This is a genomic window from Pseudomonas sp. G5(2012), assembly GCF_000408945.1.
GTDB classification, from domain to species: Bacteria; Pseudomonadota; Gammaproteobacteria; order Pseudomonadales; family Pseudomonadaceae; genus Aquipseudomonas; species Aquipseudomonas umsongensis.
In genome coordinates this window covers 170,169-285,511 of record NZ_APIO01000001.1, presented here as the reverse complement: position 1 = coordinate 285,511, position 115,343 = coordinate 170,169, and the positions used below count along the sequence as shown (strand labels likewise).

Genomic DNA, 115,343 nt, shown 5'->3' with positions numbered 1-115,343 from the left:
GACTATATTCGCACCTCGGCGCAAGGGCAAAACCACTTTCCTCATCAACGACCTGATCCCGATTGCCAAGGCACACGGCTTTATCGTTGCCACGGCAGACCTGTGGTTTGACAAGGCGCACCCTGAGCGGGTGATTGCTGGTGCGTTGTATGAAGCCATTCACGGTGCCGGGTTCTTGCGACGCAACTGGCTGAAGCTTATGCGACCGGGGTCTCTCGTCCAGTCGGTGGAGGCTGGTGCCGGTGCCGACGGCGTGACAGTGAAGGCCGAACTGGCGAAGGAGGGCGGTCTAAATCTGATTGAGCTCTTTGAGCGGTTCCGGATACTCGGTAACGGCAAGGCGCTGCTGATCATCGACGAGGTGCAGCACCTGGCGAGCAAGAAGGAATTCGAGGATCTGACCGCTACGCTCCGTTCGTTACTTCAGCAGGCGCACGGTGAAGTTTTTGCGGTGTTCACCGGGTCCTCTCAGGACGGTTTACATCGCATGTTTCGCCGCACCAAAGCACCGTTCTACCAGTTCAGTCACGAGATCCAGTTTCCTAACCTTGGCTTGGAGTTCGTGCAGCATCTGGGCCAACGGTTCTTGGAAATCACCGGAAGGGAGTGGGAGGTCAATGCGGCTTTCGAGCGTTTCGCTGCCCGGGGGTACATGCCAAAGTACATTCGCGACGTGTTCCTGCTGTGCCTCACAGAGGGACTTAGTGTGCGAGATGCAGACCATCGTGCTTGGGGCACAATGACGGACGAAGGCAACTTCGAGAATCTGATTTTGGAGATGGCTCCCCTGGATTTCACTGTTCTTGTCGGTCTTGTGAGGGGCATCTCGGTCTTCTCTGCCGAGGGCCGAGAGTGGATCGGCAGCGAGATGCCCGGTGGTAACGTACCCAGCGCCGCGACCGTTCAGACTGCATTGAAGCGGCTGCAACGCCGCGACTTGGTTGGGAACCTTGGGCATGGTGAGTGGGCAATTGAGGACGTTGCCATGGAAGGATACTTGCGTCGGAATTACGTTGAGATTGACCCTCCGCTCGGCACTGATGGCAATTGATTGGCCATCGGCCCGCCGGCGGTCATTGGTGTCGCCAGTAGTAGCGCCCGATAGAGGCACTTGCCGCGGTTAGGTCGTTAAGGCAACATCTGAGCCTCTCACGTACCTACATGTCTGGGTATGTAGTCAGCTGGTCACCAGCACTCAACGCGCAACTCTGCGCACATCAACCCACGCGGGGCTATGTCCCTGCCGGGGCAAGCTCCGTCCAAATGGAGCTTCGCAATGTCAAATTCCAATATGACCTACCACGAAATGAAACAGGCAATCCTGCAGGGGCTGCTGCATTCCGGCTGGAAAGCCGTGGATGAAATCTCCATGAATCACACCTCTGCGGTGGCGAAGAAGTCGTTTCAAACCGCAGTGGGCGAGCGAACTGCTTTGGCCTACTTTCGGACTCTCCCGACGAATGCTGCAAGCTCAGTGGGGAATACACCAGTGAGGACAATAACGTCCTCAGTACAACAGGGTTCTTTGTCTGGTACAGCTTCAATCCTCGGAGCGAAGTGACAAGAGCGACAGCCCGGACGGGTTGCCGCTCAAATAGTTTTTTGGTTTATGACGCAGGACCCGATCGGGTCTTGGGATCTATTCAGAGGGACTCTGGCGCATCAAACGCATTGGCATCGTATCGGCGATCCGTACCTCAGCATTTTTTGAGAAATCGATGGCGCCGGCGATCAGGTCGTCTGCCCTGTTGGAGTAGGTGATGAACCTTACGCAGATGATGTTCGAGCTTGGGGACTTCTTGGCGATGTGCGAGTTGAAGTTGCTCGCAGTTCAAAAGGAACACGCCGTTGCAGAGTTGTGCCGTGATCTCAGCGGCGCAATCAATGCTTGCGCTTTCATTGGCTTTATTGCCCGTGACAAAGGGACTGGCGGCCTAGCAAATGCCATTTGCCCGCTGCATGACAAAGGTATCGCTGATGTTCATCTCGTCCCTGGTCTGGAGGCTGCGGGCTTGATGCAATTGAAGGCGGAGCTGCTGAAGCAGATTCAGCAGATTCGTCTGTGCCTGGTTGTCGATGAAATGTCGGGATCGCCTGATGTGGTTTCCAATACGCTTGGATTTCTGCGGATAAGCAATCCAGGGCTCCTCGAGGGGAATACCTTAACAGCCGAGCTCGACTCCCTGGTCGAGGAAAGGGCGGTGCTGATCGGCTGCGCCATGAAAATGGGAACGATCGAGATGAAGGTGAAATTCTTGCTGGGGCTGGGTGTAAACCCGGATCAAATCTACGGCTTGATTGCTCAACCGAGCTGAGGCCACAACCAACGAAACCCTTGCGGGCCTATGTCCCGCAGGGGGCATGGCTCGCTCCATTGGAGAGGACCATGACAATCACTGCAATCAACCGGGTCACCGTTGCCCTGGGTTACGACATCGCTACCAAACAGCCGGTTATCCGCCACTGGATCGACCAGGAGAAGGTAATCGATACAGACGGTGCCCACCTGTTCGTAATGGTGGGCAAGAAGCGGGGAGCGATCTCTATCCGCTACAAACTTCATCCTCTCGACAAGGAGGATGAACGCGCGCTACAGGGTGGACCGTGCAGCGACTTCAACGGATCCTTTACTAAGAAAAACGCAGCGCTGTTCTCGCCGGATAAGTCAAAGCAGCTGCTGCAGTTTACGTTCGCTCACTGCCGGCTTGGCTATGAGCACGCATTGCTGGAGAACATGCTTAGCGAACTGCGCCAGGTCCTGCTTGCAGGCGCCGCTTTTCGACTGAGCTGCATCGACGAGCTCGATGCTATTCGCACCAGCACCAACACCTAAGACATCGGCGGGGGAACCTGCCGAGAGTCTTTTTTGGCAAGCCTCCCTTCCCAAAGAAGATTCTTTCGAACGCTCATGTGCGTTCAGGCCGGCCCACAAACCGGGAGCGAATTTAAGCTCGCCTGCCTATATGAGATGCTGCGACGGCTGGAATGAATTCACCCCATAACGAAACACAGCTAGAGCGAGCCGCGGTGCTCGCGTCCGCATCAGACAGGGAAAACAGCCTTGCAGACGATCAAACCTACAAACGACGTTTTACGACTTCAATGCATTTGGGGGGCTATCAGTGTCGTCGCGACTGGGTGCTTGTACTTCTCTCTTGAACGTTACACCTCAGGGCTAGATCGCCCTAACCTGATGCTTTACAGCCTGCTTTTCACCCATGCCTTGCGAGTCTTCTTCAACGTCAAAAACGATCGTCATCAAGAGACGATGAAAGAGGTTGGCTTGCTTACGCTCGCGGCTTTGGGAGGGGTTGCCATTGCCTCCGTGGTGCGCCCGATGGTTCTCTGGATGTTGAATGACTTGGAACAGACCCAGGAAATTGCTGCGCTGTTTGTCCAATACCAACAATACCTCGATGTCATGCACAGCCCAGTGTTTGGTATCGCGGCTTTCTTCGGGGCAGGCTATCTCCTGTCATCGAAGGTGCTACGCAGAGTGGGAAATTACTGGCGCCCCGTTGCGTATCCACGTAGTTCATATGAGCTATTTGGCGCGCACTATGAGGCATCCCTTCGGATACTGACAAAAAGCGCACAGGATGAAGTTGAGGAGCGGGCGAAGGTGATTCTTGGCGGCACAGAGGGCTTGTATCAGCCCCCCTCTCCAAACCGTCTAATTGGGCCACCGGCTTCATCCCCCACTTCAGCGAGTTCGGCTCAGATGCAGTCGTCCTGATTTAGCAACTCGCCGATCACTTTAGCTTCGAGCAGGGCGCGGAGCCTCGGGCTCGCCCGATATCGAGTTGATGCCACTGTCCGCTGCTCGGCCTATGGCAGTACTGCGCTGCGTGAAGCCCCTGTCGCGGGCTCACCAGCTACAGGGGTGGGATTTTTCCGGACGCTCTTTCTAGTCAGTCAGCGTCCGTGCTGTCGTGTCGCTGATTTGCAAAACAGGCGTTTTGCAGTGCGTGGATATCGCGTTGATCATTGAGCCAGCACTGAAGCGCCTTCAGCATCCAATTCATCATGGAGTGACGCGTTTTCCCTGCCTCCAACGCTATGGCGTCCCGAATGCCGTCTGGAAAACGGACTGTTGTGGTGTGGCCCCCAAGCATTGCGGAGAGGTCGATGTGAGGGACCTCAATAAGGATCAAGCTGGCCCTGGCTTCACCAAGGTGGTTCACGTAGAGCTGACGAGCAAACCTCGCCCTTTGATTCCCGTCCAGGGCCTCAGTGACCGCCATGATGATTTCAGAGTTAACGCTCCGGCTATGGCTGCTCGCAACTTTATCTAGGGCGTCAATGATGGTGGCGTGAGTGCGTAGGACAAATTTGTCCGCTTTACGGGAGTCACGCACACGCCGGCAGGACAGTGTAGGTGTGGCGTCAACGTGAGCCATTGGAGCGATGGATAGAGCGATCAATGGGGCGTCCTTGCGGTTAGGTAAATCGAATTATCGGTGGGCGGCGCAGAGCACGTCTTCTAGTCGTGTGTGGTTCAATGGTAGCGAGCAGGGTACCGGCAAAGTTGTGCAGTCTGCGCCCCTTAACGGTCAGAACTGGCTCTACCGCTTGAGGGCTTTGGCAGAGATCAAGCGCAACGTCAGCTGGTACTTCTCACCATTGATGGACCAGTCGAGGTTTGTTTGCTCACCAACAGCCATGGCCACGTCCTTCACGATGGTTTGGGGGGAGGACTGGCCGTCCTGGCCTTCAACGAATTGCTCGAGCTTGATCTGCGTCTGTACGTCGTGCGACTCCTCGAACTGGCCAGGCGCGAGCTTTTCGGGAGTCAGAACAAGCCGATAACTGTAGGCGACGAGCTGATTCTGCGTTGTCGATTTCTTCCCTTCAGTCATAGTCTTGAGAATGTGGCTTTTCCAGCGGTGCTGGAGGATCAAAGGCCGACCATCGTATGTACCTGTTGATTCTTCCTTCAGCGCTTTGACGGTGTGGTGGGTATCGGTAGGCATGATTTTGAATTCACTCTGGAACCATAAATCATAGTTAGCAGCCTGTGCTTGGGCGCTGATTGCGCAAACGCACAGTGCAATGGCTTTGAGGAGCTTGCTGAGGTGCATCCTGGTTTCCTTGGTGTTATTGGGAGGCAGCGAATGGCCGACAGTTTTTTCGGTAGCTCGCCGGATCGTTGCTTTCAGCCCGTAGTTTCAGAGCCGAAAATTTCTTGGCACAATGCCACTGTATTTAATCACAGTGTCCAAGCGTGTGTCGGAGACTGTGCCCATGCCAGGGCATTGAAGGAAGCACGAATGTCGAACTACACCATTCAAGACCATGCCCACCGTTTCGCCGTGTGGGCCGCTGGGCGTGCCTACTCACGTAGCGGCGGCGACGGGGGGGGGTATTCCATCAAGTACGCACAGCGGATGCTGGAAGCTGCTGGCATGCGCGATATCAACACGCCGGAGGACCTCCCCAGCAAGGAGGGAATTGACGCGTTCATACATGAGCGAATCGAGGCCGTTCGTGCATCTCGACCGGCGACCTATGTGCACTACCAAACCAAAAAGAAGATGGCATTTCGTTGCACCTATGGCCGTGCTCAGAAGCTTGTGATTTTCTAGACAGACACCGCCTTAGTGTCAAAGCCCTTAGGCTTTGACATGCCCATGCCCATGCCCATGCCCATGCCCATGCCCATGCCCATGCCCTTGAAAGCTTAAAAAGAGCTTTTGATTGGGAGTGCTCTAGGCTTGATGCTCCTGACACACCCCGATCTAAGGCATACCCCTGAAACCTTTGTTTAGATGCCCATTCTGCGAACTGCATCGACTGGCTATCTTAAATCGAACAGCTAGGGTCACTGATGGTCTAGTTACCAAACCAAGAAACATTTGGGAGATGTTCAAGGACGCCGGCATGCTCTGTGACGGGTTACTACAAACATCCTAATTTGATGCCAACATGCGTCAATACATCGGTGACCTTTGGAAGGGTTAAGGAGCTGTACATGGCTGGTAGTAGTCTTTTCGCATTATTGGACGACATCGCCACTCTGCTCGATGACATCGCACTCATGAGTAAAGTCGCCGCTAAGAAATCAGCTAGCGTCCTTAGCGACGACCTAGCGGTGAATGCTGAGCAGGTCATTGGGATGAAGGCTGATCGAGAGCTGCCGGTGGTATGGGCTGTTTTCAAAGGGTCAATGAGGAATAAAGCCATCCTTGTCCCTTGCGCTCTGATTCTGAATGCTGTGCTGTCAGGAGCTGTTCATTGGTTGCTGATGGCCGGTGGCGCCTACCTTTGTTATGAAGGATTCGAGGCCATAAAAGAGAAGCTCACTCGTGATCGTGACGATGGGAAAGGGACGAAAAAGCTCACGAAGCTCAAGACCCCTGAAGAGATGGCTGCGTTTGAGAAGCGAAAAGTAAGTGGCGCGATTCGTACTGATTTTATCCTCAGCGCTGAAATCATTGTCATAACCTTGAATATCGTCGCCGAAGCATCTTTGCTGCAGCAGATCCTGACATTGATCATCGTCGCTATCATGATGACGATTGGGGTGTATGGCTTGGTCGCGGGTATTGTCCGGATGGATGATGCGGGCCTTGTTCTTGAAAAATCACGAGCGCAAGGAGCATGGGGAATGTTTGTCAGAAGGTTAGGTGGTGTGCTTCTTTCCGCTGCACCCATACTGATGAAGTCATTATCCTGGATCGGGACTATTGCGATGTTCTTGGTTGGTGGTGCGTTTGTAACTGACGGCATCGAGCCTCTCACACATTTTGTGGATGGTCTCGTAGAAAGATCGAGAGATTGGGAGTTAGCTGTGACTCTGGGAGTTCACTGTGTAATTGGCGCTTTAGTGGGTATGACGGCAGTTGTGCTTGTCAAAATCGTCTCGACCATTTCCGGCAAAACAGCACAATAGCAGGTGCACTGACGCGTGCATGATCCCCAATTTGCTATAGCGGGCATCAGATACCACCTAGGCCTTACTGCTGCAAATGTGCTATGTAGTTTGCTGCCAGTAGCGATGCACCGTTGAACCAATCCAAGTCTCTGCGCCACTCCCACCTGACTCAATCCTAAATCATTCAGTTCTCTCAATGCATCGGCATTTTTGGTATTGCCTAGTTTCCCCTGAGCACGTTTTTTCCAGTTCTTTACCCACAAACTGACTTCGGAAAAGCTCTTCTCCGCCCTCTGCTCTGAATGAGTCCAGTTGCGCGTGTGCTCGCTTTAGGGTTGCGTCAGTACCGATCGATCTGGATTGGGGGGTTCGAAGGGAGATTATGAGTCAGAGTTTCACCGCTCGGGTAGATCAGCTATGGACTGTTTTTCTGTAAATAGCTTTCCATTTGCGTGGACTTCAAGAAAATCCATTAGGTGGCTTTCCTCAAAAAGAACCTCACCGTTGGGTTAGGGGCTTAACTAGAAAGGGCCTGTCAAATATTTGAGGGCCCTTTTTCACTAAAACAACGATATAAGAATTTAGCTTGAAAAAAGCCTTAAAGGCTTTCGACGAATGTATCACATTCGTCTATCACGTACTGAGGTACAAGCTGAAATTGAGAGGGGTTAAGCTGGTATATGTAGTTGTTTTCAATATGGAACGCTTCGTTTATAAATTTGCGAATTACGTCGGATTCAATATCCTTGGCTTTGCCATCGAAAAGCATTCTGTAAAGGTGAAGCTTTTCATAGTTGTTTTTTGAGTCGAAATACAGTTTTTTCAGTTCGCTGTCATTTTGTACTAGCTGAATAAGTCGGTTGTATTCAAAGCTCTCTACGAATTTACAGATGTGTTGAGTTCCTTCTTCTAATTCGCTTTCTGATAGATCAATAAAGCCACCGTCTGAATCTTTTTTAGATGGCTTGGATCTTTTATGGAAAAGGCTGGAAAGTATGTCAAAGCTGAATTGCTTGTTTTCCGTGATTTCGTAGTAACGGCGTAGATAAACAAGTCGATTTATTTCATGGCAGTCCGTTCGCGAGTTGGTCACGGCAATTTCGATGAATGTCTGAATGTCTGCCCTTTCAATTATATTTTCGCTTAATTGGCCTTGATTGTTCATGAGGAAATAAACAGCTGGTTTTATGAAGCGGTCTGGGTGATGAAGCATCATGTCTACGACAGGTTCAAAATCGTGAGTGAGGAAAAGAACTGTCTTTCCTCTGAAAGAATTTTCTTTGCGAAATAGAGCGTCAACTATAGCGTATTTCTTGTTTTTATCGAAAGATGAAATGGGGTCATCGAGAATGATTAGATCGGCTTCGCTTTTTAGGCAGTCATACATAAATAAAACTAGTGAAAATGCATTGCGCTCTCCATAGCTTAGGTGAGAGCGTACATTAGCAATCTCTCCATCTACTGAGTTGTGGATCAATTTTAGTTTATAGCTTTCGCCATCCGCGACGAGTATAACTGAATAGTTGTACCCGGCATTTCGCAAAAAATCATTGATACCAATGCCATTATTTTTTATGAGTTTTTCTATCAGTTTTTTCTGTTTTACTACACTTCCTTGGAGTTTTCCTGCTTTCTCAAGCAGTGCATCAATCCCTTTGTTTACTATTTCAATTTTTTCTGCTGTGCTTTCTGAGTTTAGATGGACGTAGAACTCGAGTTGAATTTTATGGTTCTTTAGTTCTTCAATTATGGCGTCAACATTTTTAAATGATGAAAATCCTAGATTCTTGGCTTTTGTTAAACTGTTAGATAGGCGGTCAATTTGATCCCATACTTCACGAATAAACGCAGCTTGGTCATCCGTGTATCCTTCAATATTCTTTATGAAGCTGTCGATGCTGTTGCGAGTTTCAGTTGAGAAATATTTATTGAGCTTTGAGAAGGTGGTAATTGTTTTTGCTAAACTTTCAATGGATTTTGAGTCGTACGACTCTGTTACCTTTGTTATCACTTTTAACGTATCTTTTACATCGTGTGTGCAATATGGGCAATCTGATGATATGTCTAGAAAAGGCTTGCCTTCTTGTTGCCACTTTATCCATTTGTAATTCTGCTCATGTTGAATCAAGGTCGTAAACTTCTCCAGGCCAGCCGGAATGGATTCTACCTTGTTACCGTTTTTTAGCGCTTTAGCCACATTGCTCGAAGCATGAAATCCATTTTTTACGGGCTTTCCAAAAGCGCTGGAAAGCTCAAGTAAATCTGTGATTAGTGTTTCAATTTCTGGATCTGCCATTAGCATATCCTTCATTTCGCCAGTTAGATTTTTTATCTCTTCCATTCCAGCATCATAATCCTTGTCCCTGACAAAAATGTCGAAGCTGCCCTTCACTAGTTCATCAGCTTGGAAAACGAAATCATTAATATATGACTCGTCAAAAATTCTAAGTTTAATTATTTCTTCAGCTCCTTCTATCTTAGGGGCTAGTTCTGCGTTTTCTGAGTTTTTGAAAGACGTAAGTTCAGATAATTTGCTTGTGCCAGCTAGTCTGTCCTGTATAGAAAGCGACAGTGCTCTTGCTATGGTGCTTTTTCCTGTTCCGTTGGTTGCATACTTGATATTAAGCTTGCCCAGAGTAATATGAAGGGTGCCAGTATCTATGTTGTTGCAATTCGAAATTTTGATATCCATATTCCGTTCCACAGCACTGAGGTGAGCCTGAATGATAGCTGATAATATTGTCTATGCTGGAAAAACACTCTATGACAGTAGCCAAAATTTGTCCCGGCCGACTTTTATGTCGCCTGCTTTCGCGATCCTGTTGGAGACAAGATCGCCGGTTTCTTTAGGGGGAGCAATAGAGACACTTTATGGTTTAGAGGCCAACGCAGCCCCGCCCCCAATTCAAAATGTAGTTTTTGGTGTATAGTTAAGTGACTAATTACATAGAGATCTACCATGTCCAAACTCGCAGAATTCCGCCAACTCGAAAAACACCTCGCCGAACAACTCGAAGCTCTCGAAGCCCTGAAAGGGGACGCTGGTCTTAAGAAAGAAATCGAATTTGAAACCAAGCTGCGCGCACTGCTTGCCGAGTATGGCTACAGCCTGCCGAACGTGATCAACCTACTTGCTCCGCAGTCTGGTCGCCGCGCTCAAGCAATCGAATCCAAATCCGGCAGCCGCAAGCCACGCCAGGTTAAGGTCTACAAAAACCCGCACACTGGCGAGCTCGTCGAAACCAAAGGCGGCAATCACAAAACGCTGAAGGAATGGAAAGCAGAGCACGGTTCCGCGACCGTTGAGTCCTGGCTGGCCAAGTGATTTTGGTTTGAATACAAAAGGGCCCGAGAGGGCCTTTTTTGTTGGTTGGGATGATGAAGGATACGGAGAAGCGGATGGGAGCCCAGCCGACCTCGACAACCTTCATTGAGGTATTCGCCTGCACCTGAGTCAGTGGTGCGGTTCGCTGCTACACGCTTTTTCGATTCGCTTTTGGTGATCTATCCCTTCACGCATTGCAATTCCAAAAAAGCTGGAACGCTACATAAATCGCCTCGCTGCAATGCTTGAAATCTTCTCATGTGGCAACTGCCACATGCCTCCCCCACGAGGGCGTACCGCGCGTTCAGAACACTTCTGCTCGCCGGCGCTAGTCAAGTATCCGAAACATTTAAGGTTATTACCTGTGACCTTTTGGTGGTGAATCCTCTTGTCTCAACTCGGTGTGGATTCACCACCTTTTCTCTCCTCTCTCCCGCTATCGATCAACTACTTCAAGCCTTACTACAACACACTGATCAAAACGACCGATTTTTCCTCTATGGACAAGCTTAAGGTGTTGAAGCAATTGTTGAAGAGAGGGATTACAGGTCTGGTGGTGGAGCTCTGCTCGGTCAACCTGCGCTCGCGCATCGGCACCGTGCAGACGGTACCCATCGACCTGACTGAGATCATGCCTGCCGAGTTTATGGACGGGCGCAATATTGACGAAGTCGATCTGAAAGAACGGAGGCAGGAACAGTTGAAGGAAATGGCACACACGCATTACGCCAGATTCCCACTCACGGCAACGCAAGAACGCAAGAACGCAACACCTTCCTGCACGGCACTACGTTCATCGGTCAAACTGATAAGCCGTGGAACTGGTAGAGGTCAAGCCGATAAGGAGAGATACCACTCACACTCCGGCTACCTGGGGCGGATCTCTCATTGGCATGGAAAAAGAGGTGCTTTGTCCTTCTTCAACGTCCTCAAACAGGCTCATATGTATGAAGTTTAGTGAGTTTATGTAGAGCACATTTAAATTTTCGTGAGAAGAATTTTAAGTTCGATCGCTCTCCAAATCCTCAGGGGATGTTGACGTTACAAGATATAAGTTCTCTTTAATGATGTTTATATCAAAAAAATGGCCTTGCGCAAATTGCATGAAGTAGCCGATAACGTATTGTAGAAAGCTCTGGTGGTCTGTGATCTGTTCAGAGATGTAGGCGAGCGCGGCGGCGAATCGGTACTCAGCGTGCGCTTTATCATAGGATTTTAGGAAGAGCTCTATGCCATGATTGAACACATGTGAAGAATAAGACGTGACAGGTGTATATGACGGAGAGTTAACCCTGTGGCGGCCCCTTGAGAAGAATTGGCCCTGAAGGTGAACGAGTATCAAGTCAAGTAAGAATGTAGGATTCTCACTCCCCACAAAAATCTGTTTGCCGTGGTTCTGGATGATTTTGAATAAAATGAATCCAGCAAGATTATTCGGGTGCTCTGCGAGCTTTTTGACCTCTGAATACGTAAGGGGCAGTGGCAAAGCTCCCATTGCGTATAGCATGACTGCATGTCGCTTATGCTCAAAATCAAATGGCGCGCTGGACATTGCTCGAGCAATTAACGCATGAGCATTGACCACTAAACGATCATAGGACTCATGTAGCTTAGCGAACACTGGGTCCATACACAGCCATGGGACGTTGCTTGCTGATGAGAGCTGCATTGCGTCATACACCGTGTGATCGACACCCCCTCTGATGGAATAAACCTCCAGCGCGGCGTTGTGCAACCCTGGGTGGCCAACTGACGAGTTTTCCAAGATGCATCTCAGCGCGGCAATAACATGCCCATTGTGCGCTTGGAGGTCGGACGCTGTGGTGCGATAAAATTTTCCGGCATCCGTAACGCCCATCATCATGAATTTTTCGTCGCTGATCTTTGCAACCCACGCACTTAAAGCTTCCTTGGTGGCTGCCGGCAAGATGAACGTAATGCCGCTTTCCAGCAACCGTTTCGCTAGGTCCGTGACGGCAAGGTAGCTGATGCTGTATGCGTCTAGTATCACCGCCTTCGGATCGGCGTCCCCGATGGCATAAAGCAACGATTTGGGAATTCCGGCATCTGTCCAGCAATTGAAAGCTGCCTTGAAAGCATTCTCCGAGAACAGCCCATGTCCTCGCATGAACAATGGGATGCTGTCGATCGTCCGAAGTTGAGACCTTCTTTCGCTTCCCAGACTCAGCTTTTCCTCGAGAAAAGGTACAAGCTCTGCTGCGTCTGATGGGGGCCTCATAATTACGAAGCAGTCACTGCCGTCATTGTGCGTATGCCGGAGTTGAGCTGCCATTCGTAGGCAAGCGATGTAGGGCGGAAGGTGCTCCTCGATCACGTATGTCACCATCCCGAGTGCCAGCTTCTCATCAATTGCTGAGGTCAGCAGCAACTGTCCTAAATAGCTAGAGCCCTTCAACGTGCATTCGCTCACATCCAAGTGATCCTCGACGATCAGCTTGGTCAGCCTGACACCGTCTTGGGTAAATTGAACTGCTCCCAGGCATTGCGGCAACGTTTGCGAAATCTCGATATCGGCTCGTCCGTCCATGCTGGAGCCAAAGTGAAAGTCGACGAACTCGATTGCCAGGTTGAGAGGATCCTGGATGAACCAATCCACCCACTTAGTCTCTGCGCGTTTGAAATTTCCTGCCCGGGTCATGAAAAATAAAATTGCCACCGTCTCCCTGGAGTAGTGCTCCAACAGAGAGTCGAAGATCCGCGTTTGAAAGTTGCGCTGCTCCTCGATGTCTTGATATCTGTCCCGCAGATAACAACCCCGGTACCAGCAATGCGGCAAGTCTGGAGCGAGGTCGATCATTTGGTTGCTGATTTCTAAGGCGAGCGGGATTTCCCCTAGCTTTTCATGTTTTAGCGAGCAGAAATTCATCAATGAGAGGGAAGATTCGGCGTCGGCCACTCTACCCAAGACTTCATCAAAGGTTTTGAACTGCTGTGCTTCTAATAAGCATTTGAGATGCGTTACGACAAAGTTTGATGGCCAAAGCGCGTGGTCACCTATGATCGGCGACGTTAAGATCAGTGCCTTGTCAGGCAGCTCTGCATCGAACAGTTTTTCAGCGAGTTCGAAGATTCGTGCGGGGGAGATTTCATTGATTTCATGACCCCACTTGTCGAAAAAGTGTTCTACCGCCTCGGCCAGAGCGCTTCGCTGTGCCAAATCATCATGCTGTTCTGCAGCTCTGAACGAGCGAGCAAAAAGCTGCGTGAATGCGACTTCCTTTTCGGAGAGATCGCTGATTGTCATCTCACCTGCTAACCAATCCGTTATTTCGGCGGGGGTAGCAAGGTGGATAAAAGGAATCACCTGATTAATGGTATGACTGGTCGCGGCGAGAAAATCCCTGCACCACGCATTTCGCGTGGAGTAGCTTTCACTGGCGGCCTGCAGGTCGCGCTGCCACTGAGGAAGTTCGGAGTCATCACCGGCTATCGCTTTCAACTGAGCAGCAGTTTCGGCGTGGGACGGCCCCAAGAAATCAGCATATTTCTTAAGCGCGTCGAGCAGAGCGGCTGGATGGGCCCCTTGATAGCAGCTCAGTATGGGGCACGCCATATTGTAAAGGCGTAGGTCTGTACCGTTTGAGCGTCCCAAGAGATCGACAACTTCAGCGGTCAGCGCGTCAAGCTTCTGCTTTACCTGGGGGGAGCACAGCCATAGGTGACGCTGGTGTAGCTCGCTATTGAGAGCCAAAGCACTAACCAACACTCGAAGCACCTTGGCGTTATAGCTCGGATACATCTCGAGTAATCGATCCCCAACGCGCACTGCTATGTCTAGCAGTTCCAACCTGAACGCACCCTCAACAATGCCATTCATCTCACTTTCAGTGAGGATGAATTTTTGGCTAACTGCCTCCAGTTCGGCCTCATCCGCAAGGAGGCTTAAAAATGCTTCTTTGGCATACTGGCCGGGCTGCGATTCAGAGGCGAAGTGTTTTTTTGTTTCCGCCTCTTTTTCGGTTCCGGCAGAGAGCCTGATCATCGCAGCGAGACAGACATCTTTAACGATTGAGTCCGCGGTCGCCGAAACGATTTTGAAGATGGTACCCCATGCAGTGCCTTGGTCTGCGGGCTCAATCAAATCGCCATAAATTGAAATGGCTTCTAGTAGCGCGTCGGTCTCGAGGTCCTGGTGGGCCATGGACTTCAGCAGGCTCATCTGGGTTTTTGCCTTATCCAGGTCTTTTTTGCGCAGGCTCTCGAACACCATCTCCATAGGCTTGAGAAGGACGTCCGGGGCTAGTGTTTTGATCGTTACGAAGATTTTATCTCGAACATTATCGCCACTTCCGCTGTGATGCTGCTCAAACGTACTCAACCTGCGCTACCTCAGACCGATCAGTTATTAACGATTTTATTACCGGCAACGTTGTCTCCACTGCCGCTATGGGTTTGGGTGACGGTATTGATTTGTGACGGTGCAAACAAGGCCGCCTGCGCATTGATGTTGCGAATCAGGTCCTGAAACTCAGCTGATTCATCAAGGCGTCGAGTGATGGCTATCTCGCTCATTTCATTGCTTATTTTGAGCTTGGTCAGCTCATCAGCCACAGCGTCGGCCAGCACCTCGTCTCTGATCCACTGAGCTAAATACTCTTTCAGAGATTGGCCTGTGAGCTTCAGGCCATGCTTGAAGATGTCATAGGCGGAGCTCGCGATGATGCCGGAGGTGATGAAGTCCATTGTGCTGTATTCCTTCAATTAACATGACCTGAGGAGCCGACTCCTCAGGAGACAGGACAGACCGTTCAGCTGTGAATCGGTTGAGCTAGAGAGGGCTACTGTAATGTGTGCCAATCTAACTGGGGCGATCTATGCTAGCACCTGTGACGTATACCGGTACCGTTAGCCGGCTGTCGAATGTCTTCAAATTTCTGGTTTTTTGCTGATGTCGCCCGTATGGCTTTGGCATCTCCTTCATACCAAACCTGCGCCGGAGCAATGCCCAGAATGGAAGGTGAGACGAATGAATTGGAACTACGCCCTCGGGTGTTCGACTCCTATCTTATCCAGCTCGGCGATATTGTCCTGACGACCACCCCGGATCCGATGAGCCTAACGATCCGTAGAGTCACCGGCGCGGACATTTCTCACGCAATGATTTGTGTTGGTAAGTCGAGTGTGATCGATTCAACCGGCGACGGTGTACACGCACGCAACCTTGAGCGGCTCATTCTCGAACCTGGCTGCGCGGGGTATGTGCTGCGGCCGTTGAAGCCACTGACGACTGAGCAATTGCATTCTGTCATCTCCTTCGTTAGAGCTGCGGTTGGCACTCGGTACTCCATGACTGGAGCCGCCAAGAGTGTGCTTGCTGGTTTCGTGGTCGGTCGGAGACAGTATTGTTCGCGCTTAGTCGCCCAGGCTTACCATAGGGCCGGCGTGAACCTAGTGCCGGATGCGGACTTTTGTCATCCCGGGGAATTGCTGAAGAGTGTGGCGCTCGTTGAGATCCCAAATGTGCTTAGAGATCTCAGCGCAGCAGAAGAGGCTGACTGGCGTGACAGTATCGATCACGTTCAGGCTATGCGCGACTCAACCAACCTCTTGCTTCGGGAGGCCCGCAAGCTGTCCTCTGACATTGAGTCACTCAACGACATCGATGCATACCTGGTTGAGCATCAGGAGGCAGACGTTCACTTGGTGCAAGCTCTGAGAACTTCGAGATATCTGGATCTGTGGCGAGATGAGCTTGAAAGGAATGCCTGGCAGTACCACCTCGCTGTTATGGAGGAATACGAGCGGTCGGCGGAGGGTAAGAAGAGGTATTGTGAGGAGCTATTGGCAAGCGAGAAGCTGGGCCAAAATCGTTTTGTCGTTAACCACGCGTGCTACGTGACCTTGAACGCATTGCATCCTCGCAAATACTTCGCTCTGAAGATCGACTTGTACAAGCTTCTGACCCAGCAGCATGCTCGACGCATAAAGGCGGCCGCTACTTGGCTTGAACGTAGGGGACTGCTGGAGCCTGAACTTCGCACGTTGCTCCGCCCGCACACGCCGGAGTGGTTCGCTTCGCTACGCGAATGGAACCCAAAGCAGGCCGCGATGACGGAAGCGGGCATTAGGATAGCGGGAAGCTTGGATGTATGCACTGTCTGCGCAGATGAGCCAGCTCGCGATTATGTCCTCTTGAATACGCCTGCCGCTGGACCGGGGACGCTTCGGCTTTGCGATGATTGTTTTCGTATCCGCTCCATTGACGAACCAATGAAGACTTTTTAGCCGAACGAAACTGCGGTTGAGGTGAGCCGAACCTGACCGCGCGCAGGTTGGCTCCAGTCAACACGACTTACACCCTCGATAGAACGACAGCAGCGCAGAGAACTAGTACGACAGCGGTTACTTGCTCCACGCTGACGCATCAAAGGGCGACGACTGCACCACCGAACGCATTAAGGCGTTGGGCTAGGGCCGCTGAACCGTTATCTGGTTTGGAAAATTGCATAAATTTCCTCCCTAGACGCCCATCCAGTCCCTTGATGCGGCTGGTATGAATGCTTACAAAGCCTGCGACTGATCGGCTCGCGGGCGGCGGAATAGGCCCTGTCACAGAACGGGACTGGAAGATACTGGTGGAAGCTGGCGTACTATTCAGAATCAGATAACCATCATCGGCAAGGATTTCCCACGTGGCTAAAAATCAGAAAGCCATGCCGGCTCTCGATGCAGCGAAGCTGCGCGAGAACGCACTCACTTCGATTCGCCTTGGTGTAGAGGATTTCCAACGTAGCCAGGGTGGCGTGAGCCCCGACCCTGCCAGAGCGCTCTCTTCAATCCGGAACCTCTTTGCTGGGGTTTTGCTGCTTTTCAAGTACAAAATCGCGAATGGCGTTGTTGATCCAGCTGACGCGGCGGCCCTGATATTCAATCCTCCAGAAATTCTGCCGCACCCAGATGGTAATGGTGGAGTCACTTGGCAGCCCGCTGCGCGTTTCAAAGATACGACCATTGATGTGGCAACGATAAAGAAGCGCTTTGATGCTTTCGGTATCGAGATGGATTGGGACGTCATATCCAAGCTTCAGTCTTGCCGCAACCATCTGGAGCACCTTCATCCAGCACATACTCTTGGCGAAGTCGCCGATTTTGTAGCGGAATTATTTCCGATACTGCGGGATTTCATCCACGTCGAGCTTGAGGAGGAGCCTGCTGCCATTCTGGGAGATGCGTGGCAAATCATGCTGCTGCATCACGACTTTGTCGCGGATATTAAAGAGCAATGCGATGAGGCTTGGGCCGAAGCCGGTATTCCTGATGGCATGAGTGAGTGGCTTGAGGCATGCAAATGCTCTGAATGCGCCTCGGCACTTCTGAAGCCGGCTCCGGAAAACGTAGATGCTGGCGACACAGTGGAATCCGACGACGAGCGATTCCTCGCAATGTGCGTAAAGTGTGGCCATCGAGAGCTGATCGCGCCTATGTTGCTGGAAGCGCTAGGCAAATCGCATACCTACGATCCACGTGACGGCGAAGAACCCACTTTGGAACTATGCCACGAATGTGATCGGGAAGCTTTCGTCGTCTTAGATCAGGCATGCTTATGGTGCCGCTGCGAACTCGATTACACCGAATGCGAAGACTGCGGTGATCCGCTAGGGCAAGAAGATCAAGTCAACGAAGGCCGATGCTCCTACCACGCTCATGCGTATGAGAAGTTCATGAGCGAAGACTGATCGTTGCGAATCCTTCGTACCCTTACGGGCACTTCTATATGAACTGGGCCTTGGAAGGTGTTGGATAAGAGCTTCGTTGGGGCAGGGAAATCCCGGCGATAAGAGCGATGGTGCCCGCCTCAAAATAGGCGGACACCATCGGCCCTGATGCTGTGTTCGTAAGGTATTTTTTGGGCGCATACAAAAAAATGGACTATCTGCATGAGCACAAAAATGATGACGATCCTGATGGGAAGGGCGCCTCCGGTTGATCGTATAGCTGGTGATCAAACCTGCGCGGTGACTCCATTGTCGCGGCTCCTTTGAAAATTTTTCACTAGATGCCGCCTATCTCCCTAGAGTTGAGGTAGTCCAGAACTCGATCAGCCTCAGCTCTCTGTAACTTAGAAAAGTTGGTGTAAACATCCCGCACTTTCTTGCCGTACTTATCTCGGAGTAGAGCCTTTTGCTTTTGAACGGTCGGTAGCGTCGAGACATAATCCATGTCGACCGTGGTCATCACACCTTTCGGAAGATCACCGTTTTTCATCTCAACATGTGTCCCGCGCGGACCTACAGGATAAAAACCTAAATGTTCGTAAACCGGCACATTTTCGATTGAAGCACTCAAACCAATAAGCGGGAAGTGTTGGGTTAGGACATCCATCATCTGACGTAAAATACCCTGACGACGATTTTCCGAGCGAACTGCGGTGTAGTTCAAGCCCGCAACTTTAGAACCGTTGCGGTGCGCAGAAATAATCATAAACCCCACAAGAATCTTGTGGTTTTCTTCCTGTTCAGCGGCCGCGATCAAGTAGATATCCATTCCAGGACGTCCAACCCACTGAAGATACAGAGCGACCTCAGCAATCAATTCCGCCTTGGCAACTTCATAAAGCGGATCTGTCTCAGAAACTTTTTGCTTGCTAAGGGAAGTTATGTTGTCACCGACAATTCCAAGCACCGATTGGAGCAGTACCTCGGGAATGCCTAGTTCATAAAATTCAACGTGCGCCATATTTTTCTCCATTTTCTATTTGGTCGCGCTGGTTGCTCGACCAACTCAAAAAACGCTCCATCGATTCGGGTTAACGTCAGGCCAATAACGCGGCCTGCGACATGGTTCGGGAATTTTCGAGAGCCATCTGGCAGATTGACTCGATAAAAAATACCCCGTCAGATGCCACATCTCCAACGTAATACGAACTCCCTATTGATACCTATAAGCGAGTAGGGTTAACGATATCATTATGCCAGCTCAAGCAGGAAAGCTCGGCGGAAAATTCGTTTGAATGAGGCGAATGATCGATGGGCACGGGTGGGGCTTGCCGACGAGGTTAATGGGACTTAAATATAAAGGAGCCTTCGCTCTAATTTATCGCTAAATAGCCGGAGGTAGATCGGAATGACCATGCCAGGTGAGCGCACTCGCGCCGTGATTCAGACGCATGAGTTCCTCGTCGAGTTGTCTCGCGATTCGTCGCTGCCTGAAAAGGTTCGTCGCGATGCCAAATTTCTATTGCGACATTACCCAAGCAAGGCAGACATGGAGAGAGCAGTCCAGAGCGAGGAGCTACCCGCTTCGCTAGCCGAAATAATCGAGCCCGTTTTCGGTAATCCAAGCGATGGTTGAGGCTCTGCATCGGGTACGGTTTTACAGGGGACATCAAATACGCTGAACTACAGAAGAATTCAGATGGGCCAGAGTCGTCCCCTGGGCTGAGTAATGGAGCCGCATGGATGAATCGTTACTGCGCTAACTAAAGCAGGCGATAGCTGCGCTAGAGCCCCTGGATTTTGAAGTGGAAGGAATCGCTAGCGAGTGGTTGAGATCGCTATTTTTGTTGTCGCATTAATTTCCGATTAGTCTCATTTATTTCCAAATCCGACACTTGCTGATTGTGTCCAAAGCACCACGAACGTTATCGGCGACATCCGATGCCCCTCGCTGCTCGACCCAGAGTGTCAGCTCCTTGATTGCGGCTTTGAGGACGAGCTGGTTTTGATTGATCTTGAATAGCAGGGAAGGGAGCAGGTCTGAGTTCGACATTGTGATTCCACCCTGGAAGACATCAGTGTAACAAACACTCCTGGCTGTTCGGAAAACGATACACTCTAGGCACTCTGCCATCACCGCTACCAGCTTTCGTCACGTACACATCATGGATTACAAGCGTATTAGAGGCATTGATTCATGACAGCGCTTCGCTTTTGAAGAACTCGCTTGCCAGGTTGCACGGCGTGAACCACAAGTCGCTAACGCCGTAGGCGAATAGCAGGTGCCGGGGGGACGGGGGAATCGAAGCATACTGGCTGCTTAGTGACGGAAGCGAGATCGGTTACCAAGCCAAATACTATCTAAAAGCATGTGACATTGATTGGGCTTTTTACTCGATACCTCCTATACATTTCAGAAACTTGTCAGATTACGCATGCTGTCCAGGGATGCTCGGAACTAATCGTCAATTCTTGAGCTAAAGACAGGTTCCAAAAGCCCTGACAATGAGTCTGCGTGTTCCTCGATGCGGCCCGCCGTCACCATGTCCCCTCTCGTCGGGTAGTGGCGCAAAAGAAATTTAGCATCACGACGAATACGCGCGGGTAACGAGGGATCGCGGGATAACTCGACCAGAAAGTCACGAGTATGGATTACTGAGCGGGTGCGCTCATGCGGCATTGTCATTTCACCTCCACACAGACTTAAGGCAAATACTTTATTGCTGGGCTGCGTTTTGCCAGAGTGCTTCATGCGTGCGGCGAGACGGCATTAGCGCTGGTAAATGACGCGCTGAACCTCAAACCTAGCGCTTTTGACCAATTCTGCCTCGCTATACCGCTTACCGTTCTCCAGCGTGTAGATGTAAACGGATTCTCCGGTATGCTCGTTGACGGCTTCTTCGAGGGTGGCCAAGCGCTCCATCATCCACGCCCCGCTGCCATTAACGTCCCCTGGACTGACGACCATGACATCATCGACCCAGAGCGCATCGCCACGATCGTTGAGTAGTTGCTCGAATTCGCGGAGCTCCGGCATAAGTAGTGTGCACTGGTTTTGAGGCCCCGAACGAACATATCCGATCGAAACGTAAAGCCAGATGCTATTGAAGGACAGCTCTGCGTAGCGCCAATGGTGTATCTCGGGCCTACCGGCCATGAGCCCCAAAGGAACTTCGGCCTGTGCGTATGTCACCAACACTAGCGTTTTCCTTGCGAAATGAACACTATAGATTGTAGCTCTATGGTGTGCAATGGGGCTCTATCGTTCCTTTTGTGGGATGGATCGATGGAGCTGGGAAAAGCCTTTGGTGTCACATTAAGGCGTTATCGGGTAAGAGCTGGGCTATCTCAAGAGGCCTTTTCGTCTGTGAGCAGTCGAACCTACATTAGTACGCTGGAGCGAGGCCTCAAAAATCCCACGTTGGACAAAGTTAACGAAATTGCCTCAGCGCTAAAGGTGCATCCCTTAACTCTGCTGACGAGCTACTACCTGACGCTCGATGACACACTGTCGATCGACGATCTGATAGCCCGGATTCGTTCTGAGCTGATCAATGCGAACGGAGAAACCAACGACTATTAGCTTCGGATGTACCGTCAAGGTGGTGTTGACCCGATTGTGGAGTCTCACGAGTTCTCGTAAGTTACCCAATACGGTAAAGCTCTTTCCAAGCGTTCATACCAATGTTTCTATCGACACAGCATGGGAAAGGATACGTCCCTAGGGACTCGTCCCATGCAGTGAGAAATAGGTAAATATCGAGCAGGCTCTGGAGAGTTTATGAAAGGCCGAAGGAAGGTTAAAACCCAGAAGTGGCAATCGTGCGCTCAGTTTGCGACCGTAGCTTGTGCACTGGCTGGTGTAAAGTCGCCCAATCAAGAGATGTTCATGCGCGCCGCGATGCGGATCGGCCGCACTGCCGAGCCTGTAGGGGCAATGGCCGGTACCTATAATGAAGAGCCATCCTCAAACTAGAACTCCGCGCGGCAGGATCGCTTCTACATCAATTTATATGGTGCGCTGATGACCTGTGACACCTCCTATTGAACTCCAACATCAGGCTAGGATATGTCTACGAAGCCAGGGGTGATTCAGATGCTCATTTGGTCGTAGCGGTTGATGGATCATACGGGTACTGCCCGCCACACCCGTCTGGATAGGCGTTGTGGCGGGACTTTTCACATCTATCCTTAAGAGCCTGGAGCTTCTAGCTCCTTTGGAAACGGAGTGCCGGATGCATCCTGCATCGCTCGCGGCTCCTTCGCGATTTCTTCATGCACCCGTGCTTCTGCTTGCGTCAAATTGCGTGCTGCGTAAATCAGTGCAAAAAGGGTAATCGGCAGTACAGCGAGAGAACACATGATGGCAAAGCGCAGGTCACCGGTGGCATCGCTGATCAACCCAACGCAGTAGGGCCCCATGCCCAAACCAAAGATGTTCGGTCCCAGTGAGAAGGCGGCGAACGCCGTACCCCGCAGCCGGGGTACTACTAAGTCTTGAGTCGTGGCCTGTAACGGTCCGAACCACATTGGGACGAAGAACGTGGAGATGGAATAGGCCACGTAAAATACCGTGACACTCTCGGTTAGATACTGCACGACACTGGCTGCGGTAAAGCTCGAGACTGTGACGCACACGAAGAACAAGCGACCGGCGGGATGTCGGCGACGAGCCTTGTCGCAGAGCCAGCCACTTAGGGCAATGCCCATCCCGCCGGCAATGATGGCGATAACGCCAAGGTGCAGACCCGCCTCAGAGGTAAAACCGAGACTACGTGTTGCATAGACGAATACGAAACCGTTGACCGCGTTCATGGTGAACGCCAGAAAGCCACCCGCTACCATGAGCATGCGGAAGGTTTTAGAACCGGTTATCAAACGATGAGTCAGCGGGTCACTCAATCGGGCTGATTGAAACCAGTTGGCGCAGGCGTAAAAGGCAATACCCATGGCCAACCATTGCACAAAGTTACTGGTAATGGAAAAGCCTGCAACGGAGCCCAGCTCAGCTTTCCGGGCTGCCGAGAGTACCGCATTGGTAGCCCAGGTTCCGCATACGATCATCATAATAGCCAGCATTAGATTAATGCTATTACGTAGGTATTCGATTGGTGCGGCCTGAGTTGTCCTGAGGCGCATCCAGCTCCAAGGCGGAAACATCGCTGCCAAGTCGCGCATGGCTTGTCGGAAGGGGTTTGGTAGTGGTTTGACTGGAGTTCCGTCGAGGCGACCACGAACGGGTTCGCGTATTGTCAATATCACCACCAACGCAAACAATATCCCAGGCAGTCCGACTCCAATGAAGGACGCTTGCCAGCCGGTAAGTCCAAACGGCGCCGCTGCTCCATTTTGGCCGTACGCGTTTTGCCAGGCAGTGACGATCGAACCGCCGATCATCAGCGATGCTCCTGCCCCTAGATAGACACCCACTGAGTACAGCGCCAATACGGTCCCACGTCGCGCCTGTTCAAAATAATCGCCCAGTAACGAGATCGCCGCAGGAGAGGAGCTTGCCTCACCTATACCTACGCCGATTCTGGCCATGCCCAGGTCGGTAAAATGCCGCGCTGCGCCGGAAAGAGTCGTCATCAGCGACCAAAACGATAAACCCAGAGCGAGAGTGCGCACTCGACTCCAGCCATCGGCTAGGCGCGCTAGGGGTATGCCGAAGACGCAGTAAAACAATGCAAATGAAGTGCCATAGAGCAATCCCAATTGCGCATCGGAAATGCCAAGATCTGCTTTGATATATGGCGCAAGAATCGACACGATTTGTCGGTCGATATAACTGAAGGCGTAGATCAGGGTAAGTACCAGTAATACATACCAGCGGTACCAGGGGCGTTCAGTAATCATAATGGTCTACCTTTTTTTTTATTAAAGATATCGGTGTGAGTGCCCCGAATCAGAATACCTTGATCGGCATCTCAATGATAATCCGGAATTCATCGAAGTCTGGCCATCGGGTGCCAGTAGTGGCACGGTGTTTAGCATTGCGCAGGCGGATACTAAGATCCTTGGCTTTGCCTGACTGAACTACGTAGCCCAAATCGATGTCGCGCTCCCATTGTTTATTATCGTTGGGGTCTGAATCGTAGTTACCAATTTTCTTGTAGAAACTATTATCACTATGACTGTTGTCCATGCCTTGGCCGCGGATATAGCGCGTCATTAACGTCAAGCCGGGAATGCCGTACCCCGCAAAATTTAAGTCATATCGCAGCTGCCAAGACCGCTCGTGGGGTTCAGAGAATGGAAACACGCTACTCACATTATTGAGGTATGGAATTCCACTTTGGGTGCGTTCGAAGGCGATGTAGTCGAATGGTTCGTCGCCATCCACATATTGGTATGCTAATGAGATTTTATGACTGCCGAAGCGATAGGCGCCCAATACGGAATAGGTAAAGTTCTCGATTGGTCCGCCCTTTTCGGCACCATAGCTACGAGTGTTATATCCATTAAACTCAAAGAGCAGTGCCTTGTTGTCACTCAACGGCATGGTATAGCTGGCTCCCCCGTAATATTGGTGCCAAATGTCTTGGTATTCCGAACCGTAGAAAGTTGCGGTGAAACTGTTTTCAGCCTTGTATGTGCCACCGACGTAACTCAGGCTGCGACCTGCAGGCAGCACACCATAGTCGGTGGTGATCTCTCCGTCAGTGTTGGTGGAGTCATTACTGGTGACAGCCGTGAAGCGTCCGGCCTGTATATTTAGATGGTTGAACTCGTTGCTGGTGACGCTGAGCCCGCGAGCGCTGCTGGGCAATAGGCGCACATCCGAATAGGACAGCACTGGTACCTGTGGCATTTGCTCACCGAATTTGATTACGGTATTGGAGGCTTGTATCGCTAGAGCCACGCCGGCTTTGGAATATTCGTCCTCAGGATGTCCCGAATCACTCCAAGGCAGCAGACTGGTTCCTGTTCGTCCGCCGCCACTGTCCAGCTTCAGGCCTAATGCGGCATAACCTTCCAGCCCAAAACCCACTGTGCCCTGGGTGAACCCGGTATTGAACTTGGCTATAAAGCCTTGAGCCCACTCGCCCCGGTAGCCGTTGCGTTGAGACAAGGGCTTAAATTTGTTGGTGCCGAGGCCATTGGCGGCACCATCCCGGTAGTCGCGGTTGAAGTAGTAATTGCGCAGCATTAGGTTCAGATGGCTGCCGTCGATCAGACCAGTAGCTTGGTCCTGCTGACTGGCTGCAAATACGTCGGGCGACAGACTCGCCAGCGAACAACACAGCCATGACAAACCAAGCCAGTGACGGTGCGCAGGCAAAGCTGAGGGTAAAAAGCACATGAGGCGCCTCACTGTTATTGTTGTGTGTAAGGGCAACGTGCGGATGTGTCCGAATTTAGAGACGGCATTCATTTGCCAGCGTCCGCCCACTATTAATAGCGGCAGCTGGTATTGATCCGTCCAATACGATTTACCGATTTGTTGAGAACTTAAAGCTCTGTCTTGAAACCAGACATTTCTCCTCTGGAATGAGTCTGAAAGACTATTGGACGTAAATCGGATCATGCTTTATTCATGGCGCCAAAGCAGCGCGCGGCATTGGCACCTAACCACTTTGCGTAAGAACCTTTGCCTCTCAATGCATCGGTAAAGAGTATTGGTCAATCAACTTTTAACTTGGCTAAGTTAAGTCTCGTAGCGATTGACGGCAAAAAATAACAGGCGCCGTTTAATGCATTAAGCCTACTTATCTGGTGAGGAGTTCTTCAACATGGCGCAAAACGATTCGGGACGCCGTACCCCAGTCATGATTATCGGTGCTGGCCCCGTTGGCCTAGCCCTGGCTGGTGATCTGGGATGGCGTGGCATCCCTTCTATTCTGATCGAGAAGAGTGACGGGCAAGTATTTCAACCACGAATGGACATGGTTGGTATCCGCACAATGGAGTTCTGTCGCCGATGGGGCATCGTCGACGACGTGGAAAATGCCGGTTACAACCGGGACTACTCACAGGATTACGCTTGGGTATCGCAACTGGCCGGTGGCTATGAGTTCGGTCGCGAATCTTTCCCCACCGTTCGTGATGAACCCAAGCCAGCGCAGAGCCCGCAAAAACGTGAACGCTGCCCGCAGAATTTCTTTGACCCTGTGCTGACCCGCTTTGCTCAGCGTAGCGGGCTGGCGGAGATTCGCTACAACACCGAGTACGTGTCCCATGAGGAGCATGCCAACGGCGTAACTGTACGTCTGCGCGATATTATCAGTGGCGATGAGCAAGTCGTGGAATGCCAATATCTGGTCGGTTGCGATGGCGGCGCCAGCCGGGTGAAAGAGTGTTTGGGAATCAAGATGACCGGCACCCCGACGCTGACCTATACCACCAATGCCATTATCGAGTGCTCGGGACTTGAGGAGCTGCACGACAAGAAGCCTGGCTACCGCTATATCTTCATCGGCCCCGAGGGTACCTGGAGCACTGTCGTCGCGATCAATGGACGTAACTGGTGGCGTTTCTCAATTGTGGGCGACGGCACAATGCGCACGCTCAGTGAAGAAGACGTGGCCAAGGCATTTCAGCGCGCAGTAGGGCGCGATGACTTCGAGTTCAAGATCATTTCAGTCATGCCCTGGATTCGCCGCCAACTGGTTGCTGACGACTATGGCACTGATCGGGTGGTGATTGCTGGTGATGCGGCGCATCTGACATCGCCGACCGGTGGATTTGGCATGAATATGGGCATCCAGGATTCCGTCGATCTGGGCTGGAAACTTCAGGCGCTGGTTCAGGGCTGGGGTGGGCCGCATCTGATGAGCACATATGAAGAAGAGCGTCGTCCAGTAGCGATTCGGAACGTCAACGAGGCTACCAATAACCTTAAGTTGATGCTTACGCCACGTGACAGTCTCAGCCCTGCAGTGTTCGAACCGGGTGTCGAAGGTGATCGAGCGCGCCAGGAGTTCGGTGACGCGTACACCAAAATGATGAAGCGCGAGTGGTACACCATTGGTATCCATTTGGGCTTCCGCTACGAAGGCTCACAACTGATCGTTCCCGATGGTACGCCTGAACCCGAAGACACAGTCAGTACCTATGTGCAGACTGCACGCCCGGGCCACCGCGCGCCACATGCCTGGCTTGAACCTGGCAAGTCAACTCTGGATCTGTTTGGCCGCGAGTTTGTACTACTGCGCTTCGATCCCGCCCAACCGGTTGACCGTTTGGTGGAGGCAGCGAGTAATGCAGGCATGCCATTGACCGTGGTGGACCTTGATAACCCCGAAGTTCGCGAACTTTACGGGTGTGCGCTTGTGCTGGTGCGTCCTGATGGCCATGTCGCCTGGCGCGACGAGCGTCAACCTCAGGATGCCGGCAGTGTCATCGACACGGTGCGCGGTGCTCGCGCCAGGGCATATGCCTCTCAAGCCACCCAAGAGGTCATCGCATCATGAAACTGATCAGCTACGACAAGGGCCGCCTAGGTGTGGTGACTAATGAGGGTGTCATAGATATCACCGATCTTTCGGGGGTTGCTGCGGATTTCTGGCCGCCAGTCGGCATGGTGCGCCTGGTTGAGAAGTTCGATAATTTGGGCTCCTGCTTGCGCGACGCGATAACTTCGCGGCCTGCGGTGCCGTTGTCTCAAGTGAGGCTGGATGCCCCCATTCGCTGGCCGAACAAGGTGATCGCGTTTCCTGCCAACTACCACGCACACATTGACGAGATGAAGGTCGGCAATGGCAGTGGGGTAATTTCCAGTTTCAAGGCGAGTGGCCAGGGCTTTTTCCTCAAGTCCAACTCCAGCCTCAGTGGCCCGGCCGACGCGATAGTGTTGCCGCCTCTGGATGGCCGGGAAATTCATCATGAATGCGAATTGGGCATTGTCATCGGCAAGCGTGGACGCGGTATCTCTGCGCAAGACAGTCATGAATACGTGTTCGGTTTCACTTGCCTGCTGGACATGGTGGTGCGTGGCGTCGAAGAGCGCGTCATGCGCAAGTCCTTTGACACCTTCTGCCCCACCGGGCCGTGGATCATTACAGCCGATGAAGTGCCAGACTTCAGCAATATCAATATGCGCTTGACCGTCAATGGTCAGGAGCGGCAGTCGGCTTGCACCCGTGATCTGATCGTGAACATCCCCGACATGATCGCCATGGCTTCGGCGGTCATGACTCTGGAACCGGGCGATATTATTGCCAGCGGTACGCCTGCCGGTGTCGGTCCTGTCAAAGAAGGTGATGTAGTCGAAATCACCATTGATGGCATCGGCTCCATGCGTTTGCCAGTGGTGCTTGGCAGCGAAGGCGAACACTCTGTTTGGAACGCCGCCAAGTCTCACCTGGCGGTATAAGGAGGCGACCTATGACACCGTTATCTGCAAGCGCCGCCCCACAAGGCTATTTCGAACAGTTAGCCGACAGGGGATTATCGCCTGGCTGGGCCAAGAAAAAACCTCAGATGTGGCCACAGCCCCGCCCTCGTTTTGTACCGGCGGTGTGGCGGTATGCTGATGCCCGTGCGGCACTCGACCAAGCCTGCGAATTCGTCTCGCCGGAACAGGCAGAGCGGCGCAACTTGATCATGGTCAACCCTGTCCCGGATAACCTGTATCCGACCTGTCAGAATCTCGTTGCGGCTTACCAATTGGTCTTGCCAGGTGAAACTGCTCGTTCACATCGTCATTCGCCTAATGCGCTGCGCCTGATCCTTGATGCCGGCGGGCAGACATTCACTATCGTCAACGGAGTGAAAATCGATGTGGCGGAAGGCGATGTGGTGCTGACCCCTTCATGGCATTGGCATGGGCACAGCAATTTCGGTGACGAACCCGCGTTCTGGATCGACTTCCTCGATGTACCGCTGGTGCAGAATCTCGATTGTATGTTTTTCGAGGACCATCCCTCGCGCAACGAGGAGCCAACCGCCCATGCCCCGGATTCTCCAATGCGCAATAAAGGGGCGGATATCAGCGCCCGATTGCGCACCGACGGTTCCTTTCCTGTCGAGTCCCGCGTTTTGAACACTATTGGCTTGCACGCAGTGGGTCTCAAGCAAGGGCAACGCCTGAGCTACGAAAAACGCCTCGAAAACAATATCTATGCAGTAACCGCCGGAGAAGTTCGGATGAACGTGGAAGGCCTCGGTGAGGTAGATCTGTACCGAGGCGACGTGATCGTTGTCCCAACCTGGAATGCCTATTCCATTGAAGGCCGTTGCGCCTGGGCCCAGATGATCCGGGTAACTGACGAGCCAGTGATGCGTGCCTTGGGTTTCGTTGATGTCACCCGGCTCTGAAAATCTTTAGAGGAATAAACCGTGAAGTTCACCGAAGAACAACAAATGCTTCGTGACATGGTCCGCCGGGTTGCTGAAGAGCAAGTGAAGCCGCTGGTAGCAGAGATGGAGGAGACTCGAGAGTTTCCCGAATCCCTGGTCGAGGTCTTTGGGGATCTCGGTTTGCTTCAGATGTGGGTGCCTGAGGAATATGGCGGTCCCGGTGGCGACCTGACCTCGGTGTGTATCGCCAAGGAAGAAATCGGCAAAGTTTCCCTGGCGGCGTCGACGCTTTGTGCAAACAACTCCATTGGTTTGATTCTGCCTTTGCTGCACTTCGGCACCCAGGCGCAAAAGGACCGATATCTGCCGTTGGCTGCCTTGGGCCGTACGCTGTCTTGCGTGGCAATCACTGAGCCAGACGCAGGCTCGGATGTATCGGCCATTCGTACCACCGCACGCAGAGACGGTGACAGTTACGTGGTTAACGGGCAGAAAAGCTGGATCACCTGGGCAGCCCAGGCCGACTACATGCTGCTTTTTGCCCGTACCAGTGAAGGTCGCGGTCACGACGGTATCAGCGTGTTTCTGGTCGATACCAAGACCCCAGGCCTGACCATCGGGCGCAAGGAAGTAAAAATGGGCCGGCATGGTTCGCCGTCATACTCGGTGTTCTTTGAGAACATGCGAATTGATGCCGATTGTCTCTTGGGTGAGGAAGGTACTGGCTTCAAGGCTTGTATGAAAATCCTCGACCTGAACAGGCCATCGGTCGCGGCGTCCTCATTAGGGTTAGCCCAAGCGGCATTGGACGAGTCAATCCTCTATGCCCGCGAACGTCGCCAATTTGGAAAGCGCATCGCAGACTTCCAGGCGATCCAATTCAAGATTGCTGATATGGCGATGAAGATAGAGGCCGCACGGGCGTTGCTCTACACCAGTACCCAGGAGATCGACAGTGGTGATACCAGTCGCCTGACTCTGCTGTCCTCAATGGTCAAGTGCTACGTCACCGATGTTGCAATGGAAGCGGCCCTGGAGGCGGTGCAAATTCACGGCTCTTACGGCTATTCCACCGAGTACCCGGTGGAGCGCTTCATGCGTGATGCGAAGCTGAACCAGATTCTGGAAGGTACCAACGAGATTCATCACGTGATCATTGCTCGGCAGTTGCTGGGCAAGTGAACGGTTATTTTTCCAATAAAAACTAAGGAAATTCCATGATGAACTGCCATTCCGCAGTCGGCACCGCCGCCAAGGCTTTTCTCAATCGTCAGCATCAATTGTTGATCGACGGCCAATGGGTCGAGGCCAGCTCCGAGACTCGCACCTCGCTTATTGATCCGGCTACCGGCGATATCATTTCCACTGCCGCCCAAGGCACTGCTGCCGATGTCGATCGTGCAGTCGAGGCGGCGCGGCGTGCTTTCGAAGGTCCATGGCGCAAAACCACTCCTGCCCAGCGCACCCAGATGATGCTGCGTTTCGCCACCCTGATTGAGGCCAACGCCCAGGAGCTGGCGGAGCTGGAATGTATCAATAGCGGCAAACCCTTGATGTTCTGCCGCAATGGAGATGTCGTCGGGATCGTCGAGATGCTTCGCTACATGGCCGGCTGGACGACCAAAATGGGTGGGGAAACTCCCAATGTGTCGTTGCCTGGCGAATGGCATGCCTACACCTTGCTTGAACCGGTTGGTGTAGTGGGGCAGATCGTTCCGTGGAATTTCCCGCTGAACATGACCATGTGGAAAATTGCTCCGGCAATTGCCGCTGGCTGCACCATCGTGCTGAAGCCTTCCGAACAGACGCCGCTGACCGCCTTGCGCCTTGGCGAGTTGGCACTCGAAGCAGGTATCCCGCCTGGCGTGCTGAACATCGTGACCGGCTTCGGCAATCCGGTGGGAGCTTCGATTGCGGCTCATCCAGGAATCGACAAGGTGGCGTTTACCGGTTCGACTGAGGTTGGCCGGCGGATTGCGCAAGCAGCTACCGGTAACCTTAAAAAAGTCTCTTTAGAGCTCGGCGGCAAGTCTCCGGTAATCGTATTTCCGGATGCCAATCTGCAAGCAGCGGCGGCCGGGGTTTGCTCATCGATCTTCTTCCACGCGGGTCAGGTATGCGCCGCCGGTTCGCGCTTGTATGTGCATGAACGGGTCTTCGACGAAGTGCTTGATGGGGTAGCCCGACGAGCTCGGGAAATTCGCGTTGGCCATGGCATGGATGAGGGCACTGAAATGGGCCCGGTAATATCCCAGCGTCAACTGGACCGCGTACTTGGATACATCCGCAGCGGCCAGGAGCAGGGCGCATCCCTGCTGGTGGGTGGAGAGCGGATTGGCGAGCAGGGTTTTTTTGTTCAGCCCACGGTACTTACCGGAGTCAAGCCTGGCATGGCGGTCCATGATGAAGAAATCTTCGGCCCGGTGCTCTGCGCCATGTCGTTCAATGACGATGATCTGGACCGCATCAGTGCCACCGCCAACGCCTCGCCTTATGGTCTGGCGGCGAGCGTCTGGACCCGCGACCTCAGCATCGCCCACAAGATGGCCCGGCGGCTGCAGGCCGGGATCGTCAATGTCAACGCGCTGTCGTCGCCTGACGCCACCTTGCCGTACGGCGGCTACAAACAGTCGGGCTGGGGCCGTGAGCGCGGATTTGACGCGATCAAGCTCTATACCGAAGTCAAGGCCGTCGCCGTCAATCTCAACTGACGTCTAGCCGCCGATGATTGAGTGGCCCACGGGCTATTGCGCCCGTGGACCTTATCGAACGCCGCAACAAGAAGGACAACAAACCATGGCAGCTAACGGCAGTATTGATTACCTAGCTCGGGACGGTCGCGCTTACATCACCATCAACCGTCCGGATAAAAAAAATGCAATGACCAACGTCATGCTCGATCAACTGATGGATGGATATGATCGCGCCGAAGCTGACGATGACGTACGGGTGGTGGTGTTGCAGGGCGCCGGTGATGACTTCACCACCGGGCACGACCTGGCCGAAGTCGGCACCGAGTACGGCGAAACGACCCTTGACGCTAAAGGTCGTCCGCGCAAACCAAGCCAGCGCGCGCGCTTGCTGCATGACAAACGTTATATCGAGCGCTTCGAGCGTGTATTCAAATTCCTCAAGCCGACGCTTTCATTGGTCAAAGGCTACTGCTTGGGCGGTGGGCTTTATCTGGCCGAAGCTTCGGATCTGGTGATCGCCGCTGACACCGCGAAAATGGGTCACCCGGAGCAAAAACTCGGCCTGAGTGGCGCGGCGTACTTTGCTGCCTGGGAAATGATGGCTTTGGGCCCGCGCAAGGCTCGCGAATTATTACTGCTTGCAGAGGTCTGGGACGCGCCCACGTGTCTGGCCAATGGCTTGGTGAACAAGGTTGTAGCAGCCGCTGATTTGCAGGAGGCAGGAGAGGAGTGGGCCGAACGCATCGTGCGTCTTCCTCGTGACGGCATTGTCATGGGCAAGGCTGCAACCAACCTGGCAATGGACTCTTTGGGTATATCCAGTCAATTCGCCTATGGCCACATCCTACATGCGCTGGCGACCAACGTTCGTTATGAAGCCGACGAGTTCAACTTCATGAAGCAGCGTCGGGATAAAGGTGTGCGGTCGTCCAATCATGAGCGCGAAGCGTTCTACGACAAGAAAGAACAGGAGTAAGGCTCATGAGTGCATTGAAAGGCCTCAAGGTGTTGGATTTCACACAAATGATGACCGGTCCCTTCGCCACCATGATGTTGGCGGACTCCGGTGCCGACGTTCTCAAGGTCGAGCAGCCAGATGGTGATCCGTTTCGCAAGTCCGGTGAGACCACCATCAACGACGACGGGGTGTTTTTCCTGGCGATCAATCGTAACAAGCGCGGGATCGTACTGGACCTGAAAACCGCAGAGGGCCAGGCAGCCGCGCAAGCCCTGGCCGCGGAAGCCGACGTGTTCGTTGAAAACTTTCGACCCGGCTTTGCCGAAAAGGCCGGCCTGGGTTATGAGGCGTTGAGCAAGATCAACCCTCGCCTGGTGTATTGCTCTATCACCGGTTTCGGCCAAAGTGGCCCGGACCGTGATCGGCCAGCACTAGACATGATTATCCAGGCCATGTCGGGAATCATGCAGATTACCGGGACCCAGGAGTCGGGCCCGATCAAGACCGGTTTCCCTTTTGCTGACCTGGTCACAGCTTTGCTGGCCAATGTCGGAATCCTCACTGCATTGCAGGCACGCCAGACCACAGGGGTAGGCCAACGAGTCGATTTATCGATGCTCGACGCGACCATTTTCAGCCTGGTCCCGCGAGACGTGTATTTCGACGTGACGGGCAAGACTCCGGGGCGCATGGGTAACGAGCACTGGGATATCGTGCCGAATAATACCTACCGCACCAGCGATGGCCGCGACATCATGATCATTACGATCAACGAGAAGTTCTGGCACATCCTCTGCGACGCGCTGGATGCCAGCGAGTTGAAGACCGATCCGAGATTCGCCAACAAGGCAGCGCGCCTGGCCAACCGTGATGCGGTCAACAGTACTCTTGCTAATATTTTTGCCACTCGCACCCTGGCCGAGTGGGATGCGGCGTTGTCGGCGGCGGGTGCGATCTATGGTCCGGTCAAAACCTGGCCGGAAGTCTTCAGCGACCGGCATACCGTGGAAAACTTGCTCAAGACCCTTGAGCATCCACTGGGTGGTAGCTTCAAGGTCATCAATAACCCACTGCATTTTTCCGCGACGCCTAACTCTATCTATCGTTCTCCACCATTAAAAGGACAGCACGACAGTGAGGTGCTGACGGCCGATAAAATCGTGTGGCCGTGCTAGTAAAGCTGCCAGCCTGGCAGTGGATAAATGGATTTATCAGGGAGACTTGAGATGCGTTACGAGCTGTTGATTGATGGCCAACTGAGCTGTGGTGAGGGATCAATCGGGGTTATAGATCCCGCAACTGGCGAGGTTTTTGAGCACTGCGCGCGTGCCTTGCCCGAACATCTGGAGTTGGCTGTCGCGGCGGCCTTACGCGCGTTCGACGGGTGGAGTCGAGAGTCACTGGCTTCACGTCAGTCTCTTCTGGGGGCAATCGCCGATGTGATTGAAAACAACGCGCAGCCGCTGGCCAACCTGCTGACTCGTGAACAGGGCAAACCGCTGGCCGACTCCATATGGGAGGTCAATGGCGCCGCTTACATCTTTCGTTATTATGCGAACCTGGATATTCCTGTGCAGGTATTGGAGGACTCGCCCCAACGGCGAGTCGAGCAGCATCAAATGCCCTTGGGCGTCGTCGGCGCAATCCTGCCGTGGAATTTTCCGATGTTCATGGCGGCGGCAAAAATTGCACCGACTCTGCTGGCGGGCAACACGCTTGTACTCAAGCCCGCACCTAGTACGCCCCTGACCACACTGCACCTGGGAGCGCTGATCAAGGACCTGGTGCCTGCCGGGGTGCTCAACCTGATTGCCGATCTTAATGATCTGGGGCCGTTGCTAACCGCGCACCCCGACATTCGCAAGATCGGTTTTACCGGCTCCACCCAGACCGGACTTAAGGTGATGGGCTCGGTGGTGCCCACACTCAAGCGGCTGACCCTGGAGTTGGGTGGCAACGATGCCGCTATCGTGCTGGAGGACTGCGATCCTCGGGTCGTCGCCACCAAACTGTTCAAAGCTGCATTTTCTAACAACGGGCAAATCTGCGTAGCGCTTAAGCGGCTTTATGTGCCGGCCTCCTTGTACGACGCCGTGTGCGGAGAGCTTGCCGCTATCGCCAATCGTAGCGTGGTCGGTCCTGGCTTGGAGCAGGGCACTGAACTGGGACCGATTCAGAACCAGGCACAATACGAGCGGGTGCTGAGCCTGATCGAATCTGCCAGACAAGACGGCACGATCATCGCCGGTGGCCAACGCTTGGATCTACCCGGTTATTTTGTACGACCTACCATCGTGCGCGATATTAACGAAGGCTCGGCACTGGTCGATGAGGAGCAGTTCGGCCCAGTGCTTCCGGTGATCCGCTACCAAAGTCTGGATCAAGCTATCGACAGTGCCAATAACACACAGTTCGGGCTTGGTGCGTCTGTGTGGTCGAAGGATGTCGCCCAGGCCTATGCCGTGGCTGAGCGTCTCGACGCTGGCACGGTGTGGATCAACAATCACGGTGATGTCGGGCCGAGCATACCGTTCGGTGGCTCTAAAATGTCCGGGGTAGGCGCCGAGTATGCTCAGGAGGGCATCGCCGAATTAACTCAATTGAAAATTATCAACATCGCCAAAAGTTAGTTGTCTGTAAGCGAGAGCTTGTTTGTAATATTTTCAGATGGCTCGTAACTTTCCGCCTCTCTGCTCGAAGCTTTTCTATGGCTTACGAGCAGTTTGGTGCATGGAAGTGTCTGCTAAATAACTAGTCGCTGAAGCTTAAGAATAATAAGAAAGACTGGAGTCAATGGAATGTATAAAATCCTGTTGAGTGCGACGCGTCGTGTCCGAAAAGCAATGTGCGGGAGTTGTTTTGGAGTAAGCTTGTTTTTACCTTGCTTAAACGCCCATGCGTTGGGTATCAGTCTGGGGGATTGGGTTTCACCTTCGCCAGGCCATCCGATTTTTGCTTGGCATGTGGTGCAGACAAATAATCATAAAATCTACAAGAATAATAAGATAGTTAATGGCGAGGCCCGGAACAGCGTAAGTTCAACTTTGGTTCGTTATACCTACCCTGTTCGAATCGCCGAAAACGTGGTTGCCAATCCACAATTCGGCTTGATCGCAGCCGACATCGAAAGTAATCGTCCTTCGGGACTAAACGACAGCGCTGGCTTGTCGGATCCGTTCTTCACCGTGCCCTTTTTCTTCACCCTGGATGCTGAACACCGCGAGTATTTTGTTGCAGCGCCTTTCGTTTTTTTTCCGGTGGGGAGCTATGACCACAATAAAACAGTGAACACCGGCGAGAATCGCTGGCACACAGCCGTGCAGTTGGGTTATCAGCGGCAGTTGCTCGGTAGTTTCAATATTGAATTGATGGGGGAAGCCAATTTTTTCACCGATAACCATAAGTCTGGCCCGGATAACGGCAGCTTGAGTCAGGAGCCGATGTATCAAGTTAATGCTGCGGTGTCTTATATGTTTGGTGAGCATCTGAGTAATTTGGTTGGTGGTGGTTTGTCTCATCGCTGGGGTGGGGAAAATCATATTGATGGTCAAGCCTTGGGTGATCGTGCATCGTCAACCGCGATATTCGCGGAGGTCAGTACTTTTTTTACTGCCAAAGATCAAGTTCTGCTAGGGGTCAGTCGAGATGTTGTCGTGGAAAACGGATTCAAGACCGATACCGAATTAAAGTTTCGCTACATTCATGTTTTTTGATTGCTGATGCGTATTGCTCTTTCATCACTCAATTACACGGAGTTGTCATGCCTGATACTCAAGCCTTGGATGAAGATGTTTCAGTATTTGATTACATTATCGTCGGCGCTGGCGCGGCGGGTTGCGTCGTCGCCAATCGACTGAGCGAAGACCCGACTGTCACAGTTTGCCTGATTGAGGCCGGTCCGCCGGACAACAACCTGTTTATCAAGATGCCGGCCGGCTTTATCAAGATGGTAGGCAACCCACGCTACACCTGGAATTTCCAAACTCAACCCACGGCGTTGACCGGTGATCGACCGATCGATTTGCTCCAGGGACGCACCTTGGGTGGTGGTACCTCAATCAATGGGATGGCTTTCAATCGGGGGCAGGCCCAAGACTTCGATGAGTGGGCAGCGGCCGGGAATGCCGGTTGGGGATATAAAGATTTGCTGCCCCTGTTCATGGACCTGGAAAACCGCGAGGGCGGCGACCCTTTGGTGCGCGGCACGAAAGGCCCGCTTCCTATAACCGATGTGCGTTGGGACGATCCCTTGTGCAGCGCATTTATCGACGGTGTAGTCGAGTGCGGTACGGCGCGTAATGCGGATACCAATGGCCAGCGACAGGAAGGCGTGAGCTTTTCTCAGGTCAATATCAAGGACGGACGTCGAGTCAGCTCTTCCTCCGCCTTCCTGCAGCCGGTGTTGCACCGTAAGAACTTACATGTGCTGACTGATACCTTGGCGACTCGCGTATTGATGCAAGGTAAAGAAGCCCTTGGGGTCACATTGCAGAGAAATGAGCGGTGTTTTTCCCTGATGGCCCGACGAGAGGTAATACTGAGCGCGGGGGCAATCAACACTCCGCGTCTGCTTCAAGTCTCCGGCATCGGCGACAAGAATTTGCTGGAAAAGATTGGCGTGAAACTCGTACATCACCTTGTGGGTGTTGGCCAAAATCTGCAAGACCACTACATGGTGCAGATCGTGGCGCGAGGTAAGAATTTCACGTCCATCAACCAGTTAGCCCGTGGACCTGGATTACTGTGGCAAGGGCTTCTCTGGGTGTTGAAAAAGCCGAGTTTGTTAGGATTGCCGGTTGCATTAGTGCACTACTTCATGAGGTCCGGCCTGAGCCAGGGCGATGCAGACATCCAGGGTATCTTTACCCCCGCCAGCCATATGACGGGTAGCGACGGCCAACTGGATGAATACGCAGGGATGACCTGTGCGGTATGGCAGCACCGCCCCTTAAGTCGCGGTTTTGTCGCTGCTGTTTCCGACTGCGTGCATGACGTGCCGCTAGTGCAACCCAATTACCTGGCCCACGCCTTTGACCGCCAGGTTTTATTGGAGGCATGCAAAAAAGTCCGGGCAATTCTTGCCAGCCAGGCTATGCGCCCTTATTTCGAGTCCGAACTGGCGCCTGGTAGCGAGATTTCCAGTGATGAGCAGTGGTTTGACTTTGTCTGCAAAACTGGCTCGACAGTGTTCCATCCGGTGGGGACCGCGCGCATGGGGCCAGCCAGCGATGCAGGCAGTGTTGTCGACGACACCTTGCGAGTGCATGGAGTGACGCGCTTGCGTGTAATCGATGCGTCGATCATGCCCAATCTGACTTCGGCTAATACGGCGGCAGCGACGATGGTCATTGGCGAAAAAGGCGCCCGAATGATTCTGTCAGCACAAGCACCAACAAATGCCGACAATTCTTCGGTTGCGCAGCTCCCGATTGAGCGGGTCGCGCTTTAATAAGCGTTGAGTCAATGAGGCCCGCGCAAGGCCTCAGCGGCGTCCTTGCTCACCAGTAGCAAGTAGCCGAGTAGCGCGCAAACACCACAATTAGCGCTAAGTATGGTCATGGGAAGTGCGGTGCCGTCGTAGGCTCTTGAGACCAGAGCACTGGTTAACGCGCCGGCAGACATCTGAATGAACCCCATGGCTGCCGCCGCTGTTGCGGCCATGCCGGGGAAGGGCATAAGGGCGCCACTGATCAGGTGCGCCATCATGATTCCGGAGCCCAGGGTGAAAATCACCTGCGGTCCAAGGATGCCCCAAGTGGTACGGACTCCTGCCATTTCCAGCCCCATCATCAATACTCCACCACCGGCCAGCAGCAATCCACCAAATATCACCGCCCTGTGGCTCGAAAGGGTATGGCTCAAGCGTACCGTGAGAAAGCTGCCGCCAATGAAACCTAGGATTGTCAGTAGGTAATAACCACCAAAATGACCGGCAGGGATACCGCGTAACTCAATCAGCACGAAGGGAGCTGCGGACATGAAACTGTAGAAGCCGCCGGTCATGAATCCCAACGTCAGGCTATGTCCGAGAAAAAATCGATTGCTTAGTACGCTTTGATAATTGCGCAGAATGGTGGTCGGCGACATTCGCTGTCGACGCGCAGGGTCGAGGGTTTCCGGCAATTGGGTAATCACAGTGAACAGCACAACGGAGGCGAGCACCAGGAACACTGCGAAGATCGCTCGCCAACCCATGCTCATCAAAATCATTCCACCCAGTAAAGGCCCGACGGCAGGTGCCATCGCTTGCACACCGCCGATATAGGCCAGCATCCGTGCCGCCTGGAGAGGCTGGAATATGTCGCGAACCATGGCTTGGGACAACACCAATCCGCCGGCGGCGCCAAAGGCCTGGAGGAAGCGGCAGACAATCAGCAGTTCGATGCTGGGGCTGAGTAGGCAACCCAGGCTGGCCATAGCAAATACCGAGGTGCCCAACACAATCATCGATTTTCGTCCCCAGCGGTCGGCCAGCGGCCCATATACCGGTTGCGCCAAGGCCATACCCAGCATGTAGGCGCTGAGGGTCAGTTGCACATCGCTCGTGCTGGCGTTGAGTGCTAGCCCAATGGCTGGGAAGGCGGGAATGTAGGTGGCACTCGCCAAAGGCGCGAGGGCCATGATCATTGCGAAGAAAATAACCGTGTAGCGCGAGCTTTGGAGATCCATGAGTTCGGCGTGTCTTCTGTTTGTCTGGGGCGGAGTGCTGCTTGAGGGTAAAGGGCTGGTGGATTTTTACTAATCGTTAAGCCCTCTAAGTTGAGCTGATAATCCTATTGGTCACGACCCGGCAGCGATGCTGTAGTGCGATGTATGTCGCTACGGGGCCGTCTGGGCGCGGGTTTAGCGGTTATGTCCTGAGCAATGAGATCTTCAACAAAACAATCTCCAAGGAGCCTTTATGAGTCGACTCGACGGAAAAACTGTAATCGTCACGGGAGCGTCACAGGGGATGGGGCGCACCATTGCTCTTGAGGCGGCACGCCGCGGTGCCACATGGGTCACGTTGGCCGATATTCAGAGTTGCGAAGAAGTGGCCAGTGAAATTCGCGACATGGGAGTACAAGTTCTCGAGTCGAAAGTCGATCTGAGAAGCAGTGCCGACATTCGCCGGATGATCGACGATACAGCGCGCCAGGCCGGTGGTATCGATGTGCTGATCAACAACGCGGGTGTCACCGAAACCAGTCTTACCGGCAAACCTCAGCGCATCGAGGAACTCAGTGAAGAAACCTGGGATGCGATCATGGACATCAACTTGAAAGCTATCTGGTTGGCCGCCAAGTTCGCCGCGCCGCACTTGCGCCTTTCTCGCCATGGGCCGGTGATTATCAATGGTGCGTCGGTGGCGAGCACCGTCGCCTACCCAGGGCGGCCGGCCTATAGCGCGAGTAAGGGTGGGGTGAAAATGCTGACCAAGGCCATTGCGCAGGACTTGGCGGAAGACGGGATCCGTTGCGTCGGTTACGCCCCCGGCGGCATCGCAACCCCCATGTTTGAAGCAAGCGTTTCCAGCTTTGCGGATCGCGAGACCGCCATGGCACGCATGTCTGGCTCCCACTTGATCCCACGCCTTGGGACTGCCCTGGAAGTAGCCAACCTGGTGTGCTTCCTGGCCAGTGATGAGGCCTCTTTCCTGACCGGCGCAGTGTTCCCGGTAGATGGCGGAACTCTGGCCTGGCGCGGTTTACGCCAACCTGCCTGACTCGGGGAGATCTGCAGAAGGCGCGAGCCAGAGCGCTTCGCTCTCAATACAGAGTCAAAAACTATTGGACCTGCCGCCTCCCAATTCGGATATTGATGTCAAGGGGTGCGCAGGTGCAGCCCAACCAACAAAAGCGCCGCGTGCCAGATGACTGGTCGCAAAGGTGAAGAGGATCGGTCATGTCGCAACTTCCCTGCATCATCATCGGCGCCAGCCATGCTGCCGCTCAACTGGCACCCAGTTTGCGTCAAGAGGGCTGGGGCGGCCCGATTCTGGTGGTCGGTGACGAATCTTTCATTCCCTACCATCGTCCGCCGCTGTCCAAGGCCTACTTGCTGGGCGAAAAGACAGTCGATGAACTACTTATCCGTCCCGCCGACGCTTACGGGCGGCATGGCATCGAATTTCGTCTGGGAGCGCGCGTCGAGTCCATTGACCGCGAGGCCAAGGCACTGACGTTGGTAGGTGGTGAACAGCTCGCATACGCCAAATTGGCCATTTGCACCGGCACGCGAGTGAGGACCGTCAGCTTGCCCGGCTCCGAACTTGCCGGGGTTCATTATCTGCGCAACATCGAAGATATCGACCGTATCCGAATGGGGGTGAAACCCCAAGGACGTGCAGTAATCGTAGGTGGCGGCTACATCGGTTTGGAGACAGCCGCCGTACTGAATCAGCTGGGCATGCAGGTCACGGTTCTGGAAATGGCTGACCGGGTTCTCGCCAGAGTAACTGCACCTCAGGTGTCGGAGTTTTTCCAGCGAGTGCATCAGCAAGAAGGGGTGAGCATTCAAACAGCTATTGCTGTGAGTGGTTTTGATGGTGATGGCCGGGTTGAGCGGGTGTTGTGCGCCGATGGCCGACAGTTTGAAGCTGACCTTGTAATTATCGGTGTAGGCGTGGTGCCTAACGTGGAGCTGGCCGCTCAAGCTGGGTTAGCCACCGACAATGGCATTCTGGTGGATTCCTGTGCCCGCACGGCCGACCCCGATATCGTCGCGGTTGGCGACTGCACCCTGCACCCATCCCCCTATTACGGATTCATCCGCCTCGAATCGGTACCCAATGCAACCGAGCAGGCAAAAAGCGCAGCTGCCGCCCTATGCGGAAAGGACAAGCCCTACGCCGCGCTCCCTTGGTTCTGGTCTGATCAATACGACATGAAATTGCAGATCGCCGGTCTCAACCAGGGTTACGACCAGGTGGTGGTGCGGGGCGACCGTGAAGTCGGACGCAGCTTTTGTGCGTTCTATCTCAAGGAGGGCAAATTGATTGCAGCCGACTGTGTCAATCGCGCCCAGGAATTCATGTTCAGCAAACGCCTGATTACTGAAAACATCAAGGTCAGCGCTGAACAGTTGGCAGACGAAAACGTTCCGCTCAAATCGCTGCTGGTCTCTGACGACGCAGCTTAACCGCTCAACAAACAACAAAAGGTAGTCACCATGCCTGTCATCACATACATCCAACCAAACGGCCAAGCAGTCGAATTCGAGGTGCCCTTGGGCAGCTCGGTGATGCAGGGCGCCATCGATAACATGGTCGAAGGGATCGTTGCCGAATGCGGCGGGGCCTGTAGTTGTGCCACCTGCCAGGTGTACGTCGACTCGCAATGGATGGATATCGTCGGGCCTGCCTGCGATTTCGAACAGGACATGCTCAGCGCCGCGAGCGAGGTGCGTAGCAATAGCCGACTGAGTTGCCAGATCGAGATCACTCCGGAGTTGCATGGCCTGATTGTCTCGATGCCGGGGTAATTGAAGGCATGCCCTTTACAGTAACTGACTTGCTGCGCCTGCTGAGGCTGGAGCGTCAGGACCAATGGCAGTTCAGCGGGTACTCGCCCACCTGCGGCGCGCAGCGAGTGTACGGCGGACAGATACTCGGCCAGTCAATCATGGCCATGGGGCAAACAGTGCCCGAGGCTCATCGTCTGCATTCCATGCAGGGCTATTTTCTGCAACCCGGCGATGTGCACGAGCGCATTGATTTCAAGGTCCAGCCGATACGCGAGGGCCGCAATTTCAGCACGCGCTTACTATTGGCTTGCCAGGGGGAGCGGACGATCTTCAGTGGCGCCGCCTCATTTCATCGTATAGAGGGCGAGTATCGGCGGCTGGCTCCGATACCTGGTGTGGCGCCTGCTTCGGAGATGATTTCAGAGGCCGAATATTACACTGACGAACTCCCGTTGATCACGGGCTCCAACTCCCATACCCCCTTGTTGATGAGTTTGTTCGAGCGGCGTAGTGAGCACTGGCGCTCGTGGATCAATCCGGGGCCTCGGGAGCCGGTCAACGGTATCTGGTGCCGGTTGCGTGAGCCCTGTGGCGACGACCCTTTGCTGTGTCAGGCATTGCTGGCGTATATCTGCGATCTGGATTTGATGAACACCGCGATGCGTCCACGGGGAGTAGGTGCTCTCGACCCTTCGGCGCATGCCGCCAGTCTTGATCACGCCATGTGGTTTCATGCACCGGTACAACCAGACCGCTGGTTTTACTACGACCTGAGCGGCCCAAGTGCTGTGAACAACCGTGGCCTTGGCTGCGGCTCGCTTTTTCAGGACGGGCTATTGGTGGCTACTGCAATGCAGGAAGGCCTATTGCGCGAGCGTCGAAGTCGTTAGTCTTTTTGTCCATCAATCAAAACAAAGCGAGTGAATTAACCATGGGCCAGTGGGACGACAAGTTCGAGCGCGCGGCTCGTCAATGGGCGAGTTTTCGTCAGCCCGAATACGCCCAGGGCGACCGCGTACTGGGCCGAATCATAGAAGACAAGGCTCGTGAACATCCGTATCGCGAAGTGTTCCAGTTTCGGGACCATGCGATTACGTACGAGCAGCTCAACCAGCAGATCAATCGAGTGGCCAATGGCTTTATTGCCTTGGGAATCAAATCGGGCGACAAGGTCGCATTGATGTTACCCAACTGTCCGCAGTTCCTGATCAGTTGGTTTGGGCTAAACCGAATCGGCGCGGTCAGTGTGCCAATTAACGTGGCCCTTAAAGGTGCCGGTCTGGCTTACCAGATCGACCAGGCCGACTGCGTGGCACTGGTCGCCAGTGACAGTTACTTGCCCGCTCTGGACGCCATCGCTGAGCGACTGCTCAAACTGCGTCATATCATCATGGTCGCGAGTGGGCAAACGGCTGTCCTTAGCTCGTGGCCGGGCGTAGAAAGCCTGGACTTCAAAGCGCTTGCAGACCGAGCCGAGACCGCGCCCGCGGTAGTAGTGGACTTTCGCGACTTGGCTACGATCTCTTACACCTCCGGCACCACCGGGCAATCCAAGGGTGTGATGATCAGTCATCATTACTGGTATGAAATCTGGTCTCAGGCGGTCAAGTATTCTCAATACACCGATGATGACGTGCTGTACACCGGCCTGCCTTTCTTTCACACCAGTGCGCATGGCACTACCGGGCCGGCCATCCTTACCGGCGCCAAGGCAGTTTTGGTCGAGAGGTTTTCCGCCAGTCGAATGATGGATGACTGCCGTACCTGGGAGTGCACCTCGGCCAAGTACATTGGCGGTATTTTGTCGATTCTCATGAAACAGGAACCGCGACCCGAGGACTCGGATAATCCTTTGCGCCTGATGGTCGGAGCAGCCGCGCCCAAACACCTGTGGCATGCCTTCGAGCAGCGTTTCAATACCCGGCTTCTGGAACTTTATGGGATGACCGAATGCAACAGTTGCCTTGTCAATCCGATACACGATCGACGAGCCGGCTCCTGCGGTAAAGCCATCAGCGGTTACGACGTCAAGCTGGTAGACGATTGCGACAACGAAGTGGCCGTGGGGCAGGTTGGCGAGCTAGTGGTGCGCCCACAGCGCATGCACCTGGGCACGAGTGGCTACTACAAGAAACCGGAAGCCACCCTGGAGCTGTTCCAGAACCTATGGATTCATACCGGCGATCTGGCAACTCGCGATGCCGATGAGTATTTCTATTACGTGGATCGCAAGAAGCAAGCATTACGCCGCCGTGGTGAAAACATCTCTTCCTTCGAAGTGGAAGCGGTGCTCAACGCTCATCCGGCGGTGCTCGAATCATGCGTGGTGGGGGTGCCCTCGGAGTTGGGCGAAGACGATGTCAAAGCCGTCATTGTGCTCAAGGACAATCACACTATTACCGAAGTCGAGCTGATTCGATGGTGCGAATCGCGCATAGCCTACTTCGCTATCCCGCGCTATATCGCCGTGCGCCAGCACTTGCCCAAGACACCGAGCGAGCGGGTCGAAAAATACCTGCTGCGCAACGAAGGTGTCACCCCTGACTGCTGGGACCGTGAAGCAGCCGGCGTCGTCATCGCGCGCTGACGATTCCGGGGGGGGGGGCAGCAAGAGGAATACGCTCTCAGAGCCTCTCTAAATCCTATTGGACCTGACATCCGTTTGCCCTGAATCTGGCAACAGGCCCAAGCCACTGGCGGGGCACTTTGATCCACTCAAAAACAATTTCAATAGCTAGCGGTGAGACGAGGTAGGTATGACCGATAAAGTAGCAGTCGTTACAGGATCCAACGGCCTGACCGGGCAAGCCATTTGCCAGAATCTGCAACAACGTGGCTACACAGTCGTGGGTCTGGATATTGCCGATGCAGGCAAGGGTGGTTACGCCTATCGCAAATGCGACGTGACCGACTATGAGCAGATCAAGGCTTCCATTGAGGCGATCGACACCGAGTACGGCACAATTCGCGTCCTGGTCAACAATGCCGGCGTATGGCACGGCAAGTCGTTTTTCGACATCGCACCCAGTGACTATGACTTTACCTATGGGGTAAACGCCCGGGCGCCATTTTTCCTCAGTCAGGAAGTCGCAAAACGCATGATCCTGGCTGGTGGCGGCGGGGTGATCGTCAACCTGGCTTCCATTGTCGGCACCATCGGCAGCGGTGTGACCGACTACGGTGGATCCAAGGCCGCAATCATTAATCTGACCAAGAGTCTGGCCAAGCCGCTTGGGCCTCACGGTATCCGGGTGACTGCTGTCTCGCCAGGCACCATCAATACCGCGATGGGCGAACAAGTGCCTAAGGAACTTCGTGACAAGCTGATCGCAAGCACCGGTTTGCAACGCGCTGCAGAGCCGGAAGAGATCGCCTCGGTGGTTGGCTTCCTGGTGAGCGACGATGCCCGCTACGTGACGGGCGCGACCTTGGACGTCAACGGCGGCCTTTAACTGGTTGGGGGCCTGCTGCACCAATGCGCGGGCCCCGCGTCGATACTCAAACTGATCGGAGAACTAGCATGTCTGCATGCCCTTTCAGCAAAGCCTTGTTTCCCATGCCCAGGCAATGCCCGTTTTTACCGCCGCAGGAATATCAGCAATTTCAACAAGAGCCAGGCGCGGCGCAAGTGCGCATGTGGGATGGATCGAGTGCCTGGTTATTTACCCGTTATGATGATGTGCGTGCGGTGTTGGGCGACAATCGTTTCAGTGGTAATCCGAGCATTCCAGGCTTCCCGAGTCTTTCTCCTGCGCGCAATGCAGTTCTGGATCTGGAGCCGGCGTTCATTCGTATGGACCCGCCTGACCATGGGCGGCATCGGCGCATGCTCACCAAGGAATTCATGATCAAACGGGTCAGCGCCATGCGACCTCAGATCGAATCCATCTTCAATCGATTGTTGGATGAAATGCTCCACAAAGGTCCGCCCGCGAACCTCGTGGAAGACTTGTTCCTGCCGCTGACGTCAGAAGTGATCGCCGGTTTGCTGGATGTGCCTAACAAAGATCATGGCTTTTTCCAGGAGCAAAGTCGGCTCAAGGTCTTGCTCGATGTCGACCCGTCGATTCCCAAGGCCGCCTCCGAACGCATTCTCAATTATCTGGATGCGTTGGTTACTGAGCGCACCAAAGCCCCTGAGGGCAAGGAAGATCTGATCAGTCGCCTGATCGTCGAGCAAGTCCAGCCAGGCCATCTGACCCATCGAGAGCTGGTGATCATGGCTGAGTTGCTGTTGATGGCTGGTCATGAAACGACGGCCAACCAGATGGCTTTGGGAGTGCACAGCTTCCTGAGCAATCCCGACCAATTGGCTCTGCTGCGCAATGACCCGTCGCTACTACGCAACGCTGTGGAGGAAATGCTGCGGTACCACACGATTGTCCATTACAACGCCTTTCGCGTGGCGCTGGAAGATGTGGAAGTCGCTGGACAATTGATCCGCAAGGGTGAGGGCGTCATTGCATTGATCTCAGGAGCCAACCATGACCCTGAAGCTTTCGAGCAACCGCAGAAATTCGACATAACACGTAAGGCCGACCACCACGTCGCATTCAGCTACGGCATTCATCAGTGCCTCGGACAGCCATTGGCAAGGGTCGAGTTGCAGGTGGTATTTGCCACGCTGTTCGAGCGTGTCCCTACTTTGCGGTTTGCCGTGCCCGAAGACCAGATCGAGGGCAAGGGTGATCATTTCGTCCAAGGTCTCGAGACCCTGCCTGTAACTTGGTAAAGCGCGTCGCTGTAGTGGTTTCCATGAATGAGGAGAGTTAGACATGTCTAAAAACAATTACATCCTGCGTGTCACCATTGATGAAAGCGTTTGCGTTGGTGCTGGTCTCTGCGTGTTATCCAGCAGCGACGTTTTCGATCAGCGCGACGAGGATGGCGTGGTCAAGCTGCTGCAGGAATACCCGGACCAGGCTTCGTACGAAAAGGTGCTTGGTGCCGTGCGCAAATGTCCCTCCAAGGCGATTCGGGCCGAACAGGTTGATGGTGATGCGCCATGAACGTAGCGCCTGAGCATGTGGTCATCATCGGCGGCGGTCAGGCAGGGCTTCAGGCGGCCAGTTCGCTCCGAGAGGAGGGCTTTGCTGGCCGAATTACTCTGGTCGGTGACGAACCTCATTTGCCGTACCAGCGTCCGCCTCTGTCCAAGGCCTGGCTCGCGGGTGGCCTGAACGACGGCGATGTGTGTCTTGAAACCGAGCATTGGTTTGAGGCCAATCATATCGACTACTGGCGTGGCGAGCGGGTAGTAGGCATCGATCGTACAGCGCAACGATTGAGCACTGCCGGTGGCGTTACCTTGCACTATGACCACCTTATTCTGGCCACAGGGGCGCGCAATCGCCCCTTGCCCCTCACCCTTGAAGGCATTGACGGGGTTATGTCCCTGCGCAGCTTGACCGACGCTACAGCGCTGCAGGCGCAACTGTCCGGGGCGCGTCAGGTGGTAATCGTCGGTGCCGGTTTCCTCGGCCTGGAAGCCGCTACGGTCATAAGGGAATTGGGCATCGATGTCCAGGTAGTCGAGGCCACGGATCGAGTGATGGCCAGGGCCTTGGGCGAACAGATGGGTCTGGCGCTGCAAGAGCGGCACCAGCAACAGGGAATTGGTTTCCATTTCAACCGACGCGTTGTAGGTGTCAACCACCTTGAGGGCCGCGTCAGCGCCGTAGAGCTGGACGACGGCCAACTGTTACCCACCGACCTGGTGTTGGTGGCCATTGGCGTTCAGGCGAATACGGAGCTTGCAGTTCTGGCCGATCTGGCGACCGATAACGGTGTATTGGTCGACGCCTTTTTGCAAACAGCAGACGCCTCGGTTTCCGCAATTGGCGATTGTGCTTGTTACACCCATGGTTTTGATGAAGGTGCGCGCTGGCGTCTTGAATCCGTGCAGAACGCAGTCGATCAAGGCCGCTATGTAGCTGGGCGGCTGATGGGGCGCAAAGAGCCTTATCGTCAGGTTCCGATTTTCTGGAGTGAGCAGGCCGGTTGCCGCTTGCAAATGGCGGGTGTGGCCATGGGCGATGATCTGGAAGTGCTGTGTGGCGAGGCTCGAAACGAAGGATTTTCCGTATTGCGCTACCGTGGCGCTCGGCTGGTCGGGGTAGAGTCTGTCAACCGCCCGGCGGATCATATGGCGGCGCGCAAGCTATTGCTTCGTGGCCTCAGCCCCGACCTTGATGAGGCGAGTCAACCGGGCTTCGATCTTCGCAGGTGGTTGGCATCTGCAGCAATTGTGCAAGCATGATCATCGGCACCCCGCGATCTGGAGGTCAGTCATGACTGATACGGCGATACTGCAAGGCATTCGTGTCCTGGACATGACCAGTGTGATTTTCGGTCCTTATTGCACGGCTACGTTGGCCGAGATGGGCGCCGAGGTGATCAAGATTGAACCCGGCACCGGTGATGAAATCCGCCGGGTTGGCAAGCCGCGTTTTACTCGTGGCATGGGCCCGGCGCATATGACGCTCAACCGGGGGAAACGCTCTGTGGTCTGGGATCTCAAGAGCGCTGATGGCAAGGATCGGTTGCGGCGGTTATTGAGTCGTTGCGACGTATTCATTCATAACTTGCGCAGCGATGCCTTGGCGCGGCTTGGCCTGGACTACGACTCGGTCAAGGCGGTGCGTGAGGACATGGTGGTAGTTCATTGCACCGGATTCGGCTCTGACGGGCCTTACTCCGGACGCGCTGCTTACGACGATATCATTCAGGCGGCCTCCGGCGCCGCCAGCTTGCTTTCACGCACTGACGGAGACCCTCAACCGCGTTTTTTGCCCATGGCAATGGCAGACAAGGTATCGGGTCTTCACGCGGTATACGCCGTGTTGGGCGCGGTACTGCATCGTCAGCGCACTGGTCGAGGCCAGGCGGTGGAAGTGCCCATGTTCGAATGCTTCACCCATTTCCTGCTGCAGGATCACCTCTATGGGCGCGCTTTCGTGCCCCCCCAGGAGTCTGTGGGTTATCCCCGGCAACTGGACCCGCAGCGTCAGCCAATCAAGAGTCTCGATGGATACCTGTCCATCGCGCCTTACACCGATGAACGCTGGGTACGCTTTTTCGAAATCACCGGGCAAAGCGATTTTCTACAACGTGAAGGCCTGATCAGCCCACGTGAACGCTTTCGCGGGCTGGACCTCATGCAGGCAAAAATGGCTCGCATGGTGGCTGAACACAGTTCGGAATTCTGGCTCGAGCTGTTGGCGCGGCATGATATTCCGGCCTGTCGAGTCAATGACCTGGAGGATCTGTTCAGTGATCCACACCTGGCAGCGACTGCGTTCTTCCGTGAACGCGAACATCCCAGCGAAGGACTCTATCTGGAGATGCGGCCGCCAGTGCACTTCTTTGGCGCCCAGACCAAACCGGTGAGCGCGGCACCGCTATTGGGCGAACACACTGAGGAAGTGGATCACTGGTTGGTTGATCATTCGACTAGGTAAGAGGCTTAGGTAGTCTTCTCGAGGAAAAGATGCGGATGCTCCTGCATCAAAAGGCTCGCGTTATGGCGGGCCGCCTCGCGGAAGGGCTCCAGCAAAGGTGGGGCGGTATCCTTGTGCCAGGCCAGCGAAAACGATACCCCTGGCGTCTCTGCTTTCAATGGTCGATAGGCAATGCCTAGGGGTTGCATAATCTGCATTATTGCCGGCACAACGGCTACGCCCATGCCCGCTGCGACCAGGCAGGTAGACGTGTGCATATCGTAGACTTCCTTGGCGATGTTTGGCTTGAAGTTCTCGTCTTCGAAGATATCTAGAATGCGATCTGCATAACCCCTTGCTGTGCCACGCGCCACGGCGATCAGAGGCCAGCGGGCCAATTCGCCCAGCTCCACTGCACCGGGTTTGTCGTATTCACTGCCGCGAGGTACCGCGACCACCAATAGTTCGCGGTACAACAACTCAGTGATGATGCTGCTGTCGTAGATATGCCCGCGCACCAAGCCGACCTCGATGGTGCCTTCCTTGAGCCCGGTAATCTGTTGAGCAATGGTCATTTCCTGCAGGCCGACATCAGAGCTAGGCGCTAACGTTTTAAACAAGCGTAGGGTGTTGGGCAGGAACGAATAGATCGCGGTATAGATAGCCCCGACCATTAGGTGCGCCTGGGCCCCGCGTTCAGCGGCGCGCACGGCAGCAATGGCCGCGGACGCAGTATTGAGCACCCGTTGTGCATGCTCCACAAGAATTTCACCGGCGGGTGTGAGCAGGACCTTGCGTTTTTCCCGGGTAAACAGCGGGGTGCCAAGCTCTTCCTCCAGGGAAATGATCTGCTGGCTCAGGGCCGGCTGCGCAATGTTTACCCGTTCCGACGCACGCGTAAAATTGAGCTCATGGGCGACGGCCAGAAAATACTGCAGCTGACGCATGTTCATGGTCTATGTATTCCTTCTACGATTTTTATTTTATCGGACATCGACCATACATTGAGCGCGTCAATGGCACACGCGCAGTCAGTGTATTTACGTCATAAAGCGTTCGACTATCGTACTCCTGATGCTTCTGACGCCGGCCGCTTGTCATTGGCGTGTTCTGGCCAGAATCTGTAGATGATGTCTCCGTGCATCACTGGCGTTTGAGTCGCATCACATTCGACCGTGCAGGCCAGCACAATTTCGCCAGTGTCCTCGAAGGAGGTCACCGATTTGAGCATCGCCTCTAAGCGAATGCTGGCGTTGACCGGTACCGGGAGCGGGAACCTCATGTTGTCAATTCCATAGTGCATACCCACACCCACACCTTCCAGCACATAGATGTCTTGCAGCATGGCCGCTACCAGGCCCAGGGTCAGATAGCCTTGAGCGACGGTTGTGCCAAATGGACCTTGGCGTGCCTTCTGTGGGTCGACATATATCCATTGGCGGTCTTCAGTTTCGCGGGCAAAGCTGTCGATCATTTCTTGATTGACCTCCAGCCAGCTGCTTTTGCCAAGATTAAAGCCGACGTGGGCTTTGATCCCTTCTATCCCTCTCAACATGATAGGCACGGGTGCTCTCCTCGATATCAGCTGTTCAGCAAACGTTTGTTGCCTTCACCAAGCGCAGGTGCAGGGCCGCGTGGTCGCAACAAATGGCCGTTGAAGCTGGCGGGATAACGAACCGCCCGGACGGTGCCCTGGGACGTTTCGACAGGCCAGTAAAGTTGGTTATGAGCCACCTGTGGATCCTGTAAGTGGGCACCAGGCGGGTTGACGGGGCCTGCCGGGACATCCAACTCACGGAAAATCTCCAACCAGGTAGAGGTGTCGCGCTGCTTGAGCGGAGCTGCGATGCGTTGAAAAAAGGTGTGGGTCATTTGTTTTCGATCAGCAATATTGCGCAACTCTTCCTTCCATTCTGGATGGCCGACGGCTTCCAGTGTGCGGCTAAGTTGCTTGCCCGAAACCGGCGATAGCACCAGATAGCCATCCGCCGTTGCCAGTACAGGCTGTGGCGCTAGCGTGACTTCGGAGTCATCGTCCAGGTAGGTTTGGTTATGCAGCATGTCGGGGAAGTTGTAGTACGTCATGATGTCCAGCATCGACGTCTGCAGGTGCACGGCTTGTTGACTTCTATCGCGCTCTATCAGGCCAGACAACGCAATTTGGGCGGCAAAGACGGCCGCCACTTTGTCGGCCAAGAATGTATTGGTTGTTCGTGGTGCCGAGCTGTCCGCCTCATAACTCAGCAAGCCGGTACGGCCCTGGATCAGTGCATCGAACGCAGGCTCGCTGGCGAGCGGCCCATCAGGGCCAAATCCAGTGATAGAAAGTTGGACCAAGCGCGGATTGATCAAACGCAGTTGCTCGAACGTTAATCCAAGGGACGCGGACACGTGTGGGCGCCAGTTCTCAATATACAGGTCGGCCCCTGTGATCAGCGTTTTGAGGTGCTCCAGGTCCGCGGAGTTCTTGAGATCGAGAGCGACGCTTTGTTTACCACGGTTGGCATTGGTCCAGACCACACCGACACCATCGCGGGCATGCCCGAAATTCCGATAGGGGTCGCCCGTGCGCGGTTCGATTTTGATTACTTCGGCGCCCAGGTCACCGAGCATCTGGGCACAGAAGGGTCCGGAAATATAACTGCACGCCTCGACGACGCGAATACCGTCTAGTGGTCGGGGCGGGTTGTAGGCGTTGTTTGTCACCGAAGATGAAGTCATTGGTACAGCTCCTGTTGCAAAAAATGCAGTTGTGTCTGATCCGTTTCATTGTCGAAGCGAGCAACTCGTTTCTACAAAGTGCTCGAGTGACTCACCTTTTGAGCGCGTAGGCTGGCCAGCGCCAATACGGAGTCGAGCAGTGGTGTCTGTTGATCGGTGAGTTCGCGTATGGCGTGCAGCGATTGCTTCAGCGCCGACAATTCAAGTGGGCGACCGGCTTCAAGATCCTGGAGCATCGACATCTTGTGTTCGCCGGCAGAGAGGGTCATGGCGATACGCTTCTCTGGCCCAGGAGAGACCACCAATCCAATTCGTTCGGCGATGGCATCCACTTCGCCCATCAGTGCTGTCACTATCGACACCACGCCACCTGCATCCTGCATCTGACCAAGGGTAGCCAAGGTCAGCACGGCGACCGGGTTCCAACACAGGCTATTGACGAACTTGACCCAGATGGCAGAACGGATGTTGTCGTTGACTCGCGAAGTAATGCCGCTGCGGGTGAGAAGTTCACTGAGAGCGAGCACCCGAGGTGAGTGACTGCCATCCAGTTCGCCGATTGGGCAACCAGCTTTGGCACCATCCTGAGCGACCACACCCGGCTCGACCAAGTGGGCACCGATCCAGTAAACGCAGCCGACTACCTGGGAAGGGGGCAGGCTCTGCCATTGTTTGCCATCGGGGTCGAGGAGGGGTAGTTGCCGATCATTCAAAGAACCAGGCCAGCGATGAAAGAAGTAATAAGGAATGGCCGTTGTCGGCGGGATAATGGTGGTATGCGGACCTATCAACGGTGAGATCTGCTCCAGCGCGGCTTCTAGCTGGTGCGATTTAACGGTAAGGAAAACGTAATCCTGCACGCCCAGTGCGTTGGTTTTTTCACAGGCTTTGACTTGAACAGTGAAGTCATTTTCAGGCGTTATCACGCGCAAGCCATTCTTCTGTATGGCCTGCAAATTTTTACCTCGGGCGACAAGACTGACCTCACATAAACCTGCGCGAGCCAGATGACCGGCGATATGACCGCCGATGGCGCCCCCTCCGAAAATGCACACTTTGAGCATGATGAGACTCTCTGACCTGAGGCTGCATGAACTCAATCACGTGCAGCGATGATGGTGTTTTTTGAACGATAGTGCTGAGGCAGATTGCCGGCCAATATGAAATAACGATCACGTGAGCGTGGTTCGCTATGGTCGACGCAATCTCTATATCAAAACTCATCCATTGGTTTAGCGAATGGGTTCAACGGTTAAAACTATTGGTCAGCCGAGGCAATGCGATGGTTAGCTCTAAAACTGAAAATGTTTGGAGACGACGGGATGAAAGTGCTGGTTGCGGTGAAACGAGTGGTCGACTACAACGTCAAGGTCCGCGTCAAAGCAGACCAGATGGGGGTCGATTTATCTAACGTAAAAATGGCTTTGAATCCGTTCTGCGAAATCGCCGTGGAAGAAGCGGTACGCCTGAAAGAGAAGGGTGTTGCGACTGAAGTAGTCGTCGTCTCCGTGGGCCCGTCCACCGCCCAAGAGCAACTGCGCACCGCGCTGGCTCTGGGTGCCGATCGCGCCATCCTCGTCGAGTTCGCCGACGATCTGACTTCCCTGGCCGTTGCCAAGCTGCTCAAGGCTGTTGTCGACAAGGAGCAGCCTCAGTTGGTGATCCTTGGTAAACAAGCCATCGACAGCGATAACAACCAGACTGGCCAGATGCTGGCTGCCTTGAGCGGCTACGGTCAGGGAACATTCGCCTCGAAAATCGAAGTATCTGGGGACAGCGTGGCTGTCACCCGCGAAATAGACGGCGGTGTTCAAACCCTTTCCTTGAAGCTGCCGGCCATCGTCACGACTGATCTGCGTTTGAACGAGCCGCGCTACGCATCCCTGCCAAACATTATGAAAGCCAAGAAAAAGCCTCTCGAGACGCTGACTCCGGACGCTTTGGGCGTTTCCGCCGCCTCCACCAACACAACCTTGAAAGTCGAAGCGCCTGCTGCACGTAGCGCGGGTATCAAGGTCAAGTCGGTGGCGGAACTGGTCGAGAAACTGAAAAACGAAGCGAAGGTGATCTAATGACTATTTTGGTAATCGCTGAGCACGACAACAAAGTGCTGGCTCCGGCCACGTTGAACACCGTGGCTGCCGCCGCCAAAATCGGCGGCGACATCCACGTGCTGGTTGCAGGTCAGGGCGCTGGTGCCGTGGCGGAAGCTGCGGCGAAAATCGCAGGCGTGAGTAAAGTTCTGTCGGCTGACAATGCCGCCTACGCTCATCAATTGCCGGAAAACGTCGCCCCGCTAATTTCCAGTCTGGTGATTGAACAGCACACTATTTATCGCCATGTTCTGGCACCGGCCACGTCCAACGGCAAGAATATTTTGCCTCGTGTTGCCGCTGCACTGGACGTCGACCAGATCTCCGAGATCATCTCGGTTGAAAGCGCTGATACCTTCAAGCGTCCGATCTACGCCGGTAACGCCATCGCTACCGTTCAGTCGAACGCTGCGGTAAAAGTGATCACCGTTCGTGCCACCAGCTTCGACCCGGTAGCCGCTGAAGGTGGTTCCGCTTCCGTTGAGGCCGTTTCCTCTGCTCACGACGCTGGCATCTCCAGCTTCGTCGGCGAAGAACTGGCCAAGTCCGATCGTCCGGAACTGACCGCTGCCAAAATCGTCGTTTCCGGCGGCCGTGGCATGCAGAACGGCGACAGCTTCAAGCACCTGTACGACCTGGCCGACAAGCTGGGCGCTGCCGTGGGTGCTTCGCGCGCCGCGGTCGACGCAGGTTTCGTACCCAACGACATGCAGGTTGGTCAGACCGGCAAGATCGTTGCGCCACAGCTGTACATCGCGGTCGGTATCTCCGGCGCGATCCAGCACCTGGCCGGCATGAAAGACTCCAAGGTGATCGTTGCGATCAACAAGGACGAAGAAGCGCCGATCTTCCAGGTGGCCGATTACGGTTTGGTCGCTGATCTGTTTGATTCACTGCCGATGTTGATAGAAGCTTTCTAATAATCCGATCTTGCTATTCGCAACAGGCGATAGCCTGTGAGAAGGAATAAAAATTCGCAAGCTGCATCCCGCTTCAAGGGTGTGTTCACCGTAGAGTTTCTATCAGATGCGATGGGTCTGGTATGAGGTGAAAAAACTATTGGATAGCGGACCGTGGTGGTGTTTTTATTTAGATGTCTATAAAAGCTTTTCACGAATTGATCAGCCTTTAAATGATTGAGGTGATGGATTAACTGGCTTTGATCTAATTGGCTGATGCTTACTTAGATTTCGATCAACCGTTCACAGTGTGATATGGCAGTGCGGTCTACGCCAATAGTTCAAGTTTTATACATTATGCATTCGCGATGAATGGCCTGCCATGACGGCGAATTGAATTAGCACTCGTGTCTAACTATTTGAGAATGAGAAGCCCATGAACACAAAACAAGAAAATGTCACGGCCGCTCCCAGTGCAACCTGTCCGTTTGCCGAACTAACGTTTCCGTTTTCTCGCGACGATCGCTGTCCGATGGACCCGCCGGCGGAGTACGCGCAAATGCGTGCACAAGAGCCAATATCCAAAGTCAAACTCTGGGATGGAAGTGATGCCTGGATCGTGACTCGGATGGAGGAGTTTCGTGAATTGATGACGAGCCCTCATTTCAGTGCGAATCCTAATACGGCCGGTTTCCCTTTTATCTCGCCATCTCGGGCAGCACAGTCTCGGTCGTATCAAACCTTCATTACCATGGATCCTCCAGATCATGGCACTTTCCGCCGTATGCTGACCAAGGAGTTCATGGTCAAGCGCATGCAGGCGATGCGCCCGCAGGTGCAGGCAGCGCTGGATAAGCTTCTCGATGATATGGAGTGCGACGGTGCGCCAGCGGACTTTATTGAGAAAGTCGCGTTGCCTCTGCCTTCGCTGGTGATTTCCATCATGCTTGGTGTTCCTTATGAGGATCACGCCGATTTGCAGGAGTGGAGCCGGGACCGGCAAAACTTGAGTTTAGCGCCAGAGAAACTCAACGAAGCAGCTCGCAACATGGAGGCCTACATCAGCAAGTTGCTGCGTCAAAAGGAACTTGATCCGGGGGATGGTGAAGATCTGCTCAGCCGTATGGCGATTGAGTGGATTAACCCTGGAAAATTGTCGCACCAGGATGCGGTTCAGATGGGTGTATTACTTTATCTGGCAGGTCATGAAACAACTGCGAACCTTATAGGTCTGGGGCTGGTCAGCCTTCTTCAACATCCAGAGCAAAAAGAGGCACTAATCGCTAACCCGTTACTGGCTCGCGGTGCGGCGGAAGAAATGTTGCGGTTCCATTCGATCACTCATATGAACTCCAATCGTGTGGCCACGCAGGATGTTGAGATCGGTGGCCATTTGATCCGCAAAGGTGAGGGCGTCTTGGCGTTGCTGCATGCGGCGAATCATGATCCCGAGGTGTTCACCAGTCCAGAGTCTTTTGATATCCATCGAGAAACGAAAGACCAGGCACATGTCGCCTTCTCATTTGGTATCCATCAGTGCTTGGGCCAGCCGCTGGCTAGGCTTGAACTGCATGTAGTTTTCGAAACTATTTTCCGTAGATTTCCAACTCTGCAATTGGCAATCCCGCTCGAAGAGCTCGACTACAAACGTAACGTATTCGTGTTCGGGCTCAACTCTTTACCTGTGACTTGGTAAAGCGGCTGCTGCGTGGGCGCTGTCATCTGCGTGCTTCGTTTTAGGAACCGGAAAGGATCTACGACATGACTCTCTATTGGCGGAAGAATCACACGCTCATCCTAAATATTTTGGCCAATTTGGCACTAGTAAGTGGCGGTCGTTGGGACGGAAGTGACATCTCATCGATTGACACCAACCAGGGAGCAAGCAGATGAGCAGTAGATTGAATGGCAAGGTAGCAATCGTCACGGGAGGCGCAAGCGGAATCGGGCGTGCCACCGCGCTTCAGTTTGCCCAAGAGGGGGCTGCTGTGGTGATTGCGGATCAAAATTCGAGCGCGGGTGAGGCGCTGGTAACTGAGATTGTAAGAGCTGGTGGGCGAGCGCTATTCATCTCGGTTGATGTTTGCGACGAAGCCTCCGTCAGAGCCATGGTCCAAACGACGGTTGAGATTTTTGGTGGTCTCGATTATGCCTTCAATAACGCGGGGATTCCCGATGGGGCTACTAGTTTGCTGACGTCCACCCAAAGTAACTGGGACAAGGTGATGGCAGTAAATCTGGAGGGCGTTTGGCACTGTATGCGCGCCGAACTCGATCACATGCTCAGCGTAGGCAAGGGCGCGATCGTTAACAACTCGTCACGCTCGGGACTTGTGGGCATACCCAGCGACGGGGTGTATGGAGCAGCAAAGCATGCAGTCATTGGCCTTACTAAGGCCGCTGCGGTGGAGTTCGCGTCTAGAGGTGTTCGAATCAATGCGGTATGTCCCGGTCTGGTAGAGACCGCGCTCACGCATAATCGCTTTGGAGCAAACCTGCAAACTCGCGCGGCGACCGCCAATCCGTTGGGCCGTATGGCTCAGCCTCAGGAAATTGCTCGCGCGGTGGTATGGCTCTGCTCCGATGCGGCTTCGTTCGTAGTGGGGGTTGCTTTGCCTGTGGATGGCGGAAGCACGGCACGTTAGAGCCGTCCACCGCTCCCAATATTTGGAGAGTGCTCTTTTTTTCAAGGGGGTAGGTCTTCGAACTTGGCGCGTGTTGATACTGCTATTGCAAGTCTTCGCCGATGCCGAAAATTATGGAACATAAAATGCCCCCAATGAGCCTATTGGTCCTCATAACCATGAGTGGCACTTTGGCAATGCATATGTTTGTACCTGCTTTGCCTTACTCCGCCTCTGAGTTGGGCGCGAGTGCGGGCGATATGCAGATGACCATCAGCCTGTACATTATTGGTCTCGCCGTTGGACAACTTTTTTACGGTCCGATGTCCGACACCTTCGGCAGGCGTCCTATGCTGCTGATCGGACTAGGCCTATACACAATTGCCGGTATTTGCGCGGCATTATCGGAGAACCTATACCTACTGGTCGGGGCGCGTCTCTTGCAAGCGCTGGGTGGCTGTGCAGGGCTGTCGCTCGGTCGTGCGATTGTGCGCGACACAGCGGGCGCGACAACCGTCGTCAGTCAGCTCGCGCTCCTTAACCTCATGATGATGATCGGACCAGGGTTTGCTCCCATTCTTGGTAGTGCAATTTCTGCAACTTTGGGATGGAGAGCAATATTCTGGTTCCTGGCTTTATTGGGCCTGATAGCATTTTTTTTTACTTGGCGATTATTACCAGAAACCAGTAACCCGAGCGGAGGCTTGAGCGTATCTCGTTTGGCGAAGGACTATAAACAATTGTTGAGTAATGCCCGTTATATGGGATTTACCCTCGGTGGAGGTTGCACGACCACCTCGATATACGCGTTCATCGCTTCCGCGCCATTTGTATTCGTCACGCAACTGCATCGACCACTACACGAAGTCGGCCTTTACCTAGGACTTTTGATCTTCGGCATGTCGGTAGGCAATGCTCTCACTGGTCGCCTGATACAGCGTATCCCCGTCGACCGCTTATTGTTGGCTGGCAATACTCTCTGCCTGGTGAGTGCGTGCATCTTGTTACTGACCATTCTGGCGGGGCACCTCCAGATCGTCACGATGCTAAGCCTCATGTTTTTATTTAGCTGTGGAATTGGAGTTGCCGGGCCAACGGCTCTAGCGAAATCCATGAATAGTCATCCGAATATCGTCGGCTCAGCATCGGGATTCTATGGGTTCACACAAATGACCGCGGGTGCCATTTGTACTTCTATTGCCGCCGTTGGCAGTCAGACAGCACTGTCTGCCGTCACCATTCTTGCGGCTGCGGCATTCATCGGGCAAGTCGCCATATGGATCGCGTTATGTCGGGAGCATCGTGTGGCTACCAGTCCACAAACTGAAGGTTGATTTTGGCACTTTCAGTTTTTTATCGAGTGACGACACTGATTTCTTCAGTATCCAAGGATCGCCATGACCAGTCACATCCCCCTTAATATTCTAGATCTCGTTCATGTTACGGAAGGCGGCTCCATTCACGATGCATTGGATGCTTCAATGGCCCTTGCTCAGCTTGCTGACAGGCTGGGATATAGTCGAATCTGGTACGCCGAGCATCACAATACTGCTTATCTGGGCGCCAGCTCGCCCGCTATGTTGATCGCTCGCGCAGCGTCCCTGACACAACGTATTCGGGTGGGTTCTGGGGGCGTTATGCTGCCGAATCACGCTCCCCTGCAAGTCGCGGAAGAGTTTGGCACGCTTGCGCACTTTTTCCCTGGTCGGATAGACCTAGGCCTGGGACGGGCTCCTGGAACCGATGCGCTAACTGCCCAAGTATTGAATCGATCCGGCTCCGATCCGCAATCATTCGCCAACAATGTTTACGACCTTACGGGATGGTTTAGTGACAAGGGGACGGCATACAGCAATCCTATTGTTGGCGGAGTCTCGACGGGTACCCACATTCCGCTCTGGATACTTGGCTCGAGTGTATCCGGGGCCTCAATTGCGGGCCAACTTGGTTTGCCGTTTTGTATCGCATCACATTTTGCACCTGACGAAGTGGACCGAGTGCTAGAGATTTACCGAAGCTCGTTCGACCCGACTGCTCCCACCGCCCAGGTGACCAAACCCTATGTCATGGCGGGAATTAACGTCATGATTGCGCCCACCGACGAAGAAGCCATGCGTCTGTGGACGACTTCGCAACGCATGATCCTGGATGTACGTACGGGTAACCGGCAGAAACTTCAGCCCCCGGTGGAACCTGATGCCATGGGGACAGCCCAGCAGAGAGCTTTCGCCGAATCCTTTCTGCACATAAAGGCTGTCGGCTCACCCGATACGGCATGCCGAACCCTTGAACGTTTCACCGAACGAACTCTGGCAAACGAGCTGATCATCATGACCTACGCCCATGACCCTGCAGATAAAATGCGCTCCATGGAATTGCTGGCGAAACATTGGTTGTAGCGCGCATCGCGTTAGAGGGTGACCTGGGTAACGCCCTTGAGAGGGATTCGCATATCTACATTTTTTTTGTGCTGATTACCAAGAAGGCCGTAAAAAGCTTAAAACCACAAAGTGGTAAGAAAGACATAGTGCAGATGCGAAGTTTTTCTTGGCAGCCTCCAAGCATATTAGCTTTTTGGATCGAACCAGTTCTAGGAACATATCTCTCGAACCTGGCGGATGGCTTGCTGGGAATCCTGGGCGAGAGATCGCGCAGAATAAGACAAAGTAACCTATTGATATCAAGAAACGGCGGTCCCTGACCACATAGTAGAAGTCGATGTGGAGTTTGCGACTTAGAATAATAAATTATTTCTTATTTTTTTCACTAACTGTTCAATTCTAGAGATTTCGGCACTGATTTCTAATTTTGAAAAGCGGTCTGACTTGACCTGCCGCTGCAGTTTTTTTAGCTGGTCTTCGGCGTCGCTCAGACTTTGCAAATTACTAAGTGTGTTATCTACTGATCCCCAAACTCCAAGCATGTCAAACGCAGTGTCAAAGTAATGCCAAATCGAGTTGCCTAGTTTGTGCCCCGTTTTTTTTCGAATCCTTTCTTCGATATTCCTTACCACAGCGTTGGTTAGTGAGCGTCGCGAGATAGTCTCACCGTGGAAAACCTCCTTAATATGCACCAATACTTCTTGGGTGATGAATCGGTGCCGATACATGGATAAACAGACTCTGTCTTGATTAAGTCCTGCGCGTTTCACGAGACGTGAAAAGTCTTTGGATAAAGAACGGCTGGTTAATGGTCCTCCCTCTTTCGTCAAGAGAAAGCTATTCGGAATGGGAGATGCCAGTCCCGATTTTGATAGATGGTCGCAGAATTTTCTACGAGCCTCGAGGTAGTGCTGGATATTGAATGCACCGTCTAGATTTAGCTTGAACGGCCTGATGTTAAGGCTGTCGTTCCTTAATTTTCTGGTTGGAATGTAAAGAACTTTCGTAGTCGCAGGTGCTAGGTTTAAATCTAAAGGCAAGGCTTCAAGCTCTGCTGGTCTCATACCTGTTCGCAGCATAGCCCATTGGATAAAAGCTCTCCTTTCGTAAAGGTAGTTCCTCCACTGGATGCCGTTAGGGGACGCTCGACTTTTCTCTGTCTGTTCGTCTTCGAGATATATTTGATTTTCTATTGCGTCTATAAACTGCTGTGGCATGCCGGTTTTATGATGCTGTGGTGTGTTTTTTGTTAAGCTAAACTCATGCTTGAAGTATGAGCGGCCATAAGAATTTTTCGCCGGTTCTAGGAGTACATTGTAAACACCTGGCTCGGTACCCGCGAGATTATGATATGTGTGTGGGTCGCCGCGCTCTTGCAGCCATACTAGAAATCCTACGACAGAGTTTAGAATTGCGTTGATGTGGTTATTTTGTCGTATCCGAAGTCCATCAGATGACGTTTCGGCTAGTAGAGATTCCTGTAATTTCCCTAAATGGGTACTGTCGAAATCAGGCAGCATCAGATTATTGGCGTAGCAGTACCTTACGAAGTGACTCATGTGGACGCAATACTGCCTCAGTGTCTCTCCGGAAGTTCTGAGGCTCACATCCAAAAGCCAAAAGTTGATGAGGCTGCATGGCTTGCCGTTGGGCCATATCATTACAGAATAATGCTTCTTCCGTTGGTTTTTACTTCGCCTTGTCCTAGGTATAGAACATGCGTCATAATCAATGTGCAGTTTTTTAGGCACTTTGATTGCCTTTAATTATATGTAGTTTAGGTTGGTCCGGAGGAGGGGAGAAGTCGACTACTTGCCTATATGCAGCGTTGGACCTGTCTAGAATTTTATTTAGTTTCAGGATGTCGAGATTATTCCCGCCAGAATTCGCCAATGCAAGGATGTCTCGGCGCAATTCAAGATAAGCATTTGAGCAAAGTGTTGCATGCCAAACTGCGTTTGTATATGCAAGCTTGTAATCAAAGGGGTCAGTTATTATGGAGCGGTTTTTGTCATCAATCTCGGTTGCTTGAAGTGCTGAACAGTTCGCTCGAAGCGCCAAGAAATACTCCCAGTTGTCACGGTAAGGGTGGTTCTTGTAAAGATGCAAAGCAGATGTTTTTAGATACGCTTTGACTGTGTTGTAGGCTATTTTTCATATTCGCAGAAGGATCTTGCATCTTTTAGTATTGTTTGGTTGGGGCGCGGTATATCCTCGCGCAAAATGCTCTCAAGATAATTTATTCGGTTTTTTATATTTGTAGTAGTATTGATCTTCATTTTTCATTCCCTGATGATCACAGCAATATCGAGAGGTGGGGTTGAGCTACCTTCTAACGGTGGGAGTTGCACTAGCTCCACTGACATCTCTCCAGATGCCAACGCCATTTTCACATAACTTTCAAACTTCTTTTTAGATAATCTAGATATTTTTTTTACATGGCATTGCCTGAGTATTTCCCGATATGCTTGTTCGGAATGGCTAGATCCCAGTTTCGCCCCCGCTTCCAGATCCAGCGCCATAAGTTTTTGCTGAGCATACTCTGCCTCCCACTCTGATATCTCTGATCCGTCTAAATTAGCCTCTGTATAGGACTTCAAGTGGTCTGGATTCTGATGTGCAGCCATCCAGGCTCCGCACTCCCACCCGTGATGACGCTCCGTCCACGTCAGCATCAGGAGAAAAAACTTTCTAAGCTGATGTACTCTGAAGTAGTTTCTGCGACCATGTTCGTCTAATGGGAGCGCTAAGTAATCGCAAAAAAAGTCCATGCAGCGTGATACAGATCTAGATATAGATTTTGGCGCGGGGTCTTTAAATCCATTTCGTGACCCGAAATAAAAGAGTGTAGGAGGTGCTTCTGAATCGTGATGATGCTTGGCAGTGATCACTCCCAAGAGTTGTAGAGTATGTACCGCTCTGTATGTTAAATAGGGTATGGGCCGGCTTTCCTCACTAAAGGCTCCCAGCGGAGCGGATTTTTCTACTTTCGTCGTTAGCCAGCATCCCCCCATTGTATGCGTCGCAATACAACTAAAAGGTATCGACGTGAGCTCGCCCTCTCTCATTGGTTTTAACATTCCGATTGCATATGCACATGCGCCAATTAATATATTAATGGATTGGATTAGCGAGAGCCGCCCCTTCTGTAAGTTCCGGTTTTTGCACTGAAAAGCTCGTTCAAATCCAAGTTCTAATACTGTCTCACTGCTTACAAGAGGTTCAAGCTTACCCTCTATTGAATCTCTAACCAGTTCGTCAAATAAGCTTATGTTGACTCCGGTAGCTTTATAATAGCCGTATTCGTTGGTTTTACTGTCAACTGACACTTTTCGCGAGATGTAAATCTCATACAGGTTTAATATGCTGGAGCTATACATCGTGATCCAGAGAGCAGCCTCATTTAGTAACTTCAATCCTTGGTCAACAGGGATAAGCTTTTGGTGGGTGACGTTTTTGAGCTCGTTGATATATGGGCGAGCCAATTCAGTGATGGGCTCATCTAAACTGGGAATCGCGAGATCCGTGATTTTTCCACCCGCAAAGAATGCTGCGCATCTTACACTCTGCCCAAAGAACGAGCTTTCTGAAACACGTTCAGTTTCTGCAGTTTCGCAAAGGCTATATCTTGTGCTGGGATTCGGCAAATATGATCTTATGGGTGCCAATATTGCGTTAGAAGAGTCGTCGTTTTCGAATGTGCGGAGCATGAGTCTAATCTTGTTGGATTTGAACCCCCTTATCGGGTGGTAAATCGAGTCACTCAGAAACTGCCTTGAAATCGACTTTGTTTGCGTGATAGTTGGGGAGTGGCGTAGATATAGTTTGTTTGCCAGCAGCGCGTCACAAATCATTGATTTTATGTTCTCATCAATGATTGGTAAATTATTTAACATTTCTTCAGACGGGTTTTTCTTGAAGGCAAGATAGTATAAGCAAGTGAATACACGTTCTCGTAACAGTAATGCTACGCACCACCCTCCTTGGGATAATGAGTCGAATAGTTCGCTCAAATCTGTCTCGTCTACTAGCGTATACCCATGGGTCTGTGGACTAAACACCTCTTTTCGTAGGTATATCCACCGCGTGAAATTTAAAGCCCAGGTTACGCATTGGCTCCAATACTTTGGCCCTGGCGCATTACCGAGCTGTCCGGATCTGAGCAGGTACGCCCATTTTTGAATCGTAATTAGAGGTAGGTTGTTCGGTGGATCCAACAGCCCCGAGCCGTCAGGGAGCTTGATGTCAAAATCGATGTTGCATGTGTTGTGCCATGTATTGTCCTCGTAGTACTCCTTGCCTCCGTTCTGAGTTATCCAGCGGGCTTCTCCAAGTCCGCCTTCCAGCAACCAACTCGGCTGCGTATCCGTAAACAATGGCGCAGGATTGAGCAGGGCTTTACCTTGCATGATCAACTGTTCGACGTGCTCGTCGTTATACTTACGCGAATTGTATTTAGCCATCATTTTCTGCCGGAGTATTCGTAAATTTTATTCTTTTCTTGAGTTGCGAAATAAGCTTTCTTGACGCGTTCCATATATCCATTAGTTCGGCTGTTGATCCAGCAGCCATTAAGTCAAATATTGGAGAGCCTTGTTTCTCAGTTCGATCTGAGAAAAGTGCTACCAAAATCAGCTTGTGGAGATTGACAATCAGATCTACGTTAACATTTAGTCCTTCGCATGTGCTGGGTGAAGTCGATTTTCCATTGCCGTCCGCGTCTATTAAGGAGACGTATGTGCTTAGCGCTGCTAATGTTTCTGGTGAAATGCAGATGTACATCTCGCCTTTGTTCTGAGATGTTTGATCTTGACTGACTAAGGAGAACTTTCGGATAAATTCATCCGAGTATGGATTTCCGAATTGGTCAGTGATAAGTATGTTCTCGATGAACGCGCGAAGTTGTTCTGTTGTTTCAAAGTCTGATGCCGGAAGTTGCCACTTTTTGTCTGCGGTCGCAAGGATGATCGTCTTTTGCTGGAACCTCCTGATCAGCAATACGTCCATCTGTTTGCGCAACCAAGGAGGTAAGTAACTACTCACAACTGTGGCTTTTGTATTTCCCATCTGGGCAGCCATCTCTTGCACAGATCCAGTTTCAAGCCAGCGTAATATGCCCCGTGAGTTCCTAATATGTGATAAAGTGAACGAGCCTCTATCAATTCCGGCTCTAGAGAATGCTTCGCGGTTATCGTCAAAGATGCACGGGTATTTAATGCCATTCATGCTGCTAGCAAGTTTTCCTACGTGTCCGCAACCATTTCTAGACGCCACGAGAAAAAGTCTGTGCGATATTTCTGGTTGAGTACGCTTAATCTTTTTCCGGATTAGATCTGTAGAAGAGACTATCTGATTTAAAACCTCTGAGCACCTTTTGGTCAGTAAGCCGCCTTTTCTCGCTTTGGCCCTATTTTTGTCAATGGTGAATTCTAGTAATTCCCCTGCTGGAGACGCTATATTAAGAAGGCTCGCCCCATTTTTATCAATTATGTTTGCCGAAGTTAAGGCCTCTGGGGTGAATCTTGGTTGTTCGTGAATCAATATTGCTGCTGCGGCTGCGCAATCTTTAGTGGTTAGAACCCCAATGGCCCTACCTAGTAGTTCTGGGAAGTTTCCGGTGCCTTGATCGCCTCCGGTCTCTGCAATCAAGCGCTCAACGATTATTGATTGAATAACAGAACTCGTGGCAACGGTTTGAAAAAATGGAATTTTAGCAAGTGCTTTCCAATTCAGGGCATCTAACTCATTGGTGTCGAAAAAATAATACTTAGTAGCAGCCAGGAAATATGCTAGGCCGAGGTTCGTCCTAGGGTCCGCCAAGTGGGTGTGCCTACCAAAATAGGATTTTGTTCTACCTGCAACTTTGATGGCATCGGCTAATATAGTATCATCTGCCATATTTGCTATTGCATTTCCGAGGTTGTGACTTCTCATCACCCCTTGCCAATGTTTTATGCATATGCTCATCGCTGCGTCGATAGAGCTCGAAAGCTGGCTTTTTAAATTCTCGAAATACGCGGTTTCATTTATTGCATAAGACAAATCAGTAACTTCAGATTTTTTGAGTGGTGTTTTACACCAATTAGCGTCTCTCGATGTAAAGTTTTCCAGGAGCGGGCTTTGACTTTGAGTAAAGGCGGATTTGTTACTATTCGGAAGTGAAGCCGTTGGTATTGGCGCTCGCGGGATTAATCCGCCATTCATAAACGAGTCTAGCAGTATGGAAATTGTTCCCCATTCGCATCTGCTGGATCTGATATTACGATTGGATTCTCTTGCATCATCTAGTAAGACGTAGGAATAAAATTCAAAAATTAATACCGGCCATGCCCCGTCGGCTGGCCATTCTTGCCCTTGTTTCTTTAGAAAACTGAGAATTCTTTTTAGCGCTGTAATGTATGCACCCATCGTGTAAAAAGAGTAGCCACGCATCCTGCGCACAAAAAACACTCCAAGTCTTTCCAGACGGTTGGAATCCATGTTGACCGGTGCCTCCAGCCGTCTGACGCTTAGCTTTTTGCGAGCATGTGGCGCATCTCGTGTGATTACCAGGACGCCTGCCTCAACGTGCGAACGCATGTTCAGTACCAAGAATTAGGAGAATCCTAAAGCTAGGTGGCCTCGATTCCGATGTCAAAATGTCAGTGTCAAGTACATCGGAACTAGCTGATTACTATAGGTTTATTATCTGGATAATTTTGCTAGGATGGAAAATGGTCAACGTCTACCTCAAGTCGAAACTGGTCTGCGGCGGATACCACAATGACGAACGGGTTCAGCGTCTGCATCCGCCAATGGACAGAAAACTGCTCAGGGGCTTAAGCGCCTTCAGCAATAAAGTTGCAGGCCAAGACGGATATGCAGAATTTAGAAAGAACCTTCTTGACGCCCAAGCCTTGGGGGACTCCTGGGTGATCTTCTCGCAATCGACCTATGAGGCTTACATCAAGGCAGTGAAATCTCTGCAGCAGGACAAACCTTTGTGGGCAGTCGAGGAGCACTGGTCGCCCTGATGGCAGGGGCGGCGTACTTGATGATCGCCGACGGGGAAGTTGTCCCCGACGTACCAGGTGAGCGGACACTGATTTTAAGGCTTGTCTGAGCAGGCGATTAGTGCTTGCCTCATCGCAAGCCAACGGCCGCCGCGTGGAGGAACGGCACAGGATTGATCCTTGGGCCTTTGGTACCGATCTACGTCGGTACCACGGACCCCAGCAGATATTTCGCCGCGTCAGGCGGCGATGGCCCCTTGCTGTCGAGCCTTCCAAGGGTCATTCGCCCGAGCCAGCCTGGCCATTTGCACGTAAAGTTTCATTAAAAATTAAATTGTAGTAACCACTTATAGTGTGCGGCTTACACATAAATCAATTGATGTGAATTTTAATGTCGCCAGATACTAAAAATAAGTGACGATTGTGCAGCTGATTTTGAAATATTTTTCGTTGCGTGTGATGAAGGTTCAAAACCTTACTGCTCTGGAAAAAATTCAATAGCGAACGCGAATTCCTGAAGTCGGAGTGATAGCAACTATTTTTTGTCGTTTGGGAGTTGGTTTGTGAATTAACTGCTAGGCGTTCTGAGGGGCATTCAATTGTGTGTGGGAGTGGTGCGGGTAATCGGGGTGAGCGGGGTCAGGCTGGTATTCGTGCGATAAGGGTTTTCTATATATGCAAGAATGTCAGCGGTGCAGTAGAGTGAAATTGCTCTAGCACTGTTCTTGTTAGTGGGTACGCGGCAGCGAATAATTCCAAGTCTGACTAATCTTCTTAGCATTGAAGCAGAAAGGTTTGCGAGATTTAGCACTTGGCGTCGAGTGATGTAGTTCTTTGTCTCGAGTATTATAGCTTTCAATGCTTTTCGATTGAAAAAATATTCGCTGTGGACCTTGGTGGATTGAATTGATTGACTTTTCCCGAATCTCAGATTGAAGTCTGAATAGCTTATGTGTGCAAGTTCGGCGGACTCTTGTCTTGTGAAGTGATTTTTTCGCCAAATTTTTAATTCAGTCACTAGTGCGCGCGTCTGTTTCGCTGAGTCAAGATTCAAGATCATGTTAATGTCTCGAATAAAGTATTTTGGATTATTAAGAAGGTGCTTAGTTGTCGGTATAGGTAGATTTAATTCCGTGGCTATCGTTGGAGCTAAAGATTGGGGTATTGGGTGGATGTAAGGGGTGGTTGTTGTTTTCATGGTTAATAGTTTTTTTATTTTTGTAATTGAGGATCTTAAGTAAAGCCTGGTATGCGGATGAGGGTCAGAGTGAGGGGGTGGTGGCAGCTCTATGTGCTTAATTTCTAGCGCCGCTAATATGTTGTGAAGAGTGAACGATGTAATGTGCAAGGACGAAGCGAGTGCAGTCCCGCTTATATATTTTTTGTTAAATTTTTCCACCGCGGTACGCTTGACGAACAGCCAGCGAGGGCGAGTTGAAATAACTTGTCCAAAAAATCCTAAATTTGTTAGTTGGTTCGCAGTTTTAATTGAGATGTGCAGAGCTTTTTCTATTTCGCGCATGGAGTAGTATTTTCTTCTTTCGAAGTTTTTACGGATCGAAATGTACTCCGATCTGTTGATGTAGGGTGTTATGATCTTGCACATCTGCCCGGAAATATAGTAGAAGAATATGCCGAGCTGTTGTATTTTTATTTTTCCAGTGTTTACGGCAATAGTAAGTGTGCCTTTATATGCGGACGTAATGTGATAAAATTCGTTGGCTGAAAGCCCAAATCCTGCACAGCAGTTTGGTGTTGTGCAAATCGTACGTTCCCAAGTGTTTTCAGCATTGAATTTTTTTGTTATGGCTATTATCCACTTGTCGTCAGACAAGAGCCAAGGGATCGTAATTGCCTTTTGGGGTAATTGTTTATGATTTTCCAAATCTTGGCTGAGTACGTCGTAAAAAAACTGTTCATCTTGCGCCCCAATGCGTAGCGCCATGTTGAGAACAATAGAACGCCGGGAGCTCGTCAGATATCGGTACCGCAGGCATTTTAGTGCGGCATATGTACGATTGAGTGTCGATTGATCTCGAGTGCGGAAAATATTAAGCAGTTTAAGTCCTGTTAGGTCTTCGCTTTGTGTGCAAGGTGATTCTCGAAAATCAAATCCACATAAGCAATGACCGTCCTCCACCTGTTGCCATTTAAATCTACGTTCACAAGCTGGGCACACTGACAAGTACTCAGTGCCATGATAAGGGCATGCGTGGACCCCATCGATATCCTGAATAAATTTCATCTGGCGCTCTTTAAGGCATTTGGGGCAATAAACTTGCTTTTGTCTAAGTGCAGTCCATGGCAACACCAATCCTGAAATCAAGACTTTCCCCTCGTACCTAGCGAGTTTATTTAGTAAGGTGTAGGCGCTTGCTTTCAATTCGGAAGCAAGGTCAGGGCACTCATTGCAAAGCAGTGCGTATAATGCACCGTCAGGGTTAGTCAAACTCAGTGAGCTATCAAAATAGGCAATGGTTAGTTCGCGGGCCATTCTGGAAACGGAGGAGTATCCATTGAGAGAGGCGGTTCTCATGAGAATGCTACCAGGGTTTTCTTCAAAATTAGGTCTGGCCACGAAGCATAGGGATTTCATGGTGAGTGCCTGCTTAGTAAGTTGTTTATTACCTGTGGAGGTAATGTGAATGCATTCCCTGGTAGGGGGAGGAAAGGAGGTAAGTCCAGTCCGTCGAGGCCGGCAACGCAATCGTCTCGGGTTAAGGTATTTTTCGATCTTTCTAGGGCACACTGGAAGATTTCACGCAACAATACGCAAAGCGCACCGAAGTTTCCCCCGCTGAAAGCATAAAAGATTTTTGTAGTCGCTTTGTCGGTAATGAAAATTTCCGCTTGCAATTCTCCGATCCTAATCATCTCTCCTATTAACACGGTTAAGACTGTCTGGAATTCAGAGTTTAACTCTAAGTTTTTAAGTCGTGCTCGAAATGGATATCGACGCGCTAATTGAGGGTGCGCGTCGACTATCCGTTCACAATTTGGTGTGCCCACTAAAATAATGGGAAGATGAGATGTATTGATTAAGTCCTTAACCCAGTTACACAGATTCTCCAGGGTTTTTTCCGCGCCTTTTGACAAGAGATGTTGGAGTTCATCGAGTATTATTACTTTTGTTTTACATGTTGTTAATCGGGTTAAAATTCTGTGTACGAGCACTGTGTTTCTGTGAACGCCATCTGTGGAACATAGTCCTTTCAATATTTCCATGGCTAAACGCTTCGATGCGCAATCAGCTGGAATTGAGCAAAACAAAGCTGGAATATTTAGGTATTCACCATGTTCGTCACTAACGCTAATAGGTGTACCGATGATGTTGACTAGGTGCTCGCACAACGTGGTTTTTCCGGTGCCAGGGTCACCCAAGAGTATCGTGCTGCTTGCCTCGCCGCGTATATTGGAAACGTAGATGCTGTGCAGTATTTTTTTAATCGATTTTTCATACGCGGGATGTAAAATGGTGGTGCTTGCAAAAGCCTTTAGTTTCTCTTCGATTACGTCATTCATGGCGGACGTCCCTTAAATTTATTACGGTATAAGTAGATGGGTTTTCCGAGTCGTCCGTGAACTCCAAGGTATCCGTTGATACTTCTATTCTGTTGGAGAGGGGCGGAGTCAATGAGTTATGCGTGTTCTGAATAGTCTGTTTTTGGACGGCAGTTTTTTTTATAGCCTTGCTCGATTGTGATTTTTTTGAAGTGGATATCAATTTCCTTTCTTCGCTAATTTGCTGTATCTCGCGGTGAATTTCTGTAAGAGTCTGTCGCGCGGTGCTTTCATTGAACGCAATGTGTTGCTCTTTTAGTTGCGCGAGGACCAGTTCGTGTTCAAATAAACTGAGATGATTTTGATATCCCGGCTCAGTGGCGAAAGCTTCAAATAGCTCTGTTGGGCGATCAGGGTGAGCAACCCACACTGTCGATAGATCGGAAATATCATAATAAACAAGCGCTTTCTGATTAGATCTTAGATGATGTGCAATTTCGGCAAGTGCGGGTCCTGTCCAACTGATTTTTGAAAAGCGAACTCGGCCGTTAGCGAGCTTTCTATAAGTGAGGCTTCGACAGAGCGCATTCACGTCATCTTTGGAATAGCGTTCTGGTGGGAGTTGCATCGCAAGGGCCGCCGTCCATGCCATACGGGGGGACTGGTTTATGCCACTGTGGTAAGATTCATGGTAGACATTTTGAACCCAGTTTGAAAATTGCTCATTCAGTTGCTCGATGGTCAGGCACGCGTTTTTTTCCGAATTATAATCACCTCGCTGTACGGGATTTGAAAATGTGGTCCCCGGAATGGAATGAATTAGGCTGGTGTTGAGGGTACCGAAAAAGCGCTCCACATGGGCTTTCACATTGGGACAACCTGGTGGACCATAGGTGATCTTAAAGCCTAATAAATCTGCAATGTTTTGAAAGGTATGGTTAGCGGTTTCCATACCATTATCTAATACCAGTTCTTCCATTCGGCCACCAGGTCGACCGTCTATGGATACCTCTAGTGCCATTCGAAAAGCGCGGAGTACCTTTGCAGCGCATGGCGGGGTAAAGGACAGTTCCCAACCGATGATACAGCGAGTCATTAGTTCGATCAGAACGAACAGCCAAGGGCGACCTAGGTTGTTTCCGTTTTGATCAATTAGCTCTAGGTCAACCAAGTGCGAGTCGCCCTCTACAAGGGCTAACAAGGTGTGGAGAGGGGCTTGCTTAACACCAAATTTATGGGTTTTGGCAGCGTATTCGCGGCCATGGTGATGGAAGTCTAAAAGATACCCATTTAGGTTTTTGATTGTGCGATGGACAGTACTCAAAGAGGGAATATCTATTGCGTTGCTGGTATAAGCCATTCGCGCTTTGTTTTCATTTTCGATGAAGGCTTTTATGAACGCGTGCAATGATTTTATGTTGGGGTGAGTTCTTTGTAGATAAAGAGTGTTGATGTGATCTCGAATGATGATATGGGTGGCTTTGCACAGTTGCTTTCCCCGTGGTCGAGTGCTGGGCTTTTTGACTAAAACCATTGGGTTAAAATTGGACTCTCGAAATTGACGGAACCAGTTGTAGGCACTGGTGTAACAAGGTGGTTTAGTATCACCATAACTAACGGCCAGTAATTTCAGCTCAACCATTGTTTTGGCGTAGGGCAGTGCACCTTGAAATTTTTTTTTAAACCTCGAACATAGTGAATTTTTCTCAGTGCTGCCTTTGATTGAAGTGTGGTCAAGTTGGTAATAATGGAGGCGAGCGATTTGTCGATAGGTGCGAGTTGGTGAAGGAGTAAAACTCCCTTTGCTTGCAGTGTTTGAAAGATATCATGGGTGAGAAATACGGGATGTTTGTTTTGAAGCGAACGAAGTGTAATTTGATCAGTGTCAACAGAAGTTACTTCATATATTTCTTCGTATAAAGTGTATTGGGATCCGGGGCTGATGGTCGAATTAATTTTCATGGTAACTTCCAAACCATAATGTGGTTTTAAGGTTTATTGGTTTATTCAAGTCAATCCAGATTTTTCCTTGCAGTACCGCTTTGGCTATTGCCCTCATTGAGGGGGCTCCTGTTTGATTAAGCAGTTCTCTCAACGTTAGTGTAGTTTTGTTACTGATTTCGTTAATTAGGTAGGCGTACTCTAGAGGGGTGGTGTGCAGTGATCGTAAGTACAATGTTTGCATTGTGTCACTCATAGGTCTTTGTTGGATTTTTGAACCCTCTATCCGGTAGAAGTCATATTTTAATGTGATGGCTAGTTTTTCAAAGCGTTGTAAGGTCTCTAAGTACGCCGGTAAACAGTGGCTAAAGGAGTGTTTCACCTCTGCGAAATAATCAAAATGGTCGTAAGTTCTTATGAAAAAGTCGGGTGTGTAATAGGTTTTTTTTCTTCCCGTCCCTAGCTGGGCAGTTACAGGCTGCTGAAAGTAGCTTTTGACGTTTCTATCAAACTCTAAGCAAACACAGTAATCAGCTTCGAGTCGACTTTCACAAATGATTTGTTTGTTATTTTTTTGTGATGGAAAAAGCACAATATGTTTTCCGAAGTGCGATCGACTGAAGCTTCGAACCGGTCCCCCGGCCTCTGGTGACCACGCTCGATTTAACATTAATCACATCCATTCACGCGAACTACGCGGGTGCGGGGGAGGACGAGCTGCAAAATTGTAGTTTTACCAAAAATGCAGATGAGTTGGAGAGCGGCGGATGACAACCAAATTAATAGAGTATTTGGACATAAAAAATTTATTTTAATAGAGGTTTTCATGAGCCAGCCTTCATGTTCGGTGCCAGCAAGATCTGGACAATTCACGGTACACCGAGCAGATTGAAAAAAATAACCCCTTAAAACTCTGCAAGGCATTGCTGGTAGAAGGCTCTAGTTTGGGCTTCTTTGGGAATGGAAAAGGCGGGGGCGGATAATTATTGAAAAACTCTCATGGTACATACTGTTTTTTCGGTAAAGCGTAGAGTGAGTTAAATAGATCGATATCTATGTGAGCGAAATTGGCCAGACCCAAAAAATCAATGTGTCAACACTTTCGTGGCAAGCTTATTGCTCATGCACTCGCTGACCTGATGCATATCCTTCACAAGGCCGGGGCTTTAACGCGGTGGTACGAAAGCGTCACCGGCCTTCCCAGGTATTCACTGCCGGATAAGACGTTCGGGATCTATCTGAAGGGTGCAATGCCCGCTCACGCACGGCGGCAACAGTTCCGACAACTCTGCCCGGGGTCGGCTCATTGGATTGACCACCCGCTGTACGAGGCCTTGTCGCCCCAAAATTCCGCATGGACGGTATTGTTTGACTTGATCGACGACGGTCGCCAACGCTTCGAGGACGGCGCAAGTCTCTTCAAGCAAGTGCCGAGTGGCGCTGTTGACGTGGACCTCGCCATCGTACTGATGGTGATACGCAGTGAAGATAACCACGATAATCGACTCCGAGTGCAATGCTGTCGATTTTTACCGACCCTCCTAGCCGTAGCATGTCATTTGACCCCATTAGGTTACGTGAGTCATGAGCTGCTCGACTTGATTAACGATACGATCGAAGTCGACCATTCAGGCCATTGGTGGAATGAAGGCTGGCCTGAATCCTACGCGGAACTCGACGCGCTCATTGCCTTATGGGGGAAATGGATTGGTATAGCTCGTCAGTTGCACTTGGTAACCTCCGACCAGAGTGCGGCCACTTTTTCCCGGTTGGTGCAGAATCTCAGTCCTTATAAAAGGCACAGTTTGATCATTAGTTTGTCGACTGCCGTCGATGAACACCGCTCCATTTTTCATTATGCTAACTTGCGTCGTCTCTACCACGCTCTTCGACGTCACCCTCCTTTTGTAGTGAAGGTTGGGCATCCGCCGGTGCCTTCTCAATTGGTTGATTAAACCGATGCACGCGTACCTCCAGTATCTGGTTTTCGGTGTGGGCACTCTCACCAGCGTCTGTAGCGTCAAGCAATGTCTGGTGTGTCGCCGCCAGATCCGCTGTGGCACATGCTTCGGCTTGCATCAGTTGTTGATAAGCAATGTGCAGCACTTGGTGCTGTTCTTGTACGCGGCGAAGTTGCTTTTCCTGATGCTGAGAAGTTTTTAACAGCGATTGTTGCTCTTGCAGCAATCGCTCGTTATCTCGGTTCAAGCGGATGAGTTCATCCTGCTTGGTGAGTCGTTCCAAATGCAAACCATGCAGCTCAGCATTGAGATGCTTTAGCTGCTGCTCGTGTGTGCTAAACAGTTGATCCCGTTGTGATTTGCTGGCTTCATGGAACAGCTCAAGCGAGTGGCGCGTCTGTTCATGGGTCTGATGTAAGGAGACAATCTGTGCGTCTTTCTCGATCAATTGGGCAGCTTGCTCCTTCACTTTGCCTGCCAGCTCGAACTCGCGAGTTACGGCTTTTATCAATTTTTCTTCAATTCGCTGTAGATTCGCCTGGAGTTCCGTCAGGGACGCCTCCGCTGCTGCACGCCGTGATTCACTCAATTCTAGAGCGGAATGTTCGGCAATGAGGTTGGTTTGCAGTTGGTCCTTTTTCAGTGATAGATCTTCGAGGCTGCTTTTAATGGTCGCATCGGCTTCCTCTTTGAGCTCATCGACCAACTGCTCGACCAGCTCGAGAATCGGTGCACGCAGGCGTTCCTGGACCGTCAGGCTCGAGGCCGCGGGCACCATGGCGATCTCTTTCAAATAACGGGAAATAGTGGTTTTCGAACCGGTATTGCCCAATTCAATTCTCACCGCATCGATACTCGGCCGTTTACCGCGGGCGACGAGGGCCGTACGCGCTTTCAACACCAGCGCTTTGTTTATGCCGCCGCGAGCCATGGAGTCCTCCTACGTTTCGTACTGTGTTACGTGACCTGTAATTACAGGCTGTAATCATGAGAAAGGTAGTCAGCTATCGATGTGAAAACTCAGCTGTGATACTGGAAGCTTATTTCATTTGATACGGTAATTTCAGTTTTCTTGAGATCATCGGCAGGTACAGTCGTCGAAAAGGGTGTGATTTTTGTAGCACACGGTTTTCTCCGTTAACGCAGTTGTTCCTGCAGTGAAGCAGGTTGACATGGTTTTTTAGCGGTAGGACTGTGGCTTTGCCGTTGGTGGATTGTAGCGGCGGGTAAAAAGTGGGGGAGGGCGACGAGGGCGCCTTGATGGAACCTCACATTCAGGCATGTCGTGTGTTTCAACTTCTCCCCGGTTCTGAACTGTCTGCAGGGCCAGATTTGGCGACCACGCCTTGTAACCATGACCAGCAGAAAACCATCATAGGCGTGGCCTATTGTGAGGTGGTTGCTTCTACCCTGTTTTGCCCAGTGTCCTTACACCTAGTTTTTCGTAGATCAGACATATCTCGAGAAAATTATGAATTTTCGCATAATTGCGCATAAAGTCAGTTCTCTAGAATTTGCAACCGGAATTAACAGGTCATTTGATAAAAAATATCTAAAAATTCTAGTTTCAAACAATTTATCATTCTTGCATTTTCTCTTGCTACGCGTACTTCAACTTACGTGCTGACTGCAGTAGCTTTGTTTGCCTTGGTACTGTCCCGCTGCACGAAGCCATCGAGCTGAATACGGTTGCAAAATTGTGTCCTAATTGAGTACGCGTTTGCATTTGACTTAAGCAGAAATTTGAAATCTATCAGTCCTACCGAATGTATCGAAATTGGCCCAAAGGATCGTAATGATCCTCGATAGGGAACTACCAGTGTTGTCGGTGGCGAAAGGCAGCAATCGGCAGTGGATTAACCAATCGGTGTAAATCACTAGATGTGTACGTGAGAGGAATGTTGCAGATGAAGCAGAATTAGCTCTTAACAAGGGCGGCGATTCGCTGGCGTCTGATTTGTTCCGAAAGCGGCTACCCTTCAGGGCACTTAACGTTGGTTTTTGTGAAGCTCAATACGCGAAAGGGGGCTGTGTTTCCAGTTACCACGGAATGCTTTTAGGCGGGCGCGCGCTTTCGCACTATTGAGCTAATTGTATTTGCAGCGCCTGGATTTGCTGGGATAGAACACGAAAATTTTTGGCATCCTGTCGACGCATGAGCAAATAGCGTTTCGCTTTTTCGTGTAATGCCGCTCTTTCCGCCAACAAGGCTTGGATTTGCTGCTGGTCCGTTTGTTGGCTCGTCACGCACACTTGAAGACGTAACCGTAGCTGCTGTAGTTCGTGCTCGCAGGCCCGGGTTTGTTGCCGCTGTTCGCCGCTCATACGTTCCAGGTCGCGATACATCTGACCGGCTTCCTCCTGTTTGGCAAGCAATTGACTCTGCAAGGCGCGGCGTTCCTGCTGCAACTGTTGCAGTTGAGTCTCATGCTGACGCAACTCCTGTTCGCGTTGTACGACTTGTTGTTGGCGGTAGTGTTCGAGGGCGGAACGGGCATGTCGATGTTTGTCTTCGAGGGACAGAATCTGCGCGGCACGCTCTTCCAGGAGCCGGTCCATACTGTGACCGGCCTCGCGCAGGCGTTGACGCTCGCCTTCGGCCTCATGCAGTCGTTCGTTCAATGCTCGTTCGCGCTCCAACCCTTCACGGCGTTCGGTAAGTGCCATGGTATGCGCCAACTGTATCTCTTCCAGGCGCGCCTGTTCGGCGGCGCGTTGGCGAACGAAGCCGTCCTGTTGGCGTTGCAGGCGTGCCCGGTCGTCTGCCACGGCCGCCAAGGAGTGCTCAGTCAAGCGCTCGGCTAGACTGCTGATGTACGCAAGCAGTTCGTCACTCAAGCTAACCGCACGAGCAGTGGGTTCGCGTGCTGCGAGTTCTTTCAGATAGCGTTGAATGGTGCTTTTGGAGCCGGTGTTACCCAGTTCGACACGGACGGCGTCGATGCTCGGGTGCACACCGCGTGCACGGAGGGCGTCACACGCGTCCTGCACTAGGGCCTTGTTGATGCCTGCACGGGCCATACAAATCACTCCAAACGGGAGCCGTCCCAGATTTTTTCGTACTGTTTTACAGGGTATGTGTTTACACCTAACACGCTACGCAAAATTGTGAACAGATTCGGATGAGCTGACGTTTGAGAATCAGGATTTCTCGAACGTGATAAGCCATTTTCCACGTCGTACCCCGAAATGGCAGTACGCGGGAGTTGGGATGAGCGATTCAGCCGAGCGATATCTGCAAGCGGCGCGCCGCGACAGCACGCAGCGCCGCTATGCGCAAGCCGTTGAACACTTCGAAGGGGAGTGGAGCGGGTTGCTACCGGCCTCCAGTGAAAGCATCGTGCGCTACTTGGCGGCTTATGGTGCCCAGTTATCCAGTAACACCTTGCGCACGCACCTGGCGGCGTTGGCGCAGTGGCATCAGCAGCACGGCTTCGCCGACCCAACCAAAGCGTCGCGGGTGCGGGATGTCCTGCGCGGCATTCAGGCGCTGCATCCACAACCGATCAAGCAGGCGGAAGCGCTGCAGTTACAGCGATTGGAGGCTTGCATCGAGGGGCTGGCCGGGCAACTGGTTAACGATCAGTTGGCGCTACGCTTACGTGCAGCGCGGGATCAGACGTTGCTGCTGATGGGCTTTTGGCGTGCGCTGCGGGGCGACGAACTCTGCCGGCTGCGTGTCGAGCATATTCAGGTGCGCGAAGGGCAAGCGTTGGACATCTTCCTCGCCAGTAGCAAGACCGATCGCGACCACCGCGGTCGTACCTTGGTACTCCCGGCGCTGAAGCGGCTCTGCCCGGTGGATGCCTATCAGCACTGGCTGGCAGTCAGCGGCATAACTCGAGGACCGGTGTTTCGCGCCATCGATCGCTGGGGTCATTTAGCGGAGGAGCCGGTTAACCCGAACAGCATCTCGCGCATTTTGCGCTTGGCGTTTCTGCGCAGCGGTGTGGCTGGCGAGGATTACACCGCGCATTCGCTGCGCCGCGGCTTTGCCACCTGGGCCAGTCGCAACCAGTGGAGCAGCAAGGCGTTGATGGAGTATGTCGGTTGGCGCGATGTACAGTCGGCGGTGCGCTACATTGAGGCCGATGCTCCCTTCGGGGACTGGACACGTTAAGCATCAGGCTACGAAATTTTGTCGTTCACGAATTTTCAATCGATACATAAACCGCTTTTTTGATCTGTAAACCACTAAGGTTAACAACTCAAAAAAGTGGTTAACAACAATCGCTTTTCTTCTCTCGATTGCTATTCTTCGCTACCTTCAGAAAGCTACGTGAAACGTCATTGTCCTCCCGGCCGGGCGCTATCGGCCGACCCAAACCGGACCATCCGCGATAGGCAGAAAACGACCCAGGCCGTGTGAAAACCCCAGCCTGAAATTGAAGTGCGCGCTTCTGCGTGAAATCTGAAATTGATTGGCCGATTAGCAAGGCCGGATTTTGCGTATAAGCGAAGTTTTCAGCCCTATTTTTGGCAGTCACTGCGTTCACAAACGTTTTCACACAGCCTGGACCCGAAGCGGACAATCGCCTGTGTGTAAACTCAGACGCCCAGTCTTTATGGCTCCTCAGCAGGTACCTGCATAGTGCAGCACAGATTCCGCCCCGTTCCCTCTAGCAGGTCGCCGTCAACTTGGTCTTGATGGGACGTGGCCGGAACGAGCTTCGGCATGCAGAAGCAGAGCTGAATCAAGTGAGGTACCAGGTTCAGATCGGCAGAGCGCAACAATTGCAAAGGGCCTCGACACTTGGCTTGGGGGTAATGGCTTTCTGATTCCAGTCCGACTACGATCATGCGCATCACGGAGGAGGCGTAATGAGTCAGTACCTTTTGAGTTTTGCAAGACAGAATCTTGAAGGGCGTACTGACGCATACCTTGTGTTGCTCTGGTGTATGTATCAGGCCAACCAGGGCAAGGGCCGCTATTCCGACCACATCAAAGCCCACATCACAACGGCAGCTGACCAGTTGCTGGGTCGCAACTACCAGCGCATCGCCGCACGCTTCAAAAAGGTGCTCGACAGCAAGCCGGAGCTGGATCGAATACCGCCGTCCGGTCTCGGCACTTTAGACTACCTTCGCGTGAAAAACTTCCGAGGCTTCGGAGAGTTCGGCCCTGACGACACAGGCACTTTCATTCGCTTCAACAAGCTGAAGAACATCTTCTACGCACCCAACGGCGGCGGCAAATCATCGTTGTGCGAGGCGCTGGAGATCGGCACCACTGGCGATATCAAAGAAGCGGCCAGGCGCAAGACCAAAGTCAATCAGTACATCGCACGGGGAGAGATCAAGCCCAAGCTAATGCTGATGGGAACAGATAAGCTCCCAATCAATCGAAGCATCAGTTGGTCGGGCTGTTTCATCGACCGCAACCGTCTTCAAGAATTTTCGCTCTTGGGCTCCAAGGATACTGGCAGTGCCGAGAGTGATGTCCTGGCCACTTTGTTTGGCTTGGAGGAGCTCCAGGAGGTCATTTCTCGATTCGTCCGGCCTGAAAGCTTCTCGCTAAAAGCCTTTATGCGTGCCGATCAAGCCGGAGCACTGGAGGCCTTGGAACGCACCCGAGTCAGCCTGGGCCAGCTGCGGCGTAAGCACAGGGCAGACCTTCAAAAATCGATCTCCGAGAGTTGTAGGCTGCTGGGGCTAAGGGCCGACCAAGACTTCGATGTTCGCCCAAAGGTCTTGCGACTGCGCGACACGATAGAAATGCATATACGTGGTGCCGAGCGCCTGCGAGCCGCCAAGGCTCCATTCGCTATCCCGCTGAAGCAGGTGAGGCGCATCTGTGCCATCGCCCAGCGCTTGCTCCACCGCAGAGCCGATATCGAAACGCTATTTCTGCAGAGGGCCAGCGACGTCAATTATCGCGCCGTCTTTGAGGCATTGGAGGCTATCGAACATTTGCAGGTTGAGGAAACCTGTCCCGCATGCCTGACGCCCCTCGATCAGGTGGTGGTGAACCCGTTCGAGAGGGCGCGAGAGCAAATCAAGGCGCTGTGTGCACTGGAATCCCTCAAACAATCTAGGCTGCGAAATGACGCCCGGATTGCGCTCTGGGCTTCAAGAGTCGCCACGGGAATCAGCTCGGTAAAGGGCAATGAGCACGCCGACGTTCCCTGCCCACTGAAGATGAGCGAATTGGAGGCAGTACTTGCAAAGTTTCATGCCGCTACCGATCGTTCGGAAGTGGCGCCGTCCGTTCTCGACTCGTTCCTGAAGCTTTGCGCGGGGAGTGCAGATCAGATGGAGGTCTACTTGCGTGCGTGCGAGCGCAAGCGTCGGGAGGTTGGCCAGGCAGAGGCCCAGGCAGCCCGCCTCGAAGCACGGGTGACGCAGCTGAAAGAAATTGATGAATCGCTGAAGCAGCAGTTCGACGGTAAAAAAATGGCGAAACGCGAGTTCAAAGTCGCCAACGACCAAATGACAGATCTGATAAAGCAGAAAGCGGCATTGCTCAATGATGCAGTCGACAACAGCCACTTCAACCAGTTGCTCAAGGATCTGGAGGCTGAGTACCGAACGCTGTACCGCAACTTACTCGATTACAAGCTGGAGCTGGAGAAAGCGCGAATCACCGGGATCGAAGCCAAGGCTGCCGAGTACTATCGAGCTATCAACCAGCACGACGATGACCATGAGCAGATCGCCTCATTGCGATTCGACCGGCAGGCTGATAGCTATCGGATCAAGATCACCAACCTAGACGGATCATTGCTTGATGCGTTTGCTGTGCTCAGTGAAGGGCATCTGAGGGCGCTGGGCTTGTCCATCCTCCTGGCGATGGCTGAGAAAAACAATTTCCCGCTCATCGTGTTCGACGACGTCGTCAATGCCATCGACACCGATCACCGATCGAACATCATCGATCTCTTCTTCAGCGATGCCTACCTACGCCGGATCCAAATGGTAGTTACCACCCATGACCGCCTCTTCTGGGAGCGATTCTGCATCATCTCTGACCGTCACCCACAGTGCGATCAGCACACCAGCCATGTGCTCAGCTACACGAATAAGGGCATCGTGGTGATTGATCACGCGGGTGGCTTCCAGAAGAAAGTCTATCTGGCGTTGTCGGTTCTCGACGTCCGTCAGGCGTTGCTTTATTGCCGTATCTGGTTCGAATCCATGGTGCTTGAGTTTTGCATCGAAAACGGCGTCACAGTCACGGCCAACTTCAACAAGTCGCAGCTCAAGAAGAGCATGTACCTGCAGGTCAGCTTGGAACACACCTTCTCGTTGGTGGAGCCTTTCATTGACTACGACCTGTCGTACTTCAATTTCATCAAGAATGACCTGGTCAACTGGGGGGGGCAGAACCAGGAGCATCACGCCTTCGACGAGGGCAGCCTGAACTTCGTGCACTCCAAGACCAGCGGTGAGATCTTGAGAATCTACGATGCCATCCGCTTTCTGGAGTGCCAGCTCTTCTCAGCGAGGAAAAAGGAGTCCGGGGAGAAGTACCTTGCCGAAGTCAATGAGAAAATCGAGAAAAGCCAGAGGAGGTTGGCAGGGCTCGCCAAAGCACCAGCAGAGGTGCAGAAGGAGCATCAAGCAGCGTTGAAAGCTCTGCAAAAGCGCGCCGCCGAACTCGACCAGGAGCTTCAGTTCATTGAGCAGTGTCTCGCCAGCGTCGCTCAACGCGAGCAAGCTAAAAAACAGTCATGAACTCTATTCCGCTTCGCACAGATCTGGCTGCTTTGGGCTGATATTCTGCGAGATCTCAACGGCCGCTTTGGGTCCAGGCTGTGTGAAAACGTTTGTGAACGCAGTGACTGCCAAAAATAGGGCTGAAAACCTCGCTTATACGCAAAATCCGGCTTTGCTCTAATCGGCCAATCAATTTCAGATTTCACGCAGAAGCGCGCACTTCAATTTCAGGTTGGGGTTTTCACACGGCCTGGGTCGTTATCTGCCGGTCATTGCCACGAAGCATGCTGGTAAAGCCCGATGCAATTGGTGGTCAGAACGAATGCAATTGACTGGTCAGGTCGAATGCAAACGGGTGGTCAATAGGAGTGCAATTTCGCATAGGCCGGAGAAGTCTTAAAGGTCTACTTCAATGTCCCCAAGCAAGCTGGACAGTGAAGCTATTATCTGCTCCTCGTTGCGCTGGTAATACGTCCATTTTCCAACCTTGGTGGCCTTCACAAACCCTTGATCATGCAAAGCTTTCAAGCATATTGACGTCGCAGGTTGGGAGAGCCCGGCCTTATCTTGAATCAGACTCGCACAGACGCCGTACACACCAAAATCGTATAGCTGTGTGTAACCGTCGAACGATTTATTCGGGTTTTTAAGCCAGCCCAGCACGGCTCGCCGTGTTGGGCTGGAAAGTACCTTGAGTGCCTCGTTCAACTCCGTCATTTCAACTCTCGACCCTTGGTAGACGGATGTAGTCCCGCCTTTGAACAAGGTATTTTATGGCTTGCTGAACGGATAGTCGATGTAGCCCTGTTCTCCACCACCATAAAGAGTCGCGTGGTTGACCGGATTGAGGGATAAGCCGTCCCTGAATCGACGGGGCAGATCGGGGTTGGCAATAAAGGTCCGACCAAAACCGAACAGGTCTCCATACCCGTCAGCGAGTACTTGTTTGGCTTTCTTCTCGGTGTAGCGGCCGGAGTACATGATGGGCCCGGAGAATGTTTCACGCAGCGCCTCTCGGAAGGACACCGGCAAATCAGGGCTATTGTCCCAGTCAGCCTCAGCGATAGAGAGGTAACCGACCCCCAAGTCATTTAACATGGAGGCCGCCCGAATGTAAGTGCCGTGCGGGTCACTCTCTACAAGCCCGAGGTAGACGCGTTCCTCAGTGGTCGTTTCAAACAGCGGGGCGAAACGAACACCTACGCGTTGCGCACCAAAGACCGAGATGACCGCCTCGGTCACTTCTCGCAAGAATCTCAATCGTTTTTCCAGTGAGCCGCCATATTCATCGGTACGGTGGTTCGTGTGCTCTGAGATGAATTGGTTTAGTAGATAGCCATTTGCAGAGTGCAATTCTACGCCGTCGAATCCAGCTTTTTTCGCATTCACCGCCGCCACGCGGTACATCTCCACCAGCTCCCTAACTTCCGCTGTAGTCAGCTCTCGGGGCATACTCGGGTCTGCCAATGCGCCAGATTCCGGACCAGTCTCAATAAAGACCTTTACGGCGGTTGCTTTAAGTGCCGAGGGAGCTACAGGAGCCTGGCCGTCGGGCTGTAGGCTAGTGTGTGACACCCGACCTACATGCCAGAGTTGGCAAAAAATGATACCGCCTTCCTCGTGAACAGCGCGGGTTACCTGTTGCCAGCCTGCGACCTGTTCCGGGCTGTAGATACCAGGAGTCCAAGCGTAACCTTGTCCCCTTGGTTCAATCTGTGTGCCTTCGGTGATCATGAACCCCGCGGTAGCACGTTGTCGGTAGTACGCACTCATTAAAGCATTGGGGATGTCTCCGGGTTGAGTGCTTCGAGAGCGAGTCAAAGGTGGCAGAGCGATCCGGTTTTTCAGCGTGAGACCAGCGAAGGAGAGGGGTTCAAACAAGCTTAAGTCGGTCATGATATTTCCAGGTAGCGAAGACATAGGAAAACACATTAACACATTCGAATGTGTTTATGTGTTTTCTCGCATACACCTGTCTGCATTTTCAGGCGTTTCAGGCCGAGTATCGTCTCTAGCGGTCTCGCCGATTCTGATCGCACAACCGGTGGCGAATGTCTTGTCCAGCAGCGGAACGATCAGCATGCTCGACTTGAAGTCGTTGGCCACGAGGCTGCCGACGATGCCCGCCCGGTTGATGTTCTGTTGCAGCTGCTCCATGTCCGTCGGCGAACCCTAATAGGTCGAAGGAATGACCGGGCCGCCCTGGAAGCCTTCTTCTGTGACCTCGGTCCAGCGCAACGCCGGACTCCACAACGATTTCATCCAGGCGCGATCAACGTCTTCAGTCGGACGGAAAAAGCGGGGGAGCGGTTTTGCTTCATAGGATCAATACACAGGTTTAAAACACTGCAAGAGATACAGTGGATCCATTAAGTGTTGTTAATGGCAAAAAAGCTTGACTTTTCCGGGTTAAAATCGATCAAATGGATCCATAAAAATAAGCCTGGCCTGGAGATCCCCATGTATCCGAAGAACACCTGGTATGTCGCCTGTACCCCCGACGAGATCGCTGAGAAGCCCCTGGGGCGGCAAATATGCGGTGAGAAAATCGTTTTCTATCGCGGCCATGAAGGTCGTGTTGCTGCCGTCGAGGATTTTTGCCCGCACCGCGGCGCCCCCCTATCGCTTGGGTATGTCGAGAACGGCAACCTGGTCTGCGGCTACCACGGCCTGGTGATGGGCTGTGACGGCAAGACCGTCGAAATGCCGGGTCAGCGGGTGCGGGGCTTTCCGTGCAACAAGGCGTACGCAGTTGAAGAACGTTACGGTTTTATCTGGGTCTGGCCCGGGGAGCAGGACAAGGCCGATCCCGCGCTGATCCATCATCTGGAATGGGCTGTCAGCGATGAGTGGGCCTATGGCGGTGGGCTGTTCCATATCGGCTGCGACTATCGCCTGATGATCGATAACCTGATGGACCTCACTCACGAAACCTACGTGCACGCTTCAAGCATTGGCCAGAAGGAAATCGATGAAGCGGCGCCGGTCACTACGGTTCAGGGTGACGAAGTCGTCACCGCGCGGCAAATGGAAAACATCATGGCGCCGCCGTTCTGGCGCATGGCTCTGCGGGGTAACAACCTGGCTGACGACGTGCCGGTGGACCGTTGGCAGATCTGCCGCTTCAGCCCGCCCAGTCACGTATTGATCGAAGTGGGGGTCGCCCACGCCGGCAAGGGTGGTTATAACGCAGCACCGCAACACAAAGCCGCTAGCATCGTTGTCGACTTCATTACACCAGAAACCGATACCTCGATCTGGTACTTCTGGGGTATGGCACGCAACTTCAATCCGCATGACGTAGCGCTGACCGCGAGCATCCGTGAGGGCCAGGGAAAGATCTTCAGCGAAGACCTGGACATGCTTGAGCAACAGCAGAAGAACCTGCTGGCCAACCCTGAGCGCAACTTGCTCAAGCTCAATATCGATGCCGGTGGCGTGCAGTCCAGGCGAGTGCTGGAACGCATCATCGCCCGAGAGCGGACCCCGGCGGTCGAGCTGATTACCTCGGTCAAATAATGACGGCGAGCGCCCTCGAACATACCCCGGTCTACTCCCATTCCCATTTTTCGCGGCCACTGCGGTGGCCGATCTTGAAGGTGCGACATGATTGAAGTCGTCGTGACATCCCGCAACAACGAAGCGTTGGATATTTGCAGCTACGAGCTGACCTGTGCACACGGTGGGGAACTGCCCGGCTTCAGTGCCGGCGCCCACATCGACGTGCACTTGCCTGGTGGACTGATCCGCCAGTACTCACTGTGCAATCACCCGCAAGAGCGCCATCGCTACCAGATCGGCGTGCTCAAGGACGCCGCCTCGCGCGGTGGTTCTCAGTGCATGCATGAGCAGGTCAACAGTGGCGATCGGCTGTACATCAGCGAGCCGCGCAACCTCTTTCCGCTGGTGGGTGAAGCGCGGCGCAGCCTGCTGTTCGCTGGCGGTATCGGTATTACTCCGATTCTCTGTATGGCCGAGCAACTGGCCGACAGTGGCGCCGATTTCGAACTGCATTACTGTGCGCGCGCCAGTGACCGTGCGGCGTTTGTCGAGCGACTCAAGGGGGCACTCTTTGCCGACCGCGTGCACCTGCATTTTGATGAGGTCGCCGATTCGCGCCTGGATGCCGCCAAAGTTCTCGCCGGTCCGGCACCGGACTTGCACCTGTATGTCTGTGGCCCTTCAGGCTTCATGCAACATGTGCTCGACAGCGCCAGGATACAAGGCTGGAGTGAAGCACAATTACACCGTGAGTATTTCGCAGCAGCGCCGGTGGACACCAGTACCGATGGGGTGTTCCAGGTGAAGCTTGGCAGTAGCGGTCAGGTGTTCGACATTCCAGCCGACAAGACGGTGGTCCAGGTACTGGAGAGCCACGGTGTCGAGATCGCGATTTCCTGTGAGCAGGGTGTCTGTGGAACCTGTCTGACCCGTGTGCTGGAAGGGGTGCCTGATCACCGTGACCTGTTTCTTACCGAAGAGGAGCAAGCGGTCAATGATCAGTTCACACCCTGCTGTTCGAGGTCCAAATCGGCGTTGTTGGTGCTGGACCTCTGAACCAAACGATCATTCGCCGCGGGATATCACTTTCATCCGCTCGCTACTGTTGCCGGTCGCACCGAACACCTCGGCGTAACGCAGGGTCGCATTGGCATGTTCGCGCATGATGGCTTCGGCGCGAGCACCCTGGCGACTGACCAGCGCGTCGAACACCGAGTGATGTTGCATGTGAGCGAAATTGAAGCGACGGTATTCGCGCGCCATGTCTTCGCGGTCGAACGCCAGCGCTGATACCGAAGCGAAGGGGCGATGGTCATTGCGCGCCAGGGCTTCGGCGATGGCCGGATTGGCGCTGCTTTCGACGATCACCTGATGAAAGTGCATGTTGAGGTCATGAAACGCCTCTAGGTCTTCCTCTGTTACGTAGCCTTTGTCGAATAATGCATCGCCTTGCACCAAGCATTCATGCAGTGCCGCCTGCGCTTTTTCGCTCAATCCACGCTCGGCACTCTGCCGTGCGGCCAGCCCCTCCAGCACCCCTCGCACTTCCACGGCACCGGCGATATCGTCGGCACTCACCGAGCGCACCTGATAGCCCCGTCCGCCGTGGCGAACCAGCAAGCCTTCCTGTTCGAGGGTCAGGAACGCCATGCGCACCGGCATGCGCGAGACGCCAAATCGATCCGCCGTCGGGATTTCCATCAGCCGCTCGCCCGCCGCCAGCTCGCCCGAGGCAATCATTTTGCGCAGTGCCACTAGCACCATTTGACCGGGTTTACTCATGCAGTCGACTTCCAGAGAGGGGATTCGTCATAGTAACGCATGGAAGGGGAGAGCTGCAGGGGCGACAAGCGACCCTGCCGGGAGGATCAGAGTGACAGTGGGTAGTTGATGATGATGCGGGTCTGATCGAAGTCACTGTTGAAGCTGCGACGGTTAGTGGTGTTGTTGATGCGCACGCTAAGGTTTTTCAGTGGACCGCTTTGCAGGGTGTAGCTGACTTCGGTGTCGCGCTCCCATTCCTTGCCATCGCTGCCCACCTTAGTGGTGGCGTTTTCGCCGTGCCCGTAGCGGGTCATCAGCAGCAAGCCGGGGATGCCGACGGCGACGAAGTTGTAATCGTAGCGAGCCTGCCATGAGCTCTCATCGGCGTTACTGAAGTTGCTGTTGAACATGTCATTGCCCAGGGTGCGACCACTGCTGCCATACACGGACATCCAGCCGGTGTCGCCGCTGACTTTTTGCAGCCCCAAGTACAGGGTGTGGCCCCTCAGGTTGGCCGAGAACAGCCCATAGGCGGTATGGCTTTGCACGTTACCGATAAGGGCGCTGCCGTCATCCTTGTCGACGAAATAGCCCAGGTTCGCGCCGAGTGTCCAATCACCGAATTTCTGTTTATGCAGCAGGTTCAGATAGCTTTGCTGATAGATGTCTTCGAGTTGCGAATGCCAGGCGCCGACTAGAGTCTGTTGTTCGTTGAAGCGGTATTCGGCGCCGGCATAGTTGAAACCGTCCGACATGACGGTAGGCGCCGCCCAGGCCGAGAGGTCTTGCATGTCCGAGGAGTTGCGCAGGCTCACGTCGGTGTATCGACCTGCCTGCAGATTCAGGCCAGGGAGTTCGCGGGACACCAGCATGGTGCCCTGAAAGGTCTGTGGCAGCAGGCGCCCGTCGTCGTAGCGCAACAGCGGAACATCCGGCATGAGCTCACCCAGCATCAGCTCCGTCTCGGACAAGCGCATTTTTACCGCCACCCCGGCACGCCCGTAGTTGTCGGCGGAGTGACCATCGTCGTGCACTGGTAGCAGCTCCGAACCGCTGCGTTGAGGGCCGCTGTCGAGCTTGACGCCAAGCATCGCTATACCATCAAGGCCAAAGCCGAGCATGCCAGGGGTGTAACCGGAATTGAATTTAAGTATCGCGCCTTGAGCCCATTCTTCGATCTTGCTCTTGCTGGCGCCGGGATCATTGAAGTCACGATTGAAGTAGTAATTTCGCAGCATCAGGCTGGTCTTGGAATCTTCGAAAAAGCCGCCGCTCTCGGCTTGTGCCGAAGGCAACAGGGCAAGCGCCATTGCACCGACGAGCAGAGCCCGGGGCGGGAGAGAAAGGTAAGTCATTATTGTTGTTTTCCTGGAGGTGTAGCCGGCAGCGAGGGCAGGGCCTCGCTACCTGTTTTTTTGTATCGGCTCAGACCTGGCTGAGTGCGGCACCCGGTTGCGCCTGGACCTTGGGCCGCAGTTGCAGCAACACGGCGGCGGCAATCACGAACACCACGGCAAACAACCCATACAGGTGCAGTGGCTGCCAACCGCTGTCCAGCAGCAGGCCAGCGACGGTCGGCGAAAGAATGGCGCCGATGCGCCCGATACCGATGCCCCAACCGACTCCCGTCGTGCGCACCGAAGCGTCGTAGACAATCGGCGACAGTGCGTACAAACCCGCCACGCAACCGTTGGAGAACAGCCCGATCAACAGACCCAGGCCGAGTGCCATTGATACCGATGAAGCGGAGTCGACGAACAGTACCAACAGGCCCGCGGTGATCAGCATGAACAGCGACAGCACCCGGGTTAGCCGCCAGCGTGAGGCAAGGCCGCCAATCAACGCGGCGCCGAAGATACCACCAACGCTCAGCAGCACGCCGCCGCTGATGCCTTGCTGTGCCGACAGCCCTGCCGAGACCAGCAGCTTCGGCGTCCAGCTCATCACGAAGTAGAAGCCGAACATCACCAGGAAGAACAACAGCCAGATCAGCAGCGTGGTGCGCCGCGAATCAGGCGAGAGCAACTGCGCCAGGCGCCCGCGGCCTGAAACCAGTGCAGGGAGGGCGACGGGCAGTTCGCGCAGTGTCGGCTGGCCGAGGCGAGCGGCCAGTCGATTGATGCGGGCCAGGGCGTTCGCCGGGCGGCGGGCGATCAGGAAGTCCAGGGATTCGGGCAAGTACAGCAGCACCAGGGGAATGACCGCCAGGGTGATGGCGCCGCCGAACAGGAACACCGAACGCCAGCCAAAGTGAGTCAACAACCACACAGACAACAGTCCGCCCAAGGTTGCACCCAAGGCATAACCGGTGGATTGCAGGCTTACCGCCAGCCCGCGCCAGCGTTTGTTGGCGTATTCACTGGCAATCACGTTGCTGCTGGCCAGGATCCCGCCGATTCCCAAGCCGGTCAGCCCGCGCAGCAGCGCCAGTTGCAATGGCGACTGGCTCAGTGCCGACAACAGCATGCCAGCCCCTGAGAGCAGCAGGCAAAACAGAATCAATGGTCTACGACCAAAGCGATCGGCCCACGGCGCAATAAACAGAGAGCCTGCCGCCATGCCAAATAACCCAGCACTTAACAACAGTCCGATCTGCGCGCCGTTCAGGCCCCATTCGGCAGACACCGAGGATGCCGTGAAGGCCATCACCAGCACGTCGAAGCCATCGATCATGTTCAGGACAATACAGATACCCACGGCCAACCACTGGAACGACGCCATCGGCCGCTCATCTACCACGTTCTTCAGAGCGACAGTCATAGTTGCTGCCCCTTGAGACGAGGCTGGGTATAGGCAAAACGAGAAAGGCACACGAAGGTGGGTACAAGCCAAGGCTTGAGCCCGATTGAGAAGTCACTCATCACGACACCCTTGTTATTTTTATGAGCGGGCAGGCGTTCTACCTGACACCGTGCGGCGCCAGTCAATCAATTTATGGATCCACTGAAAAGCATCATGATGATAAATTTTTCAATTATTCATCTGAAATAAAAATAAAAGTGTTAAAAAACATATAGTTAATATTGTATAGAAAGCGTTCGATTATCGGGCGGAAAAAGCGGCTCTTAATTTAAAGGATCCAATAAAGTCGTTTCGCGTGTGTCTGTACCCGCACAGCACGCTGCTGGGAGTGGTGCTGATGGGGCGTTGCCAAAGATCTGGGAGTTGATGGAGGTGCTTACAGCAGGGTCTCACGATGTCTGGTAGAAAAGTTGAATGACAGCTATTGGCCAATTCTATTGAAAAAGTCGGGTTTTCAGATCGCCTGAACTCGGGCACAACCATCATTGGAGAACCTACTCACCACATTGAGTGGTTTTTCGGCACTTCGTTGACTTTTACGACTTTAATTTGAGGTTTTTTGCTGAGCGCAGACGCACCTATCCCGTGATCGGTGGCTCTTGAGAGGTAAATTTGGCCTGCCGTCGAAGATTCTGCATCGCAGCGGCCAGGGTGAACTCACCGGTCGCGCCGCTCATGCCACGTAATCGCATGCGATCCAATTTCAAGATGCGTTTGAGGTGGTCAAGCAATCAGCTTAAGAGCTGAAGCGGGACACCGTCGAGTCTTGGCTGACCAATTGATCTCAGATTGAGTACAAGAAAGGGCCCTTCGAGGGCGATTTTTCTTGTTGAGCATCTCGATCTATGGCTCCGTTCTGTGTCAAAGGTCAGATCTAGCCCCCCTCTATAGGGTTTTTGGAGGGGGGCATTTGCGGTGCGCCAATTGCTGCGGTTTTATTGCATGTCCATTGCTCATCAAATAATATACGAAACATATGTGTTTCATATATTTGGGGGTGAGTGTGGGCATAGTTAAAATTTCTGACGGAATGCATGAGGCTTTGCGCACGGCGAGTGACGCGCTGAGCCGGTCAATTAATGCTCAAGCGGAGCATTGGATGCGAATCGGTATGCTTAGCGAACTTTATCCTGAGCTAAATCATAGCCAAATCTGCCGTTTTCTCATCCGTGCCGAACAGTCTGGCGGCCTCAACCTGCAAGCGATTACAGCATTCGATGATCTAGCCCAGGCTGCAGCATTTGACGTTATTAAGGCTGCCGCACATGAGTAAGAAGGTAAAAATCCATGCACAATCAGATATTGCGATGTCGCGACAGGCGGGAAAATTAGCCGCTGAAGTTCTTTCCATGATCGCCTCACATGTTAAGCCCGGCATAACAACGGAAGAGCTTGACCAGATCTGTAATAGCTACATCGTTGATGTGCAGAAAGCCATACCGGCTAACGTGGGGTATCACGGCTTTCCTAAGACAGTGTGTACCTCTGTAAACGATGTGGTGTGCCATGGCATACCCACTTCTGAGGTTTTGAAGGAAGGCGATATCGTCAACATTGACGTTGCGGTTGTAAAAGATGGTTGGTTTGGTGATACCAGTCGCATGTTTTTTGTGGGGACGCCAACGGCAGAGGCGAGCAGATTGGTACAAACAACTTATGAGGCAATGTACGCAGGAATCGAAGCAGTGCGGCCTGGGGCTACCTTAGGTGATGTAGGTCATGCCATTCAAACAGTTGCACATCGGGATGGGTTTAGCGTTGTGCGCGAGTATTGTGGCCATGGTATTGGCAAGGTTTACCACGATGAGCCTCAGGTGCTTCATTATGGAAATCGAGGTCAAGGTCTAAAATTGAAGCCTGGCATGATCTTTACAATTGAACCCATGCTGAATGCTGGTAAACCCCAAGTGAAAACCTTAGGCGATGGATGGACGGTCATAACTAAGGATCGCTCACTATCGGCTCAGTGGGAACATATGGTGGTTGTTACTGACGTGGGATACGAGATTCTAACCCTTTGGCCTGAGCATTCCGATGAGCACCCGGGCACAGCTGGAATCCGCTAAGCCTGAAAAGGTTCTGCTTTGCGTTTTTTATGTGAAGCAGCAACCCACCTTTCCTTACGGCAGCTTCACAATATCGTGCTGACGCAAGGTTGGAGCTACAGAGCTTGTGAAAGCTTTTGATCATAGACGAATCCTTGCAATGGAAGTCTGGAGATCGCTTCCTAGCCTCGACAACTCCTCTATTTGTTTTGCCTCAATAGCGTTGCCTCCTATCTCGTGTCGCAGTCATCCTCAAACCTGTACGTGTCATTGGTTCGCGGTATCTGCGTTGTCTCGCCTGAACTGCATGATTTCCGGCAGCTTCTGTTCGATCCAGTCCACCATCGCTTCTACTTTGGACGCCGCTTCTTGACCCAAGGGGGTGAGCGTATATTCCACGCACGGCGGAACTACGGGGTATGAAAGTCTATGGACGAGGCCGTCACCTTCTAGTCCTTGTAGGGTTTGCGAAAGCATCTTTTCGCTGACACCAGCAATTTTCCGACGTAGCTCACTGAAACGGTGAGTGCCACCGATTAGTACTACAAGAACTAAAACCCCCCATCGGCTGGTCATATGTTTGAGCACATCGCGGGAAGGGCATTCGGCGTCCAAGACTTCTCCTCGTCGTACTTTCGAGGAAAAGGGATCGGGAATAGTTTCAAATTCACTCATGACACTTACCTTTTTGTGCGTACTTACTATTCGTAAGTTTGGGGCGTAGGATGGCTTTTCCTCACATTTGATGCAAGGTACTTTTCATGATTGCTGTCACAGGTGCTACCGGCCAATTGGGCCGTCTGGTCATTGATGCGCTTCTCAAGCGGGTGAATGCAAAGGGATTGGTTGCGTTGGTTCGCGATCCGCTTAAAGCACAAGATCTCGGCGCGCAAGGCATCAACGTTCGCAAGGCTGATTACAGCCAGCCCGAAAGCCTCAAAAGTGCGCTGGTCGGTGTAGAGCGTCTGCTGCTGATCTCTTCCAGTGAAATCGGGCAACGATCTGCGCAGCATCGTGCAGTCATTGATGCAGCAAGATCGGCTGGTGTTCAACTGCTGGCCTACACCAGCCTGTTGCACGCAGACAAATCGACCCTGGGCCTGGCGGTTGAACATCGCGACACGGAACAAGCGCTTGCAGAATCCGGGTTGAACTATGTGCTGCTGCGCAATGGCTGGTATAGCGAGAATTACATCGCCAGCGTGCCGCCGGCTGTCGAGCATGGCGCAATTCTGGGATGCGTTCAGGAAGGCCGCATTAGCTCCGCAGCCCGGGCCGATTATGCCGAGGCAGCAGCGGTTGTTCTGACGAGTGAAGGGCAGGCGGGCAAGGTTTACGAGTTGGCCGGTGATGAGAGTTATTCGTTGGCTGAATTGGCCTCGGAAGTTGCCAAACAATCCGGGAGCGCGGTGGTTTATACCGATCTACCCGAGCAAGACTTCAAGGCAGCGCTGATTGGCATGGGGTTGCCGGAAGGGTTTGCAGCATTGCTTGCTGATTCTGATGCGGCCGCCGCGAAGGGGGATCTTTTCGAAAGCTCCCGTCAGTTGAGTCAACTGATCGGTCGTCCGACCACACCAATTGCAGAGTCTGTTGCGACAGCATTGCCACGCTAACCTCTATTGCGGCAGGCGGGCTGCTCAATTTCCTGCATTGACATTGAGCAGTCGCCGTTCAACTCCATCAGTCAGGAGTTACTCTCTTGAAAGCTATCAAAATCAATCTACCGGCCTCATTGCTAAACCTTGAGGTTGTAGATTTGCCTGACCCGGGCCAGCCAGGCTCTGGCGAATTACGAGTGCGGCTACGTGCCAGTTCTTTGAACTTTCACGATTATGCAGTCGTTACCGGCAAGATGCCCACGGACCAAGGTCGCATTCCGATGGCTGATGGCGCTGGTGTTGTCGAAGCCGTCGGTGACGGGGTTCATGAGTTCAAGGTCGGCGATCATGTGTTCTCCTGTTTCTTCCCTCACTGGAATGAAGGCGAGCCTGCGATCGGTGATTTCAGCACTACGCCGGGTGACGGCGTTGACGGCTTTGCTCAGGAAGTCGTGGTTAAACCGAGCCATTGGTTTACTCGCTCGCCGGGGGGATTTACCCATGAACAAGCTTCCACGCTGACTACCGCAGGCCTGACTGCGTGGCGTGCTTTGGTGGTTAATGGTGGTCTCAAGGCCGGCGATACTGTTCTGGTGCTGGGAACGGGAGGGGTCTCTATTTTCGCGCTGCAAATGGCCAAAGCTATGGGCGCTACGGTTATTGCTACGTCTTCGTCGGATGAAAAGCTTAAAAAGGTCAAGGCTCTGGGGGCCGATCATACGATCAACTACCGCAAGCAGCCCGAATGGGGGCGTGAGGTGTTGGCACTTACCTCAGGGCGTGGAGTTGATCATGTAATAGAGGTGGGCGGCGCTGGGACGTTGCCGCAGTCGATTATTGCTGGTCGCATTGGCGGTCACATTGCATTGATAGGAGTGTTGACGGGTGGGGTTGGGGAAGTACCTACGGCCGCGTTAATGGCAAAGCAGCAGCGCCTTCAGGGGCTGATTGTCGGTAGCCGACAGCATCAAAAGGATCTTGTGCGTGGACTGGAAGCGATGGGAATCAAACCTGTAATTGATAGCATCTTTGCGCTTGAAGACATCGCTAAAGCATTTGCGCACGAAGAGTCTGGTGCCCATTTTGGCAAAATCTGCCTGTCATTCTAGTGTGCTGTTTTAGCAATAATTTGCTCACCAGCTTGTGAGGCCATCGCCTCACAGGCTTTTTGTATCTTGTTCACAATATCTTCTCCGTTAACCTAACGGCTTCGGTTCTCTTATGCGCTCTGATAGACCATTTTCAACAGTCTCAGCAGTTCTTCGCGTTCGACCGTATTGAGGGCCGAAGTGGCCTCTACATCGCTTTGTACCGCAAGCAATTTGAGCTCTTTGAGCAGGATCTCTCCGGCTTTGCTCAAAAAAATGCCATACGAGCGCTTATCCGGCTTGCAGCGTACCCGCACCGCGAGTGCCCGCTCTTCGAGTTTGTTCAGCAACGGCACAACCTGTGGCGGTTCGATAGCCAGTGCTTTAGCCAGATCCGCCTGCATCAAGCCAGGATTCTGATCAATGATAGCAAGCGCTGAGAATTGTGCAGGTCGAAGATCATGCGCTGATAGGTGATTGATGAGTGTCTGGAACAGCTTGAGCTGAGCTCTGCGCATTGCGTAGCCAATTAAACCTTCTAGTGACGCATCCAGAGACAATTGCTTCTCCGGGGTCGCAGTCGGGGCATCGTTCGAGGGGGCGCTTTTCGCAGGCCTTGCCATCTCAAAAGGGTTCCTTTTTCAATAAGTGGATAAGTCGATTACCTATTTTGCCTTGCTGGGATCGTCAGCGCCACTGCCAAAAATTGGAGGTGTCGCGCAGATGATCGGAAATTTAGTTAAAAAAAATAATGATTAATTGACATAACTATTTCTTGTGGTTAATTTCTACTCATCACCCCTTGGTCAACAAGAGAGAAACCGCCATGAGCAAGTACGAAGGTCGCTGGGAAACCGTCAAGGTAGAGCTTGAGGAAGGGATTGCTTGGGTCATTCTCAACCGCCCTGAGAAGCGCAATGCAATGAGCCCCACCCTCAATCGTGAAATGGTCAATGTGCTTGAAGTTCTAGAGCAGGACCCTGAAGCTGGGGTCTTAGTTTTGACGGGGGCTGGTGAATCATGGACAGCCGGGATGGACCTTAAAGAATACTTCCGTGAGGTTGATGCGGGCCCAGAGATCCTGCAGGAAAAAATCCGCCGTGAAGCCTCTCAATGGCAATGGAAGTTGTTGCGAATGTACGCCAAACCCACTATTGCGATGGTCAATGGCTGGTGTTTTGGTGGCGGATTCAGTCCGTTGGTGGCTTGTGACCTTGCAATTTGTGCGGATGAAGCGACTTTTGGGCTCTCTGAGATCAATTGGGGGATCCCACCTGGGAACCTTGTCAGCAAAGCGATGGCGGATACTGTCGGTCATCGCGAGTCGCTCTATTACATCATGACTGGCAAAACGTTCACTGGGCAGAAGGCTGCGCAGATGGGGCTGGTAAATGAAAGCGTTCCTCTGGAGAAGCTGCGTGAAGTGACGGTAGCTTTGGCTCAGAACCTGTTGGAAAAAAACCCTGTGGTTCTGCGAGCTGCTAAGCACGGCTTCAAACGTTGCCGCGAACTCACCTGGGAGCAGAACGAAGATTACCTCTACGCCAAGCTGGACCAATCCCGTCTGCTTGATACCGAGGGCGGTCGTGAGCAGGGCATGAAGCAGTTTCTCGATGATAAATCGATCAAGCCAGGTCTTCAGGCTTACAAACGCTGAAGCAAAGCTGTCCGCTAATTCCGACAACGACAATTAATGAGGAATGATCATGTTGGACGTGCCCCTGCTGATCGGTGGTAAATCTTGTCCCGCCAGTGACGGTCGATTCTTTGAGCGACGCAACCCTATAACTCAGGAAGTTGTCTCCCGGGCGGCGGCGGCTACCCTGGAAGATGCTGATGCGGCTGTAGCGGCTGCTAACGCAGCATTTCCAGCTTGGGCAGCTTTATCACCAGGACTGCGCCGCCAGAGATTGATGGCTGCCGCGGAGCAAATGCAGGCACGCAGTGCCGAGTTTGTGGCTGCAGCCGATGAAACTGGAGCAATGGCAAATTGGTACGGTTTCAATGTCCAGTTAGCCGCCAACATGCTGCGTGAAGCCGCATCAATTACTACGCAAATCACCGGGGATATCATCCCTTCAGATACGCCAGGTAGTTTTGCAATGGCACTCCGCCAACCCTGTGGTGTCGTGCTGGGTATCGCACCCTGGAATGCTCCGGTGATTTTGGCAACGCGAGCGATTGCAATGCCGTTGGCATGTGGCAATACAGTGGTTCTCAAATCGTCAGAACTGAGCCCGGCAGTGCACCGTCTGATTGGTCAAGTACTGCAGGAGGCGGGCTTGGGTGATGGTGTGGTTAATGTGATCAGTAATGCTCCTGCCGATGCTGGGGCGATTGTTGAGCGGCTAATTGCCAACCCTGCCGTACGACGGGTGAACTTCACCGGCTCGACCCGCGTAGGTCGGATCGTGGGTGAATTAGCAGCTCGCCATCTAAAGCCTGCGGTACTAGAGCTGGGTGGAAAAGCACCTATGCTGGTGCTAGATGATGCCGATCTGGATGCTGCAGTCGAAGCTGCCGCATTCGGCGCTTTCTTCAATCAGGGGCAGATCTGCATGTCTACTGAGCGGGTCATCGTCGACAACAAGGTTGCGGACGCCTTCGTAAGCAAACTGGCAAAAAAAACCGAAAGCCTGCAAGCGGGTGCCCCGACCGATAAGCACTCGATCCTAGGTTCGATGGTTGACATTTCAGCGGCGGAGCGGATCAACGAGCTAGTTGATGATGCTCTTTCAAAAGGGGCTGAGTTGCTGGCTGGCGGGCGGCAGGAGGGCAGCATCATGCAGGCAACCTTGCTCGATCGAGTCGACTCCAGCATGCGCCTATTCCATGAAGAATCATTTGGCCCTGTAGCTGTTGTGCTGCGCGCATCTGGCGATGAGGAGTTGCTGGCACTAGCCAACGACTCTGAATTTGGACTGTCTGCAGCCATCTTCAGTCGCGATACATCTCGTGCGCTTGCTTTAGCCCAGCGGGTAGACTCGGGAATTTGCCATATCAACGGCCCAACGGTTCATGACGAAGCGCAGATGCCCTTCGGCGGAGTTAAGTCGAGTGGTTATGGCAGTTTCGGTGGGAAAGCTGCGGTAGAGCAATTCACCCAGTTGCGTTGGATCACCCTACAAAACGGCCCTCGACATTATCCCATCTGAATTTTATCAGACCGTGTTGAGCCGCTGCGGCTGCGTGGCGTGCTCGCTTCATAGCAAACAAAAATAACAAGGTTGCAGCACCCGCTGCCATGCCTCAACCACTGCTTAAGTGCGAGGGGCATGCCTTGAGGGAGAAGAACGGCGTGAACTCCGAATCCATGAAGCAGGCTCTTGAGCATACCGCGGCGCAGTATCGCCAGGTCTCGATCAGCAAGTCTGCCGTAGAAATTAAAGAACTAAATGATTGCCTTCATATGCGGGCCCTAGAGCCGTTGGAGGCGCCACCTTTGCGTTTGCTCGATCGGCTCATACACTGGGCAGAATTGCGCGGTGAGCAGACTTTTATTGCGGCTCGCGAATCCGGGGGAGACTGGCGTAAGGTCAGTTATACCCAAATGCTCGACAGCGTACGCGCAATTGCACGGGGTTTGCTGGATTACAATTTATCCGCCGATAAGCCTTTGGTCATTCTGTCTGGTAACGACATTGAGCACTTGCAGATCGCGTTGGGTGCTATGTATGCGGGTATCCCTTATAGCCCGGTTTCACCCGCTTACGCACTGCTGTCCAAAGATTTTGCTAAGCTGCGGCATGTATGTGATCTGTTGCAACCCGGCTTGATTTTTGTGAGTGACGCGACAGCTTTTTCTAAAGCGATTGAGACAGTCCTACCGGCACATGTGCCCGTGGTTAGTGTGCAAGGGGAGGTCGCCGGGCGACAGCACATTCAATTCGATCAACTGCTGGCTAAGCCGGGGAATGTCGAGGTAGAGGAAGCGTTTGCCGCTACTGGGCCCGATACTATCGCTAAGTTCCTGTTTACTTCGGGCTCCACTAAACTCCCTAAAGCAGTCGTTACTACCCAGCGCATGCTCTGTGCGAACCAGCAGATGCTATTACAGACGTTTCCAGTTCTAGGCGAGGAGCCGCCAGTGCTTGTTGACTGGCTACCTTGGAATCACACGTTTGGTGGCAGTCATAATCTGGGAATTGTGCTTTATAACGGTGGCACATTTTATCTGGACGCAGGTAAACCAACCCTTCAAGGTTTTGCGGAAACACTGCGTAACCTGAAAGAAATATCACCTACTGCCTACCTTACGGTACCCAAGGGCTGGGAAGAGTTAGTCTCAGCATTGGAGACTGACGAAGAGCTGCGTACACGTTTCTTTGCGCGCATGAAATTGTTTTTCTTTGCCGCTGCCGGCCTTTCGCAATCGATTTGGGATCGTCTTGACCGGGTAGCTGAACGGCACTGCGGTGAACGGATTCGAATGATGGCGGGGCTGGGGATGACTGAGGCAGCACCTTCATGCACATTCACAACTGGGCCGCTGTCTATGGCAGGTTACATTGGACTGCCGGCGCCAGGCTGTGAAGTCAAATTGGTGCGCGTGGGCGACAAGTTGGAAGGGCGTTTCCGTGGCCCACATATCATGCCAGGCTACTGGCGTAATGCGCAGCAAACAGCCGAAGTGTTCGACGAAGAAGGGTTTTACTGCTCAGGCGACGCTATTAAGTTGGCCGACCCAAATAATCCGCAATTGGGTCTCATGTTCGACGGGCGTATAGCTGAAGATTTCAAGCTGTCATCCGGTGTTTTTGTAAGCGTCGGGCCGTTGCGCAACCGTGCGGTGTTGGAAGGATCCCCGTATGTCCAAGATGTCGTCGTGACGGCGCCAGACCGTGAGTGCCTTGGTATTCTAGTATTCCCGCGCCTGCACGAGTGCCGGCAACTATCTGGATTGGGAATTGATACCTCTGACGCAGATGCTTTAGCTAGTGCTCCCGTCCGCGCATGGTTTGCTGAATGGCTACAGCGACTGAATCGCGACGCACAGGGTAATGCCAGTCGGGTTGAGTGGCTCGCGTTGCTAGAGGAGCCGGCATCGATTGATCGAGGTGAAATCACCGACAAAGGTTCAATCAATCAGCGGGCTGTTTTGCAGTGGAGGGCGGCGAAGGTTGAGGCATTGTACCGGTCTCAAGACGCGACCATTCTCCGGGCTGAGCCACTGTCATGAGCAAAGAAGGGCAGTATTCAGAGTTTGCTGATGCTGCATTAGTCAATGCAGTGCGCACACCCTGGATCGATTTAGGTGGCGCTCTAGCACAGGTCTCACCGATCGACTTGGGGATAAAGGTCGGGCGCGAAGTTTTGTCGCGCTCCGGGCTTGATGCGCAAGAAGTAGACAGTGTTTTGGCGGGCTCAATGGCCCAAGCTAGTTTCGATGCTTATCTGTTGCCTAGACATATTGGTCTGTACAGCGGTGTGCCGCAACGAGTGCCCGCATTAGGGGTTCAGCGCATTTGCGGAACCGGCCTGGAGTTACTGAGGCAGGCCGCAGAGCAAGTGGGTAATGGCGTGGGTCTGGCGCTATGTGTTGGTACCGAATCGATGTCTCGCAATCCGATTGCCGCCTATACGCATCGTAGTGGGTTCAGGCTTGGTGCAGGCGTGGAGTTCAAAGACTTTCTATGGGAGGCACTCCATGACCCGGCGATTGGGATGGACATGGTCGGTACAGCAGAAAAACTCGCACAACTTCACGGGTTAAGTCGCGAAGTTGTGGATGAATTTGCGTTGAAGAGTCATCGGCTTGCCCTAATGGCCCAACAGTCCGGTTGGTTTGCAGACGAAATTGTCGAGGTCCGAAGTGAGAAGTTTGAAGTTCAAGGGCTTCAACCACGCGGTATTAATTTACCAAAAAAAGTAACGGCGGTTTATCAAGACAACCATCCTAGACCTACTGACAGTGCAGCATTGTCGAAACTTTCCTCAATTCACCCTGGTGGAGTGCAAACCGCTGGTAACAGTTGTGCAGTGGTTGATGGCGCTGCTGCAGGGTTGGTAGCCAAAGCTTCCGCTTGCAGCTCACCTCCCTTAGCGAGACTGCTGGGCGCAACTGTTGTGGGGGTTGCTCCGGATGTAATGGGGGGCGGGCCAGTGCCAGCAATTCGACTACTGCTGAAAAATAGTGGTTTGAAAATGAGTGACATTGACCGCTTTGAAATCAACGAAGCTCAAAGTGCACAAGTGCTAGCAGTCGCGCAGGATTTGGAGCTCGATTTTACTCGCCTAAATGTACGAGGTGGGTCGATCGCATTAGGCCACCCTCTGGCAGCTACTGGCTTACGTTTAGTCCTTACGTTAGCTCGCCAATTGCTGAGCGGCAATATGCGTTACGGTATTGCAGCAGCTTGCATTGGAGGCGGTCAGGGAATGGCGTTATTAATCGAAAACGTCCAATACCGACGTGGTGATAAATTTTAGCTGTACTCGCATAAAAGTTGTGAGACCACAATTTAACATGTGTGCTGATGTTTGATCAGAATCTGGCCTGGCATGATTGAGTTAAATACTTATCTTATCCGGTCGAGGTAGGCTCACTCGAGCCATTTCAAAATTATTGTTCTGAAGAGGCTCCATATGACTGATAATCGTGGTGTTGTCTATATTGGATCGGGTAAGGTCGAAGTTCAGAAAATTGAATATCCAAAAATGCAAGATCCACGGGGCCGTAAGATAGAGCACGGTGTTATCTTGAAAGTTGTTTCCACCAACATTTGCGGATCTGATCAGCATATGGTGCGTGGTCGAACAACTGCGCAAGCTGGGCTGGTTCTGGGACATGAGATCACTGGCGAAGTCATCGAAAAAGGCAGTGACGTTGATACATTAAAGATTGGGGATCTCGTCTCGGTTCCGTTCAACGTCGCGTGTGGTCGCTGTCGCTCATGCAAGGAGCAGCACACGGGTGTGTGCTTGACAGTAAATCCTGCGCGTGCAGGCGGTGCTTACGGGTACGTCGACATGGGGGACTGGACAGGTGGACAGGCCGAATATGTACTGGTGCCCTACGCAGATTTCAACTTGCTCAAGCTGCCAGACCGCGACAAGGCAATGGAGAAGATTCTTGATCTTACCTGCCTATCGGACATCTTACCCACTGGTTACCACGGAGCCGTTACAGCGGGGGTTGGCCCTGGCAGTACGGTATATGTTGCCGGTGCGGGCCCAGTAGGGCTAGCAGCCGCGGCATCTGCCCGCTTGTTGGGTGCTGCCGTGGTGATTATTGGTGATGTAAACCCGATTCGCTTAGTGCATGCCAAGGCGCAAGGGTTTGAGATTGCTGATCTTTCATTGGATACCCCATTGCACGAGCAAATCGCGAGCTTGCTAGGTGAGCCGGAAGTGGACTGTGCAATTGACGCAGTTGGATTTGAAGCTCGTGGTCATGGGCATGCCGGAGTTCAACAGGAAGCTCCAGCAACAGTGCTTAACTCGCTAATGCAGGTCACACGCGTTGCTGGCAAGATCGGTATTCCCGGCCTCTATGTCACAGAAGATCCAGGCGCCATGGATGCTGCAGCAAAAATGGGCAGCTTGAGTATTCGATTTGGTTTGGGTTGGGCAAAGTCCCACAGCTTCCACACCGGCCAAACTCCAGTAATGAAATACAATCGCCAGCTCATGCAGGCCATTATGTGGGACCGTATTAACATTGCTGAAGTGGTAGGCGTTCAAGTCATTAGCTTGGACGACGCCCCTCGTGGTTATGGTGAGTTCGATGCCGGTGTCCCCAAAAAATTCGTCATCGACCCGCATAGAGCTTTCAGCGCTATCTAAGTCTTAAATAACCGTTCACCTTGCCTGGTCCTGAAGCGGAGAAAATCCATTTGAGGGCTCGGCGAGGTTTTCATCCTGGATAACCAAAATGACGTGGATTTTTAATTGATATATTTATTGGTTATGAGGTACTCGACGGAGACGCGCTTAGAATCTGTTAGGGTTAAAAAATAAGAACGATATTGGCTAGTCGCACTTTACGAAGCAGAGAGTGCTGCTAGATCCGCTAGATGTGATGATGTCTACGGGTGAGATGATGCCACTGGTACCGGACTCAAGAGATTTTTACTGGACAACCGAAGGTGTTGACCCCACCTTGGCCGTTAAGTCGTGGCAGGAGATATTGTCTAAGGAAATCATTGAAATGGCCGTCTCCAGTCCACTGGGGGACAGTTTCGAGGCGGCATGGTTGCGGTATGGCATCGGCCCAATTGACTTGAATTTTCTCCAGGCCAAACCACAACAAGTACACCATGTTCCACTATCCCGCAGTACGAGTGGCGACGAGAGTTACGAGTTGTTGTTCGTGAGGGCTGGTTCTGTAGAGCTGAGCCAAGGCCGTAGCACCGCGCTTGTGCCGGACGGATCCTTCGTATTGCTTGACAATGCCAAGCCTTACAGCCTCGAAATGAATCATTCGATGACTCGGTGTTATACCGCACATCTTGAAAATTCCTGGCTAAGGAAGTGGATACCCTATCCCAAGGAATTGATCGCAAGCCCTTTATCCGCCTCGGCGGGTTGGGGGGCGCCGCTGGCCGCGCTGCTTGAAACCATTTTTACTATTGGGCTTAAAGATTCTCCTCTGCCGAGGGTCGTTTTAGCCGATCAGTTGGGCAGCCTTATAACGTTGTTAGCATCCCCTCATCAAGATCTTCAAAGGCAGCATCATAGTCATGAGCTAATAAAAAAATTGCGGCAGACGTTGAATGAGAATTTTCATGAAAGTAGCCTCAATCCAGATTTTGTTGCGAGTAAGCACGGTATTTCAAAGCGCTATTTACATCTGTTATTTGCTCATGAGAGCACGACGTTCAGTCAAGTTCTGCTCGATATTAGACTTAATAAGTCTATTTCCCTTCTCCAAGATCGTCGATACGACGGGCATCCGATATCAGATATCGCTTGGGACTGCGGATTTGTCGACCCAAGCCATTTTGCTAGGAAGTTTAAGCAGCGCTTCGAAAGTAGTCCGCTGGAGTATCGAATGAAGTGTCGAACTCAGTGATATTGTGAAGTGGAGCCGATCCAGCCGGTAAAGCGCTGGATCGGTGTTTGTGGTGCTAGTCGGTCGTCACCAGGGGGATTAGCTGTTGTTCAGCTTTAATAAGACGCTCCACTGTTCTTTGGAACATGACCACACCTTTATCTGCCGCAATTGCGATAGGTTTTCTGCTCGGGTCAATTTCCATTACCTTATGCTGAGCTTCAATAATCACCTGATCCTCTAGAAATGCTTTCAACAAAATAGTCCGCATAATCGCAGATTCTTCTTCTGTCCCAAGCGATTTGCTGGGGCCCCAAGAATAAAGGTAGCGAGAAGTTGCTTCGCTTTTAGGGGTCACAGCTTGAATGGAGTAATGGGTGTAGAGAGGAGTGCCTAGCGCCTCTGTAGGCGCCTCGAGATTAGCTTGTAATGCAGTTCCTACGGGGTAGAGTGCATTATAAAAAATCAAAATACCTGGTACCAAAAAGTCGTAAGAAGCCCAATGGTCAACGACCGCGTGTTTGGCTGCTTCACCGAGTGGTGGAATAGGAGGAACACTGGATAGCCACCGGGACATCCTGATTCCGCGATCCAGTTGCGTGATCGTCGGTGCTTTCTGTGCCCACTGTTCATCTGACCCAAAGGATTCGGTGTGAACATAACCCAAATGCGAGAAGTCAGTCAGGTTGTCACAAATCAACATGTAGTTGGTGTCGTAGTCTAAATGGTTGCGAGTCAAATACCATTCATCATTGGCTCCGCCATGAGCAGGAGGGATGAGTGCAGGATCAGCCAACTCTGGATCTCCTAGCCAAACCCAAATCCAACTATGTTGCTCGATAACTGGGTAGCTCTTGATGCAGAGCCGGGAAGGAATTTTTTCCTGGCCTGGAATTTCAACACACTGTCCCGCAGGCGAGAATTTCAATCCATGGTACATGCAACGAATATCATCACCTTCTCGTCTTCCTAGTGATAGTGGGGACATTCGGTGGGCGCAGCGATCTTCTAAAGCGACAAGAGAATCGTCAGATTTTCGATAGATCAAAATGGGCTCATTGATGATCATGCAAGTGAGAAACTCGCCAGACAACTCCTCACTCCATGCGGCCACATACCAACAGTTTCGGATGAACATCTTGTCTTTCCTCAGGTAAATTCTTGTATTTATGGTGACCCGGCTAGCCAGCTGATCTAGAGGAAAGGCTAATTCATATTAGTGGAGCACTGCGCGCCTAACAGCGTATAGGCGGGCGGCTGAGAGTGCACTGGCCCGCGAAGTAATCATGCTGTGGCTTAGGGCAAGAGATGCACCACTCACGAGTAGTTACCATGTGGAGGCGACTAGTGTGGCCCGCCTCGATTCGAAAAGGAAAACTACACTGGCGCGATTCCATCAGCGCTGGAGCACGGCTCCCTCATGGGCTGTGCCAATAATGATCGGGTCAGCTCAGCGGGCTGGGCAAATTACGCAGAAGTCGCCGCGTTGATTCTGACTCGGGATGGCCAAGCCGGCGAAGGCTATGGACCATCCGGAGACTCAAGCTGCAGTTTGCCTGAGTTGGCAGCCGAGATAACTCGACAAGCAGTCAAGAAGATTCGTTGCCTCGACCTTCAGATGTCTGAATACAAAGGCTTTGCTGGGTGTAGGTCCTCCGGAGAGTCTTACAGCGTTTTCAGCAGGCTCGGATGCCGCAGCATCCTGTTCGACGAAACCTGCCAGCTTTCGCAGTTGATCGCTGGACGAGCCCCTCTGATTTCCGAGTCGGCAGGTGAAGCGCTAAGGTAGAAATGCTCGAAAATAATTAATTGACATAACTAAATTCTAGCGATAGTTTCGTACGATATGGGGTGCTTTTTTAGGCGGAGCCTCCAATTTACGGCGACCCCAATCAACAGCTAAATTGATTGGCTTTTTTAACTAAAACAATTGATAAGGGCTTTTTCAATGAGCATTCTTGGAAAAAATGATGCTGCGGTGACTGCCGAAGAAATACTCAACGCTGTCGAGCGGATGAAGCAGGCGCACACTCAAAACGGCCCTCCTGGGGTGGAGCTCCGAATTGATCGATTAGACAGGGCGATCCGTTTGCTCCTGGAAAACAGCGCGGCATTGGCTGAAGCAATCAGCGCCGACTTTGGTAACCGTAGTCATCAGCAGAGCCTTCTCGCTGACGTTGGCAGTTCCGTAGCTGCTCTTAAGCATTGCAGAGAGCATCTCGAAAAATGGATGCAGGCAGAAGATTATGTGGCGCCTTTTCCTGGTGTGCAGACACAGGTTCAGTATCAACCACTGGGTTTGGTTGGGATTATCAGTCCGTGGAATTTTCCAGTGATTCTCGCATTCGGTCCGCTCGCTGGGGTACTGGCAGCTGGTAACCGGGCAATGCTTAAGCCCTCTGAATTGACACCTCGAACTTCTGCCCTGATCGCGGAGTTGATAGATCGCTATTTTGATGAAGATGAGATCACTGTGGTGTTGGGTGACAAGGAAGTTGGCGCCCTTTTTAGTGAGCAACCGTTCGATCACTTGGTTTTTACCGGTAGCACCCCGGTGGGCAAGCTCATCATGGATGCTGCCGCGAAGAATCTGGTACCTGTGACACTGGAGCTAGGGGGGAAATCACCGGTCATGATTTCGCGATCCGCCTCGATAAAGACTGCAGTTGAGCGGATCTTCACCGTCAAAACGTTTAATGCTGGACAGATTTGCCTAGCGCCTGATTATGTGCTCATTCCTGAAGAAAGCTTGGATGATTTTGTTGCTCTAGCTCAGGAGTTTGTGGAGGGTATGTATCCGACACTGAAGGCTAACTCAGATTACACATCGATCATTAACACTCGAAACTTCCACCGGTTACAGAACTATTTGAGCGACGCCAAAGAAAAGGGGGCACGGGTTATCGAAATCAATCCTGCTGCGGAAGATTTGAGCGATGAAGCGGTTCGCAAAATAGCACCTACCTTAGTTGTGAACGTCACATCGCAGATGCAGGTATTGCATGAAGAGATCTTCGGGCCGATTCTTCCGGTCGTTACTTATAAGGATTTTGGGGCGGTCATTGATTATGTCAACAGTCGTCCACGCCCACTTGCAGCCTATTACTTCGGTGAAGACGCAGCGGAGCGCCAATTGGTGCTTGAGCGGACAACATCTGGTGCAGTAGTAGTCAATGATGTAATGACCCATGTTTTTATCGACGATTTGCCGTTCGGTGGAGTCGGCTATTCAGGTATGGGTGCTTACCATGGAATTCAAGGCTTCCGTAACTTCAGTCATGCAAAAACAGTGTTGCTGCAAAGCTCAGGTGGCGAATCAAACTTGCCTATGCGTGCACCTCATCGTGACGTCATTAAGGGTGTGATTGATTACCTCTTGCAGCCTTGACTAGGGATCCAGGTAAAGGCTCACTTACATCACCAGTGGGCCAAATTGATTGAAAACCTGGCCATGGTCCAGGGCTTTTTCATATCTCTCTCCCAAAAAACACTCGGCTCGCGCGGTAGCTAAGGCTAACGCGTGGGCATATTTACGTATGGAGTTAACAATGATACGCACGCTGATATCTGCATCCTTAATTACTCTCTTTAGTGGTCAACTGTTGGCGGCTGAGTGCAGTCTTAAAGTTGAATCAACAGATCAGATGACATTTAACTATAGCTCTATCATTGTCGATAAAAGTTGCAAGATCTTCACAGTTGAACTCCAGCATACTGGAAAATTGCCAAAAAATATCATGGGGCATAACTGGGTGCTCAGTAAGGAGGCTGATGCCCGAGCAATTGCCACTGACGGCATGAGTGCGGGAGTCGAAAGGGAATATCTGAAAGATGGTGACATGCGTGTCATTGCGCACACTAAGATCATTGGTGGAGGCGAGAGGGACTCAGTAACGTTTGTGGTTTCCAAGCTGAATGTTAGCGATAAATACCTTTTTTTCTGCTCGTTCCCGGGGCATATCAGCATGATGAAAGGTACGTTAACGCTAAAATAGATGTGTCTTTGCTTAATCGCGTAGAGGCGCAACTGCGGCTTTTTATAAAGAAACCCCCGCTATGAGCGGGGGTTCAGATAAATCAATTGATCCTGCAGAGCAGAGGGTTAAAATATCAGTCTGGCAGGTGAATGCCTGACTTGCCAGGTGCGAGAATACCATTTGGATCCAGGGCTTTTTTGATCTGTTGGTTGACGTGCATGTTTGTTGAACCGAATTTTTTCGCGACTTTATCCATGAACGCGATATTGGTGCGGTAGCTAGCAAAGCCTTCTGCGGCGAAGACTTCGATCAACTCATCGAAGCAAGCATAAGCTCGTTTCTTTTCTTCTGCATTATTTCGGTCATACAGCACATCGATGATATGGTGCAAGTCGCGCCAACCAATCGCAAATCCTGCCGTGTAGTCCAGGTTGTGTTTTGCCAATACACGTTGAGCTAATTTTACCTGAAGTTCAGCCTCCTGACCTTTGACCTGCGCAACTGGAGCGAACCAGCACGCACCTCCACCCGCACCTCGCCAGCGGTATATATTCATCTCTTCCATCGTCATTTCACCGCACATCAGCTGTTTGTGGTGATGGAAAAGGATGTTATCCCCAGCCTCGGCTTCGGTGACTATTTCACCCCCCGAGGGTTCGATAATTGAGCGGACAATTTTTTCGTTTACTGCGATTTGTTCAGCGGTACCATAAAGGGCAAAGTACACATTCCAGTAGCCGATACCCAGTTCCTTAAATACCTTGCGGGCATCCGCTTCGCTGATTGGCCCTGGGTCGGACGTGACTTCTGCGCGGGTTTTGCAGATTGCGGTCTCATAGTGTCCATGCATGAAGAGCACTACGTTAGGAATCAATTGGTTGATCCGTAGTGGCCGCATCGCGTCAATAGCTTTGACTACATCCGATTCATTCTGATAACGCACCATGAATGGCTTGATAACCGGGGGCTTGGGCATCAGCCACAATCCCATCTTGGTCACTACCCCAAAGTTTGATTGTGTGAAAATGCCATCTACGTACGGCCCGTAACCCCATTTAAATGCTTGCCATGTCTTGGCCTTTGGGACCGAGCCCATGCCTGTTCGAAGGATTTCGCCGTTCGCCAATACCACTTCCATACCGCATTGCATCATGAAGTGTTCGCCGTAAGGCGTGTAGCCAACCCCGCGGTCCAGTGTGTTACCCACAGGGCCAACCATAGGGCCAATAGTCGGCACGTCCAGCATTAATGGAATGTTGTTCTCTTTCAGATGATCGTACAGCTGCTGGTATGTCACGCCTGGTTCAAGCAGGGCGGTACAACTGTCGACATCGATTTCGATAATTTTGTTCATCTTGCGTAAATCTAGAATCAATTGACCAGGGGTGGCCGGAGACGCCGAACCATATCCCCAGTTGCGTCCAGTGGAGATCGGCCATACTGGTAGCTTGTAACGATTACAGATCGCCAGAATTTTTTGCACTTCTTCTACTGATCCGGGAGTAAGGGCTCCGCTGGGCATGAAGCTGGCATCGTCTTCAGTTGGGATCAGCAGCTTGGTGTAGGGCACTACCCGTTCAGCGGTGGCCAATACATTGTCTTCGCCAAGCAGCAGGCGGAATTCGGCAATAGCTTTGCTAAATTGCTCAGTGGAAACACCTGCTGGGAGCATTACTGTCGTGTCCATCACATGATCCTGCTTTAGAGTTTGGCAATAAAGGTGCTCGCCAAGCGGGCGAACTGCGTATTGTTGTCGGTGGTGCCGCCATGTTTGGGTGCATCATCACGCGCATTCCAGCGCTCACTGAGAATGTCTGCATAATGGCTACCTAGGGCGGTAGCCCAGTGAGTGGCCGAAACAGAGGGGGCAGCGAGTCTGCTTTCCGATGCCAGACCTATTTGGCGTACCTCGACGGTGTAAGGTTGTCCGCTGCGGTCGAGAGAAGCCGCCAAGCTTTGTCCGATACCCGCACTGCTTGGGGTGCTTGTAAAGTGATGCCTGGACAAGCCCGTAGCGGCTACAGCATGATCACCCTCGAGCCATATTTCGCCACCCTGTCCATGAAGCAATTGCGTCAAGATAAGTACGCTGGAACTATCCAAATATCCCACCAGCCGCCGACCCTGCAGTGATTTCAGCAGCGCGCTAATTTGGTTTGGTGAGCGAAGTTGAGTTGCATTCAATGCAACCTGTTCAGGTGCTGGTTGACCGTACATGGCCAACCGTGATCCAAGGCTTGCAACGAATTTCTCTTCACCCCAAAGGCCGCATCCCAGCACAATGGGAGGGCTGGTGAGTGCGGGCATCGCAAAAAGCCCTGTCGGCGTTAGCATTGCGAGCGCGCTTACCTGAGCGCTACCGATTAAAAAGCCTCTGCGCGTACTCATGGCTTGGCCCCGCTTGCTGGAGGGGCGCTGCTCTCTAGGATCCATTTGCCGAGATCCAGCAATTCTTTCTGTGAAACTTCTGATTCAGTAAATGGCGGCATTGCGCCTTTGCCATGGCGCACCATGTATTCGGTAAAAGCAGGGGGAAGGAAGCGTCCTCGGAGGGTTGGCCCGAGACTTTTAGCGATAAACCGATCGTTGCTGTAGGTCGGTTCGTGACAGTAGCCGCATGTCCTGCGGTAGATGTCCGGAGGCTCGGTTGCACCAGGGGAGGGGGTAGCTGGCTGTCCCCAGCTACTGCAGGATATGAGCAATAGGGCCAACAAGCTGAGCCCAGGATTCACTCGATTAACCTTTTTCACGGAAACGTCCACAATGGTCTCCTAATTGTTTTTGTGGAGAGTAGTGGACGTGAGTATGTCAGAAATTATAGTTAATACCAGTAACTATTTTTGTGTGGGCCCTTCGCCATCCGATCGTCGTGAGATTCTGTATGACAGCTGAGCCCGCGTTAGCCCCAAGCGTCGCGCGGCTTCTGAAACATTGCCCTTGACGCTCTCCAGCGTCTGGTCGATCAAAAGAGTTTCCAAGCCCTGTAAGGTCAGCTCGTGGTCTTGGGCATTTTCGATCAGGGTTTTAAGGGCGTTGTGTGAGCTTGTTGTTCTTGAGGGTAACGAATCTCCGCGTCGTTGTTGATTGCCGCCATGAAACGATAAGGTTCCTTGGGTGCCCACTGAGAATACTGGCTGGTTCAGGCGTTCACCGCTGGTCAATAAGTGTGAGAGGTCAATCACTTCATTGTCGTGGGCATTGATTACGCCTCGCTCGACGAAATTCTGCAGCTCCCGAATATTGCCTGGGAACCCGTAAGCGAGCAGTGTGTCAACGGCTCGTGGGGTGAAACCTTTGATTTGCTTTCCATGCAGGACATTGAAGCGTTGTAGGAAATGGCTCATTAGCAGAGGCACGTCTTCTCTGCGCTCGCGCAAAGGTGGGAGATGTATTGGGAATACGTTCAATCGAAAGAACAAATCCTCGCGGAATTCGCCTCGACTGACCGCGTCTCTCAAGTCGACGTTGGTGGCGGCCACGAGTCGTACGTCGACCTTCAAGGTATGAGTGCCACCTACTCGCTCTACTTCGGATTCTTGCAGAGCTCGCAGCAATTTACCTTGAGCAACCAAGCTGAGGGTGCCAATTTCATCGAGAAATAACGTGCCTCCATCCGCGCGCTCGAAACGACCTGGTCGCGATTGAGTCGCCCCAGTGAACGCTCCGCGTTCGACCCCAAACAACTCCGACTCCATCAGCGTCTCGGGAATCGCTGCACAGTTCACGGCAATAAAAGGCCTATTCTGCCGCGGGCTGACGCGGTGGAGCATCCGAGCGAACATTTCTTTACCCACGCCAGACTCTCCCGTGAACAGCACAGAGGCGCTGGTCGGAGCGACCCGCCGCAACAAATGACATGCAACACTGAAGGCTGAGGATACACCGACCATATCGGTTTCCCCGTTTGACGGCGCACTCTTCTCATTGATGCTCGCCGCCGCTTTCTGCTGGCGCGTTGGAGCCTGAGTATCAGTGCTGGAGCCTGTCTGCTGATTGAATGTTTCGGCATTGAGAAGAGCCAGGTCCTCCTCAACGTTCTCCCATTCATCCGCAGGTTTGCCGATTACGCGACATACCTTGGCTCCCATCGCTCTGCATTCTACTTCTCGGTAAATGATCATCTTGCCGGTGAGAGTTGACGTGTAGCCCATCGCGTAACCCAGCAGCATCCAGCAGGCTGCCTCTGTGCCGATTCCAAACAATGCAATGTGTTCATCATCTTCAAATGAGTTGTGCCAAAGGAAATCACCGTAGTACACGCCTTTGGCCATATCGAATTCGAACCGCTGTACTTCGACTTTCACTGCGCCTTCAAATCCATGCATTACAGGTCCCGCAGCGAAGAGTGCGAGCGCCTCAGCATCCGAGAAGCGTTGACGTAGCTGCACGGCGTCACTTGCGCCGCAGTGAAAGCCGGTTCGCTGCATGATTCCTCGAGTACGTGCCAGGCCAATGTTTTCGATCAGTTCATGACGCAGGCGTCCTAAGCCGGTGTTGTGCATAAGCACCATTCGCTGCCCGCTTAGCCAAATTTCACCACTATCAGGGCTGAAGATAAGGCTCTGGGTCAGATCGTCGATGTTCGGATAACTGCCAGGTGCGAGCTCATCACTAGTCCCGCGAGAGCGTTCGGACGGATCCCTTGGGGGTAGCTCTGCGAGGGAAAAGAGCTTCGCGTCGGTCATAAATTCCACCATTTAAATTTGATCATATTCTTCACATTAACCATGAAATAGCGGAAATGATGAATTTTTTTGCGCGTGTAATGAATTTCCCTGGTAGTGAAATCCGCCTCGATGGTGCTCGAAGGCAGGCGGGCCGGGCTTCTGCGAATGAAGCGGGGATTCTGGCACAGCCTTTGCTAAATACGATTAACAAAGGTAACTAGTTTTCAGAAAAACAAAAAACAGGAGTCGTCTATGTCAGCCATCTACCCGTCACGATGCTTTTGTCTTCGTCACGATCCTCTATCCGCATGCCCGGTATCACCGGTTCGTCTCTGAACTGCTGCGCGCCCTTGATTCCTAATTAACTGCTGGATACTGGATATGAATATCAACAATAAAGTAATCGTTGTCACTGGGGTCTCATCGGGTATCGGTGCCGAGACGGCCAGAGCGCTCCGTTTTCATGGAGCCCGTGTCATAGGCGTGGATCGAAACGAACCAAATATGACGTTGGATGGCTTTGTAAAGGCTGATCTTAGCAATCCCGACTTGATTGATGATGCGGTTGCCCAACTACCAGCCCGCATTGATGGGCTTTGCAACGTTGCTGGCGTCCCGGGCACGGCTAACCCTCAGCTTTTGGCTCGCATCAATTACCTGGGCCTGCGCCATTTGTGCGAGCAGTTGCTAGATCGGATCAATCCTGGCGGCAGTATTGTCAACGTGTCTTCGATCCTTGGGGCCGAATGGCCTGCGCGATTAGAACAGCATAAGGCGTTAGCGACCGTACGCGGATTCGATTCCGGTGAAGAGTGGCTGCGTGACCATCCGGTGCCTGTTGAGACCTGTTACCAGTATTTCAAAGAAGCGTTAATTGTTTGGAGTGTGAGTCAAGCTCAGAGCTGGTTCATGACCAATTCGGTACGAATGAACTGTGTCGCCCCTGGGCCTGTTTTTACTCCAATTCTTGGTGATTTCGTGGCCATGCTCGGTGGGCGTGCCGAGAAAGATGCACACCGAATAAAACGCCCTGCGTATGCAGACGAAGTAGCATCGGTAATTACTTTCCTGTGTTCCGAGCAATCGCGCTGGATCAATGGTGTGAACATTCCGGTAGATGGAGGGCTGGCCTCCACGTATTTGTAGCAGAAACAGCCCAGTTACGACTGGGCGTTGGATGAAAGCAGCTTCGATAATAAAAATAATGAGATGAAAAATATTATGCATCGCCACGTCTGCGTTTTACGTAATACAGCATTCACATTGAGTGCTTTATGCGCCGCTGTCGCGACTGCCTTACCGGCCACCATGGTTCAAGCCATGGAGATTAAAACTGATAGCGATTGGAAAGTACGTTGGGATAACACTCTCAAATACAGCATGGCGTACCGAGTCGGCAAACAAGATTCAGCATTGACCGACTCGCCTACACTTGGCGGTTTGTACCCAAATATTCAAAGCCAAGGCGATAACAATTTTGACCGTGGCCTTGTTTCCAATCGTCTTGACGTGTTTTCCGAGTTAGATGTCAGCCAAAAAAATTATGGCATGCGAGTTAGTGGCGCTACTTGGTATGACGATGTTTACAACAAAAGCACTGATAGCAGCGACCAACGCCACTTTCTCGACGACACGCGGGAACTGCATGGTCGCGATGCCGAATTACTCGACGCATTTGTCTACGCCCGCGGAGAGGTCGGTGATAACAGTCAAGCCACGGTACGTCTCGGTCGGCATAGCCTAATCTACGGAGAAAGCCTGTTTTTCGGGGGCAATGGTATCGCCAACGCTCAAGGTCCAATTGACGTAGTCAAACTGTTGAGCGTTCCGGGCACCCAGTTCAAGGAAATTCTTCGCCCAGTAAATCAGATATCCGGACAATTCCAGATCAACCCGCAATTGTCCGTAGGCGCCTATTACCAGTTCGAGTGGGAGCGCTCTAATATTCCGGGTGCCGGTAGCTATTTGAGCACCTTTGACATTATTGGCCATGGCTCAGGCGATGCGCAGTCATTGACGGGTACCACTGTCAATGGAGGCGATATCCATGCACGGGATTCGGGTCAAGGAGGCGCTCAGTTACGCTACAAGCCAGAGGGAACTGACTACGAGTTCGGTGTGTACGCCGCCCAGTACCACGACAAGACCCCCAGCAATGTCTATGCAAATCTGACCGGTGCTGTGGTCACCCCGGGTGGGGTGGCACCAGTATTCGGTTCGTATAACCAAGTCTATGCCGAGAACATTAAAACCTTCGGTATTAGTGCATCGACGTCTTACGGTGACTTTAACTTTGCCAGTGAAGCATCGATTCGCTGGGATGCACCACTAGTTAGCAGCCTGCAGGTGGTAAGCCCGGGCATAAATGCCGACAACGATGATCACGCCCTATATGCCAAAGGTCGAACCGCGCACGTCAATCTGTCGACCATTTACCTGTTGGGGCAGAACGCATTATGGGATGGCGGCACTGTATTGGCAGAGCTG

Annotated in this window: 95 protein-coding genes and 3 pseudogenes (2 of these 98 cut by a window edge); 59 read left to right on the top strand and 39 right to left on the bottom strand. The window is 52.5% G+C overall.

Annotated features, from left to right (window positions below; genetic code table 11):
* From PG5_RS01255 to PG5_RS01235, 5 genes are all read left to right on the top strand, one after another.
* Positions 1 to 1,051 carry the 3' portion of a hypothetical protein gene (locus PG5_RS01255; RefSeq protein ID WP_020795276.1) on the top strand. Its footprint begins 95 nt before the window's first position, so 1,051 of the gene's 1,146 nt are visible here — the last part of the coding sequence; the start codon falls outside the window, past its left edge; the stop codon is at positions 1,049 to 1,051.
* Positions 1,052 to 1,276: 225 nt separating this feature from the next.
* A complete protein-coding gene (locus PG5_RS01250; protein WP_042955135.1) occupies positions 1,277 to 1,561 on the top strand; it encodes a hypothetical protein in 285 nt (94 codons plus the stop codon).
* A 199-nt stretch (positions 1,562 to 1,760) separates the two neighbouring features.
* Positions 1,761 to 2,315, top strand: a complete 555-nt coding sequence (locus PG5_RS01245; RefSeq protein WP_020795275.1) for a hypothetical protein — start codon at positions 1,761 to 1,763, stop codon at positions 2,313 to 2,315.
* A gap of 71 nt (positions 2,316 to 2,386) precedes the next feature.
* Complete coding sequence (locus PG5_RS01240; protein ID WP_020795274.1) at positions 2,387 to 2,833, top strand: hypothetical protein; 447 nt, start codon at positions 2,387 to 2,389, stop codon at positions 2,831 to 2,833.
* A gap of 228 nt (positions 2,834 to 3,061) precedes the next feature.
* Entirely contained in the window at positions 3,062 to 3,736 is a 675-nt protein-coding gene (locus PG5_RS01235; RefSeq protein ID WP_155943693.1) for a hypothetical protein, read from the top strand.
* A gap of 175 nt (positions 3,737 to 3,911) precedes the next feature.
* On the opposite strand, the gene PG5_RS01230 is transcribed toward PG5_RS01235, so the two are convergent.
* Together PG5_RS01230 and PG5_RS01225 are read right to left on the bottom strand one after the other, a co-directional pair.
* The gene (locus PG5_RS01230; RefSeq protein WP_155943692.1) at positions 3,912 to 4,424 is read right to left on the bottom strand and encodes an Arc family DNA-binding protein; all 513 of its coding nucleotides are present in this window, start codon (positions 4,422 to 4,424) and stop codon (positions 3,912 to 3,914) included.
* Between the two features lie 141 nt (positions 4,425 to 4,565).
* Complete coding sequence (locus PG5_RS01225) at positions 4,566 to 5,081, bottom strand: hypothetical protein (RefSeq protein WP_020795272.1); 516 nt, start codon at positions 5,079 to 5,081, stop codon at positions 4,566 to 4,568.
* A 189-nt stretch (positions 5,082 to 5,270) separates the two neighbouring features.
* On the opposite strand from PG5_RS01225, the gene PG5_RS01220 reads away from it, so the two are divergent.
* The 3 genes and pseudogenes from PG5_RS01220 to PG5_RS34715 form a co-directional block, all read left to right on the top strand.
* The gene (locus PG5_RS01220) at positions 5,271 to 5,585 is read left to right on the top strand and encodes a hypothetical protein (protein WP_052024659.1); all 315 of its coding nucleotides are present in this window, start codon (positions 5,271 to 5,273) and stop codon (positions 5,583 to 5,585) included.
* 386 nt (positions 5,586 to 5,971) lie between these two features.
* On the top strand, positions 5,972 to 6,892 hold the full coding sequence (locus PG5_RS01215) for a DUF808 domain-containing protein (RefSeq protein WP_020795270.1): 921 nt from the start codon (positions 5,972 to 5,974) through the stop codon (positions 6,890 to 6,892).
* 313 nt (positions 6,893 to 7,205) lie between these two features.
* Positions 7,206 to 7,310: pseudogene (locus PG5_RS34715) on the top strand (DUF4113 domain-containing protein); the annotation flags it as partial.
* A 162-nt stretch (positions 7,311 to 7,472) separates the two neighbouring features.
* Here PG5_RS34715 and PG5_RS34710 read toward each other — a convergent pair.
* Positions 7,473 to 9,566, bottom strand: a complete 2,094-nt coding sequence (locus PG5_RS34710) for a hypothetical protein (RefSeq protein ID WP_020795269.1) — start codon at positions 9,564 to 9,566, stop codon at positions 7,473 to 7,475.
* A gap of 267 nt (positions 9,567 to 9,833) precedes the next feature.
* Here PG5_RS34710 and PG5_RS01205 point away from each other — a divergent pair, with 267 nt between their 5' ends.
* Positions 9,834 to 10,199: a histone-like nucleoid-structuring protein, MvaT/MvaU family gene (locus tag PG5_RS01205; RefSeq protein ID WP_020795268.1), complete on the top strand. Its 366-nt coding sequence runs from the start codon at positions 9,834 to 9,836 to the stop codon at positions 10,197 to 10,199.
* 388 nt (positions 10,200 to 10,587) lie between these two features.
* Positions 10,588 to 11,157 carry a hypothetical protein gene (locus tag PG5_RS01200; protein WP_256227786.1) on the top strand — a complete coding sequence of 190 codons (570 nt, stop codon included), beginning with the start codon at positions 10,588 to 10,590 and terminating at the stop codon, positions 11,155 to 11,157.
* 42 nt (positions 11,158 to 11,199) lie between these two features.
* Here the strand turns inward: PG5_RS01200 and PG5_RS01195 are convergent, their stop codons facing one another.
* Both PG5_RS01195 and PG5_RS01190 read right to left on the bottom strand, forming a co-directional pair.
* Positions 11,200 to 14,538, bottom strand: a complete 3,339-nt coding sequence (locus tag PG5_RS01195) for a hypothetical protein (RefSeq protein WP_020795266.1) — start codon at positions 14,536 to 14,538, stop codon at positions 11,200 to 11,202.
* Positions 14,539 to 14,558: 20 nt separating this feature from the next.
* Positions 14,559 to 14,903, bottom strand: a complete 345-nt coding sequence (locus PG5_RS01190) for a hypothetical protein (RefSeq protein ID WP_020795265.1) — start codon at positions 14,901 to 14,903, stop codon at positions 14,559 to 14,561.
* A 267-nt stretch (positions 14,904 to 15,170) separates the two neighbouring features.
* Here PG5_RS01190 and PG5_RS01185 point away from each other — a divergent pair, with 267 nt between their 5' ends.
* A complete protein-coding gene (locus tag PG5_RS01185; RefSeq protein WP_155943691.1) occupies positions 15,171 to 16,445 on the top strand; it encodes a YiiX/YebB-like N1pC/P60 family cysteine hydrolase in 1,275 nt (424 codons plus the stop codon).
* Positions 16,446 to 16,852: 407 nt separating this feature from the next.
* Positions 16,853 to 17,896 carry a hypothetical protein gene (locus PG5_RS01180; protein ID WP_081648124.1) on the top strand — a complete coding sequence of 348 codons (1,044 nt, stop codon included), beginning with the start codon at positions 16,853 to 16,855 and terminating at the stop codon, positions 17,894 to 17,896.
* Between the two features lie 316 nt (positions 17,897 to 18,212).
* Here PG5_RS01180 and PG5_RS01175 read toward each other — a convergent pair whose 3' ends face one another.
* The gene (locus PG5_RS01175; protein ID WP_020795261.1) at positions 18,213 to 18,896 is read right to left on the bottom strand and encodes a GNAT family N-acetyltransferase; all 684 of its coding nucleotides are present in this window, start codon (positions 18,894 to 18,896) and stop codon (positions 18,213 to 18,215) included.
* A 387-nt stretch (positions 18,897 to 19,283) separates the two neighbouring features.
* On the opposite strand from PG5_RS01175, the gene PG5_RS34705 reads away from it, so the two are divergent.
* Positions 19,284 to 19,511 carry a BPSL0761 family protein gene (locus PG5_RS34705; RefSeq protein ID WP_042955132.1) on the top strand — a complete coding sequence of 76 codons (228 nt, stop codon included), beginning with the start codon at positions 19,284 to 19,286 and terminating at the stop codon, positions 19,509 to 19,511.
* 822 nt (positions 19,512 to 20,333) lie between these two features.
* On the opposite strand, the gene PG5_RS34700 is transcribed toward PG5_RS34705, so the two are convergent.
* Together PG5_RS34700 and PG5_RS01160 are read right to left on the bottom strand one after the other, a co-directional pair.
* The gene (locus PG5_RS34700; RefSeq protein WP_371106593.1) at positions 20,334 to 20,555 is read right to left on the bottom strand and encodes a BPSL0761 family protein; all 222 of its coding nucleotides are present in this window, start codon (positions 20,553 to 20,555) and stop codon (positions 20,334 to 20,336) included.
* 90 nt (positions 20,556 to 20,645) lie between these two features.
* On the bottom strand, positions 20,646 to 21,074 hold the full coding sequence (locus tag PG5_RS01160) for a hypothetical protein (RefSeq protein ID WP_042955130.1): 429 nt from the start codon (positions 21,072 to 21,074) through the stop codon (positions 20,646 to 20,648).
* 87 nt (positions 21,075 to 21,161) lie between these two features.
* Between PG5_RS01160 and PG5_RS01155 the strand changes: the two genes are divergently transcribed.
* Complete coding sequence (locus tag PG5_RS01155; RefSeq protein ID WP_042955194.1) at positions 21,162 to 21,458, top strand: helix-turn-helix domain-containing protein; 297 nt, start codon at positions 21,162 to 21,164, stop codon at positions 21,456 to 21,458.
* Between the two features lie 608 nt (positions 21,459 to 22,066).
* Here PG5_RS01155 and PG5_RS01145 read toward each other — a convergent pair.
* Positions 22,067 to 23,731 carry an MFS transporter gene (locus PG5_RS01145; protein ID WP_020795258.1) on the bottom strand — a complete coding sequence of 555 codons (1,665 nt, stop codon included), beginning with the start codon at positions 23,729 to 23,731 and terminating at the stop codon, positions 22,067 to 22,069.
* A 49-nt stretch (positions 23,732 to 23,780) separates the two neighbouring features.
* The gene (locus PG5_RS01140; protein WP_081648122.1) at positions 23,781 to 25,403 is read right to left on the bottom strand and encodes an OprD family porin; all 1,623 of its coding nucleotides are present in this window, start codon (positions 25,401 to 25,403) and stop codon (positions 23,781 to 23,783) included.
* Positions 25,404 to 25,608: 205 nt separating this feature from the next.
* Between PG5_RS01140 and PG5_RS01135 the strand changes: the two genes are divergently transcribed.
* The 10 genes from PG5_RS01135 to PG5_RS01090 all read left to right on the top strand — a co-directional run bounded on the left by PG5_RS01135 (position 25,609) and on the right by PG5_RS01090 (position 38,216).
* Positions 25,609 to 27,288, top strand: a complete 1,680-nt coding sequence (locus PG5_RS01135; protein WP_020795256.1) for an FAD-dependent oxidoreductase — start codon at positions 25,609 to 25,611, stop codon at positions 27,286 to 27,288.
* Positions 27,285 to 28,190, top strand: coding sequence for a fumarylacetoacetate hydrolase family protein (locus tag PG5_RS01130; RefSeq protein WP_020795255.1), 906 nt, complete (start codon positions 27,285 to 27,287; stop codon positions 28,188 to 28,190). The genes PG5_RS01135 and PG5_RS01130 overlap by 4 nt, the downstream gene beginning before the upstream one ends.
* Before the next feature lie 11 nt (positions 28,191 to 28,201).
* Positions 28,202 to 29,134, top strand: coding sequence for a cupin domain-containing protein (locus PG5_RS01125; RefSeq protein WP_020795254.1), 933 nt, complete (start codon positions 28,202 to 28,204; stop codon positions 29,132 to 29,134).
* A gap of 21 nt (positions 29,135 to 29,155) precedes the next feature.
* Positions 29,156 to 30,298: an acyl-CoA dehydrogenase family protein gene (locus PG5_RS01120; RefSeq protein ID WP_020795253.1), complete on the top strand. Its 1,143-nt coding sequence runs from the start codon at positions 29,156 to 29,158 to the stop codon at positions 30,296 to 30,298.
* A gap of 35 nt (positions 30,299 to 30,333) precedes the next feature.
* On the top strand, positions 30,334 to 31,827 hold the full coding sequence (locus PG5_RS01115; RefSeq protein ID WP_020795252.1) for an aldehyde dehydrogenase: 1,494 nt from the start codon (positions 30,334 to 30,336) through the stop codon (positions 31,825 to 31,827).
* A gap of 85 nt (positions 31,828 to 31,912) precedes the next feature.
* Positions 31,913 to 32,785: an enoyl-CoA hydratase-related protein gene (locus tag PG5_RS01110; protein WP_020795251.1), complete on the top strand. Its 873-nt coding sequence runs from the start codon at positions 31,913 to 31,915 to the stop codon at positions 32,783 to 32,785.
* A 5-nt stretch (positions 32,786 to 32,790) separates the two neighbouring features.
* Complete coding sequence (locus PG5_RS01105) at positions 32,791 to 33,942, top strand: CaiB/BaiF CoA-transferase family protein (protein WP_020795250.1); 1,152 nt, start codon at positions 32,791 to 32,793, stop codon at positions 33,940 to 33,942.
* Between the two features lie 51 nt (positions 33,943 to 33,993).
* Positions 33,994 to 35,397 (top strand): aldehyde dehydrogenase family protein, encoded by a 1,404-nt coding sequence (locus tag PG5_RS01100; RefSeq protein WP_020795249.1) that lies wholly within the window; start codon positions 33,994 to 33,996, stop codon positions 35,395 to 35,397.
* 168 nt (positions 35,398 to 35,565) lie between these two features.
* Positions 35,566 to 36,480, top strand: a complete 915-nt coding sequence (locus PG5_RS01095) for a transporter (protein ID WP_081648121.1) — start codon at positions 35,566 to 35,568, stop codon at positions 36,478 to 36,480.
* Between the two features lie 47 nt (positions 36,481 to 36,527).
* Positions 36,528 to 38,216, top strand: a complete 1,689-nt coding sequence (locus PG5_RS01090; protein ID WP_020795247.1) for a GMC family oxidoreductase — start codon at positions 36,528 to 36,530, stop codon at positions 38,214 to 38,216.
* A gap of 11 nt (positions 38,217 to 38,227) precedes the next feature.
* On the opposite strand, the gene PG5_RS01085 is transcribed toward PG5_RS01090, so the two are convergent.
* Complete coding sequence (locus PG5_RS01085; protein ID WP_042955127.1) at positions 38,228 to 39,436, bottom strand: multidrug effflux MFS transporter; 1,209 nt, start codon at positions 39,434 to 39,436, stop codon at positions 38,228 to 38,230.
* 232 nt (positions 39,437 to 39,668) lie between these two features.
* Between PG5_RS01085 and PG5_RS01080 the strand changes: the two genes are divergently transcribed.
* From PG5_RS01080 to PG5_RS01035, 10 genes are all read left to right on the top strand, one after another.
* Positions 39,669 to 40,472: an SDR family NAD(P)-dependent oxidoreductase gene (locus PG5_RS01080; protein WP_042955126.1), complete on the top strand. Its 804-nt coding sequence runs from the start codon at positions 39,669 to 39,671 to the stop codon at positions 40,470 to 40,472.
* Between the two features lie 179 nt (positions 40,473 to 40,651).
* The gene (locus PG5_RS01075) at positions 40,652 to 41,887 is read left to right on the top strand and encodes an NAD(P)/FAD-dependent oxidoreductase (RefSeq protein ID WP_020795244.1); all 1,236 of its coding nucleotides are present in this window, start codon (positions 40,652 to 40,654) and stop codon (positions 41,885 to 41,887) included.
* 30 nt (positions 41,888 to 41,917) lie between these two features.
* Positions 41,918 to 42,229, top strand: a complete 312-nt coding sequence (locus tag PG5_RS01070) for a 2Fe-2S iron-sulfur cluster-binding protein (RefSeq protein ID WP_020795243.1) — start codon at positions 41,918 to 41,920, stop codon at positions 42,227 to 42,229.
* Between the two features lie 29 nt (positions 42,230 to 42,258).
* Entirely contained in the window at positions 42,259 to 43,101 is an 843-nt protein-coding gene (locus PG5_RS01065) for an acyl-CoA thioesterase II (protein ID WP_218187880.1), read from the top strand.
* Between the two features lie 41 nt (positions 43,102 to 43,142).
* Positions 43,143 to 44,798, top strand: a complete 1,656-nt coding sequence (locus PG5_RS01060; protein ID WP_020795241.1) for an ATP-dependent acyl-CoA ligase — start codon at positions 43,143 to 43,145, stop codon at positions 44,796 to 44,798.
* 169 nt (positions 44,799 to 44,967) lie between these two features.
* Positions 44,968 to 45,663 carry an SDR family NAD(P)-dependent oxidoreductase gene (locus tag PG5_RS01055; RefSeq protein ID WP_020795240.1) on the top strand — a complete coding sequence of 232 codons (696 nt, stop codon included), beginning with the start codon at positions 44,968 to 44,970 and terminating at the stop codon, positions 45,661 to 45,663.
* A 68-nt stretch (positions 45,664 to 45,731) separates the two neighbouring features.
* The gene (locus tag PG5_RS01050) at positions 45,732 to 46,943 is read left to right on the top strand and encodes a cytochrome P450 (protein ID WP_020795239.1); all 1,212 of its coding nucleotides are present in this window, start codon (positions 45,732 to 45,734) and stop codon (positions 46,941 to 46,943) included.
* A gap of 43 nt (positions 46,944 to 46,986) precedes the next feature.
* Positions 46,987 to 47,220: a ferredoxin gene (locus PG5_RS01045; RefSeq protein WP_020795238.1), complete on the top strand. Its 234-nt coding sequence runs from the start codon at positions 46,987 to 46,989 to the stop codon at positions 47,218 to 47,220.
* A complete protein-coding gene (locus PG5_RS01040; RefSeq protein WP_020795237.1) occupies positions 47,217 to 48,470 on the top strand; it encodes an NAD(P)/FAD-dependent oxidoreductase in 1,254 nt (417 codons plus the stop codon). The genes PG5_RS01045 and PG5_RS01040 overlap by 4 nt, the downstream gene beginning before the upstream one ends.
* Before the next feature lie 31 nt (positions 48,471 to 48,501).
* Positions 48,502 to 49,671 carry a CaiB/BaiF CoA-transferase family protein gene (locus PG5_RS01035; protein ID WP_020795236.1) on the top strand — a complete coding sequence of 390 codons (1,170 nt, stop codon included), beginning with the start codon at positions 48,502 to 48,504 and terminating at the stop codon, positions 49,669 to 49,671.
* A gap of 5 nt (positions 49,672 to 49,676) precedes the next feature.
* Here PG5_RS01035 and PG5_RS01030 read toward each other — a convergent pair whose 3' ends face one another.
* From PG5_RS01030 to PG5_RS01015, 4 genes are all read right to left on the bottom strand, one after another.
* A complete protein-coding gene (locus PG5_RS01030; RefSeq protein WP_020795235.1) occupies positions 49,677 to 50,603 on the bottom strand; it encodes a LysR substrate-binding domain-containing protein in 927 nt (308 codons plus the stop codon).
* 107 nt (positions 50,604 to 50,710) lie between these two features.
* Positions 50,711 to 51,205 (bottom strand): MaoC family dehydratase, encoded by a 495-nt coding sequence (locus PG5_RS01025; protein ID WP_052024658.1) that lies wholly within the window; start codon positions 51,203 to 51,205, stop codon positions 50,711 to 50,713.
* A 26-nt stretch (positions 51,206 to 51,231) separates the two neighbouring features.
* Positions 51,232 to 52,371: a CaiB/BaiF CoA-transferase family protein gene (locus PG5_RS01020; protein ID WP_020795232.1), complete on the bottom strand. Its 1,140-nt coding sequence runs from the start codon at positions 52,369 to 52,371 to the stop codon at positions 51,232 to 51,234.
* Between the two features lie 71 nt (positions 52,372 to 52,442).
* Positions 52,443 to 53,435, bottom strand: coding sequence for a ketopantoate reductase family protein (locus PG5_RS01015; RefSeq protein ID WP_020795231.1), 993 nt, complete (start codon positions 53,433 to 53,435; stop codon positions 52,443 to 52,445).
* Between the two features lie 258 nt (positions 53,436 to 53,693).
* Here PG5_RS01015 and PG5_RS01010 point away from each other — a divergent pair, with 258 nt between their 5' ends.
* The 6 genes from PG5_RS01010 (at position 53,694) to PG5_RS00985 (ending at position 60,386) form a co-directional block, all read left to right on the top strand.
* The gene (locus PG5_RS01010; RefSeq protein ID WP_020795230.1) at positions 53,694 to 54,443 is read left to right on the top strand and encodes an electron transfer flavoprotein subunit beta/FixA family protein; all 750 of its coding nucleotides are present in this window, start codon (positions 53,694 to 53,696) and stop codon (positions 54,441 to 54,443) included.
* Positions 54,443 to 55,384: an electron transfer flavoprotein subunit alpha/FixB family protein gene (locus PG5_RS01005; protein WP_020795229.1), complete on the top strand. Its 942-nt coding sequence runs from the start codon at positions 54,443 to 54,445 to the stop codon at positions 55,382 to 55,384. The genes PG5_RS01010 and PG5_RS01005 overlap by 1 nt, the downstream gene beginning before the upstream one ends.
* Before the next feature lie 415 nt (positions 55,385 to 55,799).
* A complete protein-coding gene (locus PG5_RS01000; protein ID WP_218187879.1) occupies positions 55,800 to 57,059 on the top strand; it encodes a cytochrome P450 in 1,260 nt (419 codons plus the stop codon).
* 193 nt (positions 57,060 to 57,252) lie between these two features.
* On the top strand, positions 57,253 to 58,008 hold the full coding sequence (locus PG5_RS00995; RefSeq protein ID WP_042955125.1) for a glucose 1-dehydrogenase: 756 nt from the start codon (positions 57,253 to 57,255) through the stop codon (positions 58,006 to 58,008).
* Between the two features lie 101 nt (positions 58,009 to 58,109).
* Positions 58,110 to 59,321: a multidrug effflux MFS transporter gene (locus PG5_RS00990; protein ID WP_042955124.1), complete on the top strand. Its 1,212-nt coding sequence runs from the start codon at positions 58,110 to 58,112 to the stop codon at positions 59,319 to 59,321.
* A gap of 63 nt (positions 59,322 to 59,384) precedes the next feature.
* Positions 59,385 to 60,386 carry an LLM class flavin-dependent oxidoreductase gene (locus tag PG5_RS00985; protein WP_020795225.1) on the top strand — a complete coding sequence of 334 codons (1,002 nt, stop codon included), beginning with the start codon at positions 59,385 to 59,387 and terminating at the stop codon, positions 60,384 to 60,386.
* 335 nt (positions 60,387 to 60,721) lie between these two features.
* Here the strand turns inward: PG5_RS00985 and PG5_RS00980 are convergent, their stop codons facing one another.
* From PG5_RS00980 to PG5_RS00970, 3 genes are all read right to left on the bottom strand, one after another.
* Entirely contained in the window at positions 60,722 to 61,927 is a 1,206-nt protein-coding gene (locus PG5_RS00980; protein ID WP_177326127.1) for a hypothetical protein, read from the bottom strand.
* 723 nt (positions 61,928 to 62,650) lie between these two features.
* A complete protein-coding gene (locus tag PG5_RS00975) occupies positions 62,651 to 64,777 on the bottom strand; it encodes a hypothetical protein (protein ID WP_155943689.1) in 2,127 nt (708 codons plus the stop codon).
* A 46-nt stretch (positions 64,778 to 64,823) separates the two neighbouring features.
* Positions 64,824 to 66,947: a hypothetical protein gene (locus PG5_RS00970; RefSeq protein ID WP_155943688.1), complete on the bottom strand. Its 2,124-nt coding sequence runs from the start codon at positions 66,945 to 66,947 to the stop codon at positions 64,824 to 64,826.
* A gap of 134 nt (positions 66,948 to 67,081) precedes the next feature.
* On the opposite strand from PG5_RS00970, the gene PG5_RS00965 reads away from it, so the two are divergent.
* Complete coding sequence (locus PG5_RS00965; RefSeq protein WP_020795220.1) at positions 67,082 to 67,381, top strand: hypothetical protein; 300 nt, start codon at positions 67,082 to 67,084, stop codon at positions 67,379 to 67,381.
* Positions 67,382 to 67,955: 574 nt separating this feature from the next.
* Here PG5_RS00965 and PG5_RS34075 read toward each other — a convergent pair.
* From PG5_RS34075 to PG5_RS00950, 7 genes are all read right to left on the bottom strand, one after another.
* Positions 67,956 to 69,956, bottom strand: coding sequence for a hypothetical protein (locus PG5_RS34075; RefSeq protein WP_155943687.1), 2,001 nt, complete (start codon positions 69,954 to 69,956; stop codon positions 67,956 to 67,958).
* Positions 69,953 to 70,882 carry a TniB family NTP-binding protein gene (locus PG5_RS33070; RefSeq protein ID WP_081648120.1) on the bottom strand — a complete coding sequence of 310 codons (930 nt, stop codon included), beginning with the start codon at positions 70,880 to 70,882 and terminating at the stop codon, positions 69,953 to 69,955. Before PG5_RS33070 ends, PG5_RS34075 begins: the two co-directional genes overlap by 4 nt.
* Positions 70,875 to 72,503, bottom strand: coding sequence for a DDE-type integrase/transposase/recombinase (locus PG5_RS00960; protein WP_020795218.1), 1,629 nt, complete (start codon positions 72,501 to 72,503; stop codon positions 70,875 to 70,877). The genes PG5_RS33070 and PG5_RS00960 overlap by 8 nt, the downstream gene beginning before the upstream one ends.
* Positions 72,491 to 72,823: a hypothetical protein gene (locus tag PG5_RS34070; RefSeq protein WP_155943686.1), complete on the bottom strand. Its 333-nt coding sequence runs from the start codon at positions 72,821 to 72,823 to the stop codon at positions 72,491 to 72,493. Before PG5_RS34070 ends, PG5_RS00960 begins: the two co-directional genes overlap by 13 nt.
* The gene (locus PG5_RS34065; protein WP_155943685.1) at positions 72,813 to 73,472 is read right to left on the bottom strand and encodes a hypothetical protein; all 660 of its coding nucleotides are present in this window, start codon (positions 73,470 to 73,472) and stop codon (positions 72,813 to 72,815) included. Before PG5_RS34065 ends, PG5_RS34070 begins: the two co-directional genes overlap by 11 nt.
* A 1,190-nt stretch (positions 73,473 to 74,662) precedes the next feature.
* A complete protein-coding gene (locus PG5_RS00955; protein WP_020795217.1) occupies positions 74,663 to 75,694 on the bottom strand; it encodes a DNA-binding protein in 1,032 nt (343 codons plus the stop codon).
* Between the two features lie 1,148 nt (positions 75,695 to 76,842).
* Positions 76,843 to 77,784 carry a DNA-binding protein gene (locus PG5_RS00950; RefSeq protein WP_020795216.1) on the bottom strand — a complete coding sequence of 314 codons (942 nt, stop codon included), beginning with the start codon at positions 77,782 to 77,784 and terminating at the stop codon, positions 76,843 to 76,845.
* A gap of 190 nt (positions 77,785 to 77,974) precedes the next feature.
* Between PG5_RS00950 and PG5_RS00945 the strand changes: the two genes are divergently transcribed.
* Together PG5_RS00945 and PG5_RS00940 are read left to right on the top strand one after the other, a co-directional pair.
* The gene (locus tag PG5_RS00945) at positions 77,975 to 78,883 is read left to right on the top strand and encodes a site-specific integrase (RefSeq protein ID WP_020795215.1); all 909 of its coding nucleotides are present in this window, start codon (positions 77,975 to 77,977) and stop codon (positions 78,881 to 78,883) included.
* A 701-nt stretch (positions 78,884 to 79,584) separates the two neighbouring features.
* Complete coding sequence (locus PG5_RS00940; RefSeq protein WP_020795214.1) at positions 79,585 to 82,437, top strand: AAA family ATPase; 2,853 nt, start codon at positions 79,585 to 79,587, stop codon at positions 82,435 to 82,437.
* Between the two features lie 378 nt (positions 82,438 to 82,815).
* Here the strand turns inward: PG5_RS00940 and PG5_RS00935 are convergent, their stop codons facing one another.
* From PG5_RS00935 to PG5_RS33065, 3 genes and pseudogenes are all read right to left on the bottom strand, one after another.
* Positions 82,816 to 83,136 (bottom strand): helix-turn-helix transcriptional regulator, encoded by a 321-nt coding sequence (locus tag PG5_RS00935; protein ID WP_042955119.1) that lies wholly within the window; start codon positions 83,134 to 83,136, stop codon positions 82,816 to 82,818.
* A 54-nt stretch (positions 83,137 to 83,190) separates the two neighbouring features.
* Entirely contained in the window at positions 83,191 to 84,315 is a 1,125-nt protein-coding gene (locus tag PG5_RS00930) for an alkene reductase (RefSeq protein ID WP_020795212.1), read from the bottom strand.
* 144 nt (positions 84,316 to 84,459) lie between these two features.
* Positions 84,460 to 84,705 (bottom strand): annotated as a pseudogene (locus tag PG5_RS33065) (hypothetical protein); the annotation flags it as partial.
* Between the two features lie 174 nt (positions 84,706 to 84,879).
* Between PG5_RS33065 and PG5_RS00920 the strand changes: the two are divergent.
* Together PG5_RS00920 and PG5_RS00915 are read left to right on the top strand one after the other, a co-directional pair.
* The gene (locus PG5_RS00920; protein WP_042955117.1) at positions 84,880 to 85,938 is read left to right on the top strand and encodes an aromatic ring-hydroxylating dioxygenase subunit alpha; all 1,059 of its coding nucleotides are present in this window, start codon (positions 84,880 to 84,882) and stop codon (positions 85,936 to 85,938) included.
* Positions 85,939 to 86,025: 87 nt separating this feature from the next.
* Positions 86,026 to 86,976 carry a PDR/VanB family oxidoreductase gene (locus PG5_RS00915; RefSeq protein ID WP_020795209.1) on the top strand — a complete coding sequence of 317 codons (951 nt, stop codon included), beginning with the start codon at positions 86,026 to 86,028 and terminating at the stop codon, positions 86,974 to 86,976.
* A 9-nt stretch (positions 86,977 to 86,985) separates the two neighbouring features.
* On the opposite strand, the gene PG5_RS00910 is transcribed toward PG5_RS00915, so the two are convergent.
* The 4 genes and pseudogenes from PG5_RS00910 to PG5_RS34695 all read right to left on the bottom strand — a co-directional run.
* The gene (locus PG5_RS00910; protein WP_020795208.1) at positions 86,986 to 87,702 is read right to left on the bottom strand and encodes a GntR family transcriptional regulator; all 717 of its coding nucleotides are present in this window, start codon (positions 87,700 to 87,702) and stop codon (positions 86,986 to 86,988) included.
* An 86-nt stretch (positions 87,703 to 87,788) separates the two neighbouring features.
* Entirely contained in the window at positions 87,789 to 88,994 is a 1,206-nt protein-coding gene (locus PG5_RS00905) for an OprD family porin (protein ID WP_256227823.1), read from the bottom strand.
* Between the two features lie 115 nt (positions 88,995 to 89,109).
* Positions 89,110 to 90,444 carry an MFS transporter gene (locus PG5_RS00900; RefSeq protein WP_042955116.1) on the bottom strand — a complete coding sequence of 445 codons (1,335 nt, stop codon included), beginning with the start codon at positions 90,442 to 90,444 and terminating at the stop codon, positions 89,110 to 89,112.
* 620 nt (positions 90,445 to 91,064) lie between these two features.
* Positions 91,065 to 91,217: pseudogene (locus tag PG5_RS34695) on the bottom strand (IS5/IS1182 family transposase); the annotation flags it as partial.
* Positions 91,218 to 91,489: 272 nt separating this feature from the next.
* On the opposite strand from PG5_RS34695, the gene PG5_RS00895 reads away from it, so the two are divergent.
* A complete protein-coding gene (locus PG5_RS00895) occupies positions 91,490 to 91,759 on the top strand; it encodes a ParD-like family protein (RefSeq protein ID WP_042955186.1) in 270 nt (89 codons plus the stop codon).
* Positions 91,752 to 92,552, top strand: a complete 801-nt coding sequence (gene map / locus PG5_RS00890) for a type I methionyl aminopeptidase (protein WP_042955114.1) — start codon at positions 91,752 to 91,754, stop codon at positions 92,550 to 92,552. The genes PG5_RS00895 and map overlap by 8 nt, the downstream gene beginning before the upstream one ends.
* Before the next feature lie 246 nt (positions 92,553 to 92,798).
* On the opposite strand, the gene PG5_RS00885 is transcribed toward map, so the two are convergent.
* Complete coding sequence (locus PG5_RS00885; RefSeq protein ID WP_042955113.1) at positions 92,799 to 93,206, bottom strand: helix-turn-helix domain-containing protein; 408 nt, start codon at positions 93,204 to 93,206, stop codon at positions 92,799 to 92,801.
* Between the two features lie 86 nt (positions 93,207 to 93,292).
* On the opposite strand from PG5_RS00885, the gene PG5_RS00880 reads away from it, so the two are divergent.
* Together PG5_RS00880 and PG5_RS00875 are read left to right on the top strand one after the other, a co-directional pair.
* Positions 93,293 to 94,147 carry an SDR family oxidoreductase gene (locus PG5_RS00880; RefSeq protein ID WP_020795200.1) on the top strand — a complete coding sequence of 285 codons (855 nt, stop codon included), beginning with the start codon at positions 93,293 to 93,295 and terminating at the stop codon, positions 94,145 to 94,147.
* 86 nt (positions 94,148 to 94,233) lie between these two features.
* Positions 94,234 to 95,241, top strand: a complete 1,008-nt coding sequence (locus tag PG5_RS00875; protein ID WP_020795199.1) for an NAD(P)-dependent alcohol dehydrogenase — start codon at positions 94,234 to 94,236, stop codon at positions 95,239 to 95,241.
* A 110-nt stretch (positions 95,242 to 95,351) separates the two neighbouring features.
* On the opposite strand, the gene PG5_RS00870 is transcribed toward PG5_RS00875, so the two are convergent.
* Positions 95,352 to 95,843 carry a MarR family winged helix-turn-helix transcriptional regulator gene (locus PG5_RS00870; RefSeq protein ID WP_042955112.1) on the bottom strand — a complete coding sequence of 164 codons (492 nt, stop codon included), beginning with the start codon at positions 95,841 to 95,843 and terminating at the stop codon, positions 95,352 to 95,354.
* A gap of 203 nt (positions 95,844 to 96,046) precedes the next feature.
* Here PG5_RS00870 and PG5_RS00865 point away from each other — a divergent pair, with 203 nt between their 5' ends.
* The 6 genes from PG5_RS00865 (at position 96,047) to PG5_RS00840 (ending at position 104,233) form a co-directional block, all read left to right on the top strand.
* Positions 96,047 to 96,877, top strand: a complete 831-nt coding sequence (locus tag PG5_RS00865) for a p-hydroxycinnamoyl CoA hydratase/lyase (protein ID WP_020795197.1) — start codon at positions 96,047 to 96,049, stop codon at positions 96,875 to 96,877.
* A gap of 49 nt (positions 96,878 to 96,926) precedes the next feature.
* Complete coding sequence (locus tag PG5_RS00860; RefSeq protein WP_020795196.1) at positions 96,927 to 98,375, top strand: aldehyde dehydrogenase; 1,449 nt, start codon at positions 96,927 to 96,929, stop codon at positions 98,373 to 98,375.
* Positions 98,376 to 98,533: 158 nt separating this feature from the next.
* Positions 98,534 to 100,399: a feruloyl-CoA synthase gene (locus PG5_RS00855; RefSeq protein ID WP_042955185.1), complete on the top strand. Its 1,866-nt coding sequence runs from the start codon at positions 98,534 to 98,536 to the stop codon at positions 100,397 to 100,399.
* Positions 100,396 to 101,649 carry a thiolase family protein gene (locus PG5_RS00850; protein WP_020795194.1) on the top strand — a complete coding sequence of 418 codons (1,254 nt, stop codon included), beginning with the start codon at positions 100,396 to 100,398 and terminating at the stop codon, positions 101,647 to 101,649. The genes PG5_RS00855 and PG5_RS00850 overlap by 4 nt, the downstream gene beginning before the upstream one ends.
* 156 nt (positions 101,650 to 101,805) lie before the next feature.
* A complete protein-coding gene (gene fdhA / locus PG5_RS00845; protein WP_020795193.1) occupies positions 101,806 to 103,005 on the top strand; it encodes a formaldehyde dehydrogenase, glutathione-independent in 1,200 nt (399 codons plus the stop codon).
* 211 nt (positions 103,006 to 103,216) lie between these two features.
* Positions 103,217 to 104,233: an AraC family transcriptional regulator gene (locus PG5_RS00840; protein WP_081648119.1), complete on the top strand. Its 1,017-nt coding sequence runs from the start codon at positions 103,217 to 103,219 to the stop codon at positions 104,231 to 104,233.
* 55 nt (positions 104,234 to 104,288) lie between these two features.
* On the opposite strand, the gene PG5_RS00835 is transcribed toward PG5_RS00840, so the two are convergent.
* On the bottom strand, positions 104,289 to 105,350 hold the full coding sequence (locus PG5_RS00835) for an aromatic ring-hydroxylating dioxygenase subunit alpha (RefSeq protein ID WP_020795191.1): 1,062 nt from the start codon (positions 105,348 to 105,350) through the stop codon (positions 104,289 to 104,291).
* An 810-nt stretch (positions 105,351 to 106,160) separates the two neighbouring features.
* On the opposite strand from PG5_RS00835, the gene PG5_RS00825 reads away from it, so the two are divergent.
* A complete protein-coding gene (locus PG5_RS00825) occupies positions 106,161 to 107,600 on the top strand; it encodes a coniferyl aldehyde dehydrogenase (protein WP_020795190.1) in 1,440 nt (479 codons plus the stop codon).
* Between the two features lie 160 nt (positions 107,601 to 107,760).
* Positions 107,761 to 108,207, top strand: a complete 447-nt coding sequence (gene azu, locus PG5_RS00820; RefSeq protein ID WP_042955109.1) for an azurin — start codon at positions 107,761 to 107,763, stop codon at positions 108,205 to 108,207.
* 115 nt (positions 108,208 to 108,322) lie between these two features.
* Here the strand turns inward: azu and PG5_RS00815 are convergent, their stop codons facing one another.
* The 4 genes from PG5_RS00815 to PG5_RS00805 all read right to left on the bottom strand — a co-directional run bounded on the left by PG5_RS00815 (position 108,323) and on the right by PG5_RS00805 (position 112,874).
* Positions 108,323 to 109,876: an FAD-binding oxidoreductase gene (locus PG5_RS00815; protein WP_020795189.1), complete on the bottom strand. Its 1,554-nt coding sequence runs from the start codon at positions 109,874 to 109,876 to the stop codon at positions 108,323 to 108,325.
* A 14-nt stretch (positions 109,877 to 109,890) separates the two neighbouring features.
* Complete coding sequence (locus PG5_RS00810; RefSeq protein ID WP_081648118.1) at positions 109,891 to 110,577, bottom strand: hypothetical protein; 687 nt, start codon at positions 110,575 to 110,577, stop codon at positions 109,891 to 109,893.
* Positions 110,574 to 110,921 (bottom strand): cytochrome c, encoded by a 348-nt coding sequence (locus PG5_RS35190; protein ID WP_371106592.1) that lies wholly within the window; start codon positions 110,919 to 110,921, stop codon positions 110,574 to 110,576. The genes PG5_RS00810 and PG5_RS35190 overlap by 4 nt, the downstream gene beginning before the upstream one ends.
* A 102-nt stretch (positions 110,922 to 111,023) precedes the next feature.
* The gene (locus PG5_RS00805) at positions 111,024 to 112,874 is read right to left on the bottom strand and encodes a sigma-54-dependent Fis family transcriptional regulator (protein ID WP_020795186.1); all 1,851 of its coding nucleotides are present in this window, start codon (positions 112,872 to 112,874) and stop codon (positions 111,024 to 111,026) included.
* 363 nt (positions 112,875 to 113,237) lie between these two features.
* Here PG5_RS00805 and PG5_RS00800 point away from each other — a divergent pair, with 363 nt between their 5' ends.
* Positions 113,238 to 114,002 carry a coniferyl-alcohol dehydrogenase gene (locus tag PG5_RS00800; RefSeq protein ID WP_042955105.1) on the top strand — a complete coding sequence of 255 codons (765 nt, stop codon included), beginning with the start codon at positions 113,238 to 113,240 and terminating at the stop codon, positions 114,000 to 114,002.
* A 75-nt stretch (positions 114,003 to 114,077) separates the two neighbouring features.
* Positions 114,078 to 115,343, top strand: the 5' portion of a protein-coding gene (locus tag PG5_RS00795) for a DUF1302 domain-containing protein (RefSeq protein ID WP_052024666.1). The gene runs 387 nt beyond the window's last position; only the first 1,266 of its 1,653 coding nucleotides appear in the window; it begins with the start codon at positions 114,078 to 114,080; its stop codon lies beyond the right edge, outside the window.

Excerpts from the sequence above, each read along its gene's own strand:
- fdhA (WP_020795193.1), top strand. The coding sequence starts at position 101,806 with ATGACTGATAATCGTGGTGTTGTCTATATTGGATCGGGTAAGGTCGAA.
- PG5_RS01215 (WP_020795270.1), top strand. The coding sequence starts at position 5,972 with ATGGCTGGTAGTAGTCTTTTCGCATTATTGGACGACATCGCCACTCTG.
- PG5_RS01005 (WP_020795229.1), top strand. The coding sequence starts at position 54,443 with ATGACTATTTTGGTAATCGCTGAGCACGACAACAAAGTGCTGGCTCCG.
- PG5_RS01085 (WP_042955127.1), bottom strand. The coding sequence starts at position 39,436 with ATGGATCTCCAAAGCTCGCGCTACACGGTTATTTTCTTCGCAATGATC.
- PG5_RS01080 (WP_042955126.1), top strand. The coding sequence starts at position 39,669 with ATGAGTCGACTCGACGGAAAAACTGTAATCGTCACGGGAGCGTCACAG.
- PG5_RS00900 (WP_042955116.1), bottom strand. The coding sequence starts at position 90,444 with ATGACTGTCGCTCTGAAGAACGTGGTAGATGAGCGGCCGATGGCGTCG.
- PG5_RS01025 (WP_052024658.1), bottom strand. The coding sequence starts at position 51,205 with ATGTTGAGAGGGATAGAAGGGATCAAAGCCCACGTCGGCTTTAATCTT.
- PG5_RS01220 (WP_052024659.1), top strand. The coding sequence starts at position 5,271 with ATGTCGAACTACACCATTCAAGACCATGCCCACCGTTTCGCCGTGTGG.
- PG5_RS00985 (WP_020795225.1), top strand. The coding sequence starts at position 59,385 with ATGACCAGTCACATCCCCCTTAATATTCTAGATCTCGTTCATGTTACG.
- PG5_RS01090 (WP_020795247.1), top strand. The coding sequence starts at position 36,528 with ATGCCTGATACTCAAGCCTTGGATGAAGATGTTTCAGTATTTGATTAC.
- PG5_RS01135 (WP_020795256.1), top strand. The coding sequence starts at position 25,609 with ATGGCGCAAAACGATTCGGGACGCCGTACCCCAGTCATGATTATCGGT.
- PG5_RS01015 (WP_020795231.1), bottom strand. The coding sequence starts at position 53,435 with ATGCTCAAAGTGTGCATTTTCGGAGGGGGCGCCATCGGCGGTCATATC.
- PG5_RS00855 (WP_042955185.1), top strand. The coding sequence starts at position 98,534 with ATGAAGCAGGCTCTTGAGCATACCGCGGCGCAGTATCGCCAGGTCTCG.
- PG5_RS00880 (WP_020795200.1), top strand. The coding sequence starts at position 93,293 with ATGATTGCTGTCACAGGTGCTACCGGCCAATTGGGCCGTCTGGTCATT.
- PG5_RS00960 (WP_020795218.1), bottom strand. The coding sequence starts at position 72,503 with ATGGTTGAGCTGAAATTACTGGCCGTTAGTTATGGTGATACTAAACCA.
- PG5_RS00990 (WP_042955124.1), top strand. The coding sequence starts at position 58,110 with ATGCCGAAAATTATGGAACATAAAATGCCCCCAATGAGCCTATTGGTC.
- PG5_RS00965 (WP_020795220.1), top strand. The coding sequence starts at position 67,082 with ATGGTCAACGTCTACCTCAAGTCGAAACTGGTCTGCGGCGGATACCAC.
- PG5_RS00940 (WP_020795214.1), top strand. The coding sequence starts at position 79,585 with ATGAGTCAGTACCTTTTGAGTTTTGCAAGACAGAATCTTGAAGGGCGT.
- PG5_RS34070 (WP_155943686.1), bottom strand. The coding sequence starts at position 72,823 with ATGAAAATTAATTCGACCATCAGCCCCGGATCCCAATACACTTTATAC.
- PG5_RS01050 (WP_020795239.1), top strand. The coding sequence starts at position 45,732 with ATGTCTGCATGCCCTTTCAGCAAAGCCTTGTTTCCCATGCCCAGGCAA.
- PG5_RS00950 (WP_020795216.1), bottom strand. The coding sequence starts at position 77,784 with ATGGCCCGTGCAGGCATCAACAAGGCCCTAGTGCAGGACGCGTGTGAC.
- PG5_RS00805 (WP_020795186.1), bottom strand. The coding sequence starts at position 112,874 with ATGACCGACGCGAAGCTCTTTTCCCTCGCAGAGCTACCCCCAAGGGAT.
- PG5_RS01205 (WP_020795268.1), top strand. The coding sequence starts at position 9,834 with ATGTCCAAACTCGCAGAATTCCGCCAACTCGAAAAACACCTCGCCGAA.
- PG5_RS01035 (WP_020795236.1), top strand. The coding sequence starts at position 48,502 with ATGACTGATACGGCGATACTGCAAGGCATTCGTGTCCTGGACATGACC.
- PG5_RS00915 (WP_020795209.1), top strand. The coding sequence starts at position 86,026 with ATGATTGAAGTCGTCGTGACATCCCGCAACAACGAAGCGTTGGATATT.
- map (WP_042955114.1), top strand. The coding sequence starts at position 91,752 with ATGAGTAAGAAGGTAAAAATCCATGCACAATCAGATATTGCGATGTCG.
- PG5_RS00955 (WP_020795217.1), bottom strand. The coding sequence starts at position 75,694 with ATGGCTCGCGGCGGCATAAACAAAGCGCTGGTGTTGAAAGCGCGTACG.
- PG5_RS01115 (WP_020795252.1), top strand. The coding sequence starts at position 30,334 with ATGATGAACTGCCATTCCGCAGTCGGCACCGCCGCCAAGGCTTTTCTC.
- PG5_RS01110 (WP_020795251.1), top strand. The coding sequence starts at position 31,913 with ATGGCAGCTAACGGCAGTATTGATTACCTAGCTCGGGACGGTCGCGCT.
- PG5_RS01240 (WP_020795274.1), top strand. The coding sequence starts at position 2,387 with ATGACAATCACTGCAATCAACCGGGTCACCGTTGCCCTGGGTTACGAC.
- PG5_RS00995 (WP_042955125.1), top strand. The coding sequence starts at position 57,253 with ATGAGCAGTAGATTGAATGGCAAGGTAGCAATCGTCACGGGAGGCGCA.
- PG5_RS00970 (WP_155943688.1), bottom strand. The coding sequence starts at position 66,947 with ATGCGTTCGCACGTTGAGGCAGGCGTCCTGGTAATCACACGAGATGCG.
- PG5_RS01010 (WP_020795230.1), top strand. The coding sequence starts at position 53,694 with ATGAAAGTGCTGGTTGCGGTGAAACGAGTGGTCGACTACAACGTCAAG.
- PG5_RS01055 (WP_020795240.1), top strand. The coding sequence starts at position 44,968 with ATGACCGATAAAGTAGCAGTCGTTACAGGATCCAACGGCCTGACCGGG.
- PG5_RS00850 (WP_020795194.1), top strand. The coding sequence starts at position 100,396 with ATGAGCAAAGAAGGGCAGTATTCAGAGTTTGCTGATGCTGCATTAGTC.
- PG5_RS00945 (WP_020795215.1), top strand. The coding sequence starts at position 77,975 with ATGAGCGATTCAGCCGAGCGATATCTGCAAGCGGCGCGCCGCGACAGC.
- PG5_RS34710 (WP_020795269.1), bottom strand. The coding sequence starts at position 9,566 with ATGGATATCAAAATTTCGAATTGCAACAACATAGATACTGGCACCCTT.
- PG5_RS01155 (WP_042955194.1), top strand. The coding sequence starts at position 21,162 with ATGGAGCTGGGAAAAGCCTTTGGTGTCACATTAAGGCGTTATCGGGTA.
- PG5_RS01225 (WP_020795272.1), bottom strand. The coding sequence starts at position 5,081 with ATGCACCTCAGCAAGCTCCTCAAAGCCATTGCACTGTGCGTTTGCGCA.
- PG5_RS01060 (WP_020795241.1), top strand. The coding sequence starts at position 43,143 with ATGGGCCAGTGGGACGACAAGTTCGAGCGCGCGGCTCGTCAATGGGCG.
- PG5_RS01100 (WP_020795249.1), top strand. The coding sequence starts at position 33,994 with ATGCGTTACGAGCTGTTGATTGATGGCCAACTGAGCTGTGGTGAGGGA.
- PG5_RS00815 (WP_020795189.1), bottom strand. The coding sequence starts at position 109,876 with ATGGACACGACAGTAATGCTCCCAGCAGGTGTTTCCACTGAGCAATTT.
- PG5_RS00800 (WP_042955105.1), top strand. The coding sequence starts at position 113,238 with ATGAATATCAACAATAAAGTAATCGTTGTCACTGGGGTCTCATCGGGT.
- PG5_RS01030 (WP_020795235.1), bottom strand. The coding sequence starts at position 50,603 with ATGAACATGCGTCAGCTGCAGTATTTTCTGGCCGTCGCCCATGAGCTC.
- PG5_RS01125 (WP_020795254.1), top strand. The coding sequence starts at position 28,202 with ATGACACCGTTATCTGCAAGCGCCGCCCCACAAGGCTATTTCGAACAG.
- PG5_RS00870 (WP_042955112.1), bottom strand. The coding sequence starts at position 95,843 with ATGGCAAGGCCTGCGAAAAGCGCCCCCTCGAACGATGCCCCGACTGCG.
- PG5_RS34065 (WP_155943685.1), bottom strand. The coding sequence starts at position 73,472 with ATGTTAAATCGAGCGTGGTCACCAGAGGCCGGGGGACCGGTTCGAAGC.
- PG5_RS00835 (WP_020795191.1), bottom strand. The coding sequence starts at position 105,350 with ATGTTCATCCGAAACTGTTGGTATGTGGCCGCATGGAGTGAGGAGTTG.
- PG5_RS01145 (WP_020795258.1), bottom strand. The coding sequence starts at position 23,731 with ATGATTACTGAACGCCCCTGGTACCGCTGGTATGTATTACTGGTACTT.
- PG5_RS00980 (WP_177326127.1), bottom strand. The coding sequence starts at position 61,927 with ATGAGTCACTTCGTAAGGTACTGCTACGCCAATAATCTGATGCTGCCT.
- PG5_RS34075 (WP_155943687.1), bottom strand. The coding sequence starts at position 69,956 with ATGAAATCCCTATGCTTCGTGGCCAGACCTAATTTTGAAGAAAACCCT.
- PG5_RS00865 (WP_020795197.1), top strand. The coding sequence starts at position 96,047 with ATGAGCAAGTACGAAGGTCGCTGGGAAACCGTCAAGGTAGAGCTTGAG.
- PG5_RS33070 (WP_081648120.1), bottom strand. The coding sequence starts at position 70,882 with ATGAATGACGTAATCGAAGAGAAACTAAAGGCTTTTGCAAGCACCACC.
- PG5_RS01140 (WP_081648122.1), bottom strand. The coding sequence starts at position 25,403 with ATGATCCGATTTACGTCCAATAGTCTTTCAGACTCATTCCAGAGGAGA.
- PG5_RS00935 (WP_042955119.1), bottom strand. The coding sequence starts at position 83,136 with ATGACGGAGTTGAACGAGGCACTCAAGGTACTTTCCAGCCCAACACGG.
- PG5_RS34705 (WP_042955132.1), top strand. The coding sequence starts at position 19,284 with ATGACCATGCCAGGTGAGCGCACTCGCGCCGTGATTCAGACGCATGAG.
- PG5_RS01185 (WP_155943691.1), top strand. The coding sequence starts at position 15,171 with ATGGAAGGTGAGACGAATGAATTGGAACTACGCCCTCGGGTGTTCGAC.
- PG5_RS00905 (WP_256227823.1), bottom strand. The coding sequence starts at position 88,994 with ATGGCGCTTGCCCTGTTGCCTTCGGCACAAGCCGAGAGCGGCGGCTTT.
- PG5_RS01250 (WP_042955135.1), top strand. The coding sequence starts at position 1,277 with ATGTCAAATTCCAATATGACCTACCACGAAATGAAACAGGCAATCCTG.
- PG5_RS01105 (WP_020795250.1), top strand. The coding sequence starts at position 32,791 with ATGAGTGCATTGAAAGGCCTCAAGGTGTTGGATTTCACACAAATGATG.
- PG5_RS00930 (WP_020795212.1), bottom strand. The coding sequence starts at position 84,315 with ATGACCGACTTAAGCTTGTTTGAACCCCTCTCCTTCGCTGGTCTCACG.
- PG5_RS00975 (WP_155943689.1), bottom strand. The coding sequence starts at position 64,777 with ATGCAAGGTAAAGCCCTGCTCAATCCTGCGCCATTGTTTACGGATACG.
- PG5_RS00810 (WP_081648118.1), bottom strand. The coding sequence starts at position 110,577 with ATGAGTACGCGCAGAGGCTTTTTAATCGGTAGCGCTCAGGTAAGCGCG.
- PG5_RS01130 (WP_020795255.1), top strand. The coding sequence starts at position 27,285 with ATGAAACTGATCAGCTACGACAAGGGCCGCCTAGGTGTGGTGACTAAT.
- PG5_RS01175 (WP_020795261.1), bottom strand. The coding sequence starts at position 18,896 with ATGGCGCACGTTGAATTTTATGAACTAGGCATTCCCGAGGTACTGCTC.
- PG5_RS00860 (WP_020795196.1), top strand. The coding sequence starts at position 96,927 with ATGTTGGACGTGCCCCTGCTGATCGGTGGTAAATCTTGTCCCGCCAGT.
- PG5_RS01245 (WP_020795275.1), top strand. The coding sequence starts at position 1,761 with ATGAACCTTACGCAGATGATGTTCGAGCTTGGGGACTTCTTGGCGATG.
- PG5_RS01020 (WP_020795232.1), bottom strand. The coding sequence starts at position 52,371 with ATGACTTCATCTTCGGTGACAAACAACGCCTACAACCCGCCCCGACCA.
- PG5_RS01075 (WP_020795244.1), top strand. The coding sequence starts at position 40,652 with ATGTCGCAACTTCCCTGCATCATCATCGGCGCCAGCCATGCTGCCGCT.
- PG5_RS01190 (WP_020795265.1), bottom strand. The coding sequence starts at position 14,903 with ATGGACTTCATCACCTCCGGCATCATCGCGAGCTCCGCCTATGACATC.
- PG5_RS34700 (WP_371106593.1), bottom strand. The coding sequence starts at position 20,555 with ATGCCGCATGAGCGCACCCGCTCAGTAATCCATACTCGTGACTTTCTG.
- PG5_RS01000 (WP_218187879.1), top strand. The coding sequence starts at position 55,800 with ATGAACACAAAACAAGAAAATGTCACGGCCGCTCCCAGTGCAACCTGT.
- PG5_RS01070 (WP_020795243.1), top strand. The coding sequence starts at position 41,918 with ATGCCTGTCATCACATACATCCAACCAAACGGCCAAGCAGTCGAATTC.
- PG5_RS00885 (WP_042955113.1), bottom strand. The coding sequence starts at position 93,206 with ATGAGTGAATTTGAAACTATTCCCGATCCCTTTTCCTCGAAAGTACGA.
- PG5_RS01045 (WP_020795238.1), top strand. The coding sequence starts at position 46,987 with ATGTCTAAAAACAATTACATCCTGCGTGTCACCATTGATGAAAGCGTT.
- PG5_RS00910 (WP_020795208.1), bottom strand. The coding sequence starts at position 87,702 with ATGAGTAAACCCGGTCAAATGGTGCTAGTGGCACTGCGCAAAATGATT.
- PG5_RS00825 (WP_020795190.1), top strand. The coding sequence starts at position 106,161 with ATGAGCATTCTTGGAAAAAATGATGCTGCGGTGACTGCCGAAGAAATA.
- PG5_RS01040 (WP_020795237.1), top strand. The coding sequence starts at position 47,217 with ATGAACGTAGCGCCTGAGCATGTGGTCATCATCGGCGGCGGTCAGGCA.
- azu (WP_042955109.1), top strand. The coding sequence starts at position 107,761 with ATGATACGCACGCTGATATCTGCATCCTTAATTACTCTCTTTAGTGGT.
- PG5_RS00920 (WP_042955117.1), top strand. The coding sequence starts at position 84,880 with ATGTATCCGAAGAACACCTGGTATGTCGCCTGTACCCCCGACGAGATC.
- PG5_RS01095 (WP_081648121.1), top strand. The coding sequence starts at position 35,566 with ATGTATAAAATCCTGTTGAGTGCGACGCGTCGTGTCCGAAAAGCAATG.